The organism is Variovorax sp. efr-133-TYG-130, from assembly GCF_030208835.1.
GTDB lineage: Bacteria > Pseudomonadota > Gammaproteobacteria > Burkholderiales > Burkholderiaceae_C > Variovorax.
The window spans coordinates 112,573-205,785 of sequence record NZ_JARVTD010000009.1 but is presented as its reverse complement, the minus strand read 5'-3'; the positions used below and the strand labels follow the sequence as shown (position 1 = coordinate 205,785).

92 protein-coding genes, 1 tRNA gene and 1 riboswitch (1 of these 94 only partly in view) are annotated in these 93,213 nt (G+C 67.6%); of the genes, 45 read left to right on the top strand and 48 right to left on the bottom strand.

Going from position 1 to position 93,213, the window contains the following annotated elements; translation table 11 throughout:
* Positions 1-114: 114 nt before the first annotated feature.
* The 5 genes from urtE (at position 115) to QRN67_RS11420 (ending at position 4,352) form a co-directional block, all read left to right on the top strand.
* The gene (urtE, locus tag QRN67_RS11440) at positions 115-804 is read left to right on the top strand and encodes an urea ABC transporter ATP-binding subunit UrtE (protein WP_093075114.1); all 690 of its coding nucleotides are present in this window, start codon (positions 115-117) and stop codon (positions 802-804) included.
* Positions 805-843: 39 nt separating this feature from the next.
* Positions 844-2,076, top strand: coding sequence for a formamidase (fmdA, locus tag QRN67_RS11435; protein ID WP_285411859.1), 1,233 nt, complete (start codon positions 844-846; stop codon positions 2,074-2,076).
* Positions 2,077-2,090: 14 nt separating this feature from the next.
* Complete coding sequence (locus QRN67_RS11430; RefSeq protein WP_081270125.1) at positions 2,091-2,432, top strand: zinc ribbon domain-containing protein; 342 nt, start codon at positions 2,091-2,093, stop codon at positions 2,430-2,432.
* A gap of 160 nt (positions 2,433-2,592) precedes the next feature.
* On the top strand, positions 2,593-2,943 hold the full coding sequence (locus tag QRN67_RS11425) for an alpha/beta hydrolase (RefSeq protein WP_285411857.1): 351 nt from the start codon (positions 2,593-2,595) through the stop codon (positions 2,941-2,943).
* 110 nt (positions 2,944-3,053) lie between these two features.
* Positions 3,054-4,352 carry an aspartate carbamoyltransferase gene (locus tag QRN67_RS11420; RefSeq protein ID WP_285411856.1) on the top strand — a complete coding sequence of 433 codons (1,299 nt, stop codon included), beginning with the start codon at positions 3,054-3,056 and terminating at the stop codon, positions 4,350-4,352.
* A 19-nt stretch (positions 4,353-4,371) separates the two neighbouring features.
* Here QRN67_RS11420 and QRN67_RS11415 read toward each other — a convergent pair whose 3' ends face one another.
* Positions 4,372-4,722 carry a VOC family protein gene (locus QRN67_RS11415; protein ID WP_285411855.1) on the bottom strand — a complete coding sequence of 117 codons (351 nt, stop codon included), beginning with the start codon at positions 4,720-4,722 and terminating at the stop codon, positions 4,372-4,374.
* Positions 4,723-4,897: 175 nt separating this feature from the next.
* Between QRN67_RS11415 and QRN67_RS11410 the strand changes: the two genes are divergently transcribed.
* Positions 4,898-5,251 carry a hypothetical protein gene (locus QRN67_RS11410; RefSeq protein WP_285411853.1) on the top strand — a complete coding sequence of 118 codons (354 nt, stop codon included), beginning with the start codon at positions 4,898-4,900 and terminating at the stop codon, positions 5,249-5,251.
* Positions 5,252-5,269: 18 nt separating this feature from the next.
* Here QRN67_RS11410 and QRN67_RS11405 read toward each other — a convergent pair whose 3' ends face one another.
* From QRN67_RS11405 to QRN67_RS11395, 3 genes are all read right to left on the bottom strand, one after another.
* Complete coding sequence (locus QRN67_RS11405; RefSeq protein ID WP_285411852.1) at positions 5,270-7,555, bottom strand: glycoside hydrolase family 3 N-terminal domain-containing protein; 2,286 nt, start codon at positions 7,553-7,555, stop codon at positions 5,270-5,272.
* Positions 7,556-7,699: 144 nt separating this feature from the next.
* The gene (locus tag QRN67_RS11400) at positions 7,700-8,467 is read right to left on the bottom strand and encodes a class II aldolase/adducin family protein (protein WP_081270119.1); all 768 of its coding nucleotides are present in this window, start codon (positions 8,465-8,467) and stop codon (positions 7,700-7,702) included.
* 18 nt (positions 8,468-8,485) lie between these two features.
* Positions 8,486-9,076, bottom strand: a complete 591-nt coding sequence (locus QRN67_RS11395) for an HD domain-containing protein (RefSeq protein WP_285411851.1) — start codon at positions 9,074-9,076, stop codon at positions 8,486-8,488.
* A gap of 118 nt (positions 9,077-9,194) precedes the next feature.
* Between QRN67_RS11395 and QRN67_RS11390 the strand changes: the two genes are divergently transcribed.
* Positions 9,195-9,917, top strand: coding sequence for a Crp/Fnr family transcriptional regulator (locus tag QRN67_RS11390; protein ID WP_285411850.1), 723 nt, complete (start codon positions 9,195-9,197; stop codon positions 9,915-9,917).
* Positions 9,918-9,943: 26 nt separating this feature from the next.
* Here QRN67_RS11390 and QRN67_RS11385 read toward each other — a convergent pair whose 3' ends face one another.
* Entirely contained in the window at positions 9,944-11,131 is a 1,188-nt protein-coding gene (locus QRN67_RS11385) for an ABC transporter substrate-binding protein (protein ID WP_285411849.1), read from the bottom strand.
* Between the two features lie 9 nt (positions 11,132-11,140).
* Positions 11,141-11,344 (bottom strand): hypothetical protein, encoded by a 204-nt coding sequence (locus QRN67_RS11380; RefSeq protein WP_285411847.1) that lies wholly within the window; start codon positions 11,342-11,344, stop codon positions 11,141-11,143.
* Between QRN67_RS11380 and QRN67_RS11375 the strand changes: the two genes are divergently transcribed.
* Complete coding sequence (locus QRN67_RS11375; RefSeq protein ID WP_159053617.1) at positions 11,343-11,699, top strand: energy transducer TonB; 357 nt, start codon at positions 11,343-11,345, stop codon at positions 11,697-11,699. The two genes, QRN67_RS11380 and QRN67_RS11375, sit on opposite strands and share 2 nt — an antisense overlap.
* Before the next feature lie 22 nt (positions 11,700-11,721).
* Here QRN67_RS11375 and trmB read toward each other — a convergent pair whose 3' ends face one another.
* The 4 genes from trmB to QRN67_RS11355 form a co-directional block, all read right to left on the bottom strand.
* Positions 11,722-12,477: a tRNA (guanosine(46)-N7)-methyltransferase TrmB gene (gene trmB, locus QRN67_RS11370; protein WP_285411846.1), complete on the bottom strand. Its 756-nt coding sequence runs from the start codon at positions 12,475-12,477 to the stop codon at positions 11,722-11,724.
* Positions 12,477-13,379: a tRNA glutamyl-Q(34) synthetase GluQRS gene (gene gluQRS, locus QRN67_RS11365; protein WP_285411844.1), complete on the bottom strand. Its 903-nt coding sequence runs from the start codon at positions 13,377-13,379 to the stop codon at positions 12,477-12,479. Before gluQRS ends, trmB begins: the two co-directional genes overlap by 1 nt.
* Positions 13,380-13,386: 7 nt before the next feature.
* The gene (locus QRN67_RS11360; RefSeq protein ID WP_081270112.1) at positions 13,387-14,487 is read right to left on the bottom strand and encodes an NAD(P)/FAD-dependent oxidoreductase; all 1,101 of its coding nucleotides are present in this window, start codon (positions 14,485-14,487) and stop codon (positions 13,387-13,389) included.
* Positions 14,488-14,605: 118 nt separating this feature from the next.
* On the bottom strand, positions 14,606-15,559 hold the full coding sequence (locus QRN67_RS11355; RefSeq protein ID WP_081270111.1) for a LysR family transcriptional regulator: 954 nt from the start codon (positions 15,557-15,559) through the stop codon (positions 14,606-14,608).
* Between the two features lie 161 nt (positions 15,560-15,720).
* On the opposite strand from QRN67_RS11355, the gene QRN67_RS11350 reads away from it, so the two are divergent.
* The 4 genes from QRN67_RS11350 to QRN67_RS11335 all read left to right on the top strand — a co-directional run bounded on the left by QRN67_RS11350 (position 15,721) and on the right by QRN67_RS11335 (position 18,686).
* A complete protein-coding gene (locus QRN67_RS11350) occupies positions 15,721-16,422 on the top strand; it encodes a pirin family protein (protein ID WP_081270110.1) in 702 nt (233 codons plus the stop codon).
* A 77-nt stretch (positions 16,423-16,499) separates the two neighbouring features.
* A complete protein-coding gene (locus QRN67_RS11345; protein WP_081270109.1) occupies positions 16,500-16,916 on the top strand; it encodes a DoxX family protein in 417 nt (138 codons plus the stop codon).
* 143 nt (positions 16,917-17,059) lie between these two features.
* Entirely contained in the window at positions 17,060-17,611 is a 552-nt protein-coding gene (locus QRN67_RS11340; protein WP_081270108.1) for a flavodoxin family protein, read from the top strand.
* 151 nt (positions 17,612-17,762) lie between these two features.
* Positions 17,763-18,686 (top strand): pirin family protein, encoded by a 924-nt coding sequence (locus QRN67_RS11335; protein WP_285411841.1) that lies wholly within the window; start codon positions 17,763-17,765, stop codon positions 18,684-18,686.
* 75 nt (positions 18,687-18,761) lie between these two features.
* On the opposite strand, the gene QRN67_RS11330 is transcribed toward QRN67_RS11335, so the two are convergent.
* The 5 genes from QRN67_RS11330 to QRN67_RS11310 form a co-directional block, all read right to left on the bottom strand.
* Positions 18,762-20,336, bottom strand: a complete 1,575-nt coding sequence (locus tag QRN67_RS11330) for a tripartite tricarboxylate transporter permease (RefSeq protein ID WP_081270106.1) — start codon at positions 20,334-20,336, stop codon at positions 18,762-18,764.
* A gap of 4 nt (positions 20,337-20,340) precedes the next feature.
* Positions 20,341-20,862, bottom strand: a complete 522-nt coding sequence (locus QRN67_RS11325) for a tripartite tricarboxylate transporter TctB family protein (RefSeq protein ID WP_285411840.1) — start codon at positions 20,860-20,862, stop codon at positions 20,341-20,343.
* Positions 20,863-21,007: 145 nt separating this feature from the next.
* Positions 21,008-22,573, bottom strand: a complete 1,566-nt coding sequence (locus QRN67_RS11320; protein ID WP_285411839.1) for a sensor histidine kinase — start codon at positions 22,571-22,573, stop codon at positions 21,008-21,010.
* The gene (locus QRN67_RS11315) at positions 22,530-23,240 is read right to left on the bottom strand and encodes a response regulator (RefSeq protein WP_285411837.1); all 711 of its coding nucleotides are present in this window, start codon (positions 23,238-23,240) and stop codon (positions 22,530-22,532) included. The genes QRN67_RS11320 and QRN67_RS11315 overlap by 44 nt, the downstream gene beginning before the upstream one ends.
* Before the next feature lie 17 nt (positions 23,241-23,257).
* Positions 23,258-24,049, bottom strand: a complete 792-nt coding sequence (locus QRN67_RS11310) for a sulfurtransferase (RefSeq protein WP_285411835.1) — start codon at positions 24,047-24,049, stop codon at positions 23,258-23,260.
* Positions 24,050-24,194: 145 nt separating this feature from the next.
* Here QRN67_RS11310 and dnaE point away from each other — a divergent pair, with 145 nt between their 5' ends.
* Both dnaE and QRN67_RS11300 read left to right on the top strand, forming a co-directional pair.
* Entirely contained in the window at positions 24,195-27,713 is a 3,519-nt protein-coding gene (dnaE, locus tag QRN67_RS11305) for a DNA polymerase III subunit alpha (RefSeq protein WP_285411833.1), read from the top strand.
* A 108-nt stretch (positions 27,714-27,821) separates the two neighbouring features.
* Positions 27,822-28,175 carry a YgiW/YdeI family stress tolerance OB fold protein gene (locus QRN67_RS11300; protein ID WP_106937479.1) on the top strand — a complete coding sequence of 118 codons (354 nt, stop codon included), beginning with the start codon at positions 27,822-27,824 and terminating at the stop codon, positions 28,173-28,175.
* A 27-nt stretch (positions 28,176-28,202) separates the two neighbouring features.
* Here QRN67_RS11300 and QRN67_RS11295 read toward each other — a convergent pair whose 3' ends face one another.
* From QRN67_RS11295 to ribD, 11 genes are all read right to left on the bottom strand, one after another.
* Positions 28,203-29,933 carry a peptidoglycan D,D-transpeptidase FtsI family protein gene (locus QRN67_RS11295; protein ID WP_285411825.1) on the bottom strand — a complete coding sequence of 577 codons (1,731 nt, stop codon included), beginning with the start codon at positions 29,931-29,933 and terminating at the stop codon, positions 28,203-28,205.
* A gap of 86 nt (positions 29,934-30,019) precedes the next feature.
* Positions 30,020-30,946, bottom strand: coding sequence for a cell envelope integrity protein TolA (tolA, locus tag QRN67_RS11290; RefSeq protein WP_106934839.1), 927 nt, complete (start codon positions 30,944-30,946; stop codon positions 30,020-30,022).
* Between the two features lie 3 nt (positions 30,947-30,949).
* A complete protein-coding gene (locus QRN67_RS11285) occupies positions 30,950-31,387 on the bottom strand; it encodes an ExbD/TolR family protein (protein ID WP_081271152.1) in 438 nt (145 codons plus the stop codon).
* A gap of 15 nt (positions 31,388-31,402) precedes the next feature.
* Positions 31,403-32,125 carry a protein TolQ gene (tolQ, locus tag QRN67_RS11280; RefSeq protein ID WP_081271153.1) on the bottom strand — a complete coding sequence of 241 codons (723 nt, stop codon included), beginning with the start codon at positions 32,123-32,125 and terminating at the stop codon, positions 31,403-31,405.
* Complete coding sequence (locus QRN67_RS11275) at positions 32,122-32,580, bottom strand: YbgC/FadM family acyl-CoA thioesterase (RefSeq protein WP_106934838.1); 459 nt, start codon at positions 32,578-32,580, stop codon at positions 32,122-32,124. Before QRN67_RS11275 ends, tolQ begins: the two co-directional genes overlap by 4 nt.
* Positions 32,577-33,773: a pyridoxal phosphate-dependent aminotransferase gene (locus QRN67_RS11270; protein WP_285411823.1), complete on the bottom strand. Its 1,197-nt coding sequence runs from the start codon at positions 33,771-33,773 to the stop codon at positions 32,577-32,579. The genes QRN67_RS11275 and QRN67_RS11270 overlap by 4 nt, the downstream gene beginning before the upstream one ends.
* Positions 33,774-33,861: 88 nt before the next feature.
* Complete coding sequence (gene nusB / locus QRN67_RS11265) at positions 33,862-34,419, bottom strand: transcription antitermination factor NusB (protein ID WP_081271156.1); 558 nt, start codon at positions 34,417-34,419, stop codon at positions 33,862-33,864.
* Entirely contained in the window at positions 34,416-34,880 is a 465-nt protein-coding gene (gene ribH, locus QRN67_RS11260) for a 6,7-dimethyl-8-ribityllumazine synthase (RefSeq protein WP_081271157.1), read from the bottom strand. The genes nusB and ribH overlap by 4 nt, the downstream gene beginning before the upstream one ends.
* Before the next feature lie 7 nt (positions 34,881-34,887).
* Positions 34,888-36,042, bottom strand: coding sequence for a bifunctional 3,4-dihydroxy-2-butanone-4-phosphate synthase/GTP cyclohydrolase II (gene ribBA, locus QRN67_RS11255; protein WP_285411822.1), 1,155 nt, complete (start codon positions 36,040-36,042; stop codon positions 34,888-34,890).
* A complete protein-coding gene (locus tag QRN67_RS11250; RefSeq protein WP_081271159.1) occupies positions 36,039-36,704 on the bottom strand; it encodes a riboflavin synthase in 666 nt (221 codons plus the stop codon). The genes ribBA and QRN67_RS11250 overlap by 4 nt, the downstream gene beginning before the upstream one ends.
* A gap of 133 nt (positions 36,705-36,837) precedes the next feature.
* Positions 36,838-37,959 carry a bifunctional diaminohydroxyphosphoribosylaminopyrimidine deaminase/5-amino-6-(5-phosphoribosylamino)uracil reductase RibD gene (gene ribD / locus QRN67_RS11245; protein WP_285411821.1) on the bottom strand — a complete coding sequence of 374 codons (1,122 nt, stop codon included), beginning with the start codon at positions 37,957-37,959 and terminating at the stop codon, positions 36,838-36,840.
* A 195-nt stretch (positions 37,960-38,154) separates the two neighbouring features.
* Between ribD and QRN67_RS11240 the strand changes: the two genes are divergently transcribed.
* From QRN67_RS11240 to QRN67_RS11215, 6 genes are read left to right on the top strand one after another with little or no spacing between them, the layout of a single operon-like run.
* The gene (locus QRN67_RS11240) at positions 38,155-38,682 is read left to right on the top strand and encodes a GspH/FimT family pseudopilin (RefSeq protein WP_285411819.1); all 528 of its coding nucleotides are present in this window, start codon (positions 38,155-38,157) and stop codon (positions 38,680-38,682) included.
* Positions 38,628-39,227: a type IV pilus modification protein PilV gene (gene pilV, locus QRN67_RS11235; RefSeq protein ID WP_503010891.1), complete on the top strand. Its 600-nt coding sequence runs from the start codon at positions 38,628-38,630 to the stop codon at positions 39,225-39,227. The genes QRN67_RS11240 and pilV overlap by 55 nt, the downstream gene beginning before the upstream one ends.
* Positions 39,224-40,048: a PilW family protein gene (locus tag QRN67_RS11230; protein WP_285411815.1), complete on the top strand. Its 825-nt coding sequence runs from the start codon at positions 39,224-39,226 to the stop codon at positions 40,046-40,048. The genes pilV and QRN67_RS11230 overlap by 4 nt, the downstream gene beginning before the upstream one ends.
* Positions 40,045-40,731: a PilX N-terminal domain-containing pilus assembly protein gene (locus QRN67_RS11225; protein WP_285411814.1), complete on the top strand. Its 687-nt coding sequence runs from the start codon at positions 40,045-40,047 to the stop codon at positions 40,729-40,731. Before QRN67_RS11230 ends, QRN67_RS11225 begins: the two co-directional genes overlap by 4 nt.
* Positions 40,732-40,751: 20 nt before the next feature.
* Positions 40,752-42,908 (top strand): pilus assembly protein, encoded by a 2,157-nt coding sequence (locus QRN67_RS11220; RefSeq protein WP_285411813.1) that lies wholly within the window; start codon positions 40,752-40,754, stop codon positions 42,906-42,908.
* A 20-nt stretch (positions 42,909-42,928) separates the two neighbouring features.
* Complete coding sequence (locus QRN67_RS11215) at positions 42,929-43,390, top strand: type IV pilin protein (protein ID WP_285411812.1); 462 nt, start codon at positions 42,929-42,931, stop codon at positions 43,388-43,390.
* 38 nt (positions 43,391-43,428) lie between these two features.
* Here QRN67_RS11215 and nrdR read toward each other — a convergent pair whose 3' ends face one another.
* The 4 genes from nrdR to QRN67_RS11195 all read right to left on the bottom strand — a co-directional run bounded on the left by nrdR (position 43,429) and on the right by QRN67_RS11195 (position 46,942).
* Positions 43,429-43,872, bottom strand: coding sequence for a transcriptional regulator NrdR (nrdR, locus tag QRN67_RS11210; protein WP_106934830.1), 444 nt, complete (start codon positions 43,870-43,872; stop codon positions 43,429-43,431).
* Between the two features lie 18 nt (positions 43,873-43,890).
* The gene (glyA, locus tag QRN67_RS11205; protein ID WP_081271167.1) at positions 43,891-45,135 is read right to left on the bottom strand and encodes a serine hydroxymethyltransferase; all 1,245 of its coding nucleotides are present in this window, start codon (positions 45,133-45,135) and stop codon (positions 43,891-43,893) included.
* Between the two features lie 41 nt (positions 45,136-45,176).
* Positions 45,177-45,302, bottom strand: a riboswitch (ZMP/ZTP riboswitch).
* Between the two features lie 30 nt (positions 45,303-45,332).
* Positions 45,333-46,184: a lytic transglycosylase domain-containing protein gene (locus QRN67_RS11200; RefSeq protein WP_081271168.1), complete on the bottom strand. Its 852-nt coding sequence runs from the start codon at positions 46,182-46,184 to the stop codon at positions 45,333-45,335.
* Positions 46,185-46,690: 506 nt separating this feature from the next.
* Entirely contained in the window at positions 46,691-46,942 is a 252-nt protein-coding gene (locus QRN67_RS11195; protein WP_285411868.1) for a hypothetical protein, read from the bottom strand.
* Between QRN67_RS11195 and QRN67_RS11190 the strand changes: the two genes are divergently transcribed.
* Positions 46,860-50,681, top strand: a complete 3,822-nt coding sequence (locus QRN67_RS11190) for a DUF748 domain-containing protein (RefSeq protein ID WP_285411810.1) — start codon at positions 46,860-46,862, stop codon at positions 50,679-50,681. The genes QRN67_RS11195 and QRN67_RS11190 overlap by 83 nt on opposite strands.
* Before the next feature lie 201 nt (positions 50,682-50,882).
* A complete protein-coding gene (locus QRN67_RS11185; RefSeq protein ID WP_285411808.1) occupies positions 50,883-53,714 on the top strand; it encodes a DUF349 domain-containing protein in 2,832 nt (943 codons plus the stop codon).
* Between the two features lie 82 nt (positions 53,715-53,796).
* Here QRN67_RS11185 and QRN67_RS11180 read toward each other — a convergent pair whose 3' ends face one another.
* The 6 genes from QRN67_RS11180 to QRN67_RS11155 all read right to left on the bottom strand — a co-directional run bounded on the left by QRN67_RS11180 (position 53,797) and on the right by QRN67_RS11155 (position 57,880).
* Positions 53,797-54,393, bottom strand: coding sequence for a hypothetical protein (locus tag QRN67_RS11180; RefSeq protein ID WP_285411806.1), 597 nt, complete (start codon positions 54,391-54,393; stop codon positions 53,797-53,799).
* 93 nt (positions 54,394-54,486) lie between these two features.
* The gene (locus tag QRN67_RS11175; RefSeq protein WP_285411805.1) at positions 54,487-55,278 is read right to left on the bottom strand and encodes a M90 family metallopeptidase; all 792 of its coding nucleotides are present in this window, start codon (positions 55,276-55,278) and stop codon (positions 54,487-54,489) included.
* A gap of 14 nt (positions 55,279-55,292) precedes the next feature.
* Positions 55,293-56,054, bottom strand: coding sequence for a UDP-2,3-diacylglucosamine diphosphatase (locus tag QRN67_RS11170; protein WP_285411803.1), 762 nt, complete (start codon positions 56,052-56,054; stop codon positions 55,293-55,295).
* A gap of 25 nt (positions 56,055-56,079) precedes the next feature.
* Complete coding sequence (locus tag QRN67_RS11165; protein ID WP_081270927.1) at positions 56,080-56,592, bottom strand: peptidylprolyl isomerase; 513 nt, start codon at positions 56,590-56,592, stop codon at positions 56,080-56,082.
* Positions 56,593-56,618: 26 nt separating this feature from the next.
* On the bottom strand, positions 56,619-57,212 hold the full coding sequence (locus QRN67_RS11160; RefSeq protein ID WP_285411801.1) for a peptidylprolyl isomerase: 594 nt from the start codon (positions 57,210-57,212) through the stop codon (positions 56,619-56,621).
* Between the two features lie 80 nt (positions 57,213-57,292).
* The gene (locus QRN67_RS11155; RefSeq protein WP_081270925.1) at positions 57,293-57,880 is read right to left on the bottom strand and encodes a tetratricopeptide repeat protein; all 588 of its coding nucleotides are present in this window, start codon (positions 57,878-57,880) and stop codon (positions 57,293-57,295) included.
* A 189-nt stretch (positions 57,881-58,069) separates the two neighbouring features.
* Between QRN67_RS11155 and cysS the strand changes: the two genes are divergently transcribed.
* The 8 genes from cysS (at position 58,070) to QRN67_RS11115 (ending at position 64,971) form a co-directional block, all read left to right on the top strand.
* A complete protein-coding gene (gene cysS, locus QRN67_RS11150) occupies positions 58,070-59,446 on the top strand; it encodes a cysteine--tRNA ligase (protein WP_285411799.1) in 1,377 nt (458 codons plus the stop codon).
* Between the two features lie 17 nt (positions 59,447-59,463).
* Positions 59,464-60,114: a DNA-3-methyladenine glycosylase family protein gene (locus QRN67_RS11145; RefSeq protein WP_285411798.1), complete on the top strand. Its 651-nt coding sequence runs from the start codon at positions 59,464-59,466 to the stop codon at positions 60,112-60,114.
* Positions 60,115-60,129: 15 nt separating this feature from the next.
* Positions 60,130-61,110 (top strand): acetyl-CoA carboxylase carboxyltransferase subunit alpha, encoded by a 981-nt coding sequence (locus tag QRN67_RS11140; RefSeq protein ID WP_081270922.1) that lies wholly within the window; start codon positions 60,130-60,132, stop codon positions 61,108-61,110.
* Between the two features lie 13 nt (positions 61,111-61,123).
* Complete coding sequence (gene tilS, locus QRN67_RS11135) at positions 61,124-62,101, top strand: tRNA lysidine(34) synthetase TilS (RefSeq protein WP_285411797.1); 978 nt, start codon at positions 61,124-61,126, stop codon at positions 62,099-62,101.
* A gap of 55 nt (positions 62,102-62,156) precedes the next feature.
* Positions 62,157-63,425, top strand: coding sequence for an aspartate kinase (locus tag QRN67_RS11130; protein WP_081270920.1), 1,269 nt, complete (start codon positions 62,157-62,159; stop codon positions 63,423-63,425).
* Positions 63,426-63,452: 27 nt separating this feature from the next.
* Positions 63,453-63,545: transfer RNA gene (locus QRN67_RS11125), tRNA-Ser, on the top strand.
* Positions 63,546-63,807: 262 nt separating this feature from the next.
* On the top strand, positions 63,808-64,629 hold the full coding sequence (locus QRN67_RS11120; RefSeq protein WP_285411796.1) for an alpha/beta fold hydrolase: 822 nt from the start codon (positions 63,808-63,810) through the stop codon (positions 64,627-64,629).
* Between the two features lie 33 nt (positions 64,630-64,662).
* Entirely contained in the window at positions 64,663-64,971 is a 309-nt protein-coding gene (locus QRN67_RS11115) for a GNAT family N-acetyltransferase (protein WP_285411795.1), read from the top strand.
* A 76-nt stretch (positions 64,972-65,047) separates the two neighbouring features.
* On the opposite strand, the gene QRN67_RS11110 is transcribed toward QRN67_RS11115, so the two are convergent.
* The 3 genes from QRN67_RS11110 to QRN67_RS11100 form a co-directional block, all read right to left on the bottom strand.
* Positions 65,048-66,955, bottom strand: coding sequence for a sensor histidine kinase (locus tag QRN67_RS11110; protein WP_285411866.1), 1,908 nt, complete (start codon positions 66,953-66,955; stop codon positions 65,048-65,050).
* A gap of 146 nt (positions 66,956-67,101) precedes the next feature.
* Positions 67,102-67,416 carry a c-type cytochrome gene (locus QRN67_RS11105; RefSeq protein ID WP_285411794.1) on the bottom strand — a complete coding sequence of 105 codons (315 nt, stop codon included), beginning with the start codon at positions 67,414-67,416 and terminating at the stop codon, positions 67,102-67,104.
* Between the two features lie 29 nt (positions 67,417-67,445).
* Entirely contained in the window at positions 67,446-67,886 is a 441-nt protein-coding gene (locus QRN67_RS11100) for a DUF3592 domain-containing protein (protein WP_285411793.1), read from the bottom strand.
* A 132-nt stretch (positions 67,887-68,018) separates the two neighbouring features.
* Here QRN67_RS11100 and QRN67_RS11095 point away from each other — a divergent pair, with 132 nt between their 5' ends.
* Positions 68,019-68,690 (top strand): hypothetical protein, encoded by a 672-nt coding sequence (locus QRN67_RS11095; RefSeq protein WP_081270915.1) that lies wholly within the window; start codon positions 68,019-68,021, stop codon positions 68,688-68,690.
* A 19-nt stretch (positions 68,691-68,709) separates the two neighbouring features.
* On the opposite strand, the gene QRN67_RS11090 is transcribed toward QRN67_RS11095, so the two are convergent.
* From QRN67_RS11090 to QRN67_RS11070, 5 genes are all read right to left on the bottom strand, one after another.
* On the bottom strand, positions 68,710-68,892 hold the full coding sequence (locus QRN67_RS11090) for a hypothetical protein (protein WP_155742654.1): 183 nt from the start codon (positions 68,890-68,892) through the stop codon (positions 68,710-68,712).
* Between the two features lie 123 nt (positions 68,893-69,015).
* Complete coding sequence (locus tag QRN67_RS11085; protein WP_081270914.1) at positions 69,016-69,822, bottom strand: polyphosphate kinase 2 family protein; 807 nt, start codon at positions 69,820-69,822, stop codon at positions 69,016-69,018.
* Positions 69,823-69,865: 43 nt separating this feature from the next.
* Positions 69,866-70,300, bottom strand: a complete 435-nt coding sequence (locus QRN67_RS11080; RefSeq protein WP_081270913.1) for an RNA-binding S4 domain-containing protein — start codon at positions 70,298-70,300, stop codon at positions 69,866-69,868.
* Positions 70,301-70,318: 18 nt separating this feature from the next.
* The gene (locus QRN67_RS11075) at positions 70,319-71,749 is read right to left on the bottom strand and encodes a sensor histidine kinase (protein ID WP_285411792.1); all 1,431 of its coding nucleotides are present in this window, start codon (positions 71,747-71,749) and stop codon (positions 70,319-70,321) included.
* Complete coding sequence (locus tag QRN67_RS11070) at positions 71,746-72,426, bottom strand: response regulator transcription factor (protein WP_106934817.1); 681 nt, start codon at positions 72,424-72,426, stop codon at positions 71,746-71,748. The genes QRN67_RS11075 and QRN67_RS11070 overlap by 4 nt, the downstream gene beginning before the upstream one ends.
* Positions 72,427-72,557: 131 nt before the next feature.
* Between QRN67_RS11070 and QRN67_RS11065 the strand changes: the two genes are divergently transcribed.
* The 3 genes from QRN67_RS11065 (at position 72,558) to QRN67_RS11055 (ending at position 75,676) form a co-directional block, all read left to right on the top strand.
* The gene (locus tag QRN67_RS11065) at positions 72,558-73,517 is read left to right on the top strand and encodes a Bug family tripartite tricarboxylate transporter substrate binding protein (protein WP_081270910.1); all 960 of its coding nucleotides are present in this window, start codon (positions 72,558-72,560) and stop codon (positions 73,515-73,517) included.
* A 97-nt stretch (positions 73,518-73,614) separates the two neighbouring features.
* Positions 73,615-74,151: a tripartite tricarboxylate transporter TctB family protein gene (locus tag QRN67_RS11060; protein WP_081270909.1), complete on the top strand. Its 537-nt coding sequence runs from the start codon at positions 73,615-73,617 to the stop codon at positions 74,149-74,151.
* Position 74,152: 1 nt separating this feature from the next.
* Positions 74,153-75,676 (top strand): tripartite tricarboxylate transporter permease, encoded by a 1,524-nt coding sequence (locus QRN67_RS11055; protein ID WP_285411791.1) that lies wholly within the window; start codon positions 74,153-74,155, stop codon positions 75,674-75,676.
* A gap of 88 nt (positions 75,677-75,764) precedes the next feature.
* On the opposite strand, the gene QRN67_RS11050 is transcribed toward QRN67_RS11055, so the two are convergent.
* From QRN67_RS11050 to QRN67_RS11035, 4 genes are read right to left on the bottom strand one after another with little or no spacing between them, the layout of a single operon-like run.
* A complete protein-coding gene (locus tag QRN67_RS11050; RefSeq protein WP_285411790.1) occupies positions 75,765-78,881 on the bottom strand; it encodes an efflux RND transporter permease subunit in 3,117 nt (1,038 codons plus the stop codon).
* 21 nt (positions 78,882-78,902) lie between these two features.
* The gene (locus tag QRN67_RS11045; RefSeq protein WP_285411789.1) at positions 78,903-80,060 is read right to left on the bottom strand and encodes an efflux RND transporter periplasmic adaptor subunit; all 1,158 of its coding nucleotides are present in this window, start codon (positions 80,058-80,060) and stop codon (positions 78,903-78,905) included.
* Positions 80,057-81,589, bottom strand: a complete 1,533-nt coding sequence (locus QRN67_RS11040; RefSeq protein WP_285411788.1) for an efflux transporter outer membrane subunit — start codon at positions 81,587-81,589, stop codon at positions 80,057-80,059. The genes QRN67_RS11045 and QRN67_RS11040 overlap by 4 nt, the downstream gene beginning before the upstream one ends.
* A complete protein-coding gene (locus tag QRN67_RS11035) occupies positions 81,586-82,281 on the bottom strand; it encodes a TetR/AcrR family transcriptional regulator (RefSeq protein ID WP_106937475.1) in 696 nt (231 codons plus the stop codon). Before QRN67_RS11035 ends, QRN67_RS11040 begins: the two co-directional genes overlap by 4 nt.
* A 144-nt stretch (positions 82,282-82,425) precedes the next feature.
* Between QRN67_RS11035 and QRN67_RS11030 the strand changes: the two genes are divergently transcribed.
* The 11 genes from QRN67_RS11030 to QRN67_RS10980 all read left to right on the top strand — a co-directional run.
* Positions 82,426-83,949: a sigma-54 interaction domain-containing protein gene (locus tag QRN67_RS11030; protein WP_285411787.1), complete on the top strand. Its 1,524-nt coding sequence runs from the start codon at positions 82,426-82,428 to the stop codon at positions 83,947-83,949.
* A 52-nt stretch (positions 83,950-84,001) separates the two neighbouring features.
* A complete protein-coding gene (locus tag QRN67_RS11025; protein ID WP_285411786.1) occupies positions 84,002-85,168 on the top strand; it encodes a DUF4272 domain-containing protein in 1,167 nt (388 codons plus the stop codon).
* 47 nt (positions 85,169-85,215) lie between these two features.
* Positions 85,216-85,554 (top strand): hypothetical protein, encoded by a 339-nt coding sequence (locus QRN67_RS11020; RefSeq protein ID WP_081270901.1) that lies wholly within the window; start codon positions 85,216-85,218, stop codon positions 85,552-85,554.
* Complete coding sequence (locus tag QRN67_RS11015) at positions 85,551-85,826, top strand: hypothetical protein (RefSeq protein ID WP_285411785.1); 276 nt, start codon at positions 85,551-85,553, stop codon at positions 85,824-85,826. Before QRN67_RS11020 ends, QRN67_RS11015 begins: the two co-directional genes overlap by 4 nt.
* 145 nt (positions 85,827-85,971) lie before the next feature.
* The gene (locus tag QRN67_RS11010; protein WP_285411784.1) at positions 85,972-87,159 is read left to right on the top strand and encodes a substrate-binding domain-containing protein; all 1,188 of its coding nucleotides are present in this window, start codon (positions 85,972-85,974) and stop codon (positions 87,157-87,159) included.
* Positions 87,160-87,352: 193 nt separating this feature from the next.
* Positions 87,353-88,813, top strand: coding sequence for an extracellular catalytic domain type 2 short-chain-length polyhydroxyalkanoate depolymerase (locus QRN67_RS11005; protein ID WP_285411783.1), 1,461 nt, complete (start codon positions 87,353-87,355; stop codon positions 88,811-88,813).
* A 44-nt stretch (positions 88,814-88,857) separates the two neighbouring features.
* Complete coding sequence (locus QRN67_RS11000) at positions 88,858-89,625, top strand: ABC transporter ATP-binding protein (protein WP_081270897.1); 768 nt, start codon at positions 88,858-88,860, stop codon at positions 89,623-89,625.
* A gap of 145 nt (positions 89,626-89,770) precedes the next feature.
* The gene (locus tag QRN67_RS10995) at positions 89,771-90,499 is read left to right on the top strand and encodes an ABC transporter ATP-binding protein (RefSeq protein WP_285411782.1); all 729 of its coding nucleotides are present in this window, start codon (positions 89,771-89,773) and stop codon (positions 90,497-90,499) included.
* 148 nt (positions 90,500-90,647) lie between these two features.
* The gene (locus tag QRN67_RS10990) at positions 90,648-91,631 is read left to right on the top strand and encodes a branched-chain amino acid ABC transporter permease (RefSeq protein ID WP_285411781.1); all 984 of its coding nucleotides are present in this window, start codon (positions 90,648-90,650) and stop codon (positions 91,629-91,631) included.
* A gap of 16 nt (positions 91,632-91,647) precedes the next feature.
* Complete coding sequence (locus QRN67_RS10985) at positions 91,648-92,715, top strand: branched-chain amino acid ABC transporter permease (RefSeq protein WP_081270894.1); 1,068 nt, start codon at positions 91,648-91,650, stop codon at positions 92,713-92,715.
* On the top strand, positions 92,712-93,213 hold the 5' portion of the coding sequence (locus tag QRN67_RS10980; protein ID WP_285411780.1) for an alpha/beta fold hydrolase. It continues 392 nt past the right edge of the window; 502 of the gene's 894 nt are visible here — the first part of the coding sequence; its start codon is at positions 92,712-92,714; its stop codon lies off the right edge, out of view. Before QRN67_RS10985 ends, QRN67_RS10980 begins: the two co-directional genes overlap by 4 nt.

Genomic DNA, 93,213 nt, shown 5'->3' with positions numbered 1-93,213 from the left:
GCGAAATAAAGGAGGAGGGCGAAGCCCGGGGGACATTCGCGGAGGGGAGTACCCGACGGCCTGTGCAAGCCCCCCGAACACAACCAAAAGGATCCCAGCAATATGAGCAACCTCATGCTGAAGGTAGAAGACCTGCACGTAGCCTACGGCCAGAGCGAGGCCCTGCACGGCATCTCGTTCGAAGGACACGCCAACGAAACCATCGCCATCATGGGCCGCAACGGCATGGGCAAGACCACGCTGTTCAAGAGCTTGATGGGCGTGCTGCCATTGAAGAGCGGGCGCATCGAAGTGGCGGGGCAAGACGTGTCGCGCGACGAGAGCTTCCGCCGCGTGGCAAAAGGCATCGCCTACGTACCGCAAGGCCGCATGATCTTCCCCACGCTCACAGTGGAAGAGAACATCCAGACCGGCCTGGAGAACTCGAAGACCCGCCGCATCCCCGAGGAAATCTACGCACTGTTCCCCGTGCTGTGGGACATGAAGAGCCGCAAGGGCGGCAACCTCTCCGGCGGCCAGCAACAGCAGCTCGCCATTGCGCGCGCACTCGTCACCGACCCCAAGGTCCTGCTGCTCGACGAGCCCACCGAGGGTATCCAGCCTTCGATCATCAAGGACATCGCCAAGGCGCTCAACGAGATCCGCAAGCTGCGCGGCATCACCATCGTCGTGTCCGAGCAGGTGCTCAGCTTCGCGATGGACGTGGCGGACCGGCTCTTCGTCATCGAGGGCGGGCGGCTCGTGCACGAGACCGCGCGCGACAAGACCGACGTGGATCACATCAAGGCCTACCTCTCCGTTTGATTTTCCGTTCAACCACAACCCAACCAGGAGCCACCGCAAATGACGGACACGCTGATCAAGGTCGATCTGACCAAGTCGCCCACCGAGAACGAGAACATCCACAACCGCTGGCACCCGGACATCCCGATGGCCTGCTGGGTCAACCCCGGTGACGACTTCATCCTCGAGACCTTCGACTGGACCGGCGGCTTCATCAAGAACAACGACAGCGCAGACGACGTGCGCGACATCGACCTGAGCACCGTGCACTACCTCTCGGGCCCGGTGGGCGTGAAGGGCGCCGAGCCCGGCGACCTGCTGGTGGTCGACCTGCTCGACATCGGCGCCAAGCAGGACAGCCTCTGGGGCTTCAACGGCTTCTTCTCGAAGAAGAACGGCGGCGGCTTCCTGACCGATCACTTTCCCGAGGCGCAGAAATCGATCTGGGACTTCAAGGGCATGTTCACCAGCTCGCGCCATGTGCCGGGCGTCAACTTCGCGGGGCTGATCCACCCCGGCCTCATCGGCTGCCTGCCCGACAAGCCCATGCTCGACATGTGGAACGAACGCGAGAAGGCGCTCATCGCCACCGACCCGGACCGCGTGCCCGGCCTCGCCAACCCGCCGTTCGCCGGCACGGCCCACATGGGCAAGATGACCGGCGAGGCGCGCGCCAAGGCTGCTGCGGAGGGCGCGCGCACGGTGCCGCCGCGCGAGCACGGCGGCAACTGCGACATCAAGGACCTGTCGCGCGGCTCCAAGGTCTTCTTCCCGGTGTACGTGCACGGCGCGGGCCTGAGCGTGGGCGACCTGCACTTCAGCCAGGGCGACGGCGAAATCACCTTCTGCGGCGCCATCGAGATGGCCGGCTGGGTGCACATGAAGGTCACGCTCATCAAGGGCGGCATGGCCAAGTACGGCATCAAGAACCCTATCTTCAAGCCCAGCCCCATTACGCCGCAGTACAACGACTACCTGATCTTCGAAGGCATCTCGGTCGACGAGAGCGGCAAGCAGCACTACCTCGACGTGAACGTGGCCTACCGCCAGGCCTGCCTGAACGCCATCGAGTACCTGAAGAAGTTCGGCTATTCGGGCGCGCAGGCCTATTCGATCCTGGGCACGGCGCCGGTGCAGGGCCACATCAGCGGCGTGGTCGACGTGCCGAACTCGTGCGCCACGCTGTGGCTGCCCACGGGCATCTTCGACTTCGACATCAACCCGAACGCATCGGGCCCCGTGAAGTTCATCGACGGCAGCATCGACATGCCGCTGTCGCACGACCTGCGTTGAAGGACGGCCGGCCCATGCCCACCTACGACTATGCCTGCGGGCAATGCGGCGGCTTCGAGGCGCTGCGGCCCTCGGGGCTGCGAGACGAACCCGCCTGCTGCCCGGATTGCGGAACGGCTTCTCCGCGCGTGCTCTCGGCCGCGCCGCGGCTGGCGCTGATGGCGTCGGGCACGCGCCGGGCCATGGAGACCAACGAGCGGGCGCGACACGAGCCGGGCAGCTCGCGGGACTATGCGCGCTTCAAGCATCCGGCGGGCTGTGGCTGCTGCGGTTCGGGCAAGCGGGGCGCGACGGTGACCGCGCCCAACGGCGCCAAGTCCGCGCCGTCGCGCCGGCCGTGGATGATCAGCCACTGAGGCGGTTTCGCAGGGGCAACCCCTATTGACCGGGCGCTTTTCAAGGCCCGGATTGTTTCAATCCTGTGAACGCCGCGGTTCTTTTCGCGAGCGTTTTTCGGGGTCATTCAGGATCAAACTTCTCCTCACCAACCAACCGTTTGCCCTGAAGGAGATTGAAATGAATGCCTCGAAGATCCTCGCCGCCGCTGCCCTCTCGCTCCTGGCTGCCGCCGGAGCCCATGCAGAAACCTACGACGGCGTGCACGTCGTGAACTCGTCCATTTCCCGCGCTGAAGTGGCACCGCAAGCCGTTGCCGCCGCACGTGCAGGCAACGAATACAGCGATGCCGCCAGCGCCGGCGCACAAGCCTTCACGTCGACCGCCAACCGCGCCACCGTGCAGGCCGAAGCCGTCGCCAAGGCGCACGACCCGCTGCAAAGCCTCGACCGCCGCGCGTTCTACCGCGACGAAGTGCCGCAAGCCTACAAGAAGCCCAGCGTGTCGTTCACGCGCCAGGCCGGCCTGTAAGCCGTTGCATGAGCAGGAATGAAGAAGGGCCTCACGGCCCTTTCTTCATTTCCGGAGTTCATTTTTCTTCAGCGCTTCAAAAATATACGCATTGAGTATATTCGCGGCCCATGAACAACATGCCGCAGCAGGTGCTCCTCCGCGACGCGATGCGTCAACTCAACATGACGCGCGACGCTTTTGCCGAACGCATCGGCAGCCGGAGGAGGGCGCTGGACGCCTGGCTACTGCCAGACGAATCCAATGAATTCAGGGCCATGCCCGAGGTCGCGCGGCGCTTCGTGAGCGAAATCCTGGCTTCAGACGGCCGGCGCGAAGAATATACGCAGAGCGCACATGAAGGCGCCTTGCGCAAGGCCATGGCCACTGGCGGGGCGCATCACCTGCTTTCAGTCAGCCAGCTGAACCGCGAGGCCATCGACGAACTGTTCCAGCTTGCCGACGTCATGCAGCCCATCGCGCGCCGGCGCAAGGTCAGCCGGGTGCTGGAAGGCGCCGTGCTGGCCAACCTGTTCTTCGAGGCCAGCACACGCACCCGCGTGAGCTTCGGCGCTGCTTTCTGCCGGCTCGGCGGCTCGGTGTGCGACACCACCGGCTTCACCTTCTCGTCGATGGCCAAGGGCGAGTCGATCTACGACACCAGCCGCGTCATCGGCGGCTATGTCGACGCGATGGTGGTGCGGCACCCCGAGCAGGGCTCGGTCGCCGAATTCGCGCGCGCCACCAACGTGCCGGTCATCAACGGCGGCGACGGCCCGGGCGAGCACCCGAGCCAGGCGCTGCTCGACCTGTACACCATCCAGCGCGAGTTCTCGCGCCTGGGCAAGCTGGTGGACGGCGCGCACGTCGCGATGGTCGGCGACCTGAAGTACGGCCGCACCGTGCATTCGCTCATCAAGCTGCTCGCGCTGTACAAGGGCCTGAAGTTCACGCTGATCTCGCCGCCTTCGCTGGCGATGCCGGCCGCCATCGTGGAGGCCGTGAGCCGCAATGGCCACGTAGTGGAAACCGCCGCCACGCCGGCTCGGGCACTGGCCGGCGCCGACATCATCTACGCCACGCGGATCCAGAAAGAGCGCTTCGCGAACGACGAGGTGCTGGAGGGCTTCGACAACGCATTCGAGATCAATCGCGCGCTGATCGAGTCGGCCTGCAAGCAGGACGTGGTGGTGATGCACCCGCTGCCGCGCGACGGCCGGCCCGGCTCGCACGACCTGAGCACCGACCTGAACAACGACCCACGCCTGGCCATCTTCCGCCAGACCGACAACGGCATTCCGGTGCGCATGGCGATCTTCGCCACGCTGCTGGGCGTGGACAAGCTGGTGAGCCGCTCCATGCGCGACGCCGCATGGACGCCGCCGTCGCACATCGGGCCTGACGACAGCGTGTTCCACGGGCTCGACTGAGCCGGCGCTGCGCAGCCGCTCAGGCGTGCGCGAGGATGTTGACGAGCTTGCCGAAGGGATCGCGCACGTAGAAGCGGCGTACGCCCCAGGGCTCGTCGACCGGACCGTATTCGATGGCGAAGCCCGCGGCCTTCATGCGCGCCAAGGCCGTGTCGACGTCGTCCACTTCTATCGACAGGTCGGGCACCGCGGTGTCCGAACCGCCTTCCGACGCAAAGCTCACCTGCACAGTCGTTTCCGCTTGCGAGCCGTAGGTCTGGATCCAGCCGTGGTCCATGAGCAGGTCGAGGCCGAGCACGTCCTTGTAGAAAACGGCGGCGCGCGCGGGAGCGGGCGTTGCGATGTTGGCGACGATGCGTTTGACTTTCATGGGGTGGGCTTCCTGAGGGTGGCCTTTGATTCGCGAATATACGGTCCTCACACGCTGCTAACCGAACTCTCACGGCCCTCTAAGCCTAATCTCACCGCAGCATAAGCAGCCCCTCAGAGGCCGATAAGTGCGCCGTCCTAGAGTGAAAGCGTCGCTACTACTCAAGGAGACAGACATGAAAGTCCGTACCGTTACCCTGTGCTTCGCCGCGGTGCCTGCGCTGGTGCTGGCCTCGTTCGCGCATGCGAGCGGACGCGCCGATCCCGACTATCCGCAGATGTCGCATTCGACGCAGTCGCGCGATGCGGTGTCCGCGGATGCGGTGCGCGCCAACAACGGCATGCACGCCACCGAGGTGCTGGAGTCGCAGCCCGCGCCGGCCGTGAGCGGCCTCGACCGCGCACAGGTGCAGGCCGACGCGATCCGTGCCAACACCGGCATCCATCCGACGGAGGTCATGGAATCGCAGGTGGCGCCGCCGGTGGCTTCCGCGAACCTGCCGAGCACATCGAGCGCGTCCGGCGAATGAAGCTGGGCGCGGCCGCGTTCAGTCGCGCGTGAGAACGAAGCGCTTGCGGATGCCGCCGGCAGCCGAAGGCGCCACCCACAGGTCGAACTCGCCGGGCTCGACCGTGGGCTTCATGTCCCGGCCGATGAACTGCAGGTCGTCCTTGGTGAGCGTGAATTCGACTTGCGCCGACGCACCGGGCGCGATGCTCAGCTTGCGGAAGTCCTTCAGCTCGCGCACAGGCCGCGTCACGCTGGCCGCGCGCTCGGCCACGTAGAGCTGCACCACTTCCTCCGCATCGCGTTGCCCGGTGTTGGTGACGGTGGCGCGCACGCGCAGCGTGTCCGACATGGTGATGCGCTCCTGGCTCAGCTCCACGTCGTCGTAGCGCACCGGCGCATAGCCGATGCCGAAGCCGAAGGGGTAGAGCGCCTCGTGGGTCGCATCGAGATACCGGCTCTTGAAGGACATGCCCGGCGCGCTCTCGGGTGAAGGCCGGCCGGTGCGCTTGTGGGCGTAGTAGTAGGGCACCTGGCCCGCCGTCTGCGGAAAGCTCACCGGCAGCCGGCCCGAGGGATTGAAGTCGCCGAACAACACGTCGGCGATGGCGCCGCCCGTCTGCACGCCCAGGAACCAGGTGACGAGGATGGCGCGCGCGTTGCGCACCGCGCCCTTCAGCGCCATCGCGCGGCCGTTGCTCAGCAGCACGACCACCGGCTTGCCGGTGGCCGCCACGGCTTCGGCCAGGTCCTGCTGCGCCTGCGGCAGGCCGATGTCGCTGCGCGAACGCGCCTCGCCCGACATCTTCTCGCTCTCACCGATGGCCAGCACCACCACGTCGGCGTTGCGCGCGGCGGCCACCGCGGCGTCGATGCCGCCCGGCAGTGCAGTGCCGATGCCCGAGCCGCGCACCACGGTGACCGACGAGTTGGCGCCCAGCGCCGCGCGCAGCCCCTGGTCGATGCCCACGGGTGCCGACTGCCCGGGGAACAGGCTCCAGGCGCCCATCAGGTCGACGGTGCCTTCGGCGAAGGGGCCGATCAGCGCGATCTTCGTGCCGGCCTTGGGCAGCGGCAGCAGCATGCGGTCGTTCTTCAGCATGACGATGGAGCGGCGCGCCGACTCGCGGGCCAGCGCGAGGAACTCGGGGTTTTCCGCGCGCTGCGACGCGGGCGGGCCGTCCAGGCCGCGCATCGGGTCGTCGAACAGGCCGAGCTTCTGCTTGACGTGCAGCACGCGCCGCACCGCCTCGTCGAGCCGCGCCATCGGCACCTCGCCAGAGGCCACGAGATCGGGCAGGTAGCGCATGTAGAGGCCGCTCTGCATGCTGACGTCGGTACCGGCCAGGAAGGCCTGCTTGGCGGCCTCGCGCGGGTTTGCGGCGTAGCCGTGCTCGACCAGTTCCTCGTCGGCGGTGTAGTCGGAGACCACGAAGCCCTTGAACTTCCATTCGTCGCGCAGCACGCCGGTCAGCAGGTCGCGGTTGGCGGTGGAGGGGATGCCGCCGATCTCGTTGAAGGCGCTCATGACCGACAGCGCGCCCGCGTCGATGGCCGCGCGGAACGGCGGCAGGTAGACCTCGCGCAAGGTGCGCTCCGAGATGTCGCTCACGTTGTAGTCGAGCCCGCCCTCGGCCGCGCCGTAGGCCGCGAAGTGCTTGGGCGTGGCCAGCATCGCGTCGGGGCGCGAAAGATCGCTCCCCTGGAAGCCGCGCACGCGGGCGGCGGCGAAGCGCTTCGACAGCAGCACGTCTTCGCCGGCGCCCTCCAGGCCGCGGCCCCAGCGTGCGTCGCGTGCGATGTCGACCATCGGCGCGAAGGTCCAGCGGAAACCATCGGCCGTGGCCTCGATCGCCGCGGCGCGCGCCGTGCGCTCGGCCAGCGCGGGCTCCCAGCTCGAGGCCTCGGCCAGCGGCATCGGGAACATGGTCCTGAAGCCGTGGATCACGTCCGCGCCGAAGATCAGCGGAATGCCCAGCCGCGACTCCTTCACCGCGATCTGCTGCAGCCGCCGCTTGCCTTCGAGGCCCGCGTTGTTGAACAGGCCGGTGAGGCGGCCGGCGCGCACGTCGGCCGTTTCCTGCTGCGCGTTTCGCCAGCCGGCCTGGGGGTTGTTGGGCGTGTCGATCTCGGCCGGGCCGTAGAGGCTGAGCTGCCCGGCTTTTTCCTGCGGCGTCATGCGGGCGATGAGCGCCTCGATGCGGGCATCGGCGTCCGCCGCATCGGGGGCGGCCGATGCGGCGGGCAGGAAGAGCGCTAGGCAGAGCAGGAGGGCGCAGGCGGGTGCGAAAGAGGGCGCCGAAGGGCGCGGGAATCGGACGTGCATGGGCCTCTATTCTGCAGATGGCGGCCGTCGCCCCGGCAGAAATGGATGCGCGCTGTCCCGAGCCGCGTGGCAAGGCAAAAAAAATGGCCGCCAACACCCGTCGCGCAGGCGATGGCAGCCGTGGAAACCGGTCGCCGGCGTGGCTTATTGCTTGTAGCTGTCGTCGATGCGGTCCAGCTTGCGAATGAGCGAAGGCCAGACGAACGAGCCGCCCAGCCCGCCGGTCTGCACCTTCATGGCCTGGCCCACGCCTTCGACGATCTTCGGGTTCACGTGCGTGAGTTCGCTGCCGCCCGATTGCGCCGCGATCTGGATCTGGCAGGTGTTCTCGAAGGTGTACATCGACAGAAAGGCGTCGGCAATGGTCTTGCCGCAGGTCAGCAGGCCGTGGTTGCGCAGCATGAGGAAGTTGGCGTTGCCCATGTCTGCCTGCAGGCGCGGCTTCTCGTCGTCGCGGAAGGCCACGCCTTCGTAGTCGTGGTAGGCCAGCGATGCCAGCACGAAGGTCGACTGCTGGCTGATGGGCAGCACGCCGTTCTTCTGCGCGCTCACGGCAATGCCGGCCTTGGTGTGGGTGTGCAGCACGCACTGGATGTCTTCGCGCGCGGCGTGCACCGCGCTGTGGATCACGAAGCCCGCCGGGTTCACGGGGTAGGGCGAGTCGATGATCTTGTTGCACTGCTGGTCGACCTTGACCAGGCTCGACGCGGTGATCTCGTCGAACATCAGGCCGTAGGGGTTGATCAGGAAGTGATGCTCCGGGCCCGGGATGCGCGCGCTGATGTGCGTGAACACCAGGTCGCTCCAGCCGTAGAGCGCCACCAGGCGGTAGCAGGCGGCGAGGTCGACGCGAAGCTGCCACTCCTCGGCGGAGACGAGCTTCTGGATTTCGGGTTGGGAAAAGGCGTTCATGGTTTCCTCTTGTCGTTGTCAGGCGGCCGCGGGTTCGGTCAGCGCGGCCTTGTAGATGCTCTGCTTCGGCTGCGCCATCACGCGGCGCAGCATGGGCTCGAATTCGCCGATGGGCAGCGTCTCGGCCTTGGGGTCGAAGGCGGGGTTGTCGTAGAGCGCGCAGAACTCGGCCGTGCGCTCGTAGTGCGGATGGTCCTTGAAGTTGTCGCGCATGTTGCGGTCCAGCCCGATGTGGTGGAAGAAGTAGTGGCCCTGGAAGATGCCGTGGTTCTGCACCATCCAGTGGTTGGCTTCGCTCACGAAGGGCTTCAGGATGGCGGCGGCGATGTCGGGGTGGTTGAAGCTGCCCAGCGTGTCGCCGATGTCGTGCAGCAGCGCGCACACCACGTATTCCTCGTCGCGGCCGTCGCGCAGGGCGCGCGTGGCGGTCTGCAACGAGTGGGTGTAGCGGTCGACCGGGAAGCCGCCGTAGTCGCCCTCGAGGATCTGCAGGTGCTTGATCACGCGCGCGGGCAGGCCGCCCGTGAACTGCATGAATTCGCCGCCGATCAGTTGCCAGTCTTCGCGCGTGCTCTCCTGCATGCTCTTGAAACTTGCGCGTGCGTTCATCGTGGGAGTCTCCGTTCTTGGGGTAGCGGCCACTGTATGCCCGTGCTTGACGCTGAACTGTCAAGAATTTGACAATGCGGCGTTCTGGTAAACCCCCGCCTCGCGCGGCTCCCTGCCCATGGCCGCTGCCCCCAAGACCCGGCTTTCGCCCCCGCACCGCGCGGCGCTCGAAGGCAATCCGTGGTTCACCAGCATTCCGCGCGCGCAGCGCGAAGCGCTGGTGGGCGCGGCCGAACTGCTGCATGTGCGGCGCGGCGCCATGGTGTTCCGCCAGGGCGACACCATCAACGCGGCGGGCGGCGGCTTCTACGGGCTGGTGGCCGGCAGCATCAAGATTTCATCGCTGCGCCAGGACGGGCGCGAGGCCATCCTGGCGGTGCTGGAGCCCGGCAACTGGTTCGGCGAGATCACGCTGATCGACGGCTCGCCGCGCACGCACGACGCCACCGCGCTCGAAGCGCTCGACCTGCTGGTGGTGCCGCCCGAGGCCTTCGTGCAGCTGATGCGAGACGGCGTGTTCGCCAACGCCATCGCGGCGATGCTGGCCGCGCGCGCGCGCATGCTCTACGGGCTGGCCGAAGACGCCACGCTGCGCAGCCTGCGCGCCCGCGTGGCGCACCGGCTGCTGGTGCTGGCGCGCGGCGACGCCACGCAGTCGCCGCACACGCGCAGCAACGTGGCGCTGCCGCAGGAGGCGTTGGCGATGATGCTCGGCGTGACGCGCCAGACGCTGTCGAAGGAGCTCAATGCGCTGGCGGCAGAGGGCGTGGTTGCGCTGGGCTACGGGCGCATCGAGCTGCTGTCGCTCGATGCGCTGCAGGCGCTGGTGCGCACCGGCTGAGGCGACGTTCGATTCGTGCTCGCGGTTCAGCGCAGCACGCGGCCGTCCGATGAAATGCTGATGAGGTCGATGCTGCGCACGTTGTCGCGCAGGCCCGGGCGCAGGTTGATGCGGAAGCCGCCGACGTCGTAGTCGGTCATGCCGGTCATCACGCGCTGCAGGCTCGCGCTGCTGAAGCCCTTGCCCGCGCGGCGCACCGCTTCGCCGGCGGCCTTGGCGGCGATGAAGCCTTCGAGTCCTTCGTAAGACGCGGTCTGGTCGGAGTTGTCGACCGCCGCCAGGTACTCCTTGACGATCGGGATGGCCGAGGGCCGGGGCGATGGCACCACCTGCGAGATGACGATGCCGCCGATGTCCTTGCCCAGCGTGGCGTAGAGCGGGTCGATGCCGACGATCGAGAAGGCCATGAAGTTGCCCGTGTAGCCGCTCTTGCGCAGCTTGCGGATGGCGTTGGCCGTGGTGCCCGAAAGCGACACCAGCACGATGGCCTGCGGCGACTGCTGCTGCACGGCCTTCAGCGCGGCGTCGAGCTTGCCGCCGTCGGCCGGCACCAGCGCCGTCGCCACCAGCGGCGGCAGCTTGAGTTCGCTCGCGGCCTGCTGCACGGCCGCCAGGCCGGCGCGGCCCATGGCGTCGTCGTCGCCCACCAGCGCGACACGGGTCTGCCCCACGGTGGCGCACTGGCGCACGATCTTCAGGGCCTCGTCGATCATGCCGGGGCGTACGTGGAACACGTTGGGGTGGTCGGCGCCGCGCAGCGCGTCGGAGGCCGCGAAGGGCGCGAACAGCAGGCTGCCTTGTTGCGTGGCCACATTGGCGCCAGCCTCGCTGCTGGCGGTGCCGACGAAGCCGAACAGCATGTCGGCCTTGTGGGTGGTCAGCAGGGTGCGCGCGTTCGCGGTGGCGCGCGCGGCGTCATAGCCGTCGTCGAGCTGCAGCAGCTTCAGCTGCAGGCCGCTGGCGGCGTTGCGTTCATTGAAATCGCTCACCGCCAGGCGGCTGCCGGCGGCGAATGCGGTGCCGATCTCATAGGCGGTGCCGGTGAGCGGCACCGATTGGCCCAGCAGCACCACCCGTGGCGCGCCGGCAGCCGATGCTGACGAGCGTGTGGCTTGCGCCAGTGCGGATCCTGCTGCGCTGCCCAGGCCCAGGCCGCTGCCCAGGAGCAGTGCACCGTATGCTTTTCCCAGCCAATCCCTGCGTGACGTGTTCATGAGACACCTTTATTTACGGTAGTAAAAAAGTGTAGCAATTTCAGGACCACGGCGGAAGGCAAAGAACCGGCGACAGAATTCGTGGATGAAAAGAGCTGTCAGGTGGGTCGGGTTGTGCGGGTCGTTCGTGTTGGCGGGATGCATGGCGACGGCGCCGGAAGCGGTGCGGCCCGGGCCGCCCACGGTGGCGGAAGCGCCAGCTGCGGAAATCATGATTGCCGCACCGCCCGAACCGCCTGTTTCGACTGCGCCACCGGCGCCGCTCCGCCCGCCCGAAGCCGTGGCCAGCGATGGCGCGGTAACCCAGGCGGTGGCACTGAAGAAGCGTCCGCCTGCCTATCCGGCTGAACTGGCTCGGCAGGAAATCCCGGGCCGGGTGGTGCTGGTCTTCGTGGTCGGCCAGTCGGGGCGCCCCGAGAATGTGCGCATCGAGTACGCCTCGCACCCGCTATTTGCCAAGGCGGTGCTTGCCGTGGTGCCTGAATGGCGTTTCGAGCCGGCGCGCGACGCCGGCGGGCACGCGGTGCGCACGCAGATGCGCGTGCCGCTCACGTTCCTGCTCGACTAGGCAGCGAGCCGGGACCGGCGTTTCAGGCCTTGCGCTCGAACACCAGGTCCCACACGCCGTGGCCCAGCTTGATGCCCCGGTTCTCGAACTTGGTGAGCGGGCGGTAGTCGGGCTTGGGCGCGTAGCCCTCGGCCGTGTTGCGCAGCAGAGGTTCGCCCGACAGCACTTCGAGCATCTGCTCGGCATAGGGCTGCCAGTCGGTGGCGCAGTGGATGTAGCCGCCGGGGCGCAGGTGCTGCGCGAGCTTGGTCACGAATTCGGGCTGGATCAGGCGGCGCTTGTTGTGGCGCTTCTTGTGCCAGGGGTCCGGAAAGAACACATGCACGCCGGCCAGCGTGCCGGGCTGCAGCATGTGGTCGAGCACGTCGACTGCGTCGTGCGCGCAGATGCGGATGTTCGACAGCGACTGCTCGCCGATGCGCTTGAGCAGCGCGCCCACGCCGGGCTCGTGCACTTCGCAGCAGAAGAAGTTGGTCTCGGGCAGCACCGTCGCGATGTGCGCGGTGGCCTCGCCCATGCCGAAGCCGATCTCCAGCACCGTGGGGCCGGCGCGGCCGCCGAAGGCCGCCGTCAGGTCGAGCGGCTCGGGCTTGTAGGGCACCAGGTACAGCGGGCCCAGTTCGGAGAAGGCGCGCGCCTGGCCTTCGGTGGTGCGGCCGCCGCGCTTCACGAAGCTCTTGAGGCGTCGATGCAGCGGATGCGGCTTGTCCGCGTCGTCGGGGGCGGGCGCGTCGTCGCTGCGCGGGAGGTCGTTGGGCACGGTGTCGGGAAGGTTCATTACGGCCGCGAATTGTAGAGATCGCGCCATTCGGGCACCCAGGCGGCCAGCGCGCCCGTGCAATCGGTGGCCGTGGCGGGCCGCAGGCCGAGCACGCGCGCGGCGGTGTCGAGCGCGGCCAGCGAAGCTGCCGGCGTGCCGGTGTCGAGGGCGGTGGCGCCGTTCTGCTTGGAAAGCTTGTCGCCGTCGGCTGCGCGCACCAACGGCGTGTGCAGGTAGGTCGGCGTGGGAAAGCCGAGCGCGCGCTGCAGCAGGATCTGCCGGGCCGTGTTGTCGGTGAGGTCCTCGCCGCGGACCACGTCGGTCACGCCCTGGTCGGCGTCGTCGACCACCACGGCGAGCTGATAGGCCCAGGGGCCGTCGGCGCGCCGCAGCACGAAGTCGCCGACCTCGCGGCTGACGTCCTGGCACTGGCGGCCGAGGCGGCGGTCGGTGAAGCAGACTTCGCCGCCCGCGAATTTCTCTGTGGCAAAGCGCCAGGCGCGTGCCGGCTTGCCGTGCAGGCCGTCGCGGCAGGTGCCGGGGTACACCCGCTCGCCGTGCCGCTCATGCCGCTGGCCGAGCCGCGCGAGCGCCTCGTCGATGTCCTTGCGCGAGCAGCCGCAGGGGTAGGCCAGCCCACGTTCCTGCAGCCGGGCCAGCGCGGCCTCGTAGTGCGCGGTGCGCTGCGTCTGCCATGCCGGGGGCTCGTCGGGCAGCAGGGCGCAGTCGGCGAGCTGCCGGAGGATGCGCTCGCCCATGCCGGGCAGGCAGCGCTCGGTGTCGGCGTCTTCGATGCGCACCAGCCAGCGTGCCTGCGGCCCGCGCGCGCGCACGTCGAGCCAGCTGGCAAGCGCGGCCACCAGCGAGCCCGCGTGCAGCGGGCCGGTGGGCGAGGGGGCGAAGCGGCCGGTCTCCCTCATCTCCCGTTCAGATGACGGCGAGTGCGAGCGACAGGCCCGAGACGAAGGCGTCTTCCACCCGGTGGCCGATGCACCAGTCGCCGGCCACGCCGATGCGGGCCTTGGCATCCCAGAGGTGCGTGGTGCCCACCGGCACTTGCGTCTGGGCTTCGTTCCAGCGCAGCGCCTGGGCGTGCGCGGGCGTGGCATGGATGCCGGTGATCTCGGCGAAGGCGCGCAGCAGTTTGGCTTCGACGCGTGCGGGCGTGTCGCGCAGGTGTTCCTGCGACCATGTGGCGCTGGCCTGCAGCGTCCAGCGCTCGACCGGCTCGCGGCCGGGCTTGGACGATTCGCGCGCCAGCCAGGCCACGCGGTGGTGGGTGCTGCGCGCCGCGTTCCACTGCGGGCCGAGATGCGACATGTTGGGCTGGTTGGCCTGGGGGTAGGCAATCATCAGCGTCCAGCAGGGCGCGATGCGCACCGGCTCGACCTTGGCGGCGAGCCGGGCGGAGAGCCTGTCGCCATCCAGCAGCGCGCGCGCGGGCGAAGGCGGCACGGCGAGCAGCACGGCGTCGAAGCCCGAATAGACGTGAAGGGAGTCGTCGGCGCCCGCGGTGCGCAGCTGCCAGCGCTTGGGGTCGAGCGCATCGGGCTCGATCTGCGTGACCTGCGTGCCGGTGACGAGGCTGTCGCCCAGCGGCTTGGCCCAGTGGGCCACCAGCGCGTCCATGCCGGGCTGCGCCACCCAGTGCGATTCGAGCGAGGGCAGGGCGGCCTCGGCCACGCGGCCGTGGGCGTCGAGCACGCGCACGAGGTTGGCGCTCCAGCGCTTGCAGACGCCGGGCGTGTTCTCGAGGGCCAGCGCGAAGCGCGGGTCGCGCACGGTGAAGTACTGGGCGCCGCTGTCGAAGCGGCCGAAAGCGGTGTCGACGCTGGCCATGCGGCCACCGGCCGTGGCCTCGCGCTCGAACACCGTGACCTTGTGGCCGGCCTGCACCAGGGTTCGGGCACAAGCCACGCCGGCAATGCCGGCGCCGACGACAGCGTAGTGCCGTGACGGGGGCGTGGAACGCGGGGTGGCAGGAGTTCGGTGGCGGTCGGCGGGTTTTGCAGTTGCGCGAGAGGTCATGACGGACTCTTTTCTTCTGGATGGGAGGCGGTTGGATGTGTCTGCACTCTACATCGGTCCGCAGGGGGCTTTGCCTGAGGGCACACCCTTAGCGCGGCGGCGCGATTCCGGGTCATGCTCATCGACCGCGGTGCCGTTCGAGCAATGCGCGCCGGGTGCCTTCATGCTCGAACTGCGCGAGCCACCATTCGAGCGCTCGGCCCGGCTTGCCGGCGCTGCGCACGCGCCATGCGCAGTGCAGGGCGCCCAGCGGCGGCATGCGCTCGGTCTTCAGTTCGACCAGGTGCCCCGCCTCGATGTACGGCCGCGCCATCGGCTCGGGAAGAAAGCCGCCGCCCAGCCCATGCAGTTGCGCCGCGATCTTGGCCTGCATGCTCGGCACCGTCAGCACGTCCTGCCCGCCCATCAGGTTGACCGTCATCGGCGTGCCGTGGCGCGTGGAGTCAGCGGCGGCCACCGCGCGGTGCTCGCGCATCACGGCGTCGCTCAGGGGCTGGGGCAGGCGTGCGAGCGGATGGTGCGGCGCCACGGCATAGACGAAGCGCAGCTCGCCGATCAACCGGCTGCGGATGCCGGTGGCGGTGAAAGCCAGGCTGGCCGCGTCGAGCACCGCGCCTATCGCCAGGTCGGCCTCGCCGCTGGTCAGCGCCTCGATGGTGCCCATCAGCGTCTCGTCGCGCAGTTTGAGCCGCGTGGGCGGATCGAGCGCGAAGAAGGCGGTGGCCAGGTCGAGCAGCGGGTCGCGCGCGATCACGCTGTCGACCGCGATGGTCAGCATCGGCTCCCAGCCGGTGGCCACCCGCTTCACGCGGTTGGCCACCGCGTCGATTTCATGGAGCAGCCGGTCGGCCTCGCGCAGCAGTTCGGCGCCGGCCTCGGTCAGCCGCGCCTGGCGCGCGCTGCGGTCGAACAGGAGCACGTCGAGCGCGTCCTCGATCTGCCGCACGCGGTAGCTCAGGGCGCTGGGCACCAGGTCCAGCGTGCGCGCGGCGGCGGCAAAGCTGCCCGTGGCGACCACGGTCTGGAGCATGGCCAGGGCGTCGGGGGTCAGGACGTCTCGGGGGCTGGGCATCGTGCATCCATTGATCAAATTATTTGAATGGTGCCATCAAAACGCGGCGTCTTTCCGAACGGGGTGCGGACCTAAAGTTCTTTACATCCGCTGCGCATCCGGCGCGGCATACGAAGAAGGCCCGTTCATCCCCACGGGGCAGGGCCAAAAGGAGTTCGACGATGTTGCAAGTCCGTAAATCACAGGAACGCGGTTATGCCGACCATGGCTGGCTGCGCTCGTTCCACAGCTTTTCCTTCGCCAACTATTACGACCCGGCCCACATGGGCTTCGGCAACCTGCGCGTGATCAACGAAGACCGCGTGGCGGCGGGCGCCGGCTTCGGCACCCACGGCCACAAGGACATGGAGATCATCAGCTACGTGCTGTCGGGCGAGCTGGCGCACAAGGACAGCATGGGCAACGTGGAGAGCATTCCGCCCGGCGACGTGCAGCGCATGAGCGCGGGCCGCGGCGTGATGCACAGCGAGTTCAACCACAAGGCCGACGAGACCACGCACTTCCTGCAGATCTGGATCCAGCCGAACGTGCGCGGCATCGAGCCCGGCTACGAGCAGAAGCAGTTCAGCGACGCCGAGAAGCGCGGCAAGCTGCGCCTGGTGGCTTCGCCCGACGGCAGCGACGGCTCGGTGAAGGTGCATGCCGACGCACGCCTCTACGCCGGCCTGCTCGACGGCGAGGAAAAAGCCAGCCTGGCGCTCGACCCGGCGCGCAAGAGCTACGTGCACCTGGTGCGCGGCGAGCTCGAAGTGAACGGCCAGAAGCTCGCGGGCGGTGACGCCGCGATGCTCGAGGGCGAGTCGCAGCTGACGCTGGCCGACGGCAAGGACGCCGAAGTGCTGGTGTTCGACCTGGCCGCCTGATCCCCCTCGCCGGGCGCCTGTCGCCCGGCTTTTTTCCGTTCCTTTTTCAATTTCAACAACCGAGGAGTTCTTCGAACATGGCAACCACAAACACCACCAATTCGGCACAAGACACGCTGGCGCTGATCGGCCGCATCCTGATCGCCTACCTGTTCATTCCCGCCGGCTTCGGCAAGCTCATGGGCTTCGGCGGCACGGTGGGCTACATCACCTCCGCCGGGCTGCCGCTGCCCGAGGTGGCCGCGGTGATCGCGATCATCATCGAGCTGGGCCTGGGCATCGCGCTGCTGCTGGGCTTCAAGACGCGCTGGACCGCCATCGTGATGGCGATCTTCACCGTTGCGACGGCGCTGTTCTTCCACAAGTACTGGTCCGCACCTGAAGCGATGAAGATGATGCAGCAGATCAACTTCAACAAGAACATCGCGATTGCCGGTGGCCTGCTTGCATTCGCAGCCTTCGGTGCCGGTCGTTTCAGCATCGACAAGAAGTAATCTTCTCTTTCCGGGCTTGGGGCGATCACGCCGACGGGGTACTCTGCTCCGCGAATGTCCCCCGCCCTTCGGGCTCCTCCTTTATTTCGCTGCGCAGAGCACCCCGAACAACGAACATTCATCTGATCTCGGAGAAAAATCTCATGGCAAACATCGTCATCGTCTTCCATTCCGGCTACGGCCACACCCAACGCGTGGCGCAAGCCGTGGCAGACGGCGCAGGCGCGCAACTGCTCGCCATCGACGCCGACGGCAACCTGCCCGAGGGCGGCTGGGAAACGCTGGCCGCGGCCGACGCCATCGTCTTCGGCTCGCCCACCTACATGGGCGGCGTGAGCTGGCAGTTCAAGAAGTTCGCCGACGCCTCGTCCAAGGTCTGGTACACGCAGGGCTGGAAAGACAAGCTCTTCGCCGGCTTCACCAACAGCGCCACCATGAACGGCGACAAGGTCACCACGCTGACCTACCTCTGGACCCTGGCCATGCAGCACAGCGGCATCTGGGTCAGCATGGGCATCCTGCCGACCAACAACAAGGCCGCCACGCGCGACTCGATGAACTACGTGGGCGGCTACGGCGGCCTGCTGACACAATCGCCCTCCGACGCCAGCCCCGCCGAAATGCTCAAGGGCGACTTCGACACCGCCCGCGCATTCGGCGAGCGCATCGCAGCGGTGGCAAAGTCGCGGGGCTGAAGCCACCCCCAGGCTTCGCGCACTTCGTGTGCCGCTTCGCCAAGCCCCTCACCGGGGGCGACACCGGCGGCCCGGCAAAGCCGGTCCCGCGCTGTCCCGCGAATGGGCCGCGACGAACGAAGCCGATCACTCACTCATCACGGAGAACACGATGACCGACGCCATTCCAGAGACTCAACTGCTTCGACCGCACGACAAGGACCTGGGCGGCGGCTTCAAGGTGCGGCGGCTGCTGCCGGCGGCGCAGCGCCGTTCGGTCGGGCCGTTCGTGTTCTTCGACCACTTCGGCCCCGCCACCGAAGTGCCGGGCAGCGAGCACGACGTGCGGCCGCATCCGCACATCGGGCTGTCCACTGTCACCTACCTCTTCAAGGGCGCGATGATGCATCGCGACAGCCTCGGCAGCGTGCAGGAGATCATGCCCGGCGCCATCAACTGGATGACCGCGGGGCGCGGCATCGTGCACTCCGAGCGCAAGCCCGATCGCCTCAAGGCCGACACCTACGAGAACCACGGCCTGCAACTGTGGGCGGCGCTGCCGCAGGCGCATGAAGAGGTCGAGCCGAGCTTCGAACACACGCCCGCCGGCGCCATCCCGGAAGTGGTGGTGCAGGGCGTCGACGTGCGCGTGCTGGTGGGCGAAGCCTTCGGCGTGCGCTCGCCGGTCAAGACGCTGTCGCAGACCTTGTACCTCGACATCGCACTGCCGGCCGGCGGCCGCTTCGAGCTGCCCGCGCTGGCGCCGGAACTGGCCGTGTACACGGTCGATGCCGACGTGAGCGTCGACGGCGAACCGGTGGCCGCGCACACCATGGCCGTGCTGCCCGCCGGCCAGGGCGCGGTGCTCACGGCCGACACCGCCGTGCGGCTGATGGTGATCGGCGGTGAGCCGCTGGACGGGCCGCGCTACATCACCTGGAACTTCGTTTCCAGCCGGCGCGAGCGCATCCTCGAGGCCGGTGCCGATTGGGCGGCGCAACGCATGGGCCACGTCCCCGGAGAAACCGAGTTCATTCCGCTGCCGGGCAAGCCCTTCGGCGTGCGCGAGCCGGACACCGGCACCACACCTGTCTGAGACAGGCCCGCTCGAAAATGAAAAAGGCCCGCATCAGCGGGCCTTGTTCTTCGTGGAGCGGAAAGCAGGCTCGGCCTACTTGCCGCCGCCGCCCATCGAGGCAGCCTCCGCGGGCGGGGCGCCTTCAGGCGGCTTGGGCAGATCCACCATGGCCTTGCGGCCGCCGCGACCGCGCCATGCCGAGTAACCCACGCCCAGCAGCAGCAGTGCGCACAGGCCGATGAAGGTGCCGCTGATGGGGCGCGTCACGAACACCGACATGTCGCCGCGCGAGAGCAGCAGCGCGCGGCGGAAGTTCTCTTCCACCATCGGCCCGAGCACGAAGCCCAGCAGGATCGGCGCGACCGAGAACTCCAGCGTCATCAGCACCGCGCCGACGATGCCGAACACCAGCACTTCCCAGATCTGGAACAGGCTGTTCTGCGTGCTGTACACGCCCGTTGCAATGAAGAACATCGCGGCAGGGAACAGGTACTTGTAGGGCACCTTCAGCAGCTTCACCCACACGCCGATCATCGGCACGTTCAGGATGACGAGGATCACGTTGCCGATCCAGAAGGAGGCGATCAGGCCCCAGAAGATGTCCGGATGCTCGGTGATGAGCTGCGGGCCGGGCTGGATGCCCTGGATCAGCAGCGCACCCAGGATCAGCGCCATCACCGCGTCGCCCGGAATGCCCAGGCTCATGGTCGGGATGAAGTCGACCTGCGTCTTCGAGTGCGCGGAGGCTTCGGGCCCGGCCACGCCTTCGATCATGCCGGTGCCGAACTTGTTCGGCGTCTTCGACACCTTGCGCTCCAGCGCATAGGCGATGAAGGTGGTGATGGTCGGGCCCGTGCCGGGCATGGCGCCGAACACCGTGCCGACGAGCGTGCCGCGGATCATGGCGGGGAAGGCGCGCTTGAGCTCTTCCTTGCTCGGGCGCATGTCGCTGAGCTTGAGCGTGCCGGTGTCGCCGATGGCCTTCATGCGGTTCACGTTGAGCAGGAAGTCGGCCACGCCGAACAGGCCCATCGAGATCGCCACCAGTTCCAGGCCGTCGCTGAGCTCAGGCAGGCCGAACGCGAAGCGGAAGCTGCCGCTGTTCACGTCGGTGCCGACCACGCCGCACAGCAGGCCGAACAGCGTCATGGCCACGCCCTTGAGCGGCGAGCCGCGCGACATGGTGGAGCCGGCCAGCAGGCCCAGCAGCATGATCGAGAAGATCTCGGTCGGGCCGAACTTGAACGCGATCTGCACCAGCAGCGGCGAGGCGAAGATCATCACGATGATGCCGACGGAGGCTGCGAAGAACGAGGCGATCATCGTCACCCCGAGCGCGACGCCCCCTTTGCCCTGCTTGGTCATGGGGTACCCGTCCAGGCAGGTCACCGCATGCGGCGGATGCGACGGCATGTTCATCAGGATGGCGCCGATGGCGCCGCCGTACTGCGAGCCGTAGAAGATGCCGGCCAGCATCAGGATGGCGGGCACCGGGTGCATCACGTAGGTGAGCGGCAGCAGGATCGAGATGGCCTGCAGCGCGCCCATGCCCGGCAGAACGCCGATCAGGTTGCCCACCAGCACGCCGAAGAAGGACCACAGCAGGTTCGAGCCCTGGAAGGCGACGCCGAAGCCGAACCACAGGTCATGTAGCGATTGACCGATCATGATCTCAGCCTCCCCACTGGAACAGGGGGAGCTGCAGCTTGAGCGCCCACCAGAAGACGACCACCGCGATGAACGACATCGCGAGCGAGAGCAGCACTGCTTCGGTCAGCGTGTTGTCGCGGTCGCCGAGCGCCGAGATGAACACGATGGCGAAGGTCGCCGGCAGCAGGCCGCCGTACTCGCCGAACAGCAGGAACGCGAGGATGCCCAGGATGATGCAGACACCGCCGCGGATGTCGGGCATGCCGCCCGGATGGCCGTGCGAGACGGCCTCTTCGGATGCGGGCTTGTCGCCGCGCGCGGACAGCGCGATGAGCAGGCCCGTGAGCGCCAGCAGCGCGCCCAGCGCCACCGGGAAGAAGCCCGGGCCCATGTGCGCGAGCTCGCCCACGCGGTAGCCGATGCCGGCGTAGACCGCGGCCAGTCCGATGACGATCAGCAGGGCGCCGCCGTAGTAGTCTTTCTTGAATCTGGAAGCGGGCCGGGGCGCGTGCGAGGCCGGATCTTCACCGAGCTGGTGCTGCATAAGTCTCCTTCGATTTGGAAGGAGGGCAGTCTAGGAATCGAGGCTTTCAATCCCCTTTCGGGTGGGGCGCAAGCAGCCTGCGGAGCCTCAAAATACGTGTAATCACGTACCGGCGTATCCGGTGAAACCCTAGCAAAAATGGCCCTCAGGCGAGGTGCAGCGGCAGCCTCAGCGTGGCGCGCAGTCCGCCGCCGGTGTTGCTCTCGGGCATGCCCGCGCTGTCGAGCTCGATCTCGCCGCCGTTGCGCCGCGCGTAGCCGCGCGCGATGGTCAGGCCGAGGCCCGCGCCGTGTGCCGCGCCCGCATCCACGGCCGGGTCGCGGTGAAAGCGTTCGAACACGCTCGCGCGCCGCTCGGGCGCAATGCCGGGGCCGTTGTCGCACACCTCCGCCAGCGCGGACGACGCATCGCGCCGCACGGTCACGGTGATGTTGCCGCCGCGCGGCGTGTACTTGAGCGCGTTGTGCACGAGGTTCGCGAGCACCTCATGGAGCTCGGCCGCGTTGGCGAGCACCGGCAGCACGGGCAGCACGGGCGTGTCGCCGTCTTCACCTTCGCCTTCATCGTCGGCGGCGGCTGCATCGCTGCGCGCATCGACCCAGCCCAGGTCCTGGTCGTTCTCGCGCGCGAGCGGCAGGTACTCGAGCACGACGCCCCGCGCGATGGCGTTGAGGTCGACCACCGCCGGCTCGGCCCGGGCGGCTTCGCCTTCGGTGGTGGCATGGGCCAGCGCGAGCAGCTGTTCGCTCAGGCGCCGGGTGCGCGCCAGTTGCGCCACGATGGCATGCAGCGACTCGCGCATGCGCGCCGGATCGGTCTCGCGCACCGCGTAGCCGGCCTGGATGGACAGGATGCTCAGCGGCGTGCGCAGCTGGTGCGAGGCGTCGGCCAGGAACTGCGACTGCTCTTCCACCATGCGCCGGTGGCTCGCGATGTGGTGGTTGACCGCATCGACCAGCGGCACCACTTCCTTGGGCACGCCGTTGGCGTCGAGCGGCTTCAGGTCGTCGCGCGAACGCTCGCGCAGCGAGTGGCGCAGGCGCTCCAGCGGGCGCAGGGTCCAGGCCACGCCCAGCCACACCAGCAGCGCCATCACCAGCACCATGCGGGTGTCGCGCAGCAGCTCCTGGCGCAGCGACTCCGACTGGGCCTCGGTGCGCGGCCCGATGCCTTCGGCCGCCTGTATCAGCACGCTGTAGGCCACGCCGGGGTGGACGTGGTCGTACACCGTCTGGCGCAGCGCGGCCACGCGCACGCGGTGCTGCTCGTGCACCGCGTCGTAGAACACCGGCACGCCGTCGGCGGGGCGGGCCGCGGGCCGGGGCAGGCCGGGCACGCCCATGAGCGTGGATTCGGGCGAGTTCACATCGAGCGTGCCGCCCTTGGGAATGCGCTGGACGCCCACGTGCAGGTACTTGTAGCGCAGGTGCGTCGACTCGAACATGGCCTGGATCGAGAACGGCTCCTGCACGCGCACGCTGCCGTCGCTCGCCACCACGATGCCGTTGGCCAGCGCCTGCACGGGCTCGAGCAGGCTCTGGTCGTAGGCGGCCACCAGCGAGTCGGTCAGCGCGCGGTAGTCGTTCCAGCTGTCCAGCGCCAGCAGCGTGACCATCCCGGGCAGCAACAGCGCCAGCAGCCGCGTGCGGATGCCGAAGCGCTGCGGCTCAGTCGCCGGCGACGGGGTGGGCGGCCGAGGCTGCGGATCCATCGGCAATGCCCTCGAGCATGTAGCCCAGGCCGCGCACGGTGACGATGCGCACGTCGCTGTCGGCCAGCTTGCGCCGCAGGCGGTGCAGCACCACTTCGATGGCGTCCGGCCCGGCCGTGCTGTCGTTGGTGAACACCTTGGCGAAGAGCTGCGACTTGCCGACCGGCGAGCCGCTGCGCATCAGCAAGGCGGTCAGCGCGGCCTGCTCGCGCGGCGTGAGCGACAGCAACGTGCCGCGCAGCGTGAAGGCGTGGCTCTGGCTGTCGTAGGAGAGCGAGGCGCACTGCAGGCGCGGGTGCTGCTTGCCGCGGCTGCGCCGCACCAGCGCCGACAGGCGGGCCTCCAGCTCGACCAGCTCGAAAGGCTTGGAGAGGAAGTCGTCGGCGCCCAGGTTCAGGCCGCGCACGCGGTCCTGCAGGGCGCCCTGCGCGGTGAGGATCAGCACCGGCGTGCGGTCGTCGGCGTTGCGCATGTCGGCCAGCACGCTCAGGCCGTGCTTGTCGGGCAGGCGCAGGTCCAGCACGATGGCGTCGTATTCGGTGCCGGCCATGAAGGCTTCGGCGGTGCGCGCGTCGGGCGCGTGGTCGGCGACGAAGCCGCTCTGGGTCAATGCGCGGATCAGCCAGGAGGCCATGTCCAGTTCGTCTTCGACCAGGAGGATGCGCATTGAAAGCTGCCGGTGGTTCAGTTCTTCAGGCCGAGGTTCAGGTCGGTGTCTTCCGCCGCGCGTGCGCTGGCGTCGGCCGCGCGGGCGCTCAGGTCGGGCGCCAGTGCGCGCCGGCCGTCGAACACGAAGCAGTCGCCGTGGTAGTGCGCGCCGCCGACCTGCTCGAAGTATTTGAGGATGCCGCCTTCGAGCTGCAGCACGTTCTCGATGCCTTCCTCGCGCATCAGGATGGCCGCCTTCTCGCAGCGGATGCCGCCGGTGCAGAAGCTCACCACGGTCTTGCCGGCGAAGTCGGCGCGGTGCTCCTTCAGGGCGGGCGGGAATTCGGTGAACTTGGTGATGCGCCAGTCGATCGCGCCGTCGAAGGTGCCTTCGTCGACCTCGAAGCCGTTGCGGGTGTCGAGCAGGGCGATTTCGCGGCCCTGGTCGTCATGGCCCTGGTCGAGCCAGCGCTTGAGGGTGGGAGCGTCCACGCCGGGTGCCCGGCCGGCGGCGGGCTGGATCGCCGGGTGGTCCATGCGGATGATCTCGCGCTTGAGCTTCACCAGCATGCGGCGAAACGGCTGCGATGCGGACCAGCTCTCCTTGGCCTCGAGGTCGGCGAAACGGGCATCGGCGCGCAGATGGGCCAGGAAAGCCCGGACGCCGTCGGCCGAACCCGCCAGAAACAGGTTGATACCCTCCGGCGCCAGCAGGATGGTGCCCATGAGGTCCAGGGCCTGGGCGCGGGCGCGCAGGTCTTCACGCAGCACGGGGCTGTCGTCGATGGCCACGAACTTGTAGGCCGCGATATTCAAAATCTCTTGCACGGGGCGGGATTCTAGGTGCCGCCGGGCCGCCCCAAGGCACCGAGCCTCCCCCTCGGGGGGTGGCGAAGCACACGAAGTGGCAAGCCGGGGGGCAATTCGTATCGCTAACTCACATGGTGGATGCGGTGCTTTCTACAATGGCCGGATGTTTGTTCACCTGCGCCTGCACACCGAGTTTTCCGTCGTCGACGGCACCAACCGAATCGATGAAGTCATCAAGGCCGCGGCTGCCGACAAGCAGCCCGCACTGGCCATCACCGACCTGAACAACCTGTTCGGCGCGGTCAAGTTCTACAAGCAGGGGCGGGGCAAGGGCGTCAAGCCGGTCATTGGCGCCGAAATCTTCATCGACGGGCTGGGCAAGGAGCCCGGCGCGCTGACCCGCATCGTGCTGCTGGTGCAGAACATGGAGGGTTACCTGAACCTGTCCGAGCTGCTGGCGCGGGCCTGGACGCAGAACGTGGCGCGCGGCCAGTCGCAGGCGGCCTGCAAGCTGGAATGGGTGCAGGAGCTGGCGGGCGGGCTGATCGCGCTGTCGGGCGCGCAGGCCGGACCGCTCGGCCAGCCGCTGCTGCAGGGGCAGGGCGAGCGCGCCGCCGAACTGGCGCTGCAACTGGCGGGGATTTTTCCACACCGCTTCTACATCGAGCTGCAACGCGCCGGCCGTCCCGAAGACGAGCCGCACGTCATTGCCGCGGTGCAGCTCGCGGCGCGGCTGCACCTGCCGGTGGTGGCCACGCACCCGGTGCAGTTCGCGGCCCGCGAAGACTACGAGGCGCACGAGGCGCGCGTGTGCATTTCCGAAGGCGAGATTCTCGGCAACCCGCGCCGCGTGCGCCGCTTCACCGAAGAGCAGTACTTCAAGTCGAGCGCCGAGATGCAGGCGCTCTTTGCCGACGTGCCGAGCGCGCTGGCCAACACGGTCGAGATCGCCAAGCGCTGCAACCTGACGCTGGTGCTGGGCAAGCCGCAGCTGCCGGACTTTCCGACGCCTTTCATCAGCGACGGCGTGCGCATGCCGATCGGCGAGTTCTTCCGCCAGGAGTCCTTCGAGGGGCTGGAGGCGCGCCTGAAGCACCTCTACCCCGACGAGGCCAGGCGCGATGCCGAGCGCCCGCGCTACGTCGAGCGCCTCGAGTTCGAGATCAACACCATCTTGAACATGGGCTTCCCGGGCTACTTCCTGATCGTGGGCGACTTCATCAAGTGGGCCAAGGAAAACGGCTGCCCGGTGGGGCCGGGCCGGGGCTCGGGTGCCGGCTCGCTGGTCGCCTATGCGCTGAAGATCACCGACCTGGACCCGCTCGAATACAAGCTGCTGTTCGAACGTTTCCTGAACCCCGAGCGCGTCTCGATGCCCGACTTCGACATCGACTTCTGCCAGGGCAACCGCGACCGCGTGATCGACTACGTGAAGGACAAGTACGGCCGCAACGCCGTGAGCCAGATCGCCACCTTCGGCACCATGGCCGCGCGCGCGGCCATCCGCGACGTGGGCCGCGTGCTGGACATGAGCTACATGTTCTGCGACGGCATCAGCAAGCTGATCCCGAACAAGCCCGGCATGTCGGTCACGTTGCAGTACCCGCCCGAGAAGAAGATCGAGGGCGACAAGAACAACTACGCCATCGAGATGGAGCCGCAGCTCGCGGAGCGCATCGAGAAGGAAGAAGAAGTGCGCATGCTGGTCGAGCTCGCGCAGAAGCTCGAAGGCATGACGCGCAACATCGGCATGCACGCCGGGGGCGTGCTCATTGCGCCGGGCAAGCTCACCGACTTCTGCCCGCTCTACCAGCAGCCCGGCAGCGAGTCTGCCGTGAGCCAGTACGACAAGGACGACGTCGAAGCCATCGGCCTCGTGAAGTTCGACTTTCTGGGCCTCGCCACGCTCACCATCCTGGAGATTGCGCGCGAGTTCATCATGAAGCGCCACAAGGGCCAGGAGAACTTCGCGTTCGAGAACATCCCGCTGAACGATGCGGCCACGTACAGGCTGTTCTCCGAAGGCAAGACGGAAGCGGTGTTCCAGTTCGAATCGCGCGGCATGCAGGGCATGCTGAAGGACGCGCGCCCCACGCGGCTGGAAGACCTGATCGCGCTGAACGCGCTGTACCGCCCGGGCCCGATGGACCTGATTCCCAGCTTCGTGGCGCGCAAGCACGGCCGCGAAGAAGTGGAGTATCCGCACCCGGCCGTGGCCGAGATGCTCTCCGAGACCTACGGGATCATGGTCTACCAGGAGCAGGTGATGCAGACCGCGCAGATCCTGGGCGGCTACTCGCTCGGCGGCGCCGACTTGCTGCGCCGCGCCATGGGCAAGAAGAAGCTCGAGGAAATGGCCGAGCACCGCGAGAAGTTCCGCGCCGGTGCGCTCGCCACGCACGGCATCGTCCAGGACAAGGCCGACGAAATCTTCGACTTGATGGAGAAGTTCGCGGGCTACGGCTTCAACAAGTCGCACGCCGCCGCCTACTCGCTGCTGGCGTACCACACGGGCTGGCTGAAGGTCCACTACACGGCCGAGTTCTTCTGCGCCAACATGACCGTGGAAATGGACGACACGGACAAGCTCAAGCTGCTGTTCGAAGACGCCCAGAAGAACTTCGGCATCACCTTCGAGCCGCCGGACGTGAACCGCGGCAACTACCGCTTCGAGCCCGTGACCGACCGCGTCATCCGCTACGGGCTGGGTGCCGTCAAGGGCACGGGCCAGCTCGCGGTCGAGGCCGTGGTGCGGGCGCGCGAAGAGGGCGGCCCGTTCAAGAGCCTGTTCGACTTCTGCGTGCGCATCGACCGCCAGCGCATCAACAAGCGCACGGTGGAAGCGCTCATCAAGGCCGGCGCCTTCGACTCCATCCAGCAGAACCGCGCGTCGCTGATCGCCTCGGTCGACCGTGCCTTCGAGTTCGCCAGCGCGACCGCGGCCAACGCCTCGCAGGCCGACATCTTCGGCGACTGCGAGCACGGTTCGGCCACCGCGGAGCCCGACCTGGTCGACGCCACGCCGTGGGGCGTGAAGGAACGCCTGACGTTCGAGAAGACGGCCGTCGGCTTCTACCTGTCGGGCCACCTGTTCGACGAGGTCTCGCACGAGGTGCGGCGCTTCTGCAAGCGCGAGATCGGCGACCTGCTCGACAGCCGCGACCAGCAGGTCATTGCCGGCATCGTGAGCGACTTCCGCGTCATCAACGGCCAGCGCGGCCGGCTGGCGATCTTCAAGCTCGACGACAAGTCGGAAGCCATCGACGCCACCGCCGACGAGGCGACCATCAACGCCAACCGCAACACGCTGAAGGACGACGAACTCGTCATCGTCAGCGGCCGGCTGCAGCCGGCGCGCGGCGGCTTCGAGGCGCGCTTCCAGGTGCAGCAGGTGTGGGACCTGGCCACGGCGCGCTGCCGCTTCGGCAAGTTCCTGCGCGTGGCGGTGAACGGCAAGGCGCCCGACATCGCACGCCTGGTCAAGGACTTTCCGCCGCGCACCGAACAGACCGAGGTCGGCGACCTGGTCCAGGGCCTGCCGGTGCGGCTGTCGATGGCGCGCGGCGGTGCGCAGGTCGAGCTGCAGCTGGGCGAGCGCGCCAAGTTCTTCCCGACCGACGCGGCGCTGGCCAGCTGGACCGCGCAGGCGGAGGCCGGCAAGGCGCAGATCGTGTACGACTGACCGGGCGAGCAAGGGCGCCTTGAAGCGCCTTCGGCGCGTGGGCCTTTTCATCGGCTCGTTACGATCCTCCTCGTGCTTTTCAACCCGAAGTTCAAGGAGGAACTCGCCATGAATAAACCAGCCCTCGTTCTCGCACTGGCCCTCGCGCTGCCGTTCGCCGCCTCGGCCCAGTACGCAGGCCCGAGCACCGTGCCGGCGATGAACGTCAAGCAGCTGCTGGAAACCGGCAAGGACGACCAGCATGCCACCCTGCGCGGCTTCATCGTCTCGCACGACGGCGGGGAGCACTACACCTTCGCGGACGACAGCGGCCGCATGAAGGTCGAGATCGATGCCAAGCATTTCCCGCCCGGCGTGAAGATCGACGACAAGGTGCGCGTCGAGATCACCGGCGAGCTCGACAAGGACCGGTTCGGCAACAAGATCGAGCTCGACGTGAAGCGCCTCAGCCTGGCGCCCTGATCGTCTTCCGTCGCCCGGTAGACGGGCTCAGTGCGACTGCGGCGTCACGGCCAGGTCCGGCAGCACGTTCATGATGCGCAGCGTCTGCTGCACCACCTGGCTGAACACCGGCGCCGCAACCAGGCCGCCGAAGTACTTGCCCGCGCCGGGCTCGTCGATCATCACCGCGACGATGATGCGCGGCTTGTCGATGGGCGACATGCCCGTGTACCAGGCGCGGTACTTGTTGCTCGCGTAGCCCTTGCCGACCTGCTTGTGCGCGGTGCCGGTCTTGCCGCCCACCGAGTAGCCCTCCGTCTGCGCGAGCGGCGCGGTGCCGCCGGGCGCAGCGGCCAGGTGCATCATCTGCCGCACCTGGCTCGCCACCAGCGGCGAGAACACCTGCACGCCGGCCGGCTCCTCGCCGTTGTTCTTCAACAGGCTCACCGGAATCACCTCGCCGTCGTGCGCGAAGGCCGTGTAGGCGTGCGCGATCTGGAACAGCGAAGCCGACAGGCCGTAGCCGTAGGACATGGTGGCCTGTTCGATCGGGCGCCACGACTTCCACGGGCGCAGCCGCCCGGTCACGGCGCCGGGGAAGGGTGTCTGCGGCTTCTGTCCCAGGCCCACCGCGGTGAGCGAGTTCCACATTTCCTGCGCCGACATGCGCTGCGAGATCTTGGTGGCGCCCACGTTGCTGGATTTCTGGATCACACCCTCGACCGTGAGCACGCCGAAATTCTCGTCGTCGTGGATGGTGGCGCCCGACACGGTGATGCGCCCCGGGTTGGTGTCGATGATGGTCTTGGGCGTGACGCGGCCCAGTTGCAGCGCGGTGGCGACGGTGATCGGCTTCATGGTCGAGCCGGGCTCGAACACGTCGGTCATGGCGCGGTTGCGCAACTGCTCGCCCGTGAGGTTGCGGCGGTCGTTGGGGTCGTAGCTGGGGTAGTTGGCCATGGCCAGCAGCTCGCCGGTGCGGGCATCGACCACCACCACGCTGCCTGCGCGCGCCTTGTTGGTGACCACGGCGTCGCGGATCTTCTCGTAGGCGACGAACTGCACGCGGTCGTCGATGCTCAGCTGGATGTCGTGGCCCTCGGTGGGCGGCACCTGGTCCTCGGTGTCTTCGACGATGTGGCCCAGCCGGTCTTTCAGCACGTGCCGCGAGCCGGACTTGCCGGCCAGCTCCTGGTTGAAGGCCAGCTCGATGCCTTCCTGCCCCACGTCTTCCACGTTGGTGAAGCCGGCCAGGTGGGCGGCGGCCTCGCCTTCGGGGTACTGGCGGCGGTAGTCGCGGCGCAGGTAGATGCCCTTGAGGTTGAGCGCGGCCACCTGCTTGGCGACCGACTGGTCGACCTGGCGCTTGATCCAGACGAAGCTCTTGTCCTCGTCTTCCAGCTTCTTGTCGAGTTCCTTCTGCGGCATGCCCAGCAGCTTGGCCACCTGCTGGAGCTTGGCCAGCACCGCCGGGTCGTCGCGCTCGATGTCCTCGGGAATGGCCCAGATGCTGGGCGCCGGAATGTCGGAGGCCAGGATCAGTCCGTTGCGGTCGAGGATGCGGCCCCGGTTGGCCGGCAGCTCCAGAGTGCGCTGGTAGCGCACTTCGCCCTGGTGCTGGAAGAAGTCGTTGTTGAAGATCTGCACGTAGGCCGCGCGTGCCGCCAGCAGCATGAAGCCGAAAGCGATGCTGGCCACGATGAACTTGCTGCGCCACACGGGGGTGGGGCTGGCGAGCAGTGGACTGCTGCCGTATCGGATGCGGCCGGTGGGATTCATGAGCCCTGATTATCGAGTTCCGGGTGACGTGCAAGTCACCCGGAAGGGGCCCGTTTTCTTAGCTGCGCGTTAGGCGCGAGCGCGGATCAGCGCTTGGGCCGCAGCGACACGATCAGCGACGGGAAGATGCGCCCGTCGGTGTCGCGCGGCAGCTTGTCGGTCTTGCGCAGGCCGCGCTCGGCGGCGTCGTCCCAGCCGGGCAGGCCGCTCGATTTGCTGAGCTTGACGCCGACGATGGTGCCGTCGGGTGCCAGGCTCACCTCGAACTCCGCCGCCGGGTTGCCGTTCACGGTGTCGGCATCGGGGAAGGTGATGTTCGGGCGAACCGCCGCTGCAATGCGGCCCGCATAGCCGCTCGACGGACCCGAGGAGCGCATGGCCGTGCCCTTGGAGTCGTCGCTGCCGCTGGCACCGGCCAGGCCCTGCATGCGCTTGAGCGTGGCGGCACGGTCGGCGGCGGCCTGCTTGGCTGCGGCCTCGGCCTTCTTGGCTTCAGCCTGCTTGGCCTCGGCCTCCTGCTGCTTCTTCTGCTCGGCCAGCTTCTGCTGCTGTTCCTTCTTGCGCTGGGCCTCGTCTTCGGCGCGCTGCTTGGCTTCGAGCTCCTTCTTCTTCTGCAGCTGCTTTTGCTGCTGCTCGAGCTCGCGTTCTTTCTGTTCCTTCTGCTCCTTGAGCTTCTTCTCGCGCTCCAGGGCAATGTCGGGCGCCTTGGGCGCGGGCGCGGGCTCGGGTGCCTTGGCCACGGGCGGCGGGGGAGGCGGCGCCGGTGCGGGCGGCGGCGGCGCGGGAACGGGGGCCGGCGCCTGCGGTGCCTGCAGGCGGGGCGCCGCCTGCTGCACCGTGGACGACCACAGCTCCGCGTCGACGGCGCCTTCGTCGGCCTCGCTCTTCCAGCGGACGCCCCAGGTGAGCGCGGCAATCAGCAGGCCGTGCGCGATGAGGGCCAGCACGACGGCGCGCGGCGTGCCGCGCTGCGGCGGCGGCGCGAACTCGGGGCGATCCAGTGCGAGCGACATGCCTTATTTGCCGCCCGTGGTCGTGACCGACAGGCCCACGCGCTCGACGCCGCTGCGCTTGAGCTGGTTCATGGCCTTCACCACGGTCTCGTATTTCACCGACTTGTCGGCGCTGATGACCACCGGGCGGTCGTTGTCGCCGCCCTGGGCCTGCTTGGCCGCGGTGCCGATCTGCGTCATGGGGATCGACGTGCCGCCGGTGCCGGTGGACGGGTCTTTCTTGATCTGCACTTCGTCATCGCTCTTGATGACGATCTCGATGGGCTTGTCGGGCTGCTTGTTGGCGCGGTCGACCGTGGGCAGGTTGATCACGCTCGGCGTGATGAGCGGCGCGGTGACCATGAAGATGATCAGCAGCACCAGCATCACGTCGATGAACGGGACCATGTTGATCTCGTTGATCGTGCGGCGTCCTCGGCCCCGGGATGAAACGGCGGGCATGCGTCGCGCCTCCGCTCAGCGGTTGGCCGGAGCCACCGACGATGCAGCGCCGCCGGCGGCCGGGTTGGCCGACAGGTTGCGCTGCAGGATGTTGGAGAACTCCTCGATGTAGGTTTCGAGGGCGATGGCGATCTTGTCGATCTCGCGGGCGAAGCGGTTGTAGCCCACCACGGCCGGGATGGCGGCGAACAGGCCGATGGCGGTGGCCACCAGCGCTTCGGCGATGCCGGGGGCCACGGTGGCCAGCGTCACTTGGGTGAGGGCGGCCAGGCCGGTGAAGGCATGCATGATCCCCCAGACCGTGCCGAACAGGCCGACGTAGGGAGAGACCGAACCCACGGTGGCCAGGAACGAGAGGTTCTGCTCGGCCGCGTCCAGTTCGCGCTGGAAGCTCGCGCGCATTGCGCGGCGGGCGCCGTCGAGCAGGGTGGCGGGGTCGCTCACGTGGCGCTCGCGCAGCTTCTGGTACTCGCGCATGCCCGAGGCGAAGATGCGCTCCATGGGGCCGGCGAACTTGGCGTTCTGCGCGGCGGAGGCGAAAAGCTCGTTGAGGCTGGTGCCCGACCAGAACTCGCGCTCGAAGTCGTCGTTGAGCGCACGCATGCGGCGCAGCGCAAAGTACTTGCGGATGATCGCGGCCCAGCTGGCGATCGAGACGATCACCAGCAGCAGCACGACCAGTTGAACCACGAAGCTCGCATGGAGCAGGAGATTGATGATTGAAAGATCTTGGTTCATGGCTTGATAGGTTGAGTCATGGAGCCGCTGTAGCGCTCGAGGGTTCCCGTGACTTGTTTCGGTATGCGCGCTGGACGCAAGGTGGCTGCGTCCACCCAGCCGATGCGGATCGTGCCTTCGCACAGCAAGACGGGTGCCGCGGCACCTGTACGCTCTTGCTCTGTTTTTGATAGCACGCGCTGACCGATTATCAACGACGCGGTGCCGAGTTGTTGAAGATCGGCTGTAACCAGGAGTTCGTCGTCGAGCCGGGACGGGCGATGATATTTGAGCTGCGTTTCGCTCACCACGAACTGGCCGCCGGTTTCCTCGCGCAGCTTGCGCTGCTCGACGCCCAGCGAGCGCAGCCATTCGGTGCGGCCGCGCTCCATGAACTTCAGGTAGTTGGCATAGAAGACGATGCCGCCGGCGTCGGTGTCTTCCCAGTAGACGCGGATCGCGAACGCGTAGCTCATGAGGCCGCGGTCTCGGCCATGAGCCGCAGGCGCTCGATGGATTCCTGCAGGTGCGCCATCGAGCTGGCGGTGGAAAAGCGGATGAACTTGCCGGTCTCGGCCGTGCCGAAGTCGCGGCCCGGCGTCACGGCCACGTGCGCGCGCTTCATGGTTTCGAAGGCGAAGTCCCAGCTGCCCGAAATGCCCAGCTTCCCGGCGAAGCCGGTGCAGTCGGCCCAGGCGTAGAAGGCGCCGTCGGGCATCACGGGCACGTTCAGGCCCAGGGCGTTCAGTTGCGGAATGAACCAGTCGCGGCGGGCCTTGAATTCGGCGCGGCGGCGTTCGTACTCGGCGATGCTCGCGTCCTCGAAGCAGGCGAGCGCGGCGTACTGCGACACCGTGCTCGCGCAGATGAAGAGGTTCTGCGCCAGGCGCTCGACCACCGGCACCAGCACTTCGGGCACCACCAGCCAGCCCAGGCGCCAGCCGGTCATGTTGAAGTACTTGCTGAAGCTGTTGATGCTGATGACGTTGTCGTCGATGGCCAGCGCCGTCTGGCCGAAGGCGTCGTCATAGGACAGGCCGAGGTAGATCTCGTCGATCAGCGTGATGCCGCCGCGCGTCGATACCACTTCGTGGATGCGGCGCAGTTCGTCGGGCGCAATCGAGGTGCCGGTCGGGTTGGACGGCGAGGCAAGCAGCACGCCGCGCGTCTTGTCGGTCCAGGCGGCCTCGACCTTGGCGGCGGTGAGCTGGAAGCGCTCCTCGGCCGTGGTCGGCACCAGCACGGCCTTGCCGTCCGCGGCGCTCACGAAGTGGCGGTTGCACGGGTAGCTCGGATCGGGCATCAGGATTTCGTCGCCCGACTCGATCAGCGCCAGGCAGGCCAGCTGCAGCGCTGCCGACGCGCCGGCGGTGACGACGATGCGCCGGGCCGGCACGTCGACGTTGAAGCGCTGGCGATACCAGGCGCTGATGCGTTCGCGCAGATGGTCCAGCCCGGTGGCCTGCGTGTACTGCGTGGCGCCGGCGCGCACCGCGCGGGCGGCGGCTTCCTGCACCAGTGGCGGGGCGGTGAAGTCGGGTTCGCCGATGTTCAGGAAGATCATCGGCCGGTCGGTGTGGGCGACTTCGCGCGCCAGCACGCCGGCGGCTTTCGCCACTTCCATCACATAGAAGGGCTCGATGCGCTGCGCGCGCGTAGAAATTCTCATCGCACCCCCAGGCTGCGGCGTTGCACGCCTTCGCCTACCCCCTCGCAAGCGAGGGGGCGAGCGCCTTCGGGCGGCCGGGCGGCACTCCTCATGCCTTGGCTTTCCCCGAGGCGCGATCGGCTTCCACCTCAAGTGGGCGCAGCTGCGGTGCCAGGCCGTTCAACACCGCGTTCACGTACTTGTGGCCATCGGTGCCGCCGAATTCCTTGGCCAGCTCGATGCACTCGTTGAGCACCACGCGCCACGGCACGTCGAGGCAGTTCTGGAACTCGTACACGCCGATCCACATCACGGCGTGCTCGATGGGCGAGATTTCCTCGAACTTGCGGTCCAGCAGCGGGCGGATCAGCGCGTCGAGCTGCTCCGCGCCTTCGATCGAGCCGTGCAGCAGCGCGTCGTAGTGCAGGGCGTCGGCCTTGTGGAAGCCGGCGAGGTCGCGCGTGAAGTGGTCGATGTCGGTCGGGTCGTTGCGGCCCACAAGGTGCTGGTAGAGCGCCTGCAGCGCGAACTCGCGTGCGCGGCTGCGGTTCGACTTGGCCGAAGCCTTGCGCGCGCCGGTGCTCGTGAGGCCGACGCGCGACTGGCGCGGCTTGGCGCCATCGGCGGGCTTCGCGGGCTTGAGGGGCTTGGAGGTGTCTTCGGTCATGAAAGGGTGGCCAGCAGTTGCGCCATCTCGACCGCCACGCGGGCCGCGTCGCGGCCCTTGTCGGTCTGCCGGGCAACGGCTTGCTCGAGGTTTTCGGTGGTGAGGATCGCGTTGGCGATGGGAAGTCGGTAGTCGAGCGCGACGCGGCTCACGCTGGCGCCCGATTCGTTGGCCACCAGCTCGAAGTGGTAGGTCTCGCCGCGGATGATGCAGCCCAGCGCCACCAGCGCGTGGTAGCCGCCGCGCTCGGCGAGCGCCTGCAGCGCCACCGGCACTTCGAGCGCACCGGGCACCTGCAGGTGGTGGATGTCGTTGGCGGCCACGCCCAGCGCCTCGAGTTCCGAGAGGCAGGCCGAGGCCAGCGCGTCGGTGATGTCGGCGTTGAAGCGCGCCTGCACGATGCCGATGCGCAGGCCTTTTCCGTTGAGTGGCGTGTTCTCGCCTTTATTTGCGCCTTGCATGGTCTGGTCAGTCTTTCGTGAGGTAGCCGGCAATCTCGAGGCCGTAGCCCGCCGCCATGCTCGGCATGCGACGCGGCGTGCCCAGCAGGTTCATCTTGTGCACGCCGCATTCGCGCAGGATCTGCGCACCGATGCCGTAGCTGCGCAGGTCCATGCGGCCGCGCTCGGGGGCTTGCGCGGGGCGCGCCGTGCCGTCGAACTGGGCCAGCAGCTCGCCGGCGGTTTCGCCGCAGTTCAGCAGCACGGCCACGCCCTTGCCCTCGTTCGCGATGTGCGAGAGGCTGGCGTCCAGGCTCCACGAGTGCAGCGAGCGGTTGATTTCGAGCGCGTCGAGCACCGACAGCGGCTCGTGCACGCGCACCGACACCGTGTCTTCGGGTGCCCACTTGCCGCGCACCAGCGCCAGGTGCACGCCGCGGCTGGGCTTGTCGATGAAGGCGTGGGCGGTGAAGGCGCCCCAGTTGGTCTGGATCTCGCGGCAGCCGACTTTCTCGACCAGCGACTCGACGCGGCTGCGATGCTCGATCAGCGCGGCGATGGTGCCGATCTTCATGTTGTGCTCGGCCGCGAAGATCTGCAGGTCGGGCAGGCGGGCCATGGTGCCGTCCTCGTTCATCACCTCGCAGATCACCGAGGCGGGCGAGCAGCCGGCCATTGCGGCCAGGTCGCAGCCGGCCTCGGTGTGGCCGGCGCGCATGAGCACGCCGCCGTCCACCGCCTGCAGCGGGAAGATGTGGCCGGGCTGCACCAGGTCGGCGGCCACGGCGTTGGGCGCGACGGCGGCCTGCACGGTGCGCGCGCGGTCGGCGGCCGAGATGCCGGTGGTCACGCCTTCGGCGGCCTCGATGGACACGGTGAACGCGGTCGAATGCTTGGCGCCGTTGCGCTGGACCATCGGCGGCAGCTGCAGCCGTTCGCACATCTCGCGCGAGAGCGTCAGGCAGATCAGGCCGCGCGCATGGCGGGCCATGAAGTTGATGGCTTCGGGCGTGACGTGGTCGGCGGCGATGACGATGTCGCCTTCGTTCTCGCGGTCTTCCTCGTCCACCAGGATCACCATGCGGCCGGCGGCGAGGTCGGCCACGATGTCCTCTACCGGCGAGATCGGGGCTGGGGCGCGCGCGGCGCGGGGGGCGCCGATCGGCGTGACGGAGGCGTTCATTCGGCTGTGTCCTTGGAATACGTGGAAGACGGGGGCACCAGCACGCCGGCCTGGAGCATGCGCTCCACGTAGCGCGCCACGGTATCGATTTCTAGGTTGACCTTCGAGCCGGCCTTCAGGCCGCCGAGGGAGGTGTTGTCGACGGTGTGCGGGATCAGGTTGATGCTGACCTCGGCGCCGCCTTCGATGTCGGCCACCTTGTTGACGGTGAGGCTCACGCCGTTGATGGTGATCGAGCCCTTGTAGGCCAGGAAGCGGGCCAGCGCCGGCGGCGCGACCACGCGCAGCTCCCAGCTTTCGCCGACCGGCTCGAAGAAGCTCACGCTGCCGATGCCGTCCACGTGGCCCGACACGATGTGGCCGCCGAGGCGGTCGCTGGCGCGCAGGGCCTTCTCGAGATTGATGCGGCTGCCTTCGTCGGTCAGGCCGGCCGTCTTGTCGAGCGACTCGGCCGAAATGTCGATGGTGAACTGCCGTTTTTCGGGGACGAGGGTGGTGACGGTCATGCAGGCGCCGTTGAGCGCGATGCTGTCGCCCAGCCCGACGTCGTCGAGGTAGCCGTCGGGCGCCTCGATGCTGAGTCTTTTGCCGTAGGAGGAGGAGGTGCCGAGGTCGTGGATGGCGGCGATGCGCCCCACGCCGGTGATGATTCCGGTGAACATCCCGGCATTTTCGCAGACATCGTGAGCCCCCCGGCTCTTCATGGCGCTTTGCGCCATGTAATTCGCCACCCCCCCGGGGGGAGGCGCGGTCCGCCTTGGGGCGGCCCGGCGGCGGCCGCTCGTGCGCCGGAGGCTAGAAGGCGTCCCTTCCGGCGATCCGGGCCACGATGCGCAGATCGGGCCCGAGCATGTCGACGGACTTGAATTCGAGGGGCATGGCGCCCGCCAGCGAGGTCAGCGGACCGTCCGAATGCAGGTGGCTCGCGATGTCCAGGCCGCTGCCGATCAGCTTGGGCGCCAGGTAGACCAGCAATTCGTCGACACAGCCTTCGCGCAGCAGCGAGCCGTTGAGCTTGTGGCCCGATTCGACGTGCAATTCGTTCACGCGGCGCGCCGCCAGGTCTTCCAGCATGGCGCCCAGGTCGACCTTGCCATTGGCATCGGGCAGGCAGGTGACGGTGGCGCCCCTTGCCTCCAGCGCCCTGGCTTTCTCGTCGTCGCGGCTGGCCGCGTAGATCCAGACGGCGCGGCCTTCGATGAATATGTTCGCGTCGGGCGGCGTCTGCAGCCGGCTGTCCACCACGACCAGATGCGGCTGGCGCGGGGTCCGGACCAGGCGCACGTCCAGGCGCGGGTTGTCCTCGAGCACGGTTCCGACGCCGGTCAGCACCGCGCTGGCGCGGGCCCGCCAGGCGTGGCCGTCGGCGCGGGCGGCTTCCGAGGTGATCCACTGGCTCACGCCGTTCTCGAGACCGGTCTTGCCGTCGAGCGACGCGGCCACTTTCATCCGTACCCACGGGGTCTTGCGGACCATGCGGCTCAGGAAGCCGATGTTGAGTTCCCTGGCCTCCTGCGCACCCGGCCCGATTTCGACCTCGACGCCCGCGGCGCGCAGCCGCTCGAAGCCCTGCCCGGCGACCAGCGGGTTGGGGTCGGTGAGGGCCGCGACGACGCGGCTCACGCCCGCCGCGATCAGCGCGTCGCAGCAAGGGCCGGTGCGGCCATGGTGGGCGCAGGGCTCCAGCGTGACCCAGGCAGTCGCGCCAACGGCGGAATTGCCCCGCGCCGCAGCATCGCGCAACGCCATGACTTCGGCATGCGGGCCGCCGACCTGCTGGGTGTGGCCCTGGCCGATCACGTCGCCGTTCGCGGCGACCAGCACGCAGCCGACGCGGGGATTGGGATCGGTCTCGGGGCCGGCCTGGCGCGCGAGATTCAGCGCCTGAATCATGAAATTCGCGGTTTGATTTGTCATTTCTTTTAACTTGAATTGCCTGAGTATTGAATTTTCGAGGCAATTGAAAACGGGTAGCCATTTGTCCATTTTTCTTGACCGTCCGTCATCGAATTGGCGCGTCGGCGGGAATTGAAAAATAGAATTTTCCGAATATCGAAGAGTCAGGGAGCTATCCGCCGGGGCACTGGAATGCGACGCGGCGGAACGTACAACATGAACAACGTATTTTGCGCGTCCTCGCGGGCGCATGCGCGCCATACCGGTAGGCGACGGGGCTTCACCCTCGTCGAAATGATGGTTGCAATTGCTTTGGTGATCATCTTGCTGGCAGTGGCGCTGCCAAGTTTCGTCAGCCTGGTTGAAAAGTATCGCGTCGAGGGCATGGCCTCGGCCTTGACGGCGAGCGTGGGCCACGCGCGCTTCGAGGCGGCCCGGCGCGGAAAGACCGTGACTATCCGGGCGCGTCCAGGGTGCGTCGACAAAGGCTGGAGTTGTGGCTGGGACACCCTGGTTGGAAGCGGCGACGCCGTGGAAACCCTCAGGCGCCAGGAGCCCGATGCGCGGGTCGAGGTGAGGAAAACCGTGCCCGGCGTCATGTCGTTCGACGCCATGGGTGACTCCGACGGCGGTGACAGCTTCCGCCTCTACCCGACAGGAAAGGCCGGGTCGTCCCGCGCCGTGATGTTGTGCGTTTCGCGTGCCGGGCGCCTTCGAGTGGCCAAGGGGCGCGACAAGTGCTGAGCGCTCCGACTCGCAAGCCGCATGGGCAGGGCTTGAGGCAAGCGGGCTTTTCGATGATCGAGGTCATGGTGGCCGTTGTCGTGCTTTCGTTCGGCCTGCTCGTGCTGGCCGGCTTCCAGTTGCGCGTGCTTTCCGAAAGCGCAGGCGCCAGCAACCGGAGCATCGTGGTGCGACTGGCCGGCGACATCGCCGACCGGATACGTGCCAACCGCTTTCCAGGCGCAGTAGCGGACAGCCCCTACGTGACCGACTGGTCGCGAGCGGACCCAACGGGTCCCGAGCCTTCATGCGTCGGGGCCGGCGCCCATTGCAGCGCCACCCAGCTCGCGGCCGACGATCTGTGGCGCTGGAAGCGCGCGGCGGCGGACGCGCTACCGGGTGGACTGGCCGACATACAGAGCAAGGCAACGGCCGGCGGTTTGCTGTTCGTGCATATTGCCTGGGACGAGCCTGCCGTCGCCAACCCGATCGCGCCGGACCCGGAGTGGAACTGTCCGGAGCGCAAGGCGTGTATCGAACTCGTCGTAGCGGCGCCGCAGCCATGAACGGAAAGGCGTTCTTCCCTTGCGCGCGGCATGCCGGTTTCACGCTGGTCGAGTTTCTCGTCGCACTGGTCATCGGCTCGGTGGTGGTGCTGGCCGCCGTTGCGAGCATGCTCGGCACCCGCACCGCAGCCATGGCGGGTGACGACGTGCATGTGCTCAACCAGTCCTCTGCGTTGGCGTTCAGGATGTTGGGCCAGCAGATACGGCAGGCCGGCTACACGCCTCTCGACGCCACGCAGCCGCTGTATTACTTCAACGTCAACCCGGACAAGGACACCCTTCTCAAGAACGAACCGGCGTTCTTCGCCATCAAGGGAGAGGAGTCGAAGAGCGGTTCGGGGAACGACACGCTGAAGGTCGGCTACGCGCCGAGCCCCGACTACTTCAAGGACTGCCTGGGTCAGCGCGCCAAGAGCGCGGCGGGCGAGCCCTACGATGCGGCCCATCCCGCCGACCCGGAAAACGTGCGTTTGATCACCAGCGAGTTCGCTGTCGAGAATGGGACGCTGAGATGTCGGGGCAGCGGCAATGCCGCACCGCAGCCGCTCATCGACGGCGTCGAGCGCTTCGATGTGATGTACGGCGTGAGCGCCGGCGCGGGAAACGAAGCAGTGGCGCGCTACGTGACGGCAGCCGGCGTCGAGAATTTCAACCGGGTCCGCACGGTACGGGTCTGCCTGCAACTTGCGGGCAACTCGAGTAGCAATCCGGGCGGTGACTACACAGACTGCGACGGCGCGGCGAAAACCACCCGTGACGGCAAGCTGCGACGCGTCTACACGGCTGTCTTCGCACTGCGCAACAACCTGGAGGCGCCATGAGGCACCTCGTCGACCGTCGCACGCCCGCGGCGCAGCACGGGTTTTCGCTTTTCATCGTGCTGACCATGCTGCTGCTCTCGGCCCTGCTGGCGCTGGCCGGTGCGCGGACCGCCCTGTTGCTCGAGTCGGTGGCGGGCAACCAGCGCGAGCATCAGCGGGCCTTCGAGGCTGCCGAGGCGGCGCTGCTCGACGCGGAGCGAGACATCCGGCAGCTGGCCTATGCCGACTCGACCGAGACCTACGTTGCCTGCGCCGGACTCCCGAAGTCGCCCTGCCGCAGGGCCGAAGACGGCCGCGTCTTTCCCGACCGCGACACCGGTTGGGTGACCGTCTACATGAACGACGGCGCCAACAGCTGCGAGCAAGGTATCTGCTACTTCGCCGCGCCCGATTCGGTCGCGGCGGCGTCCGGGAGCGAGGCCTACCGGTTCTGGAGCCGCAATCCGTATGCGAGAGAGCACGCGTCATATGGGCAATTCACCGGGGCACCCCACGCCGGCAATCCGGCGCTGCGCAATGCGAAGTACTGGATCGAGGTCATCGACCGCAAGAACGGCAAATATCCCTTGTACCGGATCACTGCGGTCGCCACGGGCACTCGCAGCGCGAGCACTGCGGGTGGCACGCAGGTCGAATTGCAGATGGCCTTCGATCCTGATCCGGTCGCCGCCAGGATGAATTGAACAGCGTGGCAGGGCGAGGCATGAAGATCAAATGGTTCTTGAGGGCTGCCGCAGTGTCCGGCCTGATGCTGGCGCAGGGCGTCGGCTACGCTGCGCAGTACCCGCTGGCACCGGCGCCGAGGCCTGGCTGCAGCGGGAGCTACGCCGGCTTGGCCGATCGGCCGATCACGGCGGCCTCCATCTCGGCCAGCGCCTCCAGGGTTTCGACCGGCACGGCGGTCTACAGGGCGGGCTATGACACGGCCAACTGGTCGGGCACGCTCACCGCCACCAGGTTCGGCGCCGACGGCCGGCTGGCGAGCGCGGCCCAATGGTCCGCACGCGACCTGCTCGACACCCGCATGGCGGCGGCGGGCGCGCACGGCAGCAATCGCAAGGTGCTCAGCTTCTCGGGCACCGCTGCTGCAACGGCGACCAGCCCTGCGACAAGGGGCACCGGAATTCCGTTCCGCTGGGCCAACCTGAGCGACGCGCAAAAAGCCGCGCTCAAGGGAACCACCGGCACCGATGACAAAGACACCGCGCTCGGGCGGGCCGTGCTCGACTTCCTGCGCGGAGACCGCAGCAATGAGGGCGCTGGCCTGCAACTGCGCAAACGCGGCCATGTGCTCGGCGACATCGTGGGCTCCGGCGTCTGGTACGCGGGAAAGCCCAACAGCGGTTTCACCAGCGATGCCTATGCCAAATTTGCCTCGATCGCCCGCACGCCGATGGTCTACGTGGGCGCCAATGACGGCATGCTGCACGCCTTCGACGCGGGCTCTGGACAGGAAGCGTTCGCCTATGTGCCCGAAGGGCTCTACGGCACGGCGGCCGCGCCAAAGCTCAAGCGGCTCAGCGAAGGCAGTTATTCGCACAGGTACTACGTCGACGGCAGCCCCTTCGTGGCTGACATTTACATGGGTGCGACCGCCACCGCCTCGACCACCGATGCCGAGAAAGTGGCTGCATGGAAGTCTTTCCTCGTGGGCACGCTGGGGGCGGGCGGCAAGGGCTACTTCGTGCTCGACGTCACCAAGCCCCAGGACATCGACGAGACCATGGCCCGCGAAACGGCACTCATCGACACGACCGCGCTTTCCGACGACGACCTGGGCCATCAGTTCCAGCAACCCGCGCTCGACTCCTTCTCCAGGCGCGCACTGCAGATGGCCCCGCTGAACAACGGCCGCAAGGCCGTGATCCTGGGCAACGGCTACAACAGCACGAGCGAGAAGGCGATGCTGTGGATCCAGTATCTCGACGGCGACAAGTCGATCCTCAAGATCCCGGCGCCAGTCACGCAGGGCGCGGGCACCGGCAACGGACTGTCGGCTCCGCGGGTGATCGACCGTGACGGCGACGGCAAGGTCGACCTCGCCTATGCGGGCGACCTGCTGGGCAACATGTGGCGCTTCGACCTGAGCGACCGCGACAGCAGCAAGTGGAAAGCGACCCTGGGCTCCGCAGCCACTGCCTCGAGCCTCGACAATGTGCCGCTGTTCGCAGCTGGCGCCACGCAGCCGATCACCGCGGCGCCGGTGGTCGCCGGCCATCCGCGCGGCGGCTACATGGTGGTGTTCGGCACGGGAAGGTTGTTCGCCGTCGGTGACGACAGTAATACCGCCAACCAGTATCTCTACGGCATCCGGGACGGGGCCAACGGCACGACCGGCACGGCCGTGCTGACCGATCTGGTGGCGCAGACCGTCGGCGGCGCCACTGTCGAGACGGACGGTGGCGAGTTCCGCACCGTCTCGAACAACAGCGTGAACTACAGCGGCTCCCGTGCCAAGCGTGGCTGGTACTTTCAGCTGCCGGCCGCCAAGGAGCGCATCCTCTACCCGGGCGATGCATTGAACAGCAGCGCCGGCCTGTTCTCGAGCACCGTTCCCGGTTCGGGTAGCAATGCGCTCGATTGCACGGCGGGCACCAACGACGAAGGATGGTCGATGGTGGTCGACTTCTTCGACGGCTCCGCACCCGACGGCATTGCCTACGGCACAGCCACCACCGCCACGACCAGCTATCTCGGTTTCCGCAACAACTCGGGCAAGGACGACATCGTCTTCGAGCCGCAGGGCCGGGAGAAGGGCAAGGACGTGATCTGCAATGCGGCCGGCGAGTGCAAGGCACCGATACGGCCTGACATCGTGCGCCGCTTCGGCTGGCGCAATCTGATGTCGCCGTCGAACTGACGGCGCAGCCGAGGCAAACCATGAACAGCTATTCCAAGCCGCCGCGCCGCAAGCAGATCCGCTCGCGCGGCTTCACGTTGATCGAGCTGATGATCGTAACGGCGGTGATCGGCATCCTCGCCGCCATTGCCTACCCCAGCTACACGCGCTACGTGCTGCGGGCCAAGCGCGCCGATGCCAAGCAACAGCTGTTGCAGGCGGCACAGTGGACCGAGCGCTACATGACCGCCAATGGACGCTACCCCCCGCCGACCGTCGCGCTGCCGGCAGGACTGGGGCAGTCGCCACCGTCCGGCACGGCGAACTATGCCATCAGCTTTGTCTCAAGAAACGACACCAGCTACATCTTGCAAGCCGTCCCTGTGAGGGCTTCGCGCAACGACGAGTGCGGAACGCTCACGGTCAACCAGCAGGGCGTCAAGCTGGCCGGCAACAGCACCGACGCATCGAGTGCGCTGGTGCAGCTTTGCTGGAACCGTTGAGGTGCCTGTGAGAGTGCTGCGGCGGTTGCCGTCGCGGCTCAGATGTCGCGCAGCAACTGCCTGAATTCGTCCACGTCCTCGAAGCTGCGGTACACCGATGCAAAGCGCACGTAGGCGACCTTGTCGAGCTTCTTGAGTTCGCGCATCACGAGCTCGCCCACCTTGGTCGAGTCGATTTCGCGCAGGCCGCTGGCCAGCAGCTTCTGTTCGATGCGAAGCAGGGCGTTGTCGATCTGCTCGATGCTCACCGGGCGCTTGCGCAGGGCCAGCATCATCGAGGCGCGCACCTTCGACGAATCGAAGTCGGCGCGGCTGCCGTCCTTCTTGACGACGACCGGGAAGTTGACGTCGGGCCGCTCGTAGGTGGTGAAGCGCTTGTCGCAGGCGCTGCACTGGCGGCGCCTGCGGACGAAGTCGGCGTCTTCCGAAACGCGGGTCTCGACGACCTGCGTTTCAAGATGACCGCAAAAAGGGCATTTCATGCGGTCAGGATTTGCGGCTTAGCGGTAGACAGGGAAACGGCTCGTCAGCGCATGCACCTTGGCGCGCACGGCATCGATGTTCGCCGCGTCGCGCGGGTTCTCGAGCACGTCGGCGACCAGGTTCGCGGTGATGCGGGCCTCTTCGTCCTTGAAGCCGCGGGTGGTCATGGCGGGGGTGCCGATGCGCACGCCGCTGGTGACCATCGGCTTTTCCGGGTCGTTGGGGATCGCGTTCTTGTTGATCGTCATGTGGGCGCTGCCCAGCACGGCTTCGGCTTCCTTGCCGGTGATGCCCTTGGCGCGCAGGTCGACCAGCATCACGTGGCTTTCGGTGCGGCCGCTCACGATGCGCAGGCCGCGCTCGGTGAGGGTGTCGGCCACGATCTGGGCGTTCTTGACCACCTGTTGCTGGTAGGCCTTGAACTCGGGCGACATGGCTTCCTTGAACGCGACGGCCTTGGCGGCGATCACGTGCATCAGCGGGCCGCCTTGCAGGCCGGGGAAGATCGCGCTGTTGATGGCTTTCTCGTGCTGCGACTTCATCAGGATGATGCCGCCGCGCGGGCCGCGCAGGCTCTTGTGGGTGGTGGAGGTGACGATGTCGGCGTGCGGCACCGGGTTGGGGTACACGCCCGCGGCCACGAGGCCGGCGTAGTGGGCGATGTCGACCATGAAGATCGCGCCGACGTCCTTGGCCACCTTGGCGAAGCGCTCGAAGTCGATGCGCAGCGAGTAGGCCGAAGCGCCCGCGATGATCAGCTTGGGCATGTGCTCGTGCGCCTTGCGTTCCATCGCGTCGTAGTCGATGGCTTCGTTGGCGTCGAGGCCGTAGCTCACCACGTTGAACCACTTGCCGCTCATGTTCAGCGGCATGCCGTGGGTCAGGTGGCCGCCTTCGGCCAGGCTCATGCCCATGATGGTGTCGCCGGGCTTCAGGAAGGCGAGCATCACGGCTTCGTTGGCAGAAGCGCCGCAATGCGGCTGCACGTTGGCGGCGTCGGCGCCGAAGATCTGCTTGACGCGGTCGATGGCCAGCTGCTCGGCCACGTCGACGTGCTCGCAGCCGCCGTAGTAGCGCTTGCCCGGGTAGCCTTCGGCGTACTTGTTGGTGAGCTGCGAGCCCTGGGCGGCCATGACGGCCGGCGAGGCGTAGTTCTCGCTGGCGATCAGCTCGATGTGGTGTTCCTGGCGCGCGTTTTCGGCTTGAATGGCGGCCCAGATTTCGGGATCGGTCTGTTCGACCAGGATATTGCGTTGGTACATGGCAGTCCTTTGAAGACGAGGTCCTTGTTCTTCAACCAAACAAGGGCTGCCCAGGCGAACGGCTGAACGCCTGTTGTGGCCAGGCGGTACGCTTCCCAGTGGTATTCCACGTCAGCGCGGGGCACCTTTTTCGGGTGCTGCGCCTATCGCCAGTCGCGTACGAGGCCGAGTGTAGCTCACACCCGGCCAGGACAGCTTCAGGAAACGCCGGAAAGCAGGGCGACCTTGGCGGGTTCGGAGCCTTCATCGGCCTTGACCGGCGCGGGTGCGGGCGTCACGACCGGAATCGGCTGCGCGCGCACGGTCGTGCGGGGCGGCAGCACCGACGGCGCGCGGCCGCTGGCAACCTGCAGCAGACGCTCGTGCTCGGCCATCACCTTGCCGGCGTAGCCGCCGTCGTCTTCGAGATTGGCCGCGCCCACGTAATAGCGCAGGCCGCCTTCGAGCGATCCGGCGCGGGCGATGCATTCCTGCAGCACCTTGACCCCGACGCGCATGTTGGTCACGGGGTCGAAGGCGGTGAGCGTGCCGCCCGCGCTTTCATACTTGTCGCCATGCACGCGGGTCATGACCTGCATCAGGCCCTGGGCGCCGACGTGGCTCTGGGCAAAGGGATTGAAACTGGATTCCACGGCCATGATGGCCAGGATCAACGTCGGGTCGAGCTTGGTGCGCTTGCCGATGTTGTAGGCCTCGGCGACGAGCACGCTCAGCGGCTCGGGCGCCACGCTGTACTTCTTGCTCAGCCAGTAAGCCACGGCGGCCTGCTGCTTGGGCAGGTCGCTGGGGCTCGCGGCGGTGGTACGCTCGATGGCGGTCGGCTCGAGGTCGGTGGCTTCAGGCGCGGGCTTGCGCGACTGCAGCCAGCCCATCAGTTGCTCCTCGCCGGTCTTGCGCAGGTCGGGCCGCGCCACGAGGGCGAGGGCCGCGAACACGATGGCCAGGCCGACCAGTGCAAACCCGTTGTGGGTGATTTCAAAAAAGCCGTCTGCCACATCGGACACGAAGGTCCTTAGCCCGCGGGCTGTGGCATCGAACGCCTTGTTCATCGCTCTTCCTTTCTGTGCGGCACCTGATACGCAAAGCCGGTGAGGGCGATGGATGAAGGCAGCGGCGCTTGGATTGGTACGAATCAGGCTCCGCGCATGGAGTGGAGGTGGGTTGGGAGCGCGGCGACCTGATCAAGCCGGTTGGGATTCGGCAGCGGATTCAGGGAGGCCCTTCTGCGTCAGGCAGTCAGGGCAGGCCGGATTCTAGCGTGGGTTAATACCTGGTCAAGCATAAGGAATTGCATCTTTATGCTAATAGTTGTTTAAAAAGTTCATGGTTTCGAGGTGTTTTGTCTTAGGTGAAATCCCTTTGTAAATTGCATTTGCAAAGCAAGGGTGCGGCGCCTAATCTGAACGGGCCTGAGGTTTTCAGGCATTTTTCCGAGGTCAGGCAGCCTGAGGTGTAAGTCGAGGGCTCGAACGACCGAGGATCCACGGTGGCAATCTCTTGCTGCCAGCACGGCGGGAACCATTGACTTCCGGTCGCGCGAAACGATGGCATGGGTCTAGCGCCCGCCATCAAGCCCGGTGGCAAGACGTTCGTCGAGCCATCGGGCTTTCTTTTTCTGCGCGCTGCCCAGCAGCTTCTCCGGTGTTTGCGGTATTTCTTCCGAAGCGCGGCTGCGGTTGCTGCGCTCATGGGGAGTTGAAGCGTCTTTGCGGCACACTCCGGCGATGGACGTAGCTTCGATCAAACAGAACAAATGGGTGCGGCGTGGGATCGTCGCGTTGCTGTCGTTGTTGGCCTTCTGGGTCATCGCTTGGCTGGCGGTGCCGCCGATCGCCAAGAGCCAGCTCCAGAAGATCGCAAGCGAGAAGCTCGGCCGGCAAGTGACCGTCGGCAAGGTCGACTTCAAGCCCTGGACGCTGGAGCTCACGTTGAACGATCTGCGCATAGCCACCGCCGATGGCAGCAGGTCGCAGTTGGCCGTCCAGCGCATCTATGCCGATGCCGAGCTGCAATCCATCTTCCGCCTCGCACCGGTGATCGACGCCGTGGCCATCGACGCGCCGGCCGTCCTGCTCACGCACCAGGCCGACGGCAAGTACGACATCGACGACATCCTTGCCAGACTGTCGGCCGGCCCGCCCGCCGACCCGAAGGCCAAGCCTGCGCGCTTCGCGGTCTACAACATAGCGATCAATGGCGGCTCGGTCGACTTCGACGACCAGACCGTCAAGCGCAAGCATGAGCTGCGCGACTTCGTGCTCAAGGTGCCTTTCCTGAGCAACCTCGATTCGAAGCGCGACATCAATACAGAGCCCAAGCTCGCCTTCGTGCTCAACGGCAGCAAGTTCGACTCCGCCGCTCTCACCACCCCCTTCGCCGACAGCCGCAAGACGGACGCGCACGTGCAGTTCAAGGGGCTCGACCTGGTGCCGTACCTCGGCTACATCCCGGGCGGACTTCCGGTGCGCCTGCAGGCGGGCAGCCTCGACGCCGACCTGAAGATCGGCTTCGAACACGGCGCCACCAACGGACTGAAGATCACCGGCACCGTCGAGGCGCACACCACCAAGGTGGCCGACGCTCGCGGGCGCGACCTGCTGGCCTTCGAGTCGCTCAAGCTCGCGCTGGACGACGTGCGGCCGCTGGAGTCGGTGTTCCACCTGAGCGAGATCGCGCTGGTCAATCCGCAGCTGGCGGTGGCGCGCGACGCCGCCGGCCAACTCAACCTGCTGGCCACCGACCCCGCCACCGGCGCGACCGAAAAGGCCGCGCCCCTTCCGGCGGCGCCCGCGAACCCGCCAGCCGGCCAGCCGGCCGAGAAGCCGGTGCTGAAGGTGCAGGTCGACAAGGTCGCGCTGAGCGGTGGCCGCATCGGCTGGCGCGACGAAACCGTCAAACCCGCCGCGGCCATCGACGTGACCGAACTCGGCTTCGATGTCACCGGCGTCACCTGGCCCATGGACAAGCCGGCCCAGTTCAACGGCAGCACCGCCATTGCCGGCGCCTCGCTCAAGTTCAAGGGCAGCGCCACCGACAAGGTGGCCAACGTGGAAACCGAGGTCGATGCGCTGCCGCTGTCGCTGGCCGCGCCTTATCTGGCGCAGAGCCTGGAGCCCACGCTCGACGGCAAGCTCAGCGGCCAGATCGACATCGCCTGGGCCCAGCCCAACCTCAAGTTCAAGGCTCGCCGCCTGGCCGCGGACGGGCTCGCGCTGACCCAGGCCAAGACCGCGCTGGCCAGCGTCGGGCGCTTCGAGCTGGTCGACGCCGAGGCCGACATGACGAACCACACGCTGAACGTGGCTTCGTTCACAGCCACCAACCCCAAGGTGCGCATCGAGCGCGACAACGAGAAGCGCTGGATGTTCGAGCGCTGGCTCAAGACGCCGGCCGGCGACGGCGCCAAGGAAGCCGAAGCCAAGGTGGCGGCGCCGAAGCCCGCCGCCGCCGAGGCGCCGCAGCCCGGCGCCAACACCAAGCCCTGGGCGCTGACCATCGGCAAGCTGGCCGTCGACAACGGGGCGCTCTCTTATTCGGACAAGGCTTCCGCGACCCCGGTGACGATCGAAGTCACCGCGTTCAGGCTGCTCGCCCAGAAGCTCGCCCCCGAAACGAACGGCACTTCGCCGCTGGAAGTGTCGGGCCGCATCGGCTCCGGGCGCTCCGAGCCGGGGCGCTTCGACTACAGGGGCAACGTCGTGCTCAAGCCGCTGGCGGCCGAGGGGCGGCTCGAGGTGGCGTCGTTCCCGGCGCATGCCTTCAAGGCCTACTACGCCGACGCGCTCAACGTCGACATCCGCCGCGCTTTCGCGAGCTATCGCGGCACCGTGCGCTACGCGGCCACGCCTGCCGGCATGAGCATCAAGCTGGCCGGCGATACCGCGCTCGACGACTTCCGGGCCAACAGCATTTCTCTCACGCAGTCGCCGGGCTTCGACCGCAACAACAACCAGTTGCTGAGCTGGAAGACGCTGAGCCTGCGCGGCCTGCAAGTCAGCATGGCGCCAAACACGGCCCCGGCGGTCGATGTGCGCGAGACCACGCTGACGGACTTCTTCGCCCGCGTGATCGTCGACCCGACTGGTCGGCTGAACCTGCTGAGCCTTACCAAGAAGGGCGAGGCGGAAGCCAACGCCGCGGCCGCCGCGGCCGGCGAGGCCAGCACCCGCAAGGGGCCGGGCGGAACGACCACCACAACGGCGGCCCGGGCGGCGGCGCAGAAGCCCGCAGGTCGCTCGGTATCGGCCGAGGAAATGGTCGGCGGCGCGCCCGAACCCGCCAAGCCGGCGGCAATCGCCGCGGCGCCGGCAGCGTCGGCAGCGGCCGATACGGGCCTGGCGCCGGTCATCAACTTCGGCCCGATGAGCCTGGTGAACGGCAAGATCGACTTCACCGACCTGTTCGTCAAGCCCAACTACTCGGCCGACCTCAGCGAGCTGACCGGCAAGCTCAGTTCGTTCTCGTCCAATCCGCCGAAGGGCGAGGGCGGACGGCCCGCGCTGGCCGACCTCGAACTGCGCGGCAAGGCGCAGCAGACCGCGGCACTGGAAATCACCGGCAAGCTCAATCCGCTGGTCAAGCCGCTCGAACTCGACATCACCGCCAAGATGCGCGACCTCGACCTCGCGCCGCTGTCGCCGTACTCGGTGCGCTACGCCGGCCACGGCATCGAGCGCGGCAAGATGAGCATGGACGTCAACTACAAGGTGGCGGCCGACGGCCAGCTCACGGCCACCAACAAGCTGGTGCTCAACCAGCTGCAGTTCGGCGACGAAGTGGCGGGCGCACCCGCCAGCCTGCCCGTGAAGCTGGCGGTGGCCCTGCTGGCCGACCGCAACGGCGTGATCGACGTCGACCTGCCGCTGAGCGGCTCGCTCAACGACCCGCAGTTCAGCGTCGGCCCGCTGATCTGGAAGGCGGTGGTCAACCTGATCGTCAAGGCCGTGACCGCGCCGTTCAGTTTGCTGACCGGTGGCCTGGGCGGCGGCAGCGGCGAGTCGAGCGCCATCACCTTCGATGCCGGCAGCTCGGACCTGAGCGCCGCCGCCAAGGAAAGTCTGGACAAGGTCGCGAAGGCCCTGACCGACCGGCCCACGCTGCAGATGACGGTCGCGGGCACCGCCAGCCTCGAAAAGGAGCGCGACGCCTACCAGCGCCAGCGCGTGCGCCAGCTGACCCTGGCGGAGAAGCGCCGCGTCGCGGTGCGCGGCGGCCAGGCCGGCACCGACGTGCCGCCCGTCACCGATGCCGAGTACCCCGAGCTGCTGACCGCCGTCTACAAGCGCGCGGACATCACGAAGCCGCGCAATCTCGTCGGCCTTGCCAAGGACCTGCCGCTCAAGGACATGGAAAACCTGCTGTTCGCGAGCGTGCCGGTCGACGAGGAATCGATGCGGCAGCTGGCCGTCGAGCGCGGCGCGGCCGTGCGCGACTACCTGCTTGCGAAGAGCGTGCCGAGCGAGCGCCTGTTCCTGGGCGCGGTGCGCACCACCGCCAGCGGCGCCGACTGGAAGCCGGGCGCCGAGCTCAGCCTCACTATGAAGTAACGCGGCGCAACCGCTTCGGGACTTGGTTTTTCTCCACGGCTTGCTATATATGTAGTCCGTCAATCTCCCAGCCAGCAACCCCGGGCTCGCCACGTTTCCAGGACGGAATTCGGCGGCCGGCCGCAAGTGGGTGAAAATGTCGATGTGCGCCGGCCTTTGCCGGCGCCTTCGCTTTCTCTACTAAGACAACGATTTCGCGCAGTGACCTCTACTTCTTCCAAGCCACACGACATTCAGGCCCTCGACACGCTGACCGGCGGCGCCTTCACCGCGCCGACTTCCGGCGAGCGCGCCGCGCGCATCCGCGACTGGCTCGCTGGCAACCCCGCGCCCGAGCAGATGCAGGAAGTCTTCAAGGAGCTGAGCGGACGTGACAAGGGCGCCGCACGCCTGCTGCGCGAAAAACTCGACGAACTCAAGCGCGCCAAGGGCCAGGAGGCCATCGCCGCCGAATGGGCGCAGAAGGCCGAGGCGCTGCTTGCACAGTCCAAGCTCAACATCGCGGACGCGCTGGCGTGGCAGCGTGACGCCGCCAAGGCTGGCGCACCGCTGTCGCGCGAACCGCTGGCCGGCCTGAAGCTCAAGCTGGCGGAGCGCGTCAAGGGCATCGAAGACCTGCAGCACCGCGCGCAGGTCCACCGCGAAGCCGCCGTGCTGCTGGCCCAGCGCTTCGAAGTGCTGTCGACCAAGGGCTGGCAGGACGCCCAGGCCGCCGAGGAATCGCTGCGCGCCGACGTGGCCCACTGGCAGCAGCAGGCGACCGAAATCACCGGCGACGCCAACTGGACCAGCCTGGACGCCAAGTTCGCGCCGCAGCTCGAGTCGTCGAAGTCGCAGCTGCTGGTGGTGTCCGATTCCTTCCATAGCGCGTTGGCCCTGGCCATTGCCGCCTCCGCCGACGCAGCGGCGCCGCTGCCGCCGGTGCCCGTGTGGGCCGACGAGCTGCGCGCCGCGCGCGGCGAAGTCCTTGCTCCCAAGGTGGCCGCTCCCGCACGCCCTGCCGCGCCCAAGGTCGATCCGGCCGTGCGCGCCGCCGCCCAAGACGCGGTGCAGGCCGCGCTCGCCAAGCTCGAGCAGGAAACCGCCGAAGGCCACGGCAAGGCCAGCGCCGGCGCCGCAGCCGCGCTGCGCGCCGTGCTCAAGGAACACGGAAAGCTGGTCGAGGCGCCGCTCGAAGCCCGCGTGCATGCCGCGCTCGTGGCCGCCGGCGAACTCGAAGGCTGGCAGCGCTGGAGCGCCGACAAGGTCCGCGAAGACCTCGTCGCCAAGGCCGAAGGCCTGCTCAAGCGTCCCGAAGGCCAGGCCCTCGGCGGCCGCAAGATGCAGGAAACGCTGCGCGCCCTGCGCGACCAGTGGAAGCAGGCCGACCAGGGCGGCGTGCCGAACCACGCGCTGTGGAAGCGCTTCGACGAAGCCTGCAACGAGGCCCACAAGGTGGTCGAGGCCTGGCTGGAGAAGGTTCGCGCCGACGCCGCCGAGCACCGCGCCCATCGCGTGGCGCTGATCGAAGAGGTCAAGGCCTGGGCGGCGGAACACGCCGGCGCCACCGATCTGAAGGCCCACAACCGCGCGCTGCACCAGTTCGCCGATCGCTGGCGCGATGCCGGCCATGTGGGCGAGAAGGTGTTCGCCGAGCTGCAGCCGCAGTGGAACGAAGCCTTCGGCGCCGCCCGCGCACCGTTCGAGACCGCGCAGAAGGCGAGCGTCGAGCGCCGCCAGGCCATGATCGCCGAGGCGACCGAACTCGGCGCCCAGCCGATGCTGCGCATCGACGCCGTCAAGGCGCTGCAGCAGCGCTGGCAGGCCGAGGCGCAGAGCGTGCCGCTCGACCGCCGCCACGAACAGAAGCTGTGGGACGCTTTCCGCGCACCGATCGACGAGGCTTTCAACCGCAAGACGGCCGAGCGCGAAAAGGCGTCGGCCGCCATGAGCGAGCACGACCGCCATGTGCTCGACGCCTCGAAGGCGCTCGATGCCGCCAACGCCGGCGGCGACGTGCAGAAGATCCGCGCCGCCATCGCCCGCCTGGAAGCGGCGCTGCGTGGCGAAGCCCCCCCGCCGGCTCCGAAGGCCGAACAGGCAGCCGCCGCGAGCGACGGCCCGTCGGTCGGCGCGACCGAGGTCGTGGCTCCGGGCCAGGCCGCCGCCGAATTCGGCGAGAGCGCCGAACAGGCACCCAGCCCGAGCGACGCGGAAGCCTCGCCCGGCACGCACACCGAGGCGCCCGGTGCTTCGGCCGATCTGGTGGCGCCCGCCGATGGCGCCGATGCATCGGCACGCACCGACGCCGCTGCGCAAGCCCCTGCCGCCGCGCCGAAGCCCGCTCCCAAGCCGGTGGTGGCCATGCGCGGCGACGACCGTCCGAGCAGCAAGAAGGCCGAGGCGGCACCCGCCGCTCGCGGTGCCGGCGGCCGCTTCGGCGACCGGCGCGATGCCGGCCGGCCGGGTGCGGGCGGCCCGGGTCGCCCCGGCGGCGACCGCGGCGCGCCGCGTTCCGGTGACCGCGGTGATCGCGGCGCCCCTGGCGGCCGCTTCGGCGACCGTCCGCCGCGTGAAGATCGCGGCCCGCGCCTCGGCGACGCGGCCTTCCGCGCCCAGCGCGAAGCGCTCGAGCGCGCCGACATGGCGCTGCGCAAGCTTGCCGCCCAGGCGCACGGCGAAGCCCTGACGCAGGTGCTCGGCGCCTGGGAGCAGCGCGATGCGGCGCGTCTGCCGAGCGTCCAGGAACTGGGCCGCGCGGTGACGCCGGCGGTGCGCACCGGCTGGTCGCAGGCCATCGGCTCCGCGCCGACCGCTGCCGCCAGCGATGCCGCCGAAGCGCTGTTGCGCCTCGAAATGGCAGCCGAAGTGCCGACGCCCGCCGAGCAGCTCGACGCACGCCGTGCGCTGCAGCTCAAGCTGCTGACGAAGCGCGGCGATCCGGCGCCGGCCCAGACCTGGGGCCAGGATGCCGGCAAGGTGCTGGCCGCCGCGCACGACGCCGCGAGCGCCCGCCGCCTGCAGAATGCGCTGAAGGCACTGCTGCGCAAGTAAGGCCGGCCTTTTCTTTCGGCCATGAAAAAAGACGCCCTCGGGCGTCTTTTTTCATTGGGCTGCGAGCCAGACAGGGGGAAGGTCAGACCTTCTCGCCGATCACGGGCGTCTGCACCGCCGCCGCCTGTTCGGCTGCATGGCCGCTGGCAATGCGGCGCCGGAGGAACAGTCCGCCAATGCCCAGCAGCAGGGCAACGGCGCCGACGATCAGCGTGCCCTTGTCGGTGGCGCTGGATGCTGCTGCCTTGTCCTTGTTTTCCATGATCTTCTGCACATCGGCCAGCGACACCACGGGCTGGCCCTTGAGCTTGACCTCGTAGACGAGGTTGTTGTCCGAGGGATCGACGCGTACGTCGACTGCTTCGTCGATCAGCGGCTCGAGCTTGCTGCGGCCGACCGCGTAGTCCACGCGCCACTTCTCGGTGCTGCCGTCGGCCAGCTTGGCATCGAGCACGAAGTAATGGCGCGTGGTGCTGCCGCCGCGCCGGCGCTTGGTGGTTTCCGTGATTTCGCTGCCGCTGACGATGGTGCCGCTCCTGGCCACCAGGTCTTCGACCGCGGTGCCGTGCGTGTCAGCGTTGGCCTTGAATTGCGCGTAGCCCGCCCACCCCAGAATCCCGATGCCGATCACCAGCGCGAGCCATGCCTTGCCAGTGAGTTGATAGATCCAATCCCTCATGTTGTTTACCTTTTTTGCGAGTTGATAACCCGTCAATGGTAAAGGCTTGAGCGCTATCAAATAAGTAGCAAACAATCTATATCAGGCTTGGGTTTAGGGCCTTTTAGGCAGAAAGAATTCATCGAAGATCGCGAGCACTTCGGGGAAGTCCCGGCTGAAATTCGGGCGATTCACGAAATAGGCCTCGCAGGCGACCGCGAAGAACTCGCTGATCGATGTCGCCCCGTAGGCGTCGAGCCACGGCGGCTCGGCGCCGAAGCGTTCGGCCAGGATGGTTTTTTCGCGGAAGTCTTCGTAGGCGGGCTTCATCACGGCCATCCACGCCGCGCGGGCCTCGCGCGCATTGCGCTTGCCGGCAAAGCCGGCCGGCAGCGGCGGGCAGCCGTTGGCGTCGCCGTTGCGCATGTCGATCTTGTGGGCGAACTCGTGGATCACGACGTTGTAGCCGCGGTCCGAGGTGATGCTGCTCGCGAGCACGTCGTCCCAGCTCAGCATGACGGGGCCGCGGTCCATGGCCTCGCCGGCCACGACTTCGTTGTACTCGTGCACCACCTGCGCGTCGTCGACCACCTTGCGGCGGGCCACCACCTCGGAGCGGTGCACCACGATGCCGACGAAGTCGTCGTACCAGGCCAGGCCGCCCTCGAGATGCAGCACCGGCAGCACGGCCTGCGCGGCGATGGCCAGCGCCACTTCATTGGTGATGCTGAAGTTGCGGGCGCCGTGGAATTCCTTGTCGCGCAGGAACTCGGCGGTGAGGGCGCGCAGCCGTTGCAGGTCGGCGGCGGGACGATCGGCGAGGAAGGCGTAGCGCGTGAGCACCGCCTGCCATGCGGCATCGGGAATCGGGGGCAGGGCGCGCAACCGGCGCAGCCACTTGAACATCGGCGGCGGCGCGGCTAGCGCAGGTCGACGCGCTGGGCGCCGGCGGGGGAAAGACAGAGCAATTGCGCGCGCGGCGGATGCGCGGCAGCGTCCCAGTCGCTCAGCACGATGCGGCGCATGCCTTCACCCAGGTCGTGGTCGGCGGGGCGGTGCGTGTGGCCGTGCACCAGCGTGTGGGCCTGGGCCTGCCGCAGCCATTGGCGCGCGGCGGCGGTGTCGACGTCGGCCCAGACGACGGAGGGATCGCGCTTGCGGTCTTCGCTCTGCACCCGCATCGAACGCGCGAGCGCACGGCGCTCCTCGAGCGGGCGCGAGAGAAACGCGGCCTGCCATGCGGGCGTGCGCACCTGGGCGCGGAACTTGAGGTAGTCGGTGTCTTCGAGGCAGAGGGCGTCGCCGTGGCTCAGCAGCCAGCGCTGGCCATGCAGCACCAGCACCGTGGGGTCGTCGAGCAGCGTGAAGCCGCACTGCGCCGCGAGTGCGGGGCCGACCAGGAAGTCGCGGTTGCCATGCATGAAGTACACCGGCAGCCGCTGCGCCGTGCGGCGCAGCAATTCGGCGCATTGCGCCTCGAAGCCGGGCTGGGCGGCGGCATCGTCGCCGACCCATACTTCGAACAGGTCGCCGAGGATGATCAGCGCGTCGGCCGGCGTGGTCTGCAGGTAGCCCTGCCAGGCCTCGAAAGTGGCGGGCTCGCCGGCCTGCAGGTGCAGGTCGGAGATCAGGTCGACAGTGCGCCAGGTGGCGGGCGCCACCAGTTCATTGAACACCGTCATCGCTGCCGCCACCGGGGGCTCGCGATCACTCTGCAGTGACGACGGCCTTCTCGATCACGACGTCTTCGAGCGGCACGTCGTCATGGAAGCCCTTGCGGCCCGTCTTCACGGCCTTGATCTTGTCGACCACTTCGGTGCCGGCAATGACCTTGCCGAACACGGCATAGCCCCAGCCCTGGGCCGAAGGCGCGGTGTGGTTCAGGAAGCCGTTGTCCGACACGTTGATGAAGAACTGGGCCGTGGCCGAGTGGGGCGCGCTGGTGCGGGCCATGGCGACGGTGTAGTTGTCGTTCTTCAGGCCGTTGTTGGCTTCGTTCTCGATCTCGGCGCCGGTGGGCTTTTGCTTCATGCCGGGCTCGAAACCGCCGCCTTGCACCATGAAGCCGGGGATTACGCGGTGGAACACCGTGTTGTCGTAGTGGCCCTTCTTGACGTACGAGACGAAGTTCTCGACCGACTTGGGCGCCTTGGCGGCGTCGAGTTCGAGCGTGATGACGCCGTAGTTCTTGATATGCAGTTCGACTTGTGGGTTGCTCATGAGGGACTCCTTCTTCGGAAAACGGATTACTTCGCCACCACGGTGGCGGACTTGATGGTGACGGGCTCGACCGGCACGTTCTGCATGCCGCCCTTGTTGCCGGTCTGGACGGCGCGGATCTTGTCGACCACGTCGGCGCCAGAGACGACCTTGCCGAACACGGTGTAGCCGTAGCCGTCGGGGCTGGGTGCGTTGAGCGAGTCGTTGTTCTTCACGTTGATGAAGAACTGCGAGGTGGCCGAATCGGGGTTGCCGGTGCGGGCCATGGCAATGGTGTACTTGTCGTTCTTCAGGCCGTTGCCGGCCTCCAGCGGAATGGGCGCACGGGTGGGCTTCTGCTTCAGGTCGGCGGTGAAGCCGCCGCCCTGGATCATGAAGCCGTCGATGACGCGGTGGAACACCGTGCCGTCGTAGTGCTTGTCCTTGACGTACTGCAGGAAGTTCTCCACCGACTTCGGCGCCTTGGCGGCGTCGAGTTCGACCACGATGTCGCCGGCCGAGGTGGCGAGCTTGACGCGCGGGGAGGCGGTCTGAGCATGCCCCGCGGCGGCGAACGTGAGTGCGGCGGCCAGCACGAGGGCGCTGCGGCGGCTGAATCGGGAGAGTGCGTGGATCGTCAAGTGATGCTCCGTGTGCGGATGGGGGAGAGCGGGGGGGCGCACGACGAATCGGTCGCCGTCGCGCGGGAGGCCTCGCTCGCTTACTTGCTGGTGCGGCCGACCGGCTTGCGGATGACCACCGGCGCCGCGGGCAGCGCGGCGGCCTCGGCTTCGGTCTTGGGCGTGAAGATCTGGCGGATCAGCGCCAGCTTGGGCGCGACGCTCGGGTTGGTGCTGGCGAACTGCTGGGCGCGCACGTATTCCTGGGCCGCGAGGCGGGCGTACACGTCGCCCAGGTTCTCGTGCGCGGTGGCGTAGTTCGGGTTGAGCTTGATGGCCTGTTCGAGCGCCGAGCGCGCCTGGTCGAACTTGCTTTGCGACGCATAGAGCGCGGCGAGGTTGTTGTAGGGCTCGGACAGTTCGGGGAAGTCCTGCGTGAGCTGGGTGAAGGCGGCGATGGCCTCGTCCTGCTTGTTCTGTTCGGTGAGGATCACGCCGCGCAGGAAGCGCATCTGCGGGTCGCGCGGCTTGCCGGCAATGTAGGTGTCGGCCTTGGCGAGCGCTTCGGCCGGCTTGCCCTGGCGCAGCAGGGTGTTCACGTCGTCATACTCGTTGGCGTGCGCGGCGCCCCACAGGCTGAACAGCAGGACGAAAGCAAGGGAGAGTCTGGAGAAAGCGGCGTGCTTCATGAAGCCTCGGAGTGGGAAGTGCGGGCTTGGGGAACACCCGGGAGATACTCGGCAGCAGCCGTTTATACTAGGTTGCATTGTAGCCGAGGGGCCATGTCCAACCCCTCGCGACCACAGCCCCCGTCACCCCTGAAAAACATCGTCGTTCGCCCGTGCCGCACGTGCGCGAAGCGACGTTTTCCGAATCTCATGAGTCTGCGCATCTACAACACGCTGTCGCGTGAATTGGAGGAATTCTCCCCCCTGCAACCCGGACAGGTGCGCATGTACGTTTGCGGCATGACGGTCTACGATTTCTGCCACATCGGCCACGCCCGCATGATGATGGCGTTCGACGTGGTGCAGCGCTGGCTGCGCGCCAGCGACTATGCAGTGACCTACGTGCGCAACATCACCGACATCGACGACAAGATCATCGCCCGCTCCGTGCAGCGCGGCATCACCATCCGAGAGCTGACCGACGAAGTGATCGCGGCCATGCACGAGGACATCGGCGCGCTCGGCATCGAGCCGCCCACCATCGAGCCGCGCGCCACCGAGTACGTGCCGCAGATGCTCGGCATCATCCAGAAGCTGGAGCACAAGGGCCTGGCCTATCGCTCCGAGAACGGCGACGTGAACTACGCGGTGCGCAAGTTCCCGGGCTACGGCAAGCTGTCGGGCAAGTCGCTCGACGAACTGCATGCGGGCGAGCGCGTGGCCGTGCTCGACGGCAAGCAGGACCCGCTCGACTTCGTGCTCTGGAAGGCCGCCAAGCCGACCGAGCCCGCAGACGCCAAATGGGAAAGCGCCTATGGCACCGGCCGGCCGGGCTGGCACATCGAGTGCTCGGCCATGAGCTGCGCGACCTTGGGCGAGACCTTCGACATCCACGGCGGCGGCGCCGACCTGCAGTTTCCGCATCACGAGAACGAGATTGCCCAGAGCGAAGGCGCCAACGGCAAGCCGCTGTCGCGCTTCTGGGTGCACAACGGCTTCGTGCGCGTGGACAACGAGAAGATGTCCAAGAGCCTGGGCAACTTCTTCACCATCCGCGAGGTGCTTCAGAAGTACGACGCCGAGAGCCTGCGCTTCTTCCTGGTGCGTACGCATTACCGCAGCGCGCTCAACTACAGCGACGCGCACCTGGACGACGCCCGCAATTCGCTCAAGCGCCTGTACACCGCGCTCGATCTCGTCGCACCGGCTGAAGTGGCCATCGACTGGACCCAGCCCTATGCCGCGCGCTTCAAGGCCGCCATGGACGAGGACTTCGGCACGCCCGAAGCCATTGCCGTGCTGTTCGAACTGGCCGGTGAAGTCAACCGCACCAAGTCTTCCGAAACCGCGGGCCTGCTGAAGGCGCTGGCCGGTTCGCTGGGTTTGCTGCAGGGCGATCCGCGGGCGTTCCTGCAGGCCGGCAGCACGCTGGACGACGCGGCCATCCAGGCCCGCATCGCCGAGCGTTCCGCTGCCAAGGCGGCAAAGAACTTCGCCGAAGCCGATCGCATTCGCCAGGAACTCCTCGAGCAGGGCATCGTGCTCAAGGACTCGCCCACGGGAACCACCTGGGCGGCCGCGCAGTGAACGGTACGACGAACCCCATGCCCGCCACCAAGAAGTCCAGCGTACAGATCTATACGCCGGACTATTGGGAAGAGGCGTGCAAGCACCTTTCCAAGAAAGACCGCGTCATGAAGCGGTTGATCCCGAAGTTCGGCGACGCCTGCCTGGAGTCGCGCGGCGACGCGTTCACCACGCTGGCGCGCAGCGTGGTCGGCCAGCAGATTTCGGTGAAGGCAGCGCAGACGGTCTGGGACAAGTTCGCGGCGCTGCCCCGCAAGCTGACGCCGGCCAACGTGCTCAAGCTCAAGGTCGACGACATGCGCGCTGCGGGCCTCTCGGCACGCAAGATCGAGTACCTGGTCGACCTGGCCCTGCACTTCGATTCGGGCCTGGTGCACGTCGATTCTTGGAAGGACATGTCGGACGAGCTCATCATCGAGGAGCTCGTGGCCATCCGCGGCATCGGCCGCTGGACCGCCGAGATGTTCCTCATCTTCCACCTGATGCGCCCGAACGTGCTGCCTGTGGACGACCTGGGGCTGCTCAACGGCATCAGCGTCAATTATTTTTCGGGCGATCCGGTCAGCCGCAGCGATGCCCGCGACGTGGCCGTGGCCTGGGCCCCGTATTGCAGCGTGGCGACTTGGTATATTTGGCGATCACTGGACCCGGTTCCAGTCGCATATTGAACACAGGAGAAGACGTTGGCGAAACGAACCTTCCTCGACTTCGAGCAGCCCATTGCTGAACTCGAAACAAAGATCGAAGAACTGCGCTATGTACAGACCGAATCGGCGGTCGACATTTCTGAAGAAATCGATCAGCTCGGCAAGAAAAGCCAGCAGCTCACCAAAGACATCTACAGCGACCTGACGCCCTGGCAGATCACCAAGATCGCCCGGCATCCGGAGCGCCCCTACACGCTCGACTACGTCAACGAAATCTTCACCGATTTCGTGGAGCTCCATGGCGACCGGCACTTTGCGGACGACCTGTCGATCGTGGGCGGCCTGGCGCGCTTCAACGGCGTGCCGTGCATGGTGCTCGGCCATCAGAAGGGGCGCGACACCAAGGAGCGCACTGCGCGCAACTTCGGCATGAGCAAGCCGGAGGGCTACCGCAAGGCCCTGCGCCTCATGAAGACGGCAGAGAAGTTCAAGCTGCCCGTGTTCACCTTCGTGGACACGCCCGGCGCCTATCCCGGCATCGACGCAGAGGAGCGCGGGCAGTCGGAAGCCATCGGCCGCAACATCTTCGAAATGGCGCAGCTCGAGGTGCCGATCATCGTCACCATCATCGGCGAGGGTGGCTCCGGCGGCGCGCTGGCCATTTCGGTCGGCGACCAGCTGGTGATGCTGCAGTATTCGATCTACTCGGTGATCAGCCCCGAGGGGTGCGCTTCCATCCTTTGGAAGACCAGCGACAAGGCGCAGGAAGCGGCCGATGCACTGGGCATCACCGCGCACCGCCTCAAGGCGCTGGGGCTGGTCGACAAGATCGTGAACGAGCCCGTCGGCGGTGCGCACCGCGACCATCGCCAGATGGCCGCGTTCCTGAAGCGCGCGCTCAACGACGCCTTCCGCCAGGTCAGCGACCTGAAGCCGAAGGAACTGCTGGAGCGCCGCTACGAGCGCCTGCAGAGCTACGGCCGTTTCAACGACACCAAGGCCGACAACGGCAGGTAACGCAGCCTCCGCCATGGACTCCGCTTTCGAACGCGCCATGGCCGCGTTCGAGCCGGCGCATTGGCCGCTGGCGGTGGGGTTCAGCGGCGGTGCCGATTCCACGGCCCTGCTGGCCGCCTGCGCGGCGCGCCGGCCGGGCGAGGTTGTCGCCTTCCACGTGCATCACGGGCTGCAGGCCGCGGCCGACGACTTCGAGCGGCATTGCCGGAACGTCTGCGAACGTCTGGCCGTGCCGCTGCGCGTGCATCGCGTCGATGCGCGGCATGCGCGCGGAGACAGCCCGGAGGATGCGGCCCGCCGTGCCCGCTACAGCGCGTTTGCCGAGATGGCGCGCATGGACGGGAGTGGGCCGGCTATCCAATCGATAGCGCTGGGCCACCATGCCGATGACCAGATCGAAACCCTGCTGCTGGCGCTTTCGCGCGGTGCGGGTCTTCCGGGGCTGGCCGCGATGCCGGCGCGCGCGCAGCGGGGCGGGCTGGAAATCCATCGCCCTCTGCTGGCCGTTGCAGGTGCCGACATCCGTGAATGGCTGGCCGGGCGCGGCCTGCCGTGGATCGAAGATCCGACCAACGGCGACGCGCGCTACACCCGCAACCGGATTCGCGCCGTGGTGCTCCCGGCGCTGGCGCAGGCTTTCCCGCAGTTTCGCGCCACCTTCACTCGCAGCATCGGCCATGCCGCCCAGGCGCAGGAGCTGCTGGACGAGCTTGCAGCGCAAGACATGGAGACGGTGGGCAACCCGCCGCGCATCGCGACGCTGCAGACCTTGTCGCATGCCCGGCAGGCCAATGTGCTGCGCCACTGGCTGATGCAGGCCCACGGCAGCGCCCCCAGTGCGGCGCAGCTCGACCAATTGCTCGGCCAGGTCCGCGCCTGCACCACGCGCGGCCACCGGATCCACCTCAAGGTGGCCGCGGGATTCATCGAGCGGAAGGGCGATTTCCTGCATTGGTACAATGCCCCGCCCTCGCCGAAGACTTTGCTCTGACAGCTTGCAGGGCGCCGCCTTTCAAGCGGCCCTTTTCTTTTCTCTGATTTCACCCATGGCATTGATCGTTCACAAATACGGCGGTACGTCGATGGGCTCGACCGAGCGCATCAAGAATGTCGCCAAGCGCGTCGCCAAGTGGGCGCGCGCAGGCCACCAGATGATCGTGGTTCCGAGTGCCATGAGCGGCGAGACCAACCGCCTGCTCGGCTTGGCCAAGGAACTGGCGCCCAGCAAACCCGGCGTGGCGCACAACCGCGAGCTCGACATGCTGGCCTCGACCGGCGAGCAGGCGTCGTCGGCGCTGCTGGCCATCGCGCTGCAGGCGGAGGGCGTCGAGTCGGTCAGCTACGCCGGCTGGCAGGTTTCGGTGCGCACCGACAACTCCTACACCAAGGCCCGCATCGAAAGCATCGACGATGCGCGCGTCATGGCCGACCTGAACGCGGGCAGGGTGGTGGTCATCACCGGCTTCCAGGGCGTGGACGACGACGGCAACATCACCACGCTCGGCCGTGGCGGCAGCGACACCTCGGCCGTGGCCATCGCCGCGGCCATGAAGGCGAACGAATGCCTGATCTACACCGACGTCGACGGCGTCTACACGACCGACCCGCGCGTCGAGCCCGACGCGCGCCGCCTGACGACCGTGAGCTTCGAGGAAATGCTCGAAATGGCGAGCCTGGGCTCCAAGGTCCTGCAAATCCGCTCGGTGGAATTCGCCGGCAAGTACAAGGTGCCGCTGCGTGTGCTTTCGAGCTTCACGCCGTGGGACATCGACATCAATGAAGAGGCCAAGTCCGGCACGCTGATCACTTTCGAGGAAGACGAAAACATGGAACAAGCCGTCGTATCCGGCATCGCATTCAACCGCGACGAAGCCAAGATCTCGGTGCTCGGCGTGCCCGACAAGCCCGGCATCGCGTATCACATCCTCGGTGCCGTGGCAGACGCCAACATCGAAGTCGACGTGATCATCCAGAACCTGAGCAAGGACGGCAAGACCGACTTCAGCTTCACCGTGCATCGCAACGAATACGCGAAGACGGTCGACCTGCTGCAGTCGAAGGTCATGCCTTCGCTGGGCGCGACCGAGATCGTCGGCGACACCAAGATCTGCAAGGTCAGCATCGTGGGCATCGGCATGCGCAGCCACGTGGGCGTCGCCAGCAAGATGTTCCGCGTGCTGAGCGAAGAGGGCATCAACATCCAGATGATCTCGACCAGCGAAATCAAGACCTCGGTCGTGATCGACGAAAAATACATGGAACTTGCGGTGCGCGCACTGCATAAAGCGTTCGATCTGGATCAACCGAGCGCCTAAGTAATGGCATAATCGTGGCTTCTTTCAGGAACTGTGACCGAGTGGCCGAAGGTGCTCCCCTGCTAAGGGAGTATGGGGTGTAGAGCCTCATCGAGGGTTCGAATCCCTCCGGTTCCGCCAATCAAGCCCAGTAGCTTTCAAGCTGCTGGGCTTTTTTGTTTTTGCGTCCGCAAGTCCTCGGCCGAACATTCAAAAAATTCGATGGCAGACGGCAAAAGGTTTCGCCGACGGCGCGGGTGCGAAGCCCGAAGATTCATTCCATGCCGAAGAAACTTCATCCCTCACCCATCATGAGTTCAAGCGAATTCGCGGGCTGTGCGGTTGTCGGCATCGGTTCTTTTCTTTCTTCCCTTCACGCCACCCCGACCCAAAGGACACAACCATGACCACACTCACCCTGCGCGACGGCACCGAGCTCTACTACAAGGACTGGGGCTCGGGCCAGCCCATTCTCTTCAGCCATGGCTGGCCGCTCAGCGCCGACATGTGGGACGCCCAGATGCTGTTCTTCGCGGAACGCGGCTACCGCGCCATCGCGTTCGACCGCCGCGGCTTCGGCCGTTCGAGCCAGCCGTGGACGGGCTACGACTACGACACCTTCGCCGACGACATCGCCGAGCTGATCGAGAAGCTGGACCTGAAGGACGTGATCCTCGCGGGCTTCTCCATGGGCGGCGGCGACGTCACGCGCTACATCGCACGCAAGGGCTCGTCGCGCATCGCCAAGCTGGCGCTCATCAGCGCCGTGACGCCGCTGTTCATGAAGACGGCCGACCACCCCGTGGGCCCCGACGCTTCGCTTTTTGCCGGCATCCGCGCCGGTCTGGCGGCCGATCGCCCGCAGTTCCTCGACGACTTCAGCACGGTCTTCTACGGCACCAACCGCCCCGGCGCCAAGGTGTCGCAGGGCGTGTTCAAGCAGACGCTGCAGATCGCGCTGCAGGCCTCGCTCAAGGCCACCATCGACTGCGTGACCGCGTTCTCGGAAACCGACTTCCGCCCCGACATGGCGAAGATCGACGTGCCCACGCTGGTGATCCACGGCGACGACGACCAGGTCGTGCCCTTCGAGGCCACGGGCAAGCTCGCGGCCGAGATGATCAAGAACAGCCAGCTCAAGGTCTATGCCGGCGCGCCGCACGCCACCTGCAACACGCACGCCGACCAGGTGAACGCCGACCTGCTGGCGTTCATCAAGGGCTGAGCCGGCGCCCTCCGCCCCGCATCGAGATCTCCCATGACCCTTTCCAGCACGGTTCACGACAACCCCGCGAAGCATCGATTCGAATACGAATCGCAGGGGGAGCGCGCGGTGGCCATCTACTCGCTCGAGGGCGATGTCATTACCTTCATCCACACGCTGGTGCCTGAAGCGCTGCAGGGCCAGGGCATCGCGAAGCAACTGGTGCTGGCAGGGTTGGCATCGGCGCGCGAACGCGGGCTGCGCGTGATTGCGCAGTGCCCGGTGTTCGCCGCGTACATGCGGTCGCACCCGGAAACGCACGACCTGCTGGCCGACGAGGGGCGCAAGCTGCTCGGGCTCTGACGGGCCTGCCAAGGCCGGCTTACGCGGTCTTCGGCGACGACATCAGCTCCCGGCCGTCGCAGGCCGCTGCAGTTCCTCAGGCCGCAACGCCCTCGCGCGCCAGCGGCAGCCACAGCATGAAGCGCGTGCCCGTCGGGCGCGATTCCCAGCTGATGGTGCCCTGGATCGACCGCGCCCGCCGCCTCTGGTTCTGCAGGCCCCGGCCGGAAGGCGAGGACAGCACCTTGTCGACGTCGAAACCCTGCCCGTTGTCTTCGATCGTCACGCGAACGCCGGCGCCGTCCAGCGCGGTCTCGACACGGATCTCGGTCGCGCGGGTATGGCGCAGGATGTTCGAGATGCTCTCCTGCACGATGCGCAGTATGTGCAGCGCGCTCGACGGGTCGAGCCATTCAAGGGCGGGCAGCTCCTGCACTTCCCAGCGCAGCGACACGCCGGTGCCTTCGAGCCGCGGCTCCAGGCGGTAGCGCAGGGTGGCGAGCAGCAGCAGCAGGTCGGCTTCCACCGGCTCCAGCGAATCGAGCGTGAGCTTCAGGTCGTCGAGGCAGCTCTTGAGGATCTGCGAGATCTTCTCGTCGCTCATGCCGCCGCCCTCGACCGAGCGGATCGCGCTGATCAACGAGGAGCCCAGGCCGTCGTGCATGTCCTGCATCAGGCGCTGGCGCTCGTCGCTGATGGTGCGCAGGCGCTCGACGTCTCGCAGCCGCTGGTGGCTCAGCTCCAGGTCGGCCTCGCGCTTGCGCAGCCGCTCGGCAAGGCTGTCGTTCAGTTGCTCCACGGCGCCGATGGCATGCACGTAGCGCCGGTACATCAGCACGCCGAACACGCTGAAGGTCACGGCGTTGGTGTAGGCGCCCAGGTACCAGCCCTCGGGGCTGATGAAGTTGTTCTGCAGCAGCCAGTCGGTGATGCCCAGCAGCACGCAGATGCCGATGCCTGCAGCCACCAGCCGGCCCTCGGTGGAGCGGCGCCACGCGCTGACGCCGCCGACCAGGCAGACGGCCGCGCCCATGAGGGCCGCCACCGCATAGATCAGCGGCGTCACGCGCGGGGTGTTCTGCACCAGGTTCAGCCCCGGCATGGTCAGCACGCCGACCGCGGTGGTGGCCAGCACCACGGCCCAGGTCAGCCACCTGAGCGGGCGCTGGTGCAGCTGCCGCAGGAAGAAATGCACCACCAGCACCAGCCAGAACAGCGAATTGACGGTCAGCCACGCGAACCAGTCATTGGCGATCGGCTGGCCCACGTAGAAATGCAGGCCCCGCATGAAGGAGGTGGCCGACAGGTTGAAGAACAGCAGGTAGCCGGTTTCGCCGGGGCGCCTGAACCAGACGAAGAGCGCGAACACGCCCACGGCCAGGAAGGAGGCGCTGAGCATCGCCGGCAGCTCCTGCTGCAGCCACTGGCGCAGGCCGTGGCGGCCCCGCAGCGTTTCGACGGGGCCGAGCCACAGCGAGGACACCGCCACCTGCGTGTTGCGCGAGTGTTCCAGGCGGATGAGGATCTCCTGCGGCGGCGTGCTGGCGGGGCCGCGGTCCAGCTCGACCCACAGCGGCGTGCGCGTGCTGTTCCACAGCGGGCCCAGTTGCTGGGCGCGGTGCACCAGGCGGCCGTCGGCGTAGACGGCAATGGTGCCGTCGGTCTTGATGCGGGCGCCGTACAGCGCCAGGGGGCCGTTGGAGGAGGGCAGGTGGCGCGTGGAGACTCGCAGCCAGGTGATGCGCGTCGGGCGGGCCGCGCTGGACGTGCCGACGGTGGCGTCGCCATCGGCCTGACGCAGCAGCGCGATGGGCAGGGCCAGCGGCAGCCGGATCGGGTTCCAGGCATCCGGCAGGTCGCCTGCCTGCTGCCGCGGGGGCGGCGTGCTGAAGCCCGAGGTGTCCTCGACCTGCCAGTCGGCGCGCTCCAGGTGAAGCGCGGCCCTGGACTGCTGCAGGCCGGACATCCCGCCGAAGAAGGCGCCGATGACGGCCAGCAGCGTCATCGACAGCACGAGTACCACGTTGGCGAAGAAAGGCGCGGGACGGGAGTTCAAGGCAGAGCGTTCAGGTGGGGCGTCCAAATCCGACGCGCCGGGTATGTAACCCATTCTCGCTCTTTGTTACCAATCTTGAGAAAGGTCCGGCGGTGTCAGCGAGGCGCAGGCTGGGACAGCACCCATTGGGCCAGCGCCCGTGCATCGTTTTCCGTCACGTGGGCCTGCCGCGGCATGATGACGCGGCCCCAGGTGCCGACGCTGCCATCGCGGATCTTGCCGGCCAGCCGGGCGGGTGCTTCGGCATCGTTGCGGTAGCGCTCAGCAATCTGCGCGAAACCCGGGCCCACCTGCTTGTGGACCAGCCCGTGGCAGGACAGGCAGCCGTTCTTGCGGGCCAGGTCGGCGGGCGGCGTCTGGGCCGTGGCGGTGATCGCCGCAAGCATGAGCCAGGCGGGAAGGAGATGCATGGATGGAAAAGCTCGGCGGAATGGAGAGATCAGGTTCCCGGTTCCTGGTCGCGCTGGATGCGCCGCAGGATTTCCGCGAACAGCAGAAAGACTCCCCCGATGATGCCTGCCATGGCCGGTCCGCCCCACAGTTCGAATGCGTCGTCGAGCATCACGTTGGCCGGGTTCGAGGGCTGGGCATAGACCTGCACGCTCTCGCCGGCCTCGTAGCGCGGCGTTGCGCTGCTGCTCGAGGTGGTGAAGTCGATCAGCGCGCCAGACGGTGCCCTGAAACGCACCAGCGGCCGCCAGGTGCCGTCGGTATTGTTCTTGTTGCTGCTGCGCACATGCTGGAGCTCCACCACCTGGCCCTGGACGCGGTCGGCGGAGGCAATGAAGCTCAGCTTGCCGAAGGCCAGGTAGCCGCACAGCCCGAGCAGTGCGACGCCGATGAGCGCGAAAAGGTACTTGGCGAATGTCTCGAACTTCATGGGTCTGCCGGCTGGAGGAATCGCTGCATCGTCGCAAATGCCGGGCGTCGTTCATTCGCGACAAGGCGATTCAGGAGTAACTATATGTATGGTTAAATCCTGCGAACAATCGTTAGAAGACGAGGGATTCCCATGAAGTTCCTGCTGAGCATTGCGGCCGCCGCTGTCGCACTGGCTGGTTGTGCCAGCCAGCCGATGACGCCGACCGAACCCGGAACGGGGACCGGTCTCTCTTATGTGCCGATGGTCGCCATGGAAGGCGTGGACAAGGCGCGCTACGCGAGCGACGTCAGCGCCTGCCGCGAGGCAGCCACGCGCATCATCGCGCGCAGCGAGGCCAATACCGACCTGATGTGGGCCGCCGTGGGAGTGGGGCTGGTCACGTGGTACAGCCAGGGCATGGCGACAGGCTTCGCGGTGGCCGGCATCGGCACCTCGGCCGTCGACTACGCGGGGCAGCCCTCGGCCACGCTGATCGCCGAGCACCAGCAGATCGCGATCGTCCACTGCATGGCCAAGCGCGGCTATCGCAATCTCGATCCCAACGTGCGCGACTCTTTCTACGGCAACACCTTCGACCCGGCCATCGTCTACAAGCCGCGCCGTACCGGTGTCGATACCTACAACGTCGAGAAGCTGGCCAAGGCCGGGCGCTGCAACCTGCAGCCGCGCGCCGAACTCACAGCCAAGGGCCCGGGCTACGAAACCTACAACGTGCCTTGCGACAACGGTGCCACCTGGGCGGTGCGCTGCGAGTTCGGCAAGTGCCGCGTGCTGGCCCAGGCGCTGATCCGCCGCTCCTGAGCCATCGTGTCAGCGGCGCTCAGCGCCAGACGTAGTGGCCGCGCACGAAGCGGCCATGCTCGCGGTGCGCAGGCACCCAGACCTTGTGCGGACGGTGATGCGGCCGGTCGTAGCCGGGCCCGTGGCGCGGCGGCATGGGCTGGGCCATGGCGGCGGTGGAGGCAAGCATGCAGGCTGCAAGTGCGAAGAGTATTTTTTTCATGTTGGAGTCCTTCTTTGGGTTGCACCTGAATTGGTACGCGGCCCAGCTTAGTGGGCCGCTCGGCGCGGCTCCGTAGGCGAAGTCGCACTTTACAAGCGGGACACCAAAGAAGGGCCGCACGCCTTATTTGATGATCATGCCCTTGAGCGCCGGGTCCGGCGGCGGCGGCTTGAGCTTCATCTGCCGCATCGTCTTCACCAGCAGTTGGGCGACCATCACGTTGCGGTGCCGCTTGCTGTTGGCGGGTATCACGTGCCAGGGGGCATGCTCGGTCGAGGTGGCGCCCAGCGCGCTCTGGTAGGCCTGCTGGTAGGCGTTCCACTTGGTGCGCACCCGCAGGTCGTCCATGCTGAACTTCCATTGCTTGCCGGGCGTGTCGATGCGCGCCTGCAGGCGCTCGCGCTGCTCGTCCTTGTCGATGTGCAGCATGCACTTGATGACGACCGTGCCGGTCTCCGTGAGCAGCCGCTCGAAGTCGTTGATCTGCGCGTAGCGGCGCTTGGCCTCTGCCTTGTCGATCCAGCCTTCGACCACAGGAACGAGCACGTCTTCGTAGTGGCTGCGGTTCCACACCATGATCTCGCCGGTGCGCGGCACGGCGGCATGGCAGCGCCAGAGGTAGTCGTGCGCGCGCTCCTCGTCGTTGGGCGCCTTGAAGGCCGTCACGCGCACGCCCAGCGGCGAGGTCCGCGAGAACACCCAGCGCACCGTGCCGTCCTTGCCGCTGGTGTCCATGCCCTGCAGCACCACCAGCAGCTTGCGCCGGCCCTCGGCGTGCAGCAGGTCCTGCAGTTCGTCGAGCTCGACGGCGAGCGCGTCGACTTCCGCGCGCTGCGAGGCTTCGTCACCTTCGCAGAAGGGCGTGTCGTCGGGGTCGATGTGCGACAGCTTGAACTTGTCGCCTACGCGGTATTTCTTGAAGCTGGCCATGCAACGGGACTCCTCGAAGAAAGAAAGCCCACAGCGTAAGCGATCAGCGTTCTGTGTCGTCCGCGTCGATCGATGCGCTCCAGCGGCTGTCCCATTCGGCGTGCCGCACCGCGCCGTCGAGTTCGCGCCGGTCGCGCTTGGTGGGGCGGCCCTGTTCGATGGCCAAGGCCGGCTCGCTGCCCATGCGGCGCAGTTCGCGGAAGGCGGCCTGGGCGGCGATGCTTTCGGGCGTTTCCTCGTAGAGCTGCTGCGCCACCGGCGCCGGCCCGCGCTGCCCGCTGAGGCCGCGCACCGTGACCGTTCGCGTGAGCGTGCCCAGCCGCATGGCGACCGTGTCGCCGGCCTTCACCTCGCGCGAGGCCTTGGCGACGTCGCCGTTCACCTGCACGCGGTTCTTGCCGATTTCCTCCGCGGCCAGCGAGCGCGTCTTGAAGAAGCGTGCGGCCCAGAGCCATTTGTCGATGCGCAGACGTTCCATGGATATCAGGAGTGAATATCAGGAATTGTGCCGCCACAGCGGCAGGTGCACGACCGCATCCAGCCCGACCACGCGTGCGGCGCCGTCCGACGTGGCGGGCGCGACACGGTTGTCGAGCGCGATGCGACCGTCCAGCGCCAGCACGATCTCGCGGCAGATCGCCAGCCCCAGCCCCGAGCCGCTCGACGCGCTGCCCGCCGAAAACGGAGCGAACAGCCGCTGGCGCAGCTCCGGCGAGATGCCCGGGCCTTCGTCGCGCACGGTGAGCACCGCCTCGCCGGCCTGCGCACGCACCGAGACCAGCAGCGCCGCGCCAGCCGGGCTCAGCTTGATGGCGTTGTGCAGCAGGTTGCGCGTGAGCTCCTGCAGCATCCACTGGTGGGCCCGCACCACCACCGGCGCGTCGATGGCCAGCTCGAAGTCGAGTGCCTTGTCGGCCACCAGCGGCGACAGGTCGAGCGCGATCTGCCGCACGATGGCGCCCAGGTCGAGCGCCACCGATTCCGGCTGCTGGCGCAATTGCTCGACCTTGGCGAGCGACAGCATCTGGTTGGCCAGCGTGGTGGCGCGCTCCACGGTCTGGCTGATTTCACCGAGCGCCTGCTCCGGCGCCACGTCGCCGCGCCGCGCCGATTGCACCTGCGCCTTGAGCACCGCCAGCGGCGTGCGCAACTGGTGCGCGCTGTCGCGCACGAAGCGCTTCTGATGGTCCAGCAGCCGCTGCAGGCGGCCCATGACTTCGGTGGTGGCGTCTATCAGCGGGCGCAACTCGCGCGGGGCGTCCGGCGCGTCGATGGGCGAGAGGTCGTCGGCCGCGCGTTTCTCGATGGCTTCGCCCAGCTCGCGCACCGGGCGCGTGGCGCGTTGCACCACGAACAGCGTCGCCAGCGCGATCACGCCCATCAGCAGGAACTGCCGCCACAGCGTGTCGACCAGCAGCTTGCGCGCCAGCGTCTCGCGGATCTCCAGCGTCTCGGCCACCTGAACCACCGCCATGCCGCGGCCACGTGCGCTGGCCACCGGCTGCAGAAGCACCGCCACGCGCACCGGCTGGTTGCGGAACTGGGCGTCGTAGAAATCGACCAGCGCCGCGTAGGCGCTGCGGTCCGGAATGCGCCCGCGCCAGAACGGCAGCTCGGCAAAGCCCGAGATCATCTCGCCGTCGAGCGCCGACACGCGGTAGAAGAGCCGGCTGCGGTTGTCGGCCTCGAAGGCCTCGAGCGCGGAGTAGGGCACGATAGCGCGCAGCCGCGCCATCTGGTCGTAGCCTTCCACGTCGAGCTGCTCGCCGATGGTCTTGGCGGACGCCAGCAGCGTGCGGTCGTAGGCGGTGGTGGCGGCAGCCAGGCTCTGGCGGTACAGGCTCACGCTGTTGATCACGATGAACACGGCGATCGGCGCGAGGATGCCGAGCAGCAGCCGCGCGCGAAGCGAGGAAATGTGCCTCATGCTTCCGGTCGCAAGAGGTAGCCCAGCCCGCGCATCGTCATGAGCACGGCGCCGGTGCCCACCAGCTTCTTGCGCAGGCGGTAGACCACCACCTCGATGGCCTCGTACTGCACCTCGGTCTCGCCGGGGAACACCAGCTCGAACAGGCGCTCCTTGGTCACGGCGTGGCCCGGTTTCATCATCAGCGCCTTCAGCAGCGCCAGTTCGCGCGGGGTGAGTTCGAGCAGATCCGCGCGGTTGTAGATGGCGCCGTTCGCGGGCTCGAAGCGCAGGCCGCCGATCTGCTGGGGGTTCAGCCCCATGTCGGTCATCACGCCGTGGCTGCGGCGGCGCAGCGCACGGATGCGCGCTTCCAGTTCGTCGAGGTCGAAGGGCTTGGGCAGGTAGTCGTCCGCGCCGGCATTCAGGCCCATGATGCGGTCGCCGACGGTGCCGCGCGCCGTCAGCAGCAGCACCGGCGTGCGCAGTCCCTCGGCCCGGGCCTGGGCCAGCACCTGCAGGCCGTCAAGGTTGGGCAGGCTCAGGTCGAGCGCCACCACGTCGGGCTCCAGGGCGCGCCACATCGCGACGGCCTCGGCGCCGTCGCCGCAGACGCGCACGTCGATCCGCTGGCGCCCGAGGGTGCGCTGCAGGGTGATTTGCATCGAGGGGTCGTCTTCGACCAGCAGCAGCTTCATACGGGCACGGATTGGTGGGAATTCGGTGTTTTCCCCAGTTTGTCGGACAGCCAACTGACAGCGGGGCGGCGCATGATACTCAGCTTCAAGTCAGCTTCCTTTCAAGTTACTTTCAGCACCAGGAGACAACAATGCGTCGCGACACCTTTCTGAAGTCATTGGCCGCGCTGGCCGCCGCCGGTGCCCTGCCACTGTCCGCCCGGGCCGCGGCCAACGTCAAGATGATGATCCCGGCCAACCCCGGCGGCGGCTGGGACACCACCGGCCGCGCCCTGGGCAAGGCCCTGACCGACGCCAAGGTGGCCGACACCGTCACCTACGACAACAAGGGCGGTGCCGCCGGCGCGCTGGGCCTGGCCCAGTTCGTGAACGGTTCCAAGGGCGACGCCAACGCGCTGATGGTCATGGGCTCGGTCATGCTGGGCGGCATCATCACCGGCAAGCCGCCGGTCAACCTGTCGCAGGCCACGCCCATCGCGCGCCTGACCACCGAATACAACGTGTTCGTGCTGCCGTCGAACTCGCCGTTCAAGACCATGAAGGACGTGGTCGAGCAGCTCAAGAAGGACCCGGGCAGCGTCAAGTGGGGCGGCGGTTCGCGCGGCTCCACCGAGCACATCGCCGCCGCCATGATCGCGCAGAAGGTCGGTGCCGACCCCTCGAAGATCAACTACGTGGCCTTCCGCGGAGGCGGCGAGGCCACCGCGGCCGTGCTGGGCGGCAACGTCACCATCGGCGGCAGCGGCTACAGCGAGTTCGCCGAATACATCGCGGCCGGCAAGATGAAGGCCATTGCCGTCACCTCGGCCCAGCGCCTGCCGGGCATCGACGTGCCCACGCTGAAGGAACAGGGCATCGACGTGGAAATCGGCAACTGGCGCGGCGTGTACGGCGCGCCCGGCATCTCCGCCGACCAGCGCAAGGCGCTGACCGACATGGTGCTGGCCGCCATGAAGAGCGCGTCCTGGGCCGAATCGCTCAAGAAGAACGACTGGACGCCCGCCGTGCTGTCGGGCGAAGCCTTCACGAAGTTCGTCGACGACGACTTCGCGAGCCTGCGCGCCATCATGACGAAATCCGGCATGGTCTGACCCCCGGCGCGCACCACTGGCCCGCCCCACGGCGCGCTGTCCTCGAAAGAGTCGACAGCGTGCCGTTTTCAAATCCAGCTCCACCCCGGGAGAAAAAATGACAACTCCAGACTCCTCGGCCCCGCCGCAATCCGCGGCCACGTGGCCGCAAACCCTGGTCGGCGCCGGCGTGCTGCTGACCGGCCTCGCGCTGGCGTTCGGCGCGATCGGCATTTCCTCCGAAGCCGGCTACGGCGGCGTCGGCCCCAACTTCCTGCCCTGGCTGGTGTCGGTGGTGCTGGTGCTGTGCGGCGCCTGGATCGTGTGGGAGGCGCGCACCGGCGGCTTCCGCGAACTCGACGCGCCCTCGGGTGCCGAGCACGCCTACTGGCCGGGCTTCATCTGGGTGTCGGCGGGGCTGCTGCTCAACGCCGCGCTCATCACCACGCTCGGCTTCATCATCAGCTGCACGCTGTGCTACGTGCTGGCGGTGCAGGGCCTGCGCCGCGCGAGCGGGCAGGGCGGCGTGAATTCGCCGCGCACCTGGGCGACCGACCTGCTGGCCGGCGTGCTCATCTCGGCGCCGGTGTTCTGGACCTTCACGCAATTCCTGGCCATCAACCTGCCCGGCCTCACTTCGACTGGCTGGCTCTGACATGGACATCTTCAACGCACTCATGGCGGGCTTCGCCGCGGCGATCACCCCCGTCAATCTGCTCTGGTGCCTGGTCGGCTGCGCCCTTGGCACGGCCGTGGGCGTGCTGCCCGGCATCGGCCCGGCGGTGGCGGTGGCCATGCTGCTGCCCATCACCGGCAAGGTCGACGTCACGGCCTCGATGATCTTCTTCTCGGGCATCTACTACGGCGCCATGTACGGCGGCTCGACCACGTCCATCCTGCTCAACACGCCCGGCGAAACCGCCAGCATGGTGACCGCGATGGAGGGCAACAAGATGGCCAAGAGCGGCAGGGCGGGCGCGGCGCTCGCCACCGCCGCCATCGGATCCTTCGTGGCCGGCACCATCGCCACGGTGATCGTCACGCTGTTCGCGCCGTTCGTGGCCGAATTCGCGGTCAAGCTCGGCCCGCCCGAATACTTCATGCTGATGCTGCTGGCCTTCACCACGGTGAGCGCGGTGCTCGGCAAGAGCACGCTGCGCGGCATGACGGCGCTGTTCGTCGGCCTGGCCGCGGGCTGCGTCGGGCTCGACCAGATCTCGGGCCAGGGCCGCTACACCGGCGGCGTGCCCGAACTGCTCGACGGCATCGAGATCGTGCTGGTGGCCGTCGGCCTGTTCGCCGTGGCCGAGGTGCTCTACGCCGTGCTGTACGAAGGCAAGGTGGTCGAGGGCCAGAACAAGCTGAGCCGGGTGCACATGAGCAAGCGCGACTGGAAGCGCTCGATTCCCGCGTGGCTGCGCGGCACCGCCATCGGCACGCCTTTCGGCTGCATCCCCGCCGGCGGCACCGAGATCCCGACCTTCCTGAGCTACGCGACCGAAAAGAAGCTGGCCAAGGACGCGGACGCCAAGGCCGAGTTCGGCACCAAGGGCGCCATCGAAGGCGTGGCCGGCCCCGAGGCCGCCAACAACGCCACGGTGACCGCCGCGCTGATTCCGCTGCTCACGCTGGGCATTCCCACCTCCAACACCACCGCCATCCTGCTGGGCGCGTTCCAGAACTACGGCATCCAGCCGGGCCCGCAGCTGTTCACCACCTCGGCCGCGCTGGTGTGGGCGCTGATCGCCTCGCTCTACATCGGCAACGTGATGCTGCTGGTGCTGAACCTGCCGATGGTCGGCCTGTGGGTCAAGCTGCTGAAGATTCCGAAGCCCCAGCTCTACGCCGGCATCCTGATCTTCGCCACCGTGGGTGCCTACGGCATGCGCCAGAGCGCGTTCGACCTGTTCCTGCTCTACGGCATCGGCCTCTTGGGCGTGCTGATGCGGCGCTTCGACTTCCCGACCGCGCCGGTGGTGGTCGGCATGATCCTCGGCCCGCTCGCCGAAGCGCAGCTGCGCAACGCGATGTCGATGGGCGAGGGCAGCGCGATGGTGTTCCTGCAGCGTCCGATGTCGCTGACGCTGATCGTCATCGTGCTGGCCGTGCTGGTGCTGCCGCGGCTTGCCAAGCGATTGAGCGAACGCAAGCTGAAGCGGCTGGCGCAATTGGACGCCTGACGCTCTTCGGAGCCCGCTTCAGGGCGGGCCAGCCAAATAAAGAAGCCGCGGCATTTGCCGCGGCTTCTTTCATTTCTGCCTGTGCGTTCTACCGTCCCGCTGCGGGCGTCTCGACCAGGTCGTCGTCGATATGCGGATCCACGGGCTGCCCGCGCAGCCTGCGCACCGTGCGGCGGATCCAGTGCTCGATGTCGTCCACGTAGGTGAACACCGCCGGCACCACCAGCAGGCTCAGCACGGTCGAGGTGATCAGCCCGCCGATCACCGCCATCGCCATCGGCGAGCGGAAGCTCGAGTCCGCCGCGCCGAAGCCGACCGCGATCGGCAGCATGCCGGCGCCCATGGCGAGCGTGGTCATGATGATGGGCCGTGCGCGCTTGTGGCAGGCGTCGCGCAGCGCGTCCCAGCGGCTCATGCCGTGGTCGCGGCGCGCCACGATGGCGTATTCGACCAGCAGGATCGAGTTCTTGGTCGCGATGCCCATCAGCATGATGAGACCGATCAGCGAAGGCATCGACAGCGCCTTCTGCCCGATCAGCAGCCCCACGAAGGCCCCGCCCAGCGCCAGCGGCAGCGCGCACAGGATGGTCACCGGGTGCAGGAAGTCCTTGAACAGCAGCACCAGCACGATGTAGATGCACAGCACGCCCGTCAGCATCGCCAGGCCGAAGCTCGCGAACAGCTCGGTCATGACCTCGGCGTCGCCGACTTCTGCAATGCGCACGCCCGGCGGCAGCTTCTGGATCGAAGGGAGCTTCTGCACCGCGGCCTTCGCGTCGCCCAGGCCCACGCCCGACAGTTCGATCTCGAAGTTCACGTTGCGCGAGCGGTCGTAGCGGTCGATGACGGCCGGGCCGCCTTCCATGGTGAGCGAGGCCACCTGGTTGAGCATGACCGGGCCGCGCGTGCCGGGCACCGAGAGGCGGCCGAGCAGGTCGATGTCCTGCCGCGCGGAGTCTTCCAGCTTCACCACGATCGGCACCTGCCGCTGCGCGAGGTTGAGCTTGGCGAGCGACTGGTCGTAGTCGCCCAGCGTGGCCACGCGCAGGGTCTCGGCGATGGCGGAACTGGTCACGCCCAGGTCGGCGGCGCGCGCGAAGTCGGGGCGCACCGCGATCTCGGGGCGCACCAGGCTCGCGGTGGAGGTGATGTTGCCCAGGCCGGGAACGGTGCGCAGGTCTTTCTCGACCGCGCTCGCCGCGCTGGCCAGGGCCACCGGGTCTTCGCCGGTCAGCGCCAGGATGTATTTCTCGCCCGAGCCGCCCAGGCCCACCGTGCTGCGCACGCCGGGCAGCGTTTCGAGCGCGGTGCGGATCTGGTTCTCGATGACCTGCTTGCGCGGCCGGTCGCCGCGCGGGTCGAGCTTGATGGTGAGCGTGGCCTTGCGCGTCTCGGGCGTGCCGAAGCTGGCGAACGGGTCGCCGCCCGCGCTGCCGCCGGCCACCGTGGTGTAGACGCTCTTCACGTGCGCGATCTGCATCACGCGGCGGCGGGTTTCCTCCGCCGCGGCGGTGGTCTGCGCCAGCGTGGAGCCCGGCGCGAGCGAGAGGTACACCTGCGTCTGCGAGTTGTCGTCCGGCGGAATGAAGCCGGTCTTCAGCAGCGGGATCATCGCCAGCGAACCGAAGAAGAAGAGGGTGGCCAGCACCATCGTCTTGAAGCGGTTGTGCGTGCTCCACTCCACGGCGCGCATGTACCAGCGCAGCCAGCCCGGTTCCGTTTCGGCCGTGACCACGGGCTTGAGCATGTAGGCCGCCATCATCGGCGTGAGCACCCGCGCCACCACCAGCGAAGCGAACACCGCGAGCGCCGCGGTCCAGCCGAACTGCTTGAAGAACTTGCCCGCAACGCCGCTCATGAAGGCGGTGGGCAGGAACACCGCGATCAGCGTGAAGGTGGTGGCGATCACCGCCAGGCCGATCTCGTCGGCAGCCTCCATGGCCGCCTGGTAGGGCGTCTTGCCCATGCGCAGGTGGCGCACGATGTTCTCGACTTCCACGATGGCGTCGTCCACCAATATGCCCACCACCAGCGACAGCGCCAGCAGCGAGATCACGTTGACCGAGAAGCCCAGCAGGTGCATGCCGATGAACGCCGGGATCACCGACATCGGCAGCGCCACGGCCGACACGAAGGTGGCGCGCCAGTCGCGCAGGAACAGCCACACCACGACCACCGCCAGGATCGCGCCTTCGTACAGCAGGTGCAGCGAACCGTTGTATTCCTCTTCCACCGGGTCGACGAAGTTGAAGGCCTCGGTCAGCTCGATGTCGGGGCGCTGCGCGCGCATGTCGGCCAGCGCCTTCTGCACCGCGCGGCCCACTTCCACCTCGCTGGCACCGCGGCTGCGGGCCACTTCGAAGCCCACCACCGGCTTGCCGTTGAGCAGCGCGGCCGCGCGCGGCTCGGCGATGGTGTCGCTGATGCGCGCCACCTGGTCGAGCCGGATGCGGCGGCCGTCGGTCAGCACGATCTGCATGTCGGCGAGCTGGTCGGCCGACTTCACCGTGGCAAGCGTGCGCACCGGCTGTTCGCTGCCGCCCAGGTCGAAGCGGCCGCCCGCGCTCTCGGTCTGCACCTGGCGCAGCTGGCGCGAGATGTCGCCCGCCGAGGCTCCGAGCGCCTGCAGCTTGACCGGGTCGAGGTCCACGTGAACCTGGCGCGTGGCGCCGCCCACGCGGTTCACCGCGCCCACGCCCGGCAGCGCCAGCAGACGCTTGGTGACGTCGTTGTCCACGTACCAGCTCAGTGCCTCGTTGTCCATTTGCGAGGACGCAATGGTGAAGGCCAGCACCGGCTGGCCCGCCAGGTCGAGCTTGGTGACGACCGGGTCGCGCACGTCGGCCGGCAGGTCCGCGCGCACGCGCTGCACGGCGGAGCGCACGTCGTCCACGGCTTCCTGCACGGGCTTTTCGAGGCGGAACTCGACGATCAGCGTGGCGGCGCCGTCCTGCACCTTGGTGGTGATGTGCTTCAGGCCCTGCACCGTGGCGATGGAGTTCTCGAGCTTGCGCGCGACGTCGGTTTCCAGCTGCGAAGGCGCGGCGCCGGGCAGCGATGCCGAGACCGTCACGGTCGGCAGGTCGATGTCCGGAAAGTTCTGCACCTTCATCGCGTTGAACGACAGCAACCCACCGAAGGTGAGCAGCACGAACAGCATCACCGCCGGAATCGGGTTGCGTATGGACCAGGCGGAAACATTCATGGGCGAGTCCTTTGTTTCTGCTTACTTGGCTGCGGCGGGGGCGGTTGCGGCAGGGGCGGCTGGCGCGGGCGCCTCGACCACGCGCACCAGGTCGCCGTCGTTCAGGAAGCCGGCGCCTTGCACCACCACCTTCGCGCCTTCGGGCAAAGCGCTGGTGATTTCGATGCGGTCGTTCAGGCGGCGGCCGATCTGCACCTTCAGCTGTGCCACGTGGTTGTCGGGCTTGAGAAGGAAGACGTTGTTGAAACCGTCGCGCGGCACGATGGCGCTCTGCGGCACCGTGGGCGCCGAGCTGCGGCCGAGTTCGAAGTCGCCGCGCGCGAACATGCCGGCCTTGATGCCGGTGTTCTGCTGCACATTGGGCAGGTCGACGTAAACCAGCGCCGCGCGCGTCTGCGGATCGACCGTGGGCGCGATGCTGCGCACCTTGCCTCGCACCTGCGCTCCGCTGGCGCTGACCACGAAGGCGGTGGTGCCCACCGAAATGCGGCTCAGCTCGGCCGAGGTGACTTCGGCGCGCCATTCGAGCCGGCCCTGGCGGATCAGCTTGAACAGCTCGGTGCCGGCCGCCACCACGCTGCCGACCGTGGCGGTGCGCGACGAGATCACGCCGTCGTCGGGCGCCAGCACCTGCGTGTTGCGCCCGCGCACTTCCTGCGCGGCCAGCACGGCTTCGGCCGCTTCGACGCGCGCCTTGGCCGTCTGCTCGGTGGTCTGGTATTGGTTGATCTGCTGCTGGCTCAGCGCGCCGGTGGCCTGCAGCGTGCGGGCGCGGGCTGCGTTGCCGGCGGCGTCGGCGGCGGTGGCGCGGGCTTCGGCCAGCGAGGCGCGCGACTGCGCGATGTCGGCGCGCACCGTCTCGGGCGAGAACACGGCCAGCACCTGGCCCTTCTTGACCACGTCGCCCACGTTCACCCGCACCTCGGCGAGCTTGAGCCCGTTCGACTCGGAGCCGACCACGGCCTCCTGCCAGGCCGCCACGTTGCCGTTGGCCGGAAGCGTGAGCGTGAGTTCGGTGGCCTCGGGCGCGGCGACGGTGACGGTCAGCGCGGGCTTGGGCGCGGGGCCGGCGGCGGCGGCCTTGTCGGCCGGCTTGCGCGTCATGAACACGGCCGCCGCGATGACGACGGCCAGCACGATCAGCACGGTGACGAGGGTGGAACGCTTCATTGTTTTCATGGCGACGTCGCGACCTTGGCGGCCGGGGTGGTGTTCATTGAGGATGTTTCGGACGACTCGGAAGGCTGGCCGGGCCGGCTCCAGCCGCCGCCCATCGAGCGGTACAGCGCGACCCAGGCCTCGGTGCGCTCGCGCTGCAGCGACACGCGCGCGGTCTGCGCCGCGAACAGCGTGCGGCGCGAGTCTTCCAGTTCGAACAGGCTGGCCAGGCCGCTGCTGTAGCGCGCCTGGGTGGCGTCGAAGGAGGCCTGGTAGTTCTTCACCGCGGTGTCGGCGTCGGTCGCGCGGCCGTTGGTGGCGTCGAGGTTGACCAGCGCTTCCTCCACCTCGCGCACGGCCTGCCGCACGTTGGCGCGGTAGATCGACACCGCCTCGGCGTAGCGCGCCTTGGCCGCGTCGGCATTGGCCTTGCGCGAGCCGCCGTCCAGCAGCGGCACGCTCAGCGACACGGGGCCCACGGTCCAGTTCTCGAGCGACTGCTGCAGGCCGCCGACGCGGTACTGCGTGCGGCCGATGGAGCCCGAGATGCTGAGCTTGGGATAGCGCTCGGCCTCGGCCGAGCCGACGTCGGCGCTGGCCGATGCCACGCCGAGTTCCGCCGAATAAACATCGGGCCGCTGCGAAATGGCTTGCGCCGGCACGCTGGCGATGCTGCCCACCTCGGGCAGCGCGCGCTGCGCGGGGGCGGCCGCGAGCTTCTGCTCGAGCGTGCCCTCGTCGATGCCGCTGAGCGCGACCAGCGCCTTGCGCTGCACCGCGCACTGGGCGCGCTGCTGGATCAGGCGGCCGGAGGCGTCGGCCGCGCTGGCGCGGGCCAGTGCGGCGTCGGCGGGCGCGGTAAAGCCGGCGCGCATCGACAGGTCGGTCAGGCGCGCGGTCTCGGCGCGCGAGCGGGTGTCGGACTCGGCCACGCGCAGTTGCTGCTGGCAGGCGCGCTCGGCGAAGTAGGCGTTGGCGGTTTCGGCCGCCACCGACACCCGGGCGTCGTGCCACTTGGCGTCGGCGCTGCCCAGCTTGGCCTGGGCGGCGTCGCGGTCGGCGCGCAGGCGGCCGAACAGGTCGACCTCCCACTTCGACTGCAGGCCGGCCTGCAGCGTGGTGATGGGTGTGGTGGCCCCGAGGCTGCTGCTGCCACTGCCAGCGCTGGAGGCCGATCCGCCCGAAGGCGCGCCGGACGCGAAGCCCGAGGTGCCCCGGCTCGCCGATGCCGTGCCGTCCAGGCTCGGCAGCAGCGCAGCGCCAGTCTGCACCCGCGTGAAGCGGGCCTCCGCCACGCGCGCCGCGGCGCTCGCGACGTTGGGGCTGGCTGCCTCGGCGGCGGCGATCAGCTCGACCAGCAGCGGATCGTCGAGCTGGCGCCACCAGTCGGCCAGCGACGCGAGCGAGCCGCCGTGGGGCAGGGGAGCGCGCCATTGCGCGGGCGTTGGCGCCTCGACCTGCGCCGGCGGGCGGGTCAGCGCGCAGCCCGACAGGCCGAGGCCGAGGCCCAGCGGCAGGCACAGGGAGGCGATCAGTCGGAGTTTTCTCATTGGGTTGGCTTTCTGTCGGCGCGGCGGCGTGCCGCCTCGGCCGCGACCAGCGCCATTGCGTAGCCGGTCAGGCGGTCGGCCCAGGTGTCGATGCCGCGCGGCGTGCGCAGCAGCGACGGACGGATGGCCTCGATGAAGTCCTGGCTCACGTAGAGCTGCATCGACAGCCCGGTGATCGCGAAGGTGAGGCGGTGGATGTCGTCGTCGGGCCGCGCCACGCCCAGGTGGCGGCAAAGCAGCTCGGCGATGGCGCGGTGCGGGCCCTTGATGTCGTGCTCGAGCTCCTTGGCCCAGCGGCTGGTGCGCTCGAGCATCTCGCGCATGTGCAGCTGGATGCATTGGCGCACGATCTCGCCCTGCTTGAGCGGATCGATCATCGACACCATGCAGATGCGCAGCGTTTCCTCCAGAGGGCGCCCCGGCACCTTGCAGGCCGCCACGAGGTCGCTGGAGTCGCCGCCCATCGGCTCGTTGAAGGTGGCCGCGTAGAGGCCTTCCTTGTCGCCGAAGTAGTAGCTGATGGCCGAGATGTTGGCGCCTGCCTCCTTGGCGATCTCGCGCGTGGAGGTCTTGGCGAAGCCCTTCTGCGCGAACAGCCGCAGCGCCGTGTGAAGCAGCCGATGGCGTGCCTCCGCGCCGTCGCTGCGCGGTGCGCGGCGCGCGGCCTGGGTGGTGGTGGCTTTCGCGTTCATGCCAGGCATTACACCACGCAAAAAATCAAACGATTGATTAACTTAAGGTTTCATGAAGAGCCTGGGTTGCACACGAACACGAGTACCTGCTGAAGGGAAGCGGCGCCCGATCTGCTGCCGATCGAGGCACGCTACGATGCCGCCATGCCAGTTTCTCCTTCTCCGCCGCCCGCCCTGCCGCTCGATGCGCAGGGAATTCTCGCGCTGGCCGCGCGCTCGATGTTTCATTTGTTTTCAAGCATCAGCCAGGGCATGTTCCTGGTCGACCGCGGCGGGCGCATCGTGTGGGTGAACGAGGGCTACCGGCGCTTCCTGCCGGCGCTGGGTTTCTCGTCCATCGACCAGTTCATGGGCCACATGGTGGAAGACGTGATCCCGAACACGCAGATGCGCCGCGTGCTTGAAACAGGCGAGCCGATACTGATCGACCTGCTCACCAACAAGGCAGGCACCTTCGTCGTCAGCCGCATTCCGCTGCGCGAGGAACGCGAGGGCGCGGACGGCGGCATGGGCGAGGTGATCGGCGCCATCGGCATCGTGCTGTTCGACCAGCCGGAGACCACGCTGCAGCCGCTCATCAGCAAGTTCGCGCTGCTGCAGCGCGACCTCGACGACGCGCGGCGCGAACTGGCCAGCCAGCGCAACAACCCGCTCTACCACCATGCGGACGGCCAGCGGCGCTCCAAGTACACCTTTGCCAGCTTCATCGGCAGCAGCCCGGCGGCGGTGGAGGTCAAGCGCCACGCGCGCCGCGCCGCGCAGTCGGCCAGCCCGGTGCTGCTGCTGGGCGAAACCGGCACCGGCAAGGAGCTGCTGGCGCATGCCATCCATGCGTCGTCCGCGCGTGCCAAGGGGCAGTTCGTCAGCGTCAACATCGCGGCCGTGCCCGACACCCTGCTCGAAGCCGAGTTCTTCGGCTTCGCGCCCGGCGCCTTCACCGGCGCCGACCGCAAGGGCCGCGAGGGCAAGTTCAAGCTGGCCGACGGCGGCAGCCTCTTCCTCGACGAAATAGGCGACATGCCGCTGGGCCTGCAGGCCAAGCTGCTGCGCGCGCTGCAGGAAGGCGAGATCGAGCCGCTGGGTTCCAACAAGCTCGTGCCCTTCGACGCCCGCGTGATCGCCGCCACCTCGCGCGACCTGCCGGAGCTGGTGCGCCGCGGCCAGTTCCGCGAAGACCTGTACTACCGCCTCAACGTGCTGCCGCTGCGCGTGCCGCCGCTGCGAGAGCGGCGCGCCGACATTCCCGCGCTGGTCGAGGCGCTGGGCGAGGACATGGCGCTGCGCAGCGGCGAGGCGCCGCCCGAACTCACGCCCGACGCGCTCGCGCTGCTGGCCGGCCAGCACTGGCGCGGCAACATCCGCGAGCTGCGCAACGTGCTGGAGCAGGTGACGATGCGCAGCGACTCGCAGCGCATCGACGCCGTGCAGCTCGAACGCATCCTGCGCGAGGCGGGGCTGGAGCAGATCGAGCTGCCGGCCACCCTGCAGAGCGCGCACGACGGCGATGAAGAAGCGTCACTGCTGCGGCCGCTGGCGCAGCAGGTGGCCGAGCTGGAGCGCAAGGCGATTGCGGCCGCGCTGGCATCCACCGGCGGCAACAAGCTGGCAACGGCGCGGCTGCTCGGGATTTCGCGCGCCACGCTGTACGAGCGCATGACGAACCAGTAAGTAGCGGCCGCCGACGGTGGCCGGATTTCGATCGACAAGGGAGAGGATTTCCATGAAGGGTCTGTTGACACGACTGAAGGCGCTGGCCGGCTCGGGCGCTGCACCGGCTGCACCGGCTGCACCGGCTGCACCGGCCGCACCGGCCGCACCGGCCACATCCGCGGCATCGCCTGCAGCAGAGCAGGGCGAAGGCGTGCTGGTCAATGCCTACTGCACGCGCGCCGAAGTGCCCGCGCTCGGCTTTCCGCACACGCTGCATGCCCGCCGCGATCTTTCCGATCCGGAACTCGCGGCCCATCTTTCGGGCTTCGTGGGCTATGTGCTGAGCAGGGGCAACGGCGAGATGTCGCGCAACCGCTATCACGCGATGCGGCACATCCAGCGGGTACGCCAGCACCTGAGTCTCTCCATCGACGAATCGCAGCTCGACGCGTTTTCCGAGTGGGCGGAGCGTGCGAACGCCATCGTGTTCCTGACCGATGGCGGCATCCGCGACCCCAACGGGCGGGTGTTGCTGTCGGCAGCGGGCGAGGAGCCCGACCGGGAAGCCGCGGTTCCCTATCCCGCCGAGGCGTGGCAGCGCAAGGCGCGCACCGAGGCGCTGCTCGCGTCGCGCGGCATGCCGGTGCCGCAGCACCTGCCGCCTCTTGTTTCGGAGCCCGAGTTGCGCCCGCGCACGCCGCAGGAGCTGGCGGGCAGGGCGTTCGCGCTGCTGGCCGTATCGGCCCGTGCCGAGTCGGTCGCGAGCGGCGAGCCGCTGCCTGTGGCCGACCTGTTCGCGCGGCTGCCGTCCGCGCAGGCGAACCTGTCGCCCGACGAGCAGGCCTTCATTGCAGATGAGGCTCCCGGCCAGTCGGCGGTGGCGCAGTTCGGCTGGCGCTTCGAGTGCCTCTTCGTGCTCGAATGGGCCTTGGGCCTGGTCGATGCGCTGCCGTTTCCCGGGGCCATCTGCGACGTGCCGCTGGCCACGCGCCTGATGCTGGATGCCGGCGACGTCGACGGCGTGATGCGGTCTGCCAAGGTGCGCACGGACAGCGAACTGCTCGATGCGCTGGATCTGCACTACCGGCTGCACTGGCTCGTGCGCCAGGCGCGCCTGAAGGAAGAGGCGGCTCCTGCGGGCGTCGACGCCGGTGTCGTGCTGGAGCGGCATCGCGCGCTGAACTGGCTGGTGCGCTTCGAAGACCACGACTGGGACGATGTCGACACGCCCACATGACGCCCGACAATTGCGCTTCCTCCTGCCATCCTCTTGTTCCTGCATTCATGAAGACATCGATTCGCTCCCTCGTGCTCGTTGCGGCATGCGCCGCCGCCAGCTTTGCCAGCGCGGCGCCCGCGCCCCAGTGCGCGAGCGAAGCCGTGTCCCGCGCCAGGAAACTGCTGACCTTCCACTTCGGCGAGGACGACCGCATCCAGATCGACCCCGCCGTGAAGGAAGTGGCGCCCATCCGCAATCCCGCCAACAAAAAGCAGCAGTTCAAGGTGCTGGAGGTGTGGGGCTCGATCTACAAGGGCAACTACCGCATGCGGCTCATCTACTACGTGTCGGGCAAGGACTGCAACTTGATGGGGCAGGAAATCCTGGAGTACGCAAGCCTGTGAGCGTCCAGGCCCTGCGTTCCACCTTCGGCCCCAATTGCCATTGGTGCGGCCTCGCGATGGACTTCAGCGAGCCCTTCGGCCGGCCTGAGTCCGCCACCATCGAACACCTTGTCGACTCGACCTTCGGCGGCATGCGTTCGCCAAAGCACCGGCGGCTCGCGCATGCGGCCTGCAACCATGCGCGCAACGAGTTCCGCATGCAGGCGCAGCGCCAGTTCAGTCAGTGGATCGCCGAGCGCCAGGCCTCCGCGAAAACCCTGAACGAAAAATAGACAGTTGGCTGGAAATAAGACACATGCAATGTTCTGAATTCAGTCGAACGACGCTGCTCCCGAATGAAGAAGCGTTAGTTATCAATGGCTTAGGCAGGTGGCACGAACTGTGCAATATTCAGTCACCTTTTCCAGGAGACAAAGAATGAACCGTCGCCACCTCGTCGCCCTTGCCGCGCTTGCCACCTGCGCAGCTGCCGCTCCCGCCTGGGCCCAGTCCAACGAAATCCGCATCGCCCACATCTACAGCAAGACGGGCGCGCTGGAAGCCTACGGCAAGCAGACGCAGACCGGCCTGATGATGGGCCTGAACTACGCCACCGAAGGCACGATGATGGTCAACGGCAAGAAGATCGTCGTCATCGAGAAGGACGACCAGGGCAAGCCCGACCTCGGCAAGTCGCTGCTGGCGGCCGCCTACTCGGACGACAAGGCCGCGCTGGCCATCGGCCCGACCGCCTCGGGCGTGGCGCTGGCCATGCTGCCGGTGGCGGAGGAATACAAGAAGATCCTGCTGGTCGAGCCCGCCGTGGCCGACTCGATCACCGGCGACAAGTGGAACAAGTACATCTTCCGCACCGGCCGCAATTCGAGCCAGGACGCGATCTCCAATGCCGTGGCGGTCGACAAGCCCGGCGTGACCGTGGCCACTCTGGCGCAGGACAACGCGTTCGGCCGCGACGGCGTGAAGGCCTTCGGCTCCGCGCTCAAGAAGGCCAAGCTGGTCCATGAAGAGTACCTGCCGCCCGCCACCACCGACTTCACCGCCGGCGCGCAGCGCCTGATCGACAAGCTGAAGGACCAGCCGGGCCGCAAGATCATCTGGATCGTCTGGGCCGGCGCGGGCAACCCGTTCAAGATCGTCGACCTCGACCTGAAGCGCTACGGCATCGAGATCGCCACCGGCGGCAACATCCTGCCGGCCATGGCCGCCTACAAGGCGCTGCCGGGCATGGAAGGCGCGGCGTACTACTACTTCGGCATCCCGAAGAACCCGGTGAACGACGCGATGGTGTCGGCCCACTACAAGGAATTCAAGACGCCGCCGGACTTCTTCACGGCCGGCGGCTTCTCGGCCGCGATGGCGGTGGTGACGGCGCTCAAGAAGACGGGCGGCGACACCAACACCAACAAGCTCATCAGCACCATGGAAGGCATGAGCTTCGACACGCCCAAGGGCAAGATGACTTTCCGCAAGGAAGACCATCAGGCGATGCAGTCGATGTACCACTTCAAGATCAAGGTCGACCCGGCGTTCGCCTGGGGCGTGCCGGAGCTGGTGCACGAGATCAAGCCGGAAGAGATGGACATTCCCATCAAGAACAAGCGCTGACCACGGCGCCGATCGTTACCTGAACCCCGCGGCGCAAGAAAGGCGCCGCTCCCTTTTCGCCCCGGATGGCCGCCGGGCGAAGCGGCAGCCTGCGCCCGTTTTTTTCTGACGGAGCGAGTGCCCGCGCGATCCACGGCCGATTCGATTCTTGAGCAAGCAAGCGTTCGACAAACCACAACAGAAGGAGACAGCGATGCCAGCGATGCGATTGAACTGGAAGGGACTTGCCGCCGCTGCGGCGATGGCGGTGGCGGCGCAAGCCGCGACGGCGGCGGTGCCGCTGCCGTCGCTCGGCGCCAACCCGGCGGAGGTGAGCGTGTCCGGCCTGTCGGCCGGCGGTTTCGCGGCGGTGCAGTTGCACGTGGCCTATTCGGCCACCTTCAAGCGCGGCGCCGGCGTGGTGGCCGGCGGGCCGTTCTATTGCGCCGAGGGTTCGGTGCTCAACGCCACCGGCCGGTGCATGACGCACGGCAGCAGCATCCCGGTGTCGTCGCTCGTGAGCACCACCAACAGCTGGGCCGCCAGCGGCGCGATCGACCCGGTGTCCAACCTGAGCGCCTCCAAGGTGTACATGTTCTCGGGCACCTCCGACAACACCGTCAAGCAGGCGGTGATGGACGACCTGAAGACCTACTACCAGAGCTTCGTGCCGGCGGCCAACATCGTCTACAAGAACAACATCGGCGCCGGCCACGCGATGGTCACCGACGACTACGGCGGCGCCTGCAGCACCACCGCGGCGCCGTACATCAACAACTGCGGCTTCGACCTGGCGGGCGAGATCCTCACGCAGATCTACGGCCCGCTGAATCCGCGCAACAACGGCACGCTTGGTGGCACCTTCACCGAGTTCAACCAGTCGGAATTCGTCACTGGCCACGGCATGGCCGCGACCGGCTGGATCTACGTGCCGCAGGCCTGCACCACCGCCTCGTGCCGCGTGCACCTGGTGCTGCACGGCTGCAAGCAGAACTACTCGGACGTGAGCGACCAGTACGTGCGCAAGACCGGCTACAACCGCTGGGCCGACACCAACAACATCGTGCTGATCTATCCGCAGACCAGCACCGCGGCCACCAACAGCTGCTGGGACTGGTGGGGCTACGACAGCGCCAACTATGCGAAGAAGTCGGGCCCGCAGATGGCGGCGTTCAAGGCCATGATCGACCGCGTGACCAGCGCCGGCGGCGGCGGCAGCGGCCTGCCCGCGCCCACCGGCGTGGGTACCTCGGGCGCGACCAGCAGCAGCATGGTGATCGGCTGGAACGCCGTGAGCGGAGCCAGCGGCTACAACGTGTACCGCGGCGGCAGCAAGGTCAACGCCTCGCCGGTCACCGCCACCAGCTACACCGACAGCGGCCTGGCCGCGTCGACCAGCTACAGCTGGACCGTGGCCGCGCTGAACGCGAGCAACGCCGAAGGCGCCATGTCGACGGCGGCCACCGGCGCCACCACGGCGGGCAGCGGCGGCGGCGGCACCGGCACCTGCTACACCGCGAGCAACTACACCCATACCATCGCCGGACGCGCCTATGCCCTGTACGGGCTGACCTATGCCTACGGCTCGAACCAGTCCATGGGGCTGTGGAACATCTACGCGACCACCACGCTGAAGCAGACCGGCCCCAACTACTACGTGATCGGCAGCTGCTGAGGCCGCCGTGCAATCTTTCGACTCCTGATTCGCAATGACCAAAGATGCTTGAGACCCGAGATCTGACCATCCGCTTCGGCGGGCACGTGGCCGTCAACAGCGTGAGCTGCGCTTTCGCGCCGGGCACGCTGACGGCCATCGTGGGCCCCAACGGCGCGGGCAAGACCACCTACTTCAACCTGATCTCGGGCCAGCTCAAGGCGAGCGCCGGCACGGTGTCGCTCGACGGCCAGCCGCTGTCGGGCCTGTCGCCGTCCGCGCGCACGCACGCGGGGCTGGGGCGGGCCTTCCAGCTCACCAACCTGTTCCCGAACCTCACCGTGCTGGAGAACGTGCGCCTGGCGGTGCAGGCCACGCGCGAGGGCGCGCACCGGCGGGGGCTCAATCTTTGGAGCATCTGGAGCGACCACAAGGCGCTGACGGAGCGCGCCGACCAGATCCTGGCCGACGTGGCGCTGAAGTCGCGCGAACACGCGACGGTGGCCAGCCTGCCGCACGGCGACCAGCGCAAGCTGGAAGTGGCATTGCTGATGGCGCTGGAGCCCAAGGTCTTCATGTTCGACGAGCCCACGGCCGGCATGAACGCGGCCGAGGCGCCCGTCATCCTCGACCTGATCCGCAAGCTCAAGCAGGACAAGACGAAGACCATCCTGCTGGTCGAACACAAGATGGACGTGGTGCGCGAGCTGGCCGACCGCATCATCGTGCTGCACAACGGCACGCTGGTGGCCGACGGCGAACCGGCCGAGGTGATCGCCTCGCCGGTGGTGCAGGAGGCCTACCTGGGCGTGGCGAAGGAGGTGGCTGCATGACGCGCGTGCCGATGAATTCGAATTTCTCCCTCCCCTTCCGGGGGAGGGCCGGGGTGGGGGCTCGCGGCCTCCACACCACCGCAGCCTTGCAGGCGCCGCTTGCCCCCATCCCGACCTTCCCCCGGAAGGGGAAGGAGCAAGACCGATGACAACTCAGAACCTGTTGAGTCTCGAGGGCGTGCACACGCACATCGGGGCGTATCACATCCTGCACGGCGTGGACCTGGCCGTGCCGCGTGGTCAGCTCACGATGCTGCTGGGCCGCAACGGCGCGGGCAAGACGACCACGCTGCGAACCATCATGGGCCTGTGGCATGCGTCGCAGGGCAGGGTGCGCTTCGGCGACAAGGAAATCACCGCCCAGCACACGCCGCAGATCGCCGGCCTGGGCATTGCCTACGTGCCCGAGAACATGGGCATCTTCTCCGACCTCACGGTGAAGGAGAACATGCTGCTGGCCGCGCGTGGCGCCAAGAACGCGCAGCAGATCGACGACACGCGCCTGAAGTGGATCTTCAAGCTCTTCCCCGCGGTCGAGAAATTCTGGAACCACCCGGCGGGCAAGCTGTCGGGCGGGCAGAAGCAGATGCTGGCCGTGTCGCGCGCCATCGTGGAGCCGCGCGAACTGCTCATCATCGACGAGCCCAGCAAGGGCCTGGCGCCCGTGATGATCAACAACATGATCGATGCCTTCGCCGAGCTCAAGCGCAGCGGCGTGACCATCCTGCTGGTGGAGCAGAACATCAACTTCGCGCAGCGGCTGGGCGACACCGTCGCGGTGATGGACAACGGCCGCGTGGTGCACGCAGGCTCCATGGCGGCGTTCTCCGCGGACGCGCAGTTGCAGCAATCTCTCCTGGGTCTGGCGCTATGAAGTATTCGACGTTTTTCTCCCTCCCCCGCTGGGGGAGGGTCGGGGTGGGGGCTCGCGGCCTTCGATTCAGCGTGGCCTTGCAAGCGCCGCTTGCCTCCATCCCCGCCTTCCCCCAGAGGGGGAAGGAGCAAGAGAGGGGGGCGCTGCTATGAAAGCACTCGACTTCGACTGGAAGCCGCTGCTGCTGGCGCCGGTGCTCGCGCTCGCCGCGCTGCCGCTGACCGGCTCCTTCTCCACCTGGCTCACGCTCACCGTGGCGGGCCTGGCCATGGGCATGATCATCTTCATCATCGCCTCCGGCCTCACGCTCGTGTTCGGCCTGATGGACGTGCTGAACTTCGGCCACGGCGTGTTCATCGCGCTGGGCGCCTTCGTGGCGAGCAGCGTGCTCGGGCTGATGGGCGACTGGACCGGTTCGGGCGAGCTGTGGCGCAACCTCGTGGCGGTGTTCCCTGCCATGCTGGTCGCGATGCTCGTGGCCGGCGCGGTGGGGCTGGCCTTCGAGCGCTTCATCGTGCGGCCGGTGTACGGCCAGCATCTGAAGCAGATCCTCATCACGATGGGTGGCATGATCATCGGCGAAGAGCTCATCAAGGTGATCTGGGGCCCGGCGCAGGTTCCGCTGCCGCTGCCCGAGGCCCTGCGCGGCTCGCTGCTGGTGGGCGATGCGGCCATCAGCAAGTACCGCCTGCTCGCGGTGGCCGTGGGCGTGGTGGTGTTCGGCGTGCTCGCTTGGACGCTGGGCCGCACCAAGATCGGCCTGCTCATCCGCGCCGGCGTGCAGGACCGCGAGATGGTCGAGTCGCTGGGCTACCGCATCGGGCGCCTGTTCGTCGGGGTGTTCGTGGTGGGCAGCGCGCTGGCCGGGCTGGGCGGCGTGATGTGGGGGCTGTTCCAGCAGAACCTGGTGCCGCAGATGGGCGCGCAGGTCAACGTGCTGATCTTCATCGTCATCATCATCGGCGGGCTGGGCTCGACGGGCGGTGCGCTCATAGGCGCGCTGCTGGTGGGGCTGATGACCAACTACATCGGCTTCCTGCTGCCCACGCTCACGCAGTTCGCGAGCATCTTCCTGATGGTCGCCGTGCTGCTGTGGCGTCCGCAGGGCGTGTACCCCGTGGCGAACCGCTGAGAAGGAGAAAGCCGCCGTGTTCCTGAAACGACTTCTCTCCAACGACATGCCGCGCAGCCGCCTTCTGGCGCTGCTGCTGGTGGTGCTGTTCCTCGCGCTGGCGTTCGCGCCTTTCATCTTCCCGGGCGTCAAGGCGCTCAGCGTCGCGGCCAAGATCCTGGTGTTCGTGGTGCTGGTGGCCAGCTTCGATCTGCTGCTGGGCTACACCGGCATCGTGAGCTTCGCGCACACGATGTTCTTCGGCATCGGTGCCTACGGCATCGCCATCTCGGCCTCGCGGCTCGGGCCCAACTGGGGCGCGGTGCTGGTGGGGCTGGGCGCGTCGCTGGCGGTCTCGCTGGTGCTGTCGTTCGCCATCGGGCTGTTCTCGCTGCGGGTGCGCGCGATCTTCTTCGCGATGATCACGCTGGCCGTGGCCTCGGCGTTCCAGACGCTGGCCTCGCAGCTGTCGGACTTCACCGGCGGCGAAGACGGCCTGACCTTCAAGCTGCCGGAGCTGATCTCGCCGAGCTTCGAGTTCTCAGATGAGCCTTTCCTCGGCGTGTCGCTCGACGGCCGGCTGCTGTGCTACTACCTGCTTTTCGTGGCGGCGGTGGTGCTGGTGCTGGCGCTGCTGCGCATCGTGAATTCGCCTTTCGGCCGCGTGCTGCAGGCGATCCGCGAGAACGAGTTCCGCGCCGAGGCCATCGGCTACCGCGTGGTGGTGTACCGCACCACGGCCGCCGTGCTGTCGGCGCTCTTCGCCACGCTGGCCGGCGCGATGCTGGCGATCTGGCTGCGCTACAACGGGCCCGACACCTCGCTGAGCTTCGAGATCATGATCGACGTGCTGCTCATCGTGGTGATCGGCGGCATGGGCACCATCTACGGCGCGGCCATCGGCGCGGTGCTGTTCGTCATTGCGCAGAGCTACCTGCAGGACCTGCTGCGCATTGGCAACGAAGCCGCGAGCGGCCTGCCGTGGCTGGCCGCGCTGCTGTCGCCCGACCGCTGGCTGCTGTGGCTCGGCGTGCTTTTCGTGCTGTCCGTCTATTACTTTCCCACCGGCATCGTCGGCAAACTGCGAGCAAGGGCTGCGCGATGAGCGACAACAACAACAATCAGATTCCACTCTCGCGCTATGCGCAGCTCGCGGGCCGCGAGATCCATTGGCTCGAATGGGGCGCCGAAGACGCACCCGTGGTCATCGCCTGGCACGGCCTGGCGCGCACCGGCCGCGACATGGACGAGCTGGCGCAGCACTTCGCATCGCGCGGCTTCCGCGTGATCTGCCCCGACACCATCGGCCGCGGCCTGAGCCAGTGGAGCCCGCTGCCGGACGAGGAATACAAGCTGTCGTTCTACGCACGCATCGCCAACGCGCTGTGCGACGAACTGCGGCTGGGGCGTGTGCACTGGGTCGGCACCTCGATGGGCGGTGCCATCGGCACGGTCTGCGCGTCGGGGCTTTTCGAGCCGCGCATGAAGGCGCGCATCGCAAGCCTGGTGCTCAACGACAACGCGCCCGAACTGGCCCAGCCCGCCATCGAGCGCATCCGCGCCTACGCGGGCCAGCCGCCCGCGTTCGACACCGTGGCCGAGC

Excerpts from the sequence above, each read along its gene's own strand:
- urtE (WP_093075114.1), top strand. The coding sequence starts at position 115 with ATGCTGAAGGTAGAAGACCTGCACGTAGCCTACGGCCAGAGCGAGGCC.
- fmdA (WP_285411859.1), top strand. The coding sequence starts at position 844 with ATGACGGACACGCTGATCAAGGTCGATCTGACCAAGTCGCCCACCGAG.
- QRN67_RS11430 (WP_081270125.1), top strand. The coding sequence starts at position 2,091 with ATGCCCACCTACGACTATGCCTGCGGGCAATGCGGCGGCTTCGAGGCG.
- QRN67_RS11425 (WP_285411857.1), top strand. The coding sequence starts at position 2,593 with ATGAATGCCTCGAAGATCCTCGCCGCCGCTGCCCTCTCGCTCCTGGCT.
- QRN67_RS11420 (WP_285411856.1), top strand. The coding sequence starts at position 3,054 with ATGAACAACATGCCGCAGCAGGTGCTCCTCCGCGACGCGATGCGTCAA.
- QRN67_RS11415 (WP_285411855.1), bottom strand. The coding sequence starts at position 4,722 with ATGAAAGTCAAACGCATCGTCGCCAACATCGCAACGCCCGCTCCCGCG.
- QRN67_RS11410 (WP_285411853.1), top strand. The coding sequence starts at position 4,898 with ATGAAAGTCCGTACCGTTACCCTGTGCTTCGCCGCGGTGCCTGCGCTG.
- QRN67_RS11405 (WP_285411852.1), bottom strand. The coding sequence starts at position 7,555 with ATGCACGTCCGATTCCCGCGCCCTTCGGCGCCCTCTTTCGCACCCGCC.
- QRN67_RS11400 (WP_081270119.1), bottom strand. The coding sequence starts at position 8,467 with ATGAACGCCTTTTCCCAACCCGAAATCCAGAAGCTCGTCTCCGCCGAG.
- QRN67_RS11395 (WP_285411851.1), bottom strand. The coding sequence starts at position 9,076 with ATGAACGCACGCGCAAGTTTCAAGAGCATGCAGGAGAGCACGCGCGAA.
- QRN67_RS11390 (WP_285411850.1), top strand. The coding sequence starts at position 9,195 with ATGGCCGCTGCCCCCAAGACCCGGCTTTCGCCCCCGCACCGCGCGGCG.
- QRN67_RS11385 (WP_285411849.1), bottom strand. The coding sequence starts at position 11,131 with ATGAACACGTCACGCAGGGATTGGCTGGGAAAAGCATACGGTGCACTG.
- QRN67_RS11375 (WP_159053617.1), top strand. The coding sequence starts at position 11,343 with ATGATTGCCGCACCGCCCGAACCGCCTGTTTCGACTGCGCCACCGGCG.
- QRN67_RS11380 (WP_285411847.1), bottom strand. The coding sequence starts at position 11,344 with ATGATTTCCGCAGCTGGCGCTTCCGCCACCGTGGGCGGCCCGGGCCGC.
- trmB (WP_285411846.1), bottom strand. The coding sequence starts at position 12,477 with ATGAACCTTCCCGACACCGTGCCCAACGACCTCCCGCGCAGCGACGAC.
- gluQRS (WP_285411844.1), bottom strand. The coding sequence starts at position 13,379 with ATGAGGGAGACCGGCCGCTTCGCCCCCTCGCCCACCGGCCCGCTGCAC.
- QRN67_RS11360 (WP_081270112.1), bottom strand. The coding sequence starts at position 14,487 with ATGACCTCTCGCGCAACTGCAAAACCCGCCGACCGCCACCGAACTCCT.
- QRN67_RS11355 (WP_081270111.1), bottom strand. The coding sequence starts at position 15,559 with ATGCCCAGCCCCCGAGACGTCCTGACCCCCGACGCCCTGGCCATGCTC.
- QRN67_RS11350 (WP_081270110.1), top strand. The coding sequence starts at position 15,721 with ATGTTGCAAGTCCGTAAATCACAGGAACGCGGTTATGCCGACCATGGC.
- QRN67_RS11345 (WP_081270109.1), top strand. The coding sequence starts at position 16,500 with ATGGCAACCACAAACACCACCAATTCGGCACAAGACACGCTGGCGCTG.
- QRN67_RS11340 (WP_081270108.1), top strand. The coding sequence starts at position 17,060 with ATGGCAAACATCGTCATCGTCTTCCATTCCGGCTACGGCCACACCCAA.
- QRN67_RS11335 (WP_285411841.1), top strand. The coding sequence starts at position 17,763 with ATGACCGACGCCATTCCAGAGACTCAACTGCTTCGACCGCACGACAAG.
- QRN67_RS11330 (WP_081270106.1), bottom strand. The coding sequence starts at position 20,336 with ATGATCGGTCAATCGCTACATGACCTGTGGTTCGGCTTCGGCGTCGCC.
- QRN67_RS11325 (WP_285411840.1), bottom strand. The coding sequence starts at position 20,862 with ATGCAGCACCAGCTCGGTGAAGATCCGGCCTCGCACGCGCCCCGGCCC.
- QRN67_RS11320 (WP_285411839.1), bottom strand. The coding sequence starts at position 22,573 with ATGGATCCGCAGCCTCGGCCGCCCACCCCGTCGCCGGCGACTGAGCCG.
- QRN67_RS11315 (WP_285411837.1), bottom strand. The coding sequence starts at position 23,240 with ATGCGCATCCTCCTGGTCGAAGACGAACTGGACATGGCCTCCTGGCTG.
- dnaE (WP_285411833.1), top strand. The coding sequence starts at position 24,195 with ATGTTTGTTCACCTGCGCCTGCACACCGAGTTTTCCGTCGTCGACGGC.
- QRN67_RS11300 (WP_106937479.1), top strand. The coding sequence starts at position 27,822 with ATGAATAAACCAGCCCTCGTTCTCGCACTGGCCCTCGCGCTGCCGTTC.
- QRN67_RS11295 (WP_285411825.1), bottom strand. The coding sequence starts at position 29,933 with ATGAATCCCACCGGCCGCATCCGATACGGCAGCAGTCCACTGCTCGCC.
- tolA (WP_106934839.1), bottom strand. The coding sequence starts at position 30,946 with ATGTCGCTCGCACTGGATCGCCCCGAGTTCGCGCCGCCGCCGCAGCGC.
- QRN67_RS11285 (WP_081271152.1), bottom strand. The coding sequence starts at position 31,387 with ATGCCCGCCGTTTCATCCCGGGGCCGAGGACGCCGCACGATCAACGAG.
- tolQ (WP_081271153.1), bottom strand. The coding sequence starts at position 32,125 with ATGAACCAAGATCTTTCAATCATCAATCTCCTGCTCCATGCGAGCTTC.
- QRN67_RS11275 (WP_106934838.1), bottom strand. The coding sequence starts at position 32,580 with ATGAGCTACGCGTTCGCGATCCGCGTCTACTGGGAAGACACCGACGCC.
- QRN67_RS11270 (WP_285411823.1), bottom strand. The coding sequence starts at position 33,773 with ATGAGAATTTCTACGCGCGCGCAGCGCATCGAGCCCTTCTATGTGATG.
- nusB (WP_081271156.1), bottom strand. The coding sequence starts at position 34,419 with ATGACCGAAGACACCTCCAAGCCCCTCAAGCCCGCGAAGCCCGCCGAT.
- ribH (WP_081271157.1), bottom strand. The coding sequence starts at position 34,880 with ATGCAAGGCGCAAATAAAGGCGAGAACACGCCACTCAACGGAAAAGGC.
- ribBA (WP_285411822.1), bottom strand. The coding sequence starts at position 36,042 with ATGAACGCCTCCGTCACGCCGATCGGCGCCCCCCGCGCCGCGCGCGCC.
- QRN67_RS11250 (WP_081271159.1), bottom strand. The coding sequence starts at position 36,704 with ATGTTCACCGGAATCATCACCGGCGTGGGGCGCATCGCCGCCATCCAC.
- ribD (WP_285411821.1), bottom strand. The coding sequence starts at position 37,959 with ATGACAAATCAAACCGCGAATTTCATGATTCAGGCGCTGAATCTCGCG.
- QRN67_RS11240 (WP_285411819.1), top strand. The coding sequence starts at position 38,155 with ATGAACAACGTATTTTGCGCGTCCTCGCGGGCGCATGCGCGCCATACC.
- QRN67_RS11230 (WP_285411815.1), top strand. The coding sequence starts at position 39,224 with ATGAACGGAAAGGCGTTCTTCCCTTGCGCGCGGCATGCCGGTTTCACG.
- QRN67_RS11225 (WP_285411814.1), top strand. The coding sequence starts at position 40,045 with ATGAGGCACCTCGTCGACCGTCGCACGCCCGCGGCGCAGCACGGGTTT.
- QRN67_RS11220 (WP_285411813.1), top strand. The coding sequence starts at position 40,752 with ATGAAGATCAAATGGTTCTTGAGGGCTGCCGCAGTGTCCGGCCTGATG.
- QRN67_RS11215 (WP_285411812.1), top strand. The coding sequence starts at position 42,929 with ATGAACAGCTATTCCAAGCCGCCGCGCCGCAAGCAGATCCGCTCGCGC.
- nrdR (WP_106934830.1), bottom strand. The coding sequence starts at position 43,872 with ATGAAATGCCCTTTTTGCGGTCATCTTGAAACGCAGGTCGTCGAGACC.
- glyA (WP_081271167.1), bottom strand. The coding sequence starts at position 45,135 with ATGTACCAACGCAATATCCTGGTCGAACAGACCGATCCCGAAATCTGG.
- QRN67_RS11200 (WP_081271168.1), bottom strand. The coding sequence starts at position 46,184 with ATGAACAAGGCGTTCGATGCCACAGCCCGCGGGCTAAGGACCTTCGTG.
- QRN67_RS11190 (WP_285411810.1), top strand. The coding sequence starts at position 46,860 with ATGGACGTAGCTTCGATCAAACAGAACAAATGGGTGCGGCGTGGGATC.
- QRN67_RS11195 (WP_285411868.1), bottom strand. The coding sequence starts at position 46,942 with ATGACCCAGAAGGCCAACAACGACAGCAACGCGACGATCCCACGCCGC.
- QRN67_RS11180 (WP_285411806.1), bottom strand. The coding sequence starts at position 54,393 with ATGAGGGATTGGATCTATCAACTCACTGGCAAGGCATGGCTCGCGCTG.
- QRN67_RS11175 (WP_285411805.1), bottom strand. The coding sequence starts at position 55,278 with ATGTTCAAGTGGCTGCGCCGGTTGCGCGCCCTGCCCCCGATTCCCGAT.
- QRN67_RS11170 (WP_285411803.1), bottom strand. The coding sequence starts at position 56,054 with ATGACGGTGTTCAATGAACTGGTGGCGCCCGCCACCTGGCGCACTGTC.
- QRN67_RS11165 (WP_081270927.1), bottom strand. The coding sequence starts at position 56,592 with ATGAGCAACCCACAAGTCGAACTGCATATCAAGAACTACGGCGTCATC.
- QRN67_RS11155 (WP_081270925.1), bottom strand. The coding sequence starts at position 57,880 with ATGAAGCACGCCGCTTTCTCCAGACTCTCCCTTGCTTTCGTCCTGCTG.
- cysS (WP_285411799.1), top strand. The coding sequence starts at position 58,070 with ATGAGTCTGCGCATCTACAACACGCTGTCGCGTGAATTGGAGGAATTC.
- QRN67_RS11145 (WP_285411798.1), top strand. The coding sequence starts at position 59,464 with ATGCCCGCCACCAAGAAGTCCAGCGTACAGATCTATACGCCGGACTAT.
- tilS (WP_285411797.1), top strand. The coding sequence starts at position 61,124 with ATGGACTCCGCTTTCGAACGCGCCATGGCCGCGTTCGAGCCGGCGCAT.
- QRN67_RS11130 (WP_081270920.1), top strand. The coding sequence starts at position 62,157 with ATGGCATTGATCGTTCACAAATACGGCGGTACGTCGATGGGCTCGACC.
- QRN67_RS11120 (WP_285411796.1), top strand. The coding sequence starts at position 63,808 with ATGACCACACTCACCCTGCGCGACGGCACCGAGCTCTACTACAAGGAC.
- QRN67_RS11115 (WP_285411795.1), top strand. The coding sequence starts at position 64,663 with ATGACCCTTTCCAGCACGGTTCACGACAACCCCGCGAAGCATCGATTC.
- QRN67_RS11110 (WP_285411866.1), bottom strand. The coding sequence starts at position 66,955 with ATGACGCTGCTGGCCGTCATCGGCGCCTTCTTCGGCGGGATGTCCGGC.
- QRN67_RS11105 (WP_285411794.1), bottom strand. The coding sequence starts at position 67,416 with ATGCATCTCCTTCCCGCCTGGCTCATGCTTGCGGCGATCACCGCCACG.
- QRN67_RS11100 (WP_285411793.1), bottom strand. The coding sequence starts at position 67,886 with ATGAAGTTCGAGACATTCGCCAAGTACCTTTTCGCGCTCATCGGCGTC.
- QRN67_RS11095 (WP_081270915.1), top strand. The coding sequence starts at position 68,019 with ATGAAGTTCCTGCTGAGCATTGCGGCCGCCGCTGTCGCACTGGCTGGT.
- QRN67_RS11090 (WP_155742654.1), bottom strand. The coding sequence starts at position 68,892 with ATGAAAAAAATACTCTTCGCACTTGCAGCCTGCATGCTTGCCTCCACC.
- QRN67_RS11085 (WP_081270914.1), bottom strand. The coding sequence starts at position 69,822 with ATGGCCAGCTTCAAGAAATACCGCGTAGGCGACAAGTTCAAGCTGTCG.
- QRN67_RS11080 (WP_081270913.1), bottom strand. The coding sequence starts at position 70,300 with ATGGAACGTCTGCGCATCGACAAATGGCTCTGGGCCGCACGCTTCTTC.
- QRN67_RS11075 (WP_285411792.1), bottom strand. The coding sequence starts at position 71,749 with ATGAGGCACATTTCCTCGCTTCGCGCGCGGCTGCTGCTCGGCATCCTC.
- QRN67_RS11070 (WP_106934817.1), bottom strand. The coding sequence starts at position 72,426 with ATGAAGCTGCTGCTGGTCGAAGACGACCCCTCGATGCAAATCACCCTG.
- QRN67_RS11065 (WP_081270910.1), top strand. The coding sequence starts at position 72,558 with ATGCGTCGCGACACCTTTCTGAAGTCATTGGCCGCGCTGGCCGCCGCC.
- QRN67_RS11060 (WP_081270909.1), top strand. The coding sequence starts at position 73,615 with ATGACAACTCCAGACTCCTCGGCCCCGCCGCAATCCGCGGCCACGTGG.
- QRN67_RS11055 (WP_285411791.1), top strand. The coding sequence starts at position 74,153 with ATGGACATCTTCAACGCACTCATGGCGGGCTTCGCCGCGGCGATCACC.
- QRN67_RS11050 (WP_285411790.1), bottom strand. The coding sequence starts at position 78,881 with ATGAATGTTTCCGCCTGGTCCATACGCAACCCGATTCCGGCGGTGATG.
- QRN67_RS11045 (WP_285411789.1), bottom strand. The coding sequence starts at position 80,060 with ATGAAAACAATGAAGCGTTCCACCCTCGTCACCGTGCTGATCGTGCTG.
- QRN67_RS11040 (WP_285411788.1), bottom strand. The coding sequence starts at position 81,589 with ATGAGAAAACTCCGACTGATCGCCTCCCTGTGCCTGCCGCTGGGCCTC.
- QRN67_RS11035 (WP_106937475.1), bottom strand. The coding sequence starts at position 82,281 with ATGAACGCGAAAGCCACCACCACCCAGGCCGCGCGCCGCGCACCGCGC.
- QRN67_RS11030 (WP_285411787.1), top strand. The coding sequence starts at position 82,426 with ATGCCAGTTTCTCCTTCTCCGCCGCCCGCCCTGCCGCTCGATGCGCAG.
- QRN67_RS11025 (WP_285411786.1), top strand. The coding sequence starts at position 84,002 with ATGAAGGGTCTGTTGACACGACTGAAGGCGCTGGCCGGCTCGGGCGCT.
- QRN67_RS11020 (WP_081270901.1), top strand. The coding sequence starts at position 85,216 with ATGAAGACATCGATTCGCTCCCTCGTGCTCGTTGCGGCATGCGCCGCC.
- QRN67_RS11010 (WP_285411784.1), top strand. The coding sequence starts at position 85,972 with ATGAACCGTCGCCACCTCGTCGCCCTTGCCGCGCTTGCCACCTGCGCA.
- QRN67_RS11005 (WP_285411783.1), top strand. The coding sequence starts at position 87,353 with ATGCCAGCGATGCGATTGAACTGGAAGGGACTTGCCGCCGCTGCGGCG.
- QRN67_RS11000 (WP_081270897.1), top strand. The coding sequence starts at position 88,858 with ATGCTTGAGACCCGAGATCTGACCATCCGCTTCGGCGGGCACGTGGCC.
- QRN67_RS10995 (WP_285411782.1), top strand. The coding sequence starts at position 89,771 with ATGACAACTCAGAACCTGTTGAGTCTCGAGGGCGTGCACACGCACATC.
- QRN67_RS10990 (WP_285411781.1), top strand. The coding sequence starts at position 90,648 with ATGAAAGCACTCGACTTCGACTGGAAGCCGCTGCTGCTGGCGCCGGTG.